Origin of the sequence: Paraliomyxa miuraensis (assembly GCF_026337845.1) — a bacterium.
Classification (GTDB): Bacteria; Myxococcota_A; Polyangia; order Nannocystales; family Nannocystaceae; genus Paraliomyxa; species Paraliomyxa miuraensis.
The window spans coordinates 346,029-460,083 of the sequence record NZ_JAOVZF010000163.1 but is presented as its reverse complement, the minus strand read 5'-3'; the positions used below and the strand labels follow the sequence as shown (position 1 = coordinate 460,083).

At 69.7% G+C, this 114,055-nt stretch carries 98 protein-coding genes and 1 tRNA gene (2 of these 99 only partly in view); 51 read left to right on the top strand and 48 right to left on the bottom strand.

Features of this window, described 5'->3' with window-relative positions; genetic code table 11:
* Positions 1–448, top strand: the 3' portion of a protein-coding gene (miaE, locus tag OEB96_RS42030; RefSeq protein ID WP_266222592.1) for a tRNA-(ms[2]io[6]A)-hydroxylase. The gene continues 170 nt to the left of window position 1, outside the view; only the last 448 of its 618 coding nucleotides appear in the window; its start codon lies off the left edge, out of view; the stop codon is at positions 446–448.
* Between the two features lie 18 nt (positions 449–466).
* Here miaE and OEB96_RS42025 read toward each other — a convergent pair whose 3' ends face one another.
* The gene (locus OEB96_RS42025; protein WP_266222591.1) at positions 467–1,870 is read right to left on the bottom strand and encodes an AAA family ATPase; all 1,404 of its coding nucleotides are present in this window, start codon (positions 1,868–1,870) and stop codon (positions 467–469) included.
* 302 nt (positions 1,871–2,172) lie between these two features.
* On the opposite strand from OEB96_RS42025, the gene OEB96_RS42020 reads away from it, so the two are divergent.
* The 4 genes from OEB96_RS42020 (at position 2,173) to OEB96_RS42005 (ending at position 5,416) form a co-directional block, all read left to right on the top strand.
* On the top strand, positions 2,173–2,643 hold the full coding sequence (locus OEB96_RS42020; RefSeq protein WP_266222590.1) for a VOC family protein: 471 nt from the start codon (positions 2,173–2,175) through the stop codon (positions 2,641–2,643).
* A 37-nt stretch (positions 2,644–2,680) separates the two neighbouring features.
* Positions 2,681–3,634, top strand: coding sequence for a prolyl aminopeptidase (gene pip, locus OEB96_RS42015; RefSeq protein ID WP_266222589.1), 954 nt, complete (start codon positions 2,681–2,683; stop codon positions 3,632–3,634).
* A 61-nt stretch (positions 3,635–3,695) separates the two neighbouring features.
* Positions 3,696–4,649: a prolyl aminopeptidase gene (gene pip / locus OEB96_RS42010; protein ID WP_266222588.1), complete on the top strand. Its 954-nt coding sequence runs from the start codon at positions 3,696–3,698 to the stop codon at positions 4,647–4,649.
* Between the two features lie 113 nt (positions 4,650–4,762).
* Entirely contained in the window at positions 4,763–5,416 is a 654-nt protein-coding gene (locus tag OEB96_RS42005; protein WP_266222587.1) for an acetyl-CoA carboxylase biotin carboxylase subunit family protein, read from the top strand.
* A gap of 39 nt (positions 5,417–5,455) precedes the next feature.
* On the opposite strand, the gene OEB96_RS42000 is transcribed toward OEB96_RS42005, so the two are convergent.
* On the bottom strand, positions 5,456–5,581 hold the full coding sequence (locus tag OEB96_RS42000) for a hypothetical protein (RefSeq protein WP_266222586.1): 126 nt from the start codon (positions 5,579–5,581) through the stop codon (positions 5,456–5,458).
* Positions 5,582–6,113: 532 nt separating this feature from the next.
* Entirely contained in the window at positions 6,114–7,112 is a 999-nt protein-coding gene (gene hemB / locus OEB96_RS41995) for a porphobilinogen synthase (RefSeq protein ID WP_266222585.1), read from the bottom strand.
* A 198-nt stretch (positions 7,113–7,310) separates the two neighbouring features.
* On the opposite strand from hemB, the gene OEB96_RS41990 reads away from it, so the two are divergent.
* Positions 7,311–7,667 carry a response regulator gene (locus tag OEB96_RS41990; protein WP_266222584.1) on the top strand — a complete coding sequence of 119 codons (357 nt, stop codon included), beginning with the start codon at positions 7,311–7,313 and terminating at the stop codon, positions 7,665–7,667.
* 28 nt (positions 7,668–7,695) lie between these two features.
* On the opposite strand, the gene OEB96_RS41985 is transcribed toward OEB96_RS41990, so the two are convergent.
* Entirely contained in the window at positions 7,696–8,355 is a 660-nt protein-coding gene (locus OEB96_RS41985) for a DNA-3-methyladenine glycosylase (RefSeq protein WP_266222583.1), read from the bottom strand.
* 136 nt (positions 8,356–8,491) lie between these two features.
* Here OEB96_RS41985 and OEB96_RS41980 point away from each other — a divergent pair, with 136 nt between their 5' ends.
* Positions 8,492–10,048, top strand: coding sequence for a DUF4215 domain-containing protein (locus OEB96_RS41980; RefSeq protein ID WP_266222582.1), 1,557 nt, complete (start codon positions 8,492–8,494; stop codon positions 10,046–10,048).
* Between the two features lie 7 nt (positions 10,049–10,055).
* On the opposite strand, the gene OEB96_RS41975 is transcribed toward OEB96_RS41980, so the two are convergent.
* On the bottom strand, positions 10,056–11,063 hold the full coding sequence (locus OEB96_RS41975; protein ID WP_266222581.1) for a hypothetical protein: 1,008 nt from the start codon (positions 11,061–11,063) through the stop codon (positions 10,056–10,058).
* A 58-nt stretch (positions 11,064–11,121) separates the two neighbouring features.
* Between OEB96_RS41975 and OEB96_RS41970 the strand changes: the two genes are divergently transcribed.
* Positions 11,122–11,577, top strand: a complete 456-nt coding sequence (locus tag OEB96_RS41970) for a PaaI family thioesterase (RefSeq protein WP_266222580.1) — start codon at positions 11,122–11,124, stop codon at positions 11,575–11,577.
* A gap of 45 nt (positions 11,578–11,622) precedes the next feature.
* Here OEB96_RS41970 and OEB96_RS41965 read toward each other — a convergent pair whose 3' ends face one another.
* Positions 11,623–11,934, bottom strand: coding sequence for a hypothetical protein (locus OEB96_RS41965; RefSeq protein WP_266222579.1), 312 nt, complete (start codon positions 11,932–11,934; stop codon positions 11,623–11,625).
* 192 nt (positions 11,935–12,126) lie between these two features.
* Between OEB96_RS41965 and OEB96_RS41960 the strand changes: the two genes are divergently transcribed.
* The gene (locus tag OEB96_RS41960) at positions 12,127–12,924 is read left to right on the top strand and encodes a hypothetical protein (protein WP_266222578.1); all 798 of its coding nucleotides are present in this window, start codon (positions 12,127–12,129) and stop codon (positions 12,922–12,924) included.
* A 47-nt stretch (positions 12,925–12,971) separates the two neighbouring features.
* On the opposite strand, the gene OEB96_RS41955 is transcribed toward OEB96_RS41960, so the two are convergent.
* A complete protein-coding gene (locus OEB96_RS41955) occupies positions 12,972–13,988 on the bottom strand; it encodes an aldo/keto reductase (protein WP_266222577.1) in 1,017 nt (338 codons plus the stop codon).
* Positions 13,989–14,153: 165 nt separating this feature from the next.
* Here OEB96_RS41955 and OEB96_RS41950 point away from each other — a divergent pair, with 165 nt between their 5' ends.
* The 3 genes from OEB96_RS41950 to OEB96_RS41940 all read left to right on the top strand — a co-directional run bounded on the left by OEB96_RS41950 (position 14,154) and on the right by OEB96_RS41940 (position 17,961).
* The gene (locus OEB96_RS41950) at positions 14,154–15,086 is read left to right on the top strand and encodes an AraC family transcriptional regulator (protein ID WP_266222576.1); all 933 of its coding nucleotides are present in this window, start codon (positions 14,154–14,156) and stop codon (positions 15,084–15,086) included.
* Positions 15,087–15,151: 65 nt separating this feature from the next.
* Positions 15,152–17,002: a radical SAM protein gene (locus OEB96_RS41945; protein ID WP_266222575.1), complete on the top strand. Its 1,851-nt coding sequence runs from the start codon at positions 15,152–15,154 to the stop codon at positions 17,000–17,002.
* Between the two features lie 14 nt (positions 17,003–17,016).
* On the top strand, positions 17,017–17,961 hold the full coding sequence (locus OEB96_RS41940) for a hypothetical protein (protein WP_266222574.1): 945 nt from the start codon (positions 17,017–17,019) through the stop codon (positions 17,959–17,961).
* A 30-nt stretch (positions 17,962–17,991) separates the two neighbouring features.
* On the opposite strand, the gene OEB96_RS41935 is transcribed toward OEB96_RS41940, so the two are convergent.
* On the bottom strand, positions 17,992–18,807 hold the full coding sequence (locus OEB96_RS41935) for a putative metal-binding motif-containing protein (RefSeq protein ID WP_266222573.1): 816 nt from the start codon (positions 18,805–18,807) through the stop codon (positions 17,992–17,994).
* An 83-nt stretch (positions 18,808–18,890) separates the two neighbouring features.
* Here OEB96_RS41935 and OEB96_RS41930 point away from each other — a divergent pair, with 83 nt between their 5' ends.
* Complete coding sequence (locus OEB96_RS41930; protein ID WP_266222572.1) at positions 18,891–20,408, top strand: NAD(P)-dependent oxidoreductase; 1,518 nt, start codon at positions 18,891–18,893, stop codon at positions 20,406–20,408.
* Here OEB96_RS41930 and OEB96_RS41925 read toward each other — a convergent pair.
* Both OEB96_RS41925 and icd read right to left on the bottom strand, forming a co-directional pair.
* Complete coding sequence (locus OEB96_RS41925; RefSeq protein WP_266222571.1) at positions 20,369–21,097, bottom strand: leucine-rich repeat domain-containing protein; 729 nt, start codon at positions 21,095–21,097, stop codon at positions 20,369–20,371. The two genes, OEB96_RS41930 and OEB96_RS41925, sit on opposite strands and share 40 nt — an antisense overlap.
* A 344-nt stretch (positions 21,098–21,441) precedes the next feature.
* Positions 21,442–22,665 (bottom strand): NADP-dependent isocitrate dehydrogenase, encoded by a 1,224-nt coding sequence (gene icd, locus OEB96_RS41920; RefSeq protein ID WP_266222570.1) that lies wholly within the window; start codon positions 22,663–22,665, stop codon positions 21,442–21,444.
* Between the two features lie 240 nt (positions 22,666–22,905).
* Here icd and OEB96_RS41915 point away from each other — a divergent pair, with 240 nt between their 5' ends.
* The gene (locus OEB96_RS41915) at positions 22,906–24,495 is read left to right on the top strand and encodes a choice-of-anchor Q domain-containing protein (RefSeq protein ID WP_266222569.1); all 1,590 of its coding nucleotides are present in this window, start codon (positions 22,906–22,908) and stop codon (positions 24,493–24,495) included.
* A 118-nt stretch (positions 24,496–24,613) separates the two neighbouring features.
* Complete coding sequence (locus tag OEB96_RS41910; RefSeq protein ID WP_266222568.1) at positions 24,614–25,537, top strand: ribulose phosphate epimerase; 924 nt, start codon at positions 24,614–24,616, stop codon at positions 25,535–25,537.
* A gap of 6 nt (positions 25,538–25,543) precedes the next feature.
* On the opposite strand, the gene OEB96_RS41905 is transcribed toward OEB96_RS41910, so the two are convergent.
* Positions 25,544–26,623, bottom strand: a complete 1,080-nt coding sequence (locus OEB96_RS41905) for a ribonuclease H-like domain-containing protein (RefSeq protein ID WP_266222567.1) — start codon at positions 26,621–26,623, stop codon at positions 25,544–25,546.
* A gap of 249 nt (positions 26,624–26,872) precedes the next feature.
* On the opposite strand from OEB96_RS41905, the gene OEB96_RS41900 reads away from it, so the two are divergent.
* The 6 genes from OEB96_RS41900 to OEB96_RS41875 all read left to right on the top strand — a co-directional run bounded on the left by OEB96_RS41900 (position 26,873) and on the right by OEB96_RS41875 (position 33,621).
* Positions 26,873–27,292: a rubrerythrin family protein gene (locus OEB96_RS41900; RefSeq protein ID WP_266222566.1), complete on the top strand. Its 420-nt coding sequence runs from the start codon at positions 26,873–26,875 to the stop codon at positions 27,290–27,292.
* A 336-nt stretch (positions 27,293–27,628) separates the two neighbouring features.
* The gene (locus OEB96_RS41895; RefSeq protein ID WP_266222565.1) at positions 27,629–29,050 is read left to right on the top strand and encodes a heterodisulfide reductase-related iron-sulfur binding cluster; all 1,422 of its coding nucleotides are present in this window, start codon (positions 27,629–27,631) and stop codon (positions 29,048–29,050) included.
* Positions 29,047–29,607, top strand: a complete 561-nt coding sequence (locus OEB96_RS41890) for a DUF3501 family protein (RefSeq protein ID WP_266222564.1) — start codon at positions 29,047–29,049, stop codon at positions 29,605–29,607. The genes OEB96_RS41895 and OEB96_RS41890 overlap by 4 nt, the downstream gene beginning before the upstream one ends.
* A gap of 64 nt (positions 29,608–29,671) precedes the next feature.
* Positions 29,672–31,129: a right-handed parallel beta-helix repeat-containing protein gene (locus OEB96_RS41885; RefSeq protein WP_266222563.1), complete on the top strand. Its 1,458-nt coding sequence runs from the start codon at positions 29,672–29,674 to the stop codon at positions 31,127–31,129.
* Between the two features lie 163 nt (positions 31,130–31,292).
* Positions 31,293–31,889: a hypothetical protein gene (locus OEB96_RS41880; RefSeq protein WP_266222562.1), complete on the top strand. Its 597-nt coding sequence runs from the start codon at positions 31,293–31,295 to the stop codon at positions 31,887–31,889.
* 205 nt (positions 31,890–32,094) lie between these two features.
* Positions 32,095–33,621 (top strand): CotH kinase family protein, encoded by a 1,527-nt coding sequence (locus OEB96_RS41875; RefSeq protein WP_266222561.1) that lies wholly within the window; start codon positions 32,095–32,097, stop codon positions 33,619–33,621.
* A 36-nt stretch (positions 33,622–33,657) separates the two neighbouring features.
* Here OEB96_RS41875 and OEB96_RS41870 read toward each other — a convergent pair whose 3' ends face one another.
* The 5 genes from OEB96_RS41870 to OEB96_RS41850 all read right to left on the bottom strand — a co-directional run bounded on the left by OEB96_RS41870 (position 33,658) and on the right by OEB96_RS41850 (position 40,450).
* On the bottom strand, positions 33,658–35,757 hold the full coding sequence (locus tag OEB96_RS41870; RefSeq protein WP_266222560.1) for a response regulator: 2,100 nt from the start codon (positions 35,755–35,757) through the stop codon (positions 33,658–33,660).
* A gap of 156 nt (positions 35,758–35,913) precedes the next feature.
* A complete protein-coding gene (locus OEB96_RS41865; RefSeq protein WP_266222559.1) occupies positions 35,914–36,927 on the bottom strand; it encodes a carbamate kinase in 1,014 nt (337 codons plus the stop codon).
* A gap of 88 nt (positions 36,928–37,015) precedes the next feature.
* A complete protein-coding gene (locus tag OEB96_RS41860) occupies positions 37,016–38,329 on the bottom strand; it encodes an arginine deiminase (RefSeq protein WP_266222558.1) in 1,314 nt (437 codons plus the stop codon).
* Positions 38,326–39,078 carry an arginyltransferase gene (locus OEB96_RS41855; RefSeq protein WP_266222557.1) on the bottom strand — a complete coding sequence of 251 codons (753 nt, stop codon included), beginning with the start codon at positions 39,076–39,078 and terminating at the stop codon, positions 38,326–38,328. Before OEB96_RS41855 ends, OEB96_RS41860 begins: the two co-directional genes overlap by 4 nt.
* 268 nt (positions 39,079–39,346) lie before the next feature.
* Complete coding sequence (locus tag OEB96_RS41850; protein WP_266222556.1) at positions 39,347–40,450, bottom strand: phosphatidylethanolamine N-methyltransferase family domain-containing protein; 1,104 nt, start codon at positions 40,448–40,450, stop codon at positions 39,347–39,349.
* Between the two features lie 228 nt (positions 40,451–40,678).
* On the opposite strand from OEB96_RS41850, the gene OEB96_RS41845 reads away from it, so the two are divergent.
* Positions 40,679–42,121 (top strand): cytochrome P450, encoded by a 1,443-nt coding sequence (locus tag OEB96_RS41845; RefSeq protein ID WP_266222555.1) that lies wholly within the window; start codon positions 40,679–40,681, stop codon positions 42,119–42,121.
* Positions 42,122–42,168: 47 nt separating this feature from the next.
* Positions 42,169–43,227, top strand: coding sequence for a vWA domain-containing protein (locus OEB96_RS41840; protein ID WP_266222554.1), 1,059 nt, complete (start codon positions 42,169–42,171; stop codon positions 43,225–43,227).
* 58 nt (positions 43,228–43,285) lie between these two features.
* Here OEB96_RS41840 and OEB96_RS41835 read toward each other — a convergent pair whose 3' ends face one another.
* Positions 43,286–45,886, bottom strand: coding sequence for a hypothetical protein (locus OEB96_RS41835; protein WP_266222553.1), 2,601 nt, complete (start codon positions 45,884–45,886; stop codon positions 43,286–43,288).
* A gap of 283 nt (positions 45,887–46,169) precedes the next feature.
* Between OEB96_RS41835 and OEB96_RS41830 the strand changes: the two genes are divergently transcribed.
* The 4 genes from OEB96_RS41830 to OEB96_RS41815 all read left to right on the top strand — a co-directional run bounded on the left by OEB96_RS41830 (position 46,170) and on the right by OEB96_RS41815 (position 51,342).
* Positions 46,170–48,407, top strand: coding sequence for a MopE-related protein (locus OEB96_RS41830; RefSeq protein ID WP_266222552.1), 2,238 nt, complete (start codon positions 46,170–46,172; stop codon positions 48,405–48,407).
* A gap of 19 nt (positions 48,408–48,426) precedes the next feature.
* On the top strand, positions 48,427–49,488 hold the full coding sequence (locus tag OEB96_RS41825) for a hypothetical protein (protein WP_266222551.1): 1,062 nt from the start codon (positions 48,427–48,429) through the stop codon (positions 49,486–49,488).
* On the top strand, positions 49,488–50,318 hold the full coding sequence (locus tag OEB96_RS41820) for an MBL fold metallo-hydrolase (RefSeq protein ID WP_266222550.1): 831 nt from the start codon (positions 49,488–49,490) through the stop codon (positions 50,316–50,318). Before OEB96_RS41825 ends, OEB96_RS41820 begins: the two co-directional genes overlap by 1 nt.
* A gap of 76 nt (positions 50,319–50,394) precedes the next feature.
* Positions 50,395–51,342, top strand: a complete 948-nt coding sequence (locus OEB96_RS41815) for an OmpA/MotB family protein (protein WP_266222548.1) — start codon at positions 50,395–50,397, stop codon at positions 51,340–51,342.
* 18 nt (positions 51,343–51,360) lie between these two features.
* Here the strand turns inward: OEB96_RS41815 and OEB96_RS41810 are convergent, their stop codons facing one another.
* The 5 genes from OEB96_RS41810 to OEB96_RS41790 form a co-directional block, all read right to left on the bottom strand.
* On the bottom strand, positions 51,361–52,800 hold the full coding sequence (locus tag OEB96_RS41810) for a hypothetical protein (RefSeq protein ID WP_266222547.1): 1,440 nt from the start codon (positions 52,798–52,800) through the stop codon (positions 51,361–51,363).
* Positions 52,797–54,305 carry a di-heme oxidoredictase family protein gene (locus OEB96_RS41805; RefSeq protein ID WP_266222546.1) on the bottom strand — a complete coding sequence of 503 codons (1,509 nt, stop codon included), beginning with the start codon at positions 54,303–54,305 and terminating at the stop codon, positions 52,797–52,799. Before OEB96_RS41805 ends, OEB96_RS41810 begins: the two co-directional genes overlap by 4 nt.
* A complete protein-coding gene (locus tag OEB96_RS41800; protein WP_266222545.1) occupies positions 54,302–55,768 on the bottom strand; it encodes a di-heme oxidoredictase family protein in 1,467 nt (488 codons plus the stop codon). The genes OEB96_RS41805 and OEB96_RS41800 overlap by 4 nt, the downstream gene beginning before the upstream one ends.
* A complete protein-coding gene (locus OEB96_RS41795) occupies positions 55,750–56,658 on the bottom strand; it encodes a hypothetical protein (protein WP_266222544.1) in 909 nt (302 codons plus the stop codon). Before OEB96_RS41795 ends, OEB96_RS41800 begins: the two co-directional genes overlap by 19 nt.
* A gap of 183 nt (positions 56,659–56,841) precedes the next feature.
* Entirely contained in the window at positions 56,842–57,570 is a 729-nt protein-coding gene (locus OEB96_RS41790) for a hypothetical protein (protein WP_266222543.1), read from the bottom strand.
* 181 nt (positions 57,571–57,751) lie between these two features.
* On the opposite strand from OEB96_RS41790, the gene OEB96_RS41785 reads away from it, so the two are divergent.
* Positions 57,752–59,275 (top strand): hypothetical protein, encoded by a 1,524-nt coding sequence (locus OEB96_RS41785; protein WP_266222542.1) that lies wholly within the window; start codon positions 57,752–57,754, stop codon positions 59,273–59,275.
* Here the strand turns inward: OEB96_RS41785 and OEB96_RS41780 are convergent.
* The 5 genes from OEB96_RS41780 to OEB96_RS41760 all read right to left on the bottom strand — a co-directional run bounded on the left by OEB96_RS41780 (position 59,189) and on the right by OEB96_RS41760 (position 65,158).
* Entirely contained in the window at positions 59,189–59,887 is a 699-nt protein-coding gene (locus OEB96_RS41780; protein WP_266222541.1) for a hypothetical protein, read from the bottom strand. The genes OEB96_RS41785 and OEB96_RS41780 overlap by 87 nt on opposite strands.
* A gap of 5 nt (positions 59,888–59,892) precedes the next feature.
* Positions 59,893–61,638 (bottom strand): FG-GAP repeat domain-containing protein, encoded by a 1,746-nt coding sequence (locus OEB96_RS41775; RefSeq protein ID WP_266222540.1) that lies wholly within the window; start codon positions 61,636–61,638, stop codon positions 59,893–59,895.
* A gap of 32 nt (positions 61,639–61,670) precedes the next feature.
* Entirely contained in the window at positions 61,671–63,113 is a 1,443-nt protein-coding gene (locus tag OEB96_RS41770) for a hypothetical protein (protein ID WP_266222539.1), read from the bottom strand.
* 121 nt (positions 63,114–63,234) lie between these two features.
* Positions 63,235–63,834 carry a hypothetical protein gene (locus OEB96_RS41765; protein ID WP_266222538.1) on the bottom strand — a complete coding sequence of 200 codons (600 nt, stop codon included), beginning with the start codon at positions 63,832–63,834 and terminating at the stop codon, positions 63,235–63,237.
* 121 nt (positions 63,835–63,955) lie between these two features.
* Positions 63,956–65,158 carry a cytochrome-c peroxidase gene (locus tag OEB96_RS41760; RefSeq protein WP_266222537.1) on the bottom strand — a complete coding sequence of 401 codons (1,203 nt, stop codon included), beginning with the start codon at positions 65,156–65,158 and terminating at the stop codon, positions 63,956–63,958.
* Between the two features lie 207 nt (positions 65,159–65,365).
* Between OEB96_RS41760 and OEB96_RS41755 the strand changes: the two genes are divergently transcribed.
* Positions 65,366–65,899, top strand: a complete 534-nt coding sequence (locus tag OEB96_RS41755) for a hypothetical protein (protein ID WP_266222536.1) — start codon at positions 65,366–65,368, stop codon at positions 65,897–65,899.
* Positions 65,896–66,717: a patatin-like phospholipase family protein gene (locus OEB96_RS41750; RefSeq protein WP_266222535.1), complete on the top strand. Its 822-nt coding sequence runs from the start codon at positions 65,896–65,898 to the stop codon at positions 66,715–66,717. Before OEB96_RS41755 ends, OEB96_RS41750 begins: the two co-directional genes overlap by 4 nt.
* Positions 66,718–66,785: 68 nt before the next feature.
* Here OEB96_RS41750 and OEB96_RS41745 read toward each other — a convergent pair whose 3' ends face one another.
* Positions 66,786–67,898 carry a choice-of-anchor L domain-containing protein gene (locus tag OEB96_RS41745; protein ID WP_266222533.1) on the bottom strand — a complete coding sequence of 371 codons (1,113 nt, stop codon included), beginning with the start codon at positions 67,896–67,898 and terminating at the stop codon, positions 66,786–66,788.
* A 269-nt stretch (positions 67,899–68,167) separates the two neighbouring features.
* Between OEB96_RS41745 and OEB96_RS41740 the strand changes: the two genes are divergently transcribed.
* Positions 68,168–69,064, top strand: coding sequence for a 3'-5' exonuclease (locus OEB96_RS41740; protein ID WP_266222531.1), 897 nt, complete (start codon positions 68,168–68,170; stop codon positions 69,062–69,064).
* A gap of 187 nt (positions 69,065–69,251) precedes the next feature.
* On the opposite strand, the gene epsC is transcribed toward OEB96_RS41740, so the two are convergent.
* A complete protein-coding gene (gene epsC / locus OEB96_RS41735) occupies positions 69,252–70,178 on the bottom strand; it encodes a serine O-acetyltransferase EpsC (RefSeq protein ID WP_266222530.1) in 927 nt (308 codons plus the stop codon).
* Between the two features lie 180 nt (positions 70,179–70,358).
* Between epsC and OEB96_RS41730 the strand changes: the two genes are divergently transcribed.
* The gene (locus tag OEB96_RS41730) at positions 70,359–70,604 is read left to right on the top strand and encodes a hypothetical protein (protein WP_266222529.1); all 246 of its coding nucleotides are present in this window, start codon (positions 70,359–70,361) and stop codon (positions 70,602–70,604) included.
* A gap of 162 nt (positions 70,605–70,766) precedes the next feature.
* On the opposite strand, the gene OEB96_RS41725 is transcribed toward OEB96_RS41730, so the two are convergent.
* On the bottom strand, positions 70,767–71,036 hold the full coding sequence (locus OEB96_RS41725; RefSeq protein ID WP_266222528.1) for a helix-turn-helix domain-containing protein: 270 nt from the start codon (positions 71,034–71,036) through the stop codon (positions 70,767–70,769).
* A gap of 521 nt (positions 71,037–71,557) precedes the next feature.
* Here OEB96_RS41725 and OEB96_RS41720 point away from each other — a divergent pair.
* The 3 genes from OEB96_RS41720 to OEB96_RS41710 are packed head-to-tail and all read left to right on the top strand — an operon-like array spanning position 71,558 to position 74,952.
* Positions 71,558–73,144 carry a response regulator gene (locus tag OEB96_RS41720; protein WP_266222527.1) on the top strand — a complete coding sequence of 529 codons (1,587 nt, stop codon included), beginning with the start codon at positions 71,558–71,560 and terminating at the stop codon, positions 73,142–73,144.
* A gap of 17 nt (positions 73,145–73,161) precedes the next feature.
* Entirely contained in the window at positions 73,162–73,842 is a 681-nt protein-coding gene (locus OEB96_RS41715; RefSeq protein WP_266222526.1) for a roadblock/LC7 domain-containing protein, read from the top strand.
* 12 nt (positions 73,843–73,854) lie between these two features.
* Positions 73,855–74,952, top strand: coding sequence for a sensor histidine kinase (locus OEB96_RS41710; RefSeq protein WP_266222525.1), 1,098 nt, complete (start codon positions 73,855–73,857; stop codon positions 74,950–74,952).
* A gap of 20 nt (positions 74,953–74,972) precedes the next feature.
* Here the strand turns inward: OEB96_RS41710 and OEB96_RS41705 are convergent, their stop codons facing one another.
* Positions 74,973–75,482, bottom strand: coding sequence for a GNAT family N-acetyltransferase (locus OEB96_RS41705; RefSeq protein WP_266222524.1), 510 nt, complete (start codon positions 75,480–75,482; stop codon positions 74,973–74,975).
* Positions 75,483–75,626: 144 nt separating this feature from the next.
* On the opposite strand from OEB96_RS41705, the gene OEB96_RS41700 reads away from it, so the two are divergent.
* Together OEB96_RS41700 and OEB96_RS41695 are read left to right on the top strand one after the other, a co-directional pair.
* A tRNA-Phe gene (locus tag OEB96_RS41700) sits at positions 75,627–75,699 on the top strand.
* An 85-nt stretch (positions 75,700–75,784) separates the two neighbouring features.
* Positions 75,785–76,000: a hypothetical protein gene (locus OEB96_RS41695; RefSeq protein WP_266222523.1), complete on the top strand. Its 216-nt coding sequence runs from the start codon at positions 75,785–75,787 to the stop codon at positions 75,998–76,000.
* A 207-nt stretch (positions 76,001–76,207) separates the two neighbouring features.
* Here the strand turns inward: OEB96_RS41695 and OEB96_RS41690 are convergent, their stop codons facing one another.
* Positions 76,208–76,441 (bottom strand): addiction module protein, encoded by a 234-nt coding sequence (locus OEB96_RS41690; protein WP_266222522.1) that lies wholly within the window; start codon positions 76,439–76,441, stop codon positions 76,208–76,210.
* A 142-nt stretch (positions 76,442–76,583) separates the two neighbouring features.
* Between OEB96_RS41690 and OEB96_RS46775 the strand changes: the two genes are divergently transcribed.
* Positions 76,584–76,838 (top strand): addiction module protein, encoded by a 255-nt coding sequence (locus tag OEB96_RS46775; protein WP_407674740.1) that lies wholly within the window; start codon positions 76,584–76,586, stop codon positions 76,836–76,838.
* 103 nt (positions 76,839–76,941) lie between these two features.
* A complete protein-coding gene (locus OEB96_RS41685; protein ID WP_266222521.1) occupies positions 76,942–77,370 on the top strand; it encodes an FKBP-type peptidyl-prolyl cis-trans isomerase in 429 nt (142 codons plus the stop codon).
* A gap of 35 nt (positions 77,371–77,405) precedes the next feature.
* On the opposite strand, the gene OEB96_RS41680 is transcribed toward OEB96_RS41685, so the two are convergent.
* Entirely contained in the window at positions 77,406–80,159 is a 2,754-nt protein-coding gene (locus OEB96_RS41680; protein WP_266222520.1) for a hypothetical protein, read from the bottom strand.
* A gap of 190 nt (positions 80,160–80,349) precedes the next feature.
* Between OEB96_RS41680 and OEB96_RS41675 the strand changes: the two genes are divergently transcribed.
* Positions 80,350–80,985 (top strand): N-acetyltransferase, encoded by a 636-nt coding sequence (locus tag OEB96_RS41675; RefSeq protein ID WP_266222519.1) that lies wholly within the window; start codon positions 80,350–80,352, stop codon positions 80,983–80,985.
* 430 nt (positions 80,986–81,415) lie between these two features.
* A complete protein-coding gene (locus OEB96_RS41670) occupies positions 81,416–82,450 on the top strand; it encodes a hypothetical protein (protein ID WP_266222518.1) in 1,035 nt (344 codons plus the stop codon).
* Positions 82,451–82,524: 74 nt separating this feature from the next.
* On the opposite strand, the gene OEB96_RS41665 is transcribed toward OEB96_RS41670, so the two are convergent.
* Positions 82,525–83,316 (bottom strand): hypothetical protein, encoded by a 792-nt coding sequence (locus OEB96_RS41665; RefSeq protein ID WP_266222517.1) that lies wholly within the window; start codon positions 83,314–83,316, stop codon positions 82,525–82,527.
* A gap of 105 nt (positions 83,317–83,421) precedes the next feature.
* On the opposite strand from OEB96_RS41665, the gene OEB96_RS41660 reads away from it, so the two are divergent.
* On the top strand, positions 83,422–84,033 hold the full coding sequence (locus tag OEB96_RS41660; RefSeq protein ID WP_266222516.1) for a hypothetical protein: 612 nt from the start codon (positions 83,422–83,424) through the stop codon (positions 84,031–84,033).
* A gap of 48 nt (positions 84,034–84,081) precedes the next feature.
* Here OEB96_RS41660 and OEB96_RS41655 read toward each other — a convergent pair whose 3' ends face one another.
* On the bottom strand, positions 84,082–84,705 hold the full coding sequence (locus OEB96_RS41655; RefSeq protein WP_266222515.1) for a hypothetical protein: 624 nt from the start codon (positions 84,703–84,705) through the stop codon (positions 84,082–84,084).
* Positions 84,706–84,841: 136 nt separating this feature from the next.
* Here OEB96_RS41655 and OEB96_RS41650 point away from each other — a divergent pair, with 136 nt between their 5' ends.
* Positions 84,842–85,450, top strand: a complete 609-nt coding sequence (locus OEB96_RS41650; RefSeq protein WP_266222514.1) for an alpha-ketoglutarate-dependent dioxygenase AlkB — start codon at positions 84,842–84,844, stop codon at positions 85,448–85,450.
* Between the two features lie 26 nt (positions 85,451–85,476).
* On the opposite strand, the gene OEB96_RS41645 is transcribed toward OEB96_RS41650, so the two are convergent.
* Positions 85,477–86,151 (bottom strand): hypothetical protein, encoded by a 675-nt coding sequence (locus OEB96_RS41645; RefSeq protein ID WP_266222513.1) that lies wholly within the window; start codon positions 86,149–86,151, stop codon positions 85,477–85,479.
* A gap of 169 nt (positions 86,152–86,320) precedes the next feature.
* Between OEB96_RS41645 and OEB96_RS41640 the strand changes: the two genes are divergently transcribed.
* On the top strand, positions 86,321–87,037 hold the full coding sequence (locus OEB96_RS41640; protein WP_266222512.1) for a hypothetical protein: 717 nt from the start codon (positions 86,321–86,323) through the stop codon (positions 87,035–87,037).
* 51 nt (positions 87,038–87,088) lie between these two features.
* On the opposite strand, the gene OEB96_RS41635 is transcribed toward OEB96_RS41640, so the two are convergent.
* On the bottom strand, positions 87,089–88,210 hold the full coding sequence (locus tag OEB96_RS41635) for a hypothetical protein (RefSeq protein WP_323137486.1): 1,122 nt from the start codon (positions 88,208–88,210) through the stop codon (positions 87,089–87,091).
* 68 nt (positions 88,211–88,278) lie between these two features.
* Here OEB96_RS41635 and OEB96_RS41630 point away from each other — a divergent pair, with 68 nt between their 5' ends.
* Both OEB96_RS41630 and OEB96_RS41625 read left to right on the top strand, forming a co-directional pair.
* Complete coding sequence (locus OEB96_RS41630; protein ID WP_266222510.1) at positions 88,279–91,275, top strand: serine/threonine-protein kinase; 2,997 nt, start codon at positions 88,279–88,281, stop codon at positions 91,273–91,275.
* A 9-nt stretch (positions 91,276–91,284) separates the two neighbouring features.
* On the top strand, positions 91,285–91,650 hold the full coding sequence (locus OEB96_RS41625) for a hypothetical protein (RefSeq protein ID WP_266222509.1): 366 nt from the start codon (positions 91,285–91,287) through the stop codon (positions 91,648–91,650).
* Between the two features lie 14 nt (positions 91,651–91,664).
* Here the strand turns inward: OEB96_RS41625 and OEB96_RS41620 are convergent, their stop codons facing one another.
* Positions 91,665–91,865 carry a hypothetical protein gene (locus OEB96_RS41620; RefSeq protein ID WP_266222508.1) on the bottom strand — a complete coding sequence of 67 codons (201 nt, stop codon included), beginning with the start codon at positions 91,863–91,865 and terminating at the stop codon, positions 91,665–91,667.
* Positions 91,866–91,925: 60 nt separating this feature from the next.
* On the bottom strand, positions 91,926–92,450 hold the full coding sequence (locus OEB96_RS41615; RefSeq protein ID WP_266222507.1) for a cupin domain-containing protein: 525 nt from the start codon (positions 92,448–92,450) through the stop codon (positions 91,926–91,928).
* Positions 92,451–92,506: 56 nt separating this feature from the next.
* On the opposite strand from OEB96_RS41615, the gene OEB96_RS41610 reads away from it, so the two are divergent.
* On the top strand, positions 92,507–93,241 hold the full coding sequence (locus tag OEB96_RS41610) for a class I SAM-dependent methyltransferase (protein ID WP_266222506.1): 735 nt from the start codon (positions 92,507–92,509) through the stop codon (positions 93,239–93,241).
* A gap of 25 nt (positions 93,242–93,266) precedes the next feature.
* Here the strand turns inward: OEB96_RS41610 and OEB96_RS41605 are convergent, their stop codons facing one another.
* Positions 93,267–94,400 carry an NAD(P)/FAD-dependent oxidoreductase gene (locus OEB96_RS41605; RefSeq protein ID WP_266222505.1) on the bottom strand — a complete coding sequence of 378 codons (1,134 nt, stop codon included), beginning with the start codon at positions 94,398–94,400 and terminating at the stop codon, positions 93,267–93,269.
* A gap of 302 nt (positions 94,401–94,702) precedes the next feature.
* Here OEB96_RS41605 and OEB96_RS41600 point away from each other — a divergent pair, with 302 nt between their 5' ends.
* Both OEB96_RS41600 and OEB96_RS41595 read left to right on the top strand, forming a co-directional pair.
* A complete protein-coding gene (locus OEB96_RS41600; protein WP_266222504.1) occupies positions 94,703–95,467 on the top strand; it encodes a fatty acid desaturase in 765 nt (254 codons plus the stop codon).
* Positions 95,464–98,730 carry an adenylate/guanylate cyclase domain-containing protein gene (locus OEB96_RS41595; RefSeq protein ID WP_266222503.1) on the top strand — a complete coding sequence of 1,089 codons (3,267 nt, stop codon included), beginning with the start codon at positions 95,464–95,466 and terminating at the stop codon, positions 98,728–98,730. Before OEB96_RS41600 ends, OEB96_RS41595 begins: the two co-directional genes overlap by 4 nt.
* Before the next feature lie 24 nt (positions 98,731–98,754).
* On the opposite strand, the gene OEB96_RS41590 is transcribed toward OEB96_RS41595, so the two are convergent.
* The 6 genes from OEB96_RS41590 to OEB96_RS41565 all read right to left on the bottom strand — a co-directional run bounded on the left by OEB96_RS41590 (position 98,755) and on the right by OEB96_RS41565 (position 108,609).
* Positions 98,755–99,120 (bottom strand): hypothetical protein, encoded by a 366-nt coding sequence (locus tag OEB96_RS41590; RefSeq protein ID WP_266222502.1) that lies wholly within the window; start codon positions 99,118–99,120, stop codon positions 98,755–98,757.
* Between the two features lie 22 nt (positions 99,121–99,142).
* Positions 99,143–100,453 (bottom strand): oxygenase MpaB family protein, encoded by a 1,311-nt coding sequence (locus tag OEB96_RS41585; protein ID WP_266222501.1) that lies wholly within the window; start codon positions 100,451–100,453, stop codon positions 99,143–99,145.
* A 29-nt stretch (positions 100,454–100,482) separates the two neighbouring features.
* Positions 100,483–102,276 carry a hypothetical protein gene (locus OEB96_RS41580; RefSeq protein ID WP_266222500.1) on the bottom strand — a complete coding sequence of 598 codons (1,794 nt, stop codon included), beginning with the start codon at positions 102,274–102,276 and terminating at the stop codon, positions 100,483–100,485.
* Positions 102,273–105,017 carry a hypothetical protein gene (locus tag OEB96_RS41575; protein ID WP_266222499.1) on the bottom strand — a complete coding sequence of 915 codons (2,745 nt, stop codon included), beginning with the start codon at positions 105,015–105,017 and terminating at the stop codon, positions 102,273–102,275. Before OEB96_RS41575 ends, OEB96_RS41580 begins: the two co-directional genes overlap by 4 nt.
* Positions 105,014–106,873: a CHAT domain-containing protein gene (locus OEB96_RS41570; RefSeq protein ID WP_266222497.1), complete on the bottom strand. Its 1,860-nt coding sequence runs from the start codon at positions 106,871–106,873 to the stop codon at positions 105,014–105,016. The genes OEB96_RS41575 and OEB96_RS41570 overlap by 4 nt, the downstream gene beginning before the upstream one ends.
* Before the next feature lie 71 nt (positions 106,874–106,944).
* Complete coding sequence (locus OEB96_RS41565) at positions 106,945–108,609, bottom strand: hypothetical protein (protein WP_266222496.1); 1,665 nt, start codon at positions 108,607–108,609, stop codon at positions 106,945–106,947.
* A gap of 197 nt (positions 108,610–108,806) precedes the next feature.
* Here OEB96_RS41565 and OEB96_RS41560 point away from each other — a divergent pair, with 197 nt between their 5' ends.
* Positions 108,807–110,504 carry a tetratricopeptide repeat protein gene (locus OEB96_RS41560; RefSeq protein WP_266222495.1) on the top strand — a complete coding sequence of 566 codons (1,698 nt, stop codon included), beginning with the start codon at positions 108,807–108,809 and terminating at the stop codon, positions 110,502–110,504.
* A 19-nt stretch (positions 110,505–110,523) separates the two neighbouring features.
* On the opposite strand, the gene OEB96_RS41555 is transcribed toward OEB96_RS41560, so the two are convergent.
* Both OEB96_RS41555 and OEB96_RS41550 read right to left on the bottom strand, forming a co-directional pair.
* Positions 110,524–111,840 carry a DUF2341 domain-containing protein gene (locus OEB96_RS41555; protein WP_266222831.1) on the bottom strand — a complete coding sequence of 439 codons (1,317 nt, stop codon included), beginning with the start codon at positions 111,838–111,840 and terminating at the stop codon, positions 110,524–110,526.
* 55 nt (positions 111,841–111,895) lie between these two features.
* The gene (locus tag OEB96_RS41550) at positions 111,896–113,206 is read right to left on the bottom strand and encodes a DUF2341 domain-containing protein (protein ID WP_266222494.1); all 1,311 of its coding nucleotides are present in this window, start codon (positions 113,204–113,206) and stop codon (positions 111,896–111,898) included.
* 168 nt (positions 113,207–113,374) lie between these two features.
* Between OEB96_RS41550 and OEB96_RS41545 the strand changes: the two genes are divergently transcribed.
* Positions 113,375–114,055 carry the 5' portion of an SDR family NAD(P)-dependent oxidoreductase gene (locus tag OEB96_RS41545; RefSeq protein ID WP_266222493.1) on the top strand. It continues 15 nt past the right edge of the window, so only the first 681 of its 696 coding nucleotides appear in the window; it begins with the start codon at positions 113,375–113,377; its stop codon lies off the right edge, out of view.

Sequence of the window (114,055 nt, the reverse complement as noted above, 5' to 3'; positions counted from 1 at the left end):
GCTGGCGCGCGAGGAGCTCGAGCACTTCGAGCTGGTGCTGGGTCACCTGCGGCGACGGGGTCGGGCATTCGTGCGGCAGCAGCCCAGCGCCTATGCCTCGCGGTTGATGGAGGTCTGCCGCAAGCACGAGCCGGGCCGGGTGATCGACACGCTCCTGTGCTGCTCGATGATCGAGGCCCGCAGCTGCGAGCGAATGCAGCGGCTGCACGGGGCGCTCGCGGCCCGCTGCGACGCCGGGGCCGAGGATGCCGACCCCGCGCTGGCCCTGCTCTACGAGAGCCTGCTGGCCAGCGAGGCCCGGCACCATGCCACCTACGTCGACCTCGCGCGGGGGCTGCAGCTCGTGAGCGAGGACGAGCTGCGGGCGCGCCTCCACGAGATCGCCGAGCACGAGGCGAGCGTGGTGGCACGGGCGAGCGGAGAGCCACGCCTGCACGACGGGCCGTGAGCGGATATCGGTGCGTGATCAGGCATCCTCGGGGCCGGCACTTCGACACCCACCCTCCAGGTGTCTTAGCTCGAGCAGCCACGAGTATCTCCCCGTGAGCGCTCGCTGTGGCTCGTCGACGTCGATCCGTACTCCGGCGTCGTCCCGCAGCATGAGCGCCAGGTATTCCCACTGCAGCTCGCGGATCACTCGGTTCGGGATCTCCAGCTCGTACCCCATGGCGCTTCGCGGTGAGGTACCCATGGTCAGCATGCCCAAGAAGTAGAGCAGTGAGAGGAAGTGGGCATGGGACGCGAGGCTCTTGACCCCGAATTGCTCGACGATCTCGCTGCGGATCCGGCCCTCGCCCAGGATCGTCTGCAGCAGCATGCGGCGCTCGGCCACGGCGGTGCCGCTGAGCGCTCCGATGCGCTGCAGGTGGCCATACTCGGTGCGGACGTTGCGGTCGAGCATGCTCCGCGGCAGGCGCTTGCGCGCGGCGAGCTCCCGCAAGAAGTGGAGCACCATGTCCGAGTTGAAGACCCGCTCCGGTGCGTCCTCGGAGAATCGATAGCCGTCGTAGCAGGCCTCGAGCAGGTCGAGGAGGGCCCCCCGGTCGTCGATCCCCGGGCTCTCGGCGAGCTCCGGCCGCGCGGTCAAGAGCTCGTCCACTGCCCGGGTCACGTCCGGCCGCGTGAGGCCGGCCAGCGTGTTGAGCCCGACGTCGAGCGAGGCGTGGGTGGCGATGTTGAAGCCGCTCGAGAGGTCGTCGAGCATGAGCGGGGAGACGCCGGTGACGAACATCCTGGCCACCGCTCCCGACGTGGTGCCTGCCTTGAGCGTGGCATAGAAGGTGCGCACGAAGCCGGTCTTCGTGACGATCGCCTCGTACATGTCCTCTGCTCCTCCGGAGAGCAGACGGTTGGCGAAGTGATCGTACTCGTCGACGAGCAGGTAGATCTGGTGGGGCGTCGCGGCCACGACGTCGAGCACCATGCCGACGAGCCCCTCTGCGTCCTGGACGTCGTCGAGTCGTTCGTAGAGGTCGTCGAGCTCGGGCACGAGCCTGCGGTACCGGAGCAGGAACGTCCTCACCCGGTTGCGCACGGACTCGACCAACGTGCGCAGCAGCGCATCCGGGCCTCGATCGGTGGCCACGCTCGAGAAGTCGAGGGTGAGCACCAGATAGCGGCTTCGCTCCTCGGTCGGGTGCGCATGGACCCAGAGCCCCGCAAAGCGCCGGTCGAAGGCGTCCTTGCGGCCCAGGTCGTAGTAGTGCTCCAGCATGCTCACCAGCGTGGACTTGCCGAACCGCCGCGGGCGCAGGAACACCACGTGCTGGTATCCGGCCTCGAGCACCGCGAGGAATGGCGTCTTGTCGGCGTAGAAGAAGCCCCCGTCGCGAATCCGGCCGAAGTCGCTGATGCCGTAGGGGTTCTTCATGGCACGCCACCTCACGGGTGAGGCGTGACGAGCCTACCACCGACGAATGCGGGCCGCCGGGTGCGGGCGGCACCGCGACGAGCATGGGAGCAGGGGCCCGATCCCGACGGCAGGTCCTGATCGGCCGTGGCCGCAAGAAGGCCATGCGGGAGCACGGAGCCGGCTGGCAGGGCCTGTTGCAGGTCTGCCCGGAGCTTCGCGAGCACCGAGCGACTCGGCGCGGCCCACAATGACCCAACGGGTTCCGATACGACCCCCGCGCTCCCTTCCCCGCACGAGCCGCGCTACCCTTGCCCTCGCCCATGCCCGCGCCGCCCGATCGTCCCTTCCGCATCCTCGGTCTGCAGCAGGTCGCCATCGGCGGCCTCGATCAGCGGGCGATGCTCACGCTGTGGAACGACCTGCTCGGCGTGCCCATCCGCGGCAAGTACCGCAGCGAGAGCGAGAACGTCGACGAGGACATCCTCGTGCTCGGGCGCGGGCGCGGTGAGGTCGAGCTGGATCTCATGCGGCCGCTCGATCCGCAGGCGCGTCCGCGCGTGCACGAGCCGGCGCTGAACCACATTGGGCTGTGGGTCGACGATCTGCCCGCGGCCGTCGCGTGGCTCGAGCAGCGGGGAGTGCGCTTCACGCCCGGAGGCATTCGCAAGGGCGCCTCGGGGCACGATGTGTGCTTCATCCACCCCAAGGGCAACGAGCACTCGCCGATCGGAGGCCAGGGCGTGCTCATCGAGCTGGTGCAGGCACCAGCCGCGGTGGTGGACACGCTCTGATCCCGATCGCGGCTCCATCGCGGTATGCTCGCCGCCCATGCGCGGCCGTCGCAGCTTCTATCCCGAGATCGAGCCCTTCGACAGCGGCATGCTGTCGGTCTCCGACCTCCACACGATCTACTACGAGCAGTCCGGCAACCCGAACGGCAAGCCGGTGGTGTTCGTGCACGGCGGCCCGGGCGGCGGCACCGATCCCAAGCAGCGGCGCTTCTTCGATCCGCAAGCCTATCGGATCATCCTGTTCGACCAGCGCGGCTGCGGGCGCTCCACCCCCCACGCCGAGCTGCGCGACAACACCACCTGGCACCTCGTCTCCGACATGGAGGCGATTCGCGAGCGCCTCGGCATCGAGCGCTGGCAGGTGTTCGGCGGCTCGTGGGGCAGCACCCTGGCCCTGGCCTACGCCCAGAGGCACCCCGATCGCGTGACCGAGCTGGTGCTGCGCGGGATCTTCATGCTGCGCCAAAGGGAGCTCCACTGGTTCTACCAGGAGGGCGCGTCGGCGATCTTCCCCGACACCTGGGAGGGCTACCTCGCCGCGATCCCCAAGGAGGAGCACGGCGACCTCATGAAGGCCTACTATGCCCGGCTCACCAGCGACGACTCCACGGTGCGCCTGGCCGCGGCGCAGGCATGGAGCGTGTGGGAGGCGAGCACCAGCTTCCTGATGCAGAGCAAGGAGTACATGAGCCACGCGGGCGAGGACGAGTTCGCGCTGGCCTTCGCTCGCATCGAGTGCCACTACTTCGTCAACGGCGGCTTCTTCGAGGTCGAGGACCAGCTGCTGCGCGACGTGGGCAAGATCCGCCAGATCCCGGCCGTGATCGCACAGGGGCGCTACGACGTGGTGTGCCCGATGATGTCGGCCTGGGACCTGCATCGAGCCTGGCCCGAGGCGGAGCTCCACGTGGTGCCCGATGCCGGTCACTCGGCCTACGAGCCCGGGATCGTCGACGTGCTCATCGGGGCCACCGATCGCTTCCGGCCGTAGGCGACACCCCAGCCCGCCCAAGACCCTTGTCGGACCGGGAGCGGGCTGACAAAGTGCCCCCGTGAGCGGAGCGCGGAGCCTCTACCCCGAGATCGAGCCCTACGACTCCGGCAAGCTGCGGGTCTCCGAGCTGCACGAACTCTACTACGAGCAGTGCGGCAACCCGGACGGCAAGCCGGTGGTCTTCTTGCACGGTGGTCCGGGCGGCGGCATCGAGCCCCGGCACCGACGCTTCTTCGACCCCGAGGCGTATCGCATCGTGCTGTTCGATCAGCGCGGCTGTGGTCGCTCCACACCCTACGCCTCGCTGGTCGACAACACCACGTGGCACCTGGTCGACGACATCGAGGCGCTGCGCGAGCACCTGGGGATCGAGCGTTGGCAGGTGTTCGGCGGCTCGTGGGGCAGCACGCTGGCGCTGGCCTATGCGCAGCGGCACCGCGAGCGCGTGACCGAGATGGTGCTGCGTGGGATCTTCACGTTCGCGCCCGACGAGGGCGCGTGGTTCTACGGCGGTGGCACGACGGCGCTGTTCCCCGACGCATGGGAGGGCTTCGTACACGCCATCCCCGAGGCGGAGCGCGACGATCTGGTGGGCGCCTACTACCGCCGCCTGACCGGCGACGACCCCGGCGTCCGTCGGGCCGCGGCCCGGGCCTGGAGCGAGTGGGAGTGCAGGGTGGCGACGCTGCTGCCCGACGAGGGGCTGGTCGCACACTGCGAGGACGCCAGCTTCACGCTGGCCTTTGCTCGCATCGAGTGCCACTACTTCGTCAACGAGGGGTTCTTCGACCCGCCCACGCAGCTGCTCGACGGCATGGAGGCGCTGCTGGGCATACCCGTGGTGATCGTGCACGGTCGCTACGACGTGATCTGCCCCCCGCGCAACGCCTGGCGGCTCCACCGGGCGTGGCCGGGCTCGCAGCTGTGCCTGGTGGAGGACGCGGGGCACTCGGCCAACGAGCCCGGCATCACGGCGGCCCTCGTGGCGGCGACCGATCGGTTCAGGGGGTAGGCCGGCTCCGGAGCCCGGCTCTCTTGGGCGCCCGGTTCGTGGGAATCCTCGATCCTGGGACGAGGCGGAGGATTGACTTGCGTCCCGGGGCGCCCGTGAACGAGCATTCGGTCATGTCTCGGCTCTGGCTCCCCACCGTCTTGCTGCTCGCCTGCACCACCAACGCGACCACCACGGAGGGGACGACGCCGCCATCGGGCAGCGCGGCGGCGGCAACGGCCGATGGGGCGGCGCCCGCCCATGCGCTCGATGCCGAGCTGGTCCAGACGGCAACGGCCGCATCCAAGGTCGAGAAGGTGAAGCTCCGCGTCGATGCGCAGGGCAACCTGGTCAAGCAGGCGCTCTACCACGACGATGCCGCCTCGATCCCCGCCCCCGTGATCGAGCTGGCCAAGTCCAAGTGGCCCAAGGCCACCATCACGCGCTACGAGACCGAACTCTATGCCGATCGCGGTCGCGTGTACGAGGTCGAGGTGGATGACGGCGGGACCCTCTGCGAGGTGGCGGCCAGCCCCGAGGGCGCAGAGGTCTATACGGAGTGCCGCGTCGATCCCGCGAGCCTATCGGCCGAGCTCAAGGCCGCCATCGAGCAGACCGCTCCCGGCGGCAAGATCCTCGAGGCCGAGACCAAGAAGGGTCCCGAGGTCGACGAGGTGACGGTCGAGGTCGAGCACGGGGGGCGCGAGCTCTACCTTCGCATGCGTCCGGACGGCTCGGTCATCCAGACCTTGCAGAGGATTCCGGCGATCGTCGAGATCCCCCTCTAGTCGAGCGGCGCCTGGCGACGTCGGCCCTGCGGGGCCGGGTCACTCCCCGTCGTTGCCGCTGCGGTAGCGCTCGATCTCTCGGACCAGCGGATCATTGGGGGGAAGCGTCTGATGCAAGAACGCGTGGTGACGTACCTGCGTCTCCTCGCGCTCGCGTCGAGCCACGGCAGTGTCACTCCCGACGGGTTTGGTTGCCATCGGGGTCGCTGGCACGGGAGCCGCTGCAACCGGAGCGGCCCCAGTGTCACGACGCTTGGTGCGCTGCGGCACTGCGGACAGCAGGTCATCCGGCTCGATTGTCAGAATGCGAACCCGTGAAGCCACCGCGATCCCCCTCACCCATTTGTAAGTGGAAGCGGCCCAGTGGGGCAAGCCCTCATTCGCCTGTCCACTGCGGTTCGGCTCGCTCATGTTCTGTGGGATGCGCGATCGCCCGGGCTGGTTCGTGCCGCGGTTGGTGACGCCCGTGGCCCCGGGCGGCTGTTTCCATGCCGGAGGCGATGGAGCATGGACGATCCCCTCCGTCCGGCGGCTGCGCCGCCATCAGTGTGAGGGTTCCTCTGGTGGCAGCAGCCCCGTCAGAGGTCCTTGCCTACACAGCAGCGATTGTGTGGAAAGCCGCCTCTTCGCGGGGCCATTGTGTTCCACCCGGCGAGGCCGAGGTCTCGACGGTACGAGCGGTTCCGACTCGACCGGATCAGGCCTCGCCGGCGAGCCATTCGCCCACCTGACGGGCGTAGTACGTGAGCACCACGTCGGCCCCGGCGCGGCGAATGCCGAGCAGGCTCTCGGTGACCACGCGGCGCTCGTCGAGCCAGCCGCGCAGGGCGGCTGCCTTGAGCATCGCGTACTCGCCGCTGACCTGATACGCCGCGATGGGGAGGGTGCTGTGCTCCCGGAGCAGCCGGACCACGTCGAGATAGGGCCCCGCCGGCTTGACCATCAGCATGTCGGCGCCCTCGGCCTCGTCGAGCGCGGCCTCGCGGATGGCCTCGCGCGCGTTGGCCGGGTCCATCTGGTAGGTCTTCTTGTCGCCGCTCTTGGGCGCCGAATCGAGCGCCTCGCGGAATGGCCCGTAGAATGCAGACGCGTACTTGGCGGTGTACGCGAGGATCGAGACCTCGGAGAAGCCCTCGTCGTCGAGCGCCTCTCGGATCGCGCCCACGCGACCGTCCATCATGTCGCTGGGGGCGATGACATCGGCCCCGGCTCGCGCCTGGCACAGCGCCTGGCGGCACAGCACCTCGACCGTCTCGTCGTTGAGGATGCGGCCATCGGGGGCCACGATGCCGTCGTGTCCGTCCGATGAGTACGGATCGAGCGCAACGTCGGTGATGATCATCAGCTCGGGCCACCGATTCTTGAGCTGCTCGATCACGCGTGGCACGAGCCCGTCGTCGTTGTAGGACTCGGTACCCGTGGGATCCTTGAGCGCATCGTCGATCGCGGGGAACAGCGCCACCATGCGCACGCCCACGCCATGGGCTCGCTCCACCTCGGCGAGCAGGCCCGCCACCGAGCACCGAGAGCAGCCCGGCATCGAGCCGATGGGGATTTCGCCGTCGCCGTCGTGCACGAACAGCGGCAGCACGAGGTGCTCGGGGCCGAAGGCCGTCTCGCGCACCGCGTCGCGGATCGCGGCCGACTTGCGGTTGCGGCGGGGTCGCTCGCGGAGGAACAGGCGGCGCTGGGTCATGATCGAGCCCGACGCTATCAGGCCTCACCGGAGCCCGCACCCCCCGGCCCGACCCGCACCGGCCCCCGAATTGGCCCTTGCGCCAGAGCCGCGAGGCGAGGCGTCGATGGGCCACGGCGCGATGCGTGCTGGCACTGCGGCAAGGATTGCCGTCACGTGGCATCGCACGTCCACCCCCCGCCCGGCATACTGTGCAGCATGACCCTCGTGCTCGTCGTCGACGACGATCCCGGCGCTCGCCTGGCACTGGAGGACGTCCTCACGGAGGAGGGCTACGAGGTGATGGTGGCCGAGGATGGCCGTCGTGCGCTGGCGCAGCTCGAAGGGCGGACGCCGCACCTGCTGCTCACCGATCTCGAGATGCCCGAGGTCGACGGCGAGCAGCTGATCGCGAGCGTGCGCAACAGCCACCCCGGGCTCCCCATCCTCGTCATCACCTCGCGCGTCGTCAGCGACGTGCACCGCGAGGCCGAGCGGCTGGGCGCGGTGGGCTTCTTGAACAAGCCCCTCGACATCGACGTGCTGCTCGATCGGCTCAGGTCGGCGCTCGCATGAGCACCCCGAGCGGGTCGGCGTCCTCGCGCTACTGGTTCGACTGCTTTGGGCTCGACTGCTTTGGGCTCGACTGCTTCGGTGGGGGCGGGCGAAGGCCGCCGCGCTGGGTCACCCATCGCGAGCTCGCGTCGGCGAAGCGCCACGGCAGGCGTTGGTGCTCGGGCTCCGCGAAGTCGATCCCCACGCGGGGGCCCCTCGCGATCTCCGCAGGCGTGGGACCGGGACACAGGTAGAGGTCGCCGGGACGGTGGAGCGGGTGCCCCGACCAGTCGGTGTGCAGGTCCAGCGCCTGCCCCACCTTGCCCGGCCCCGCCAGCAACGCGGGCCCCGACCTGCTCCTCGTTTGGCCCCCACGCCGGGCCTGGATCGTCGGCAGGCCCTCCACGGGCTCGCACGATCGAATCAACACGGCCTGCGCGTCACCATCGGCTCCGGTGACCACGTTGAGCATCGTGTGCACGCCGTAGCACAGGTACACGTAGGCGCGTCCGGGCGGTCCCCACAGGGCGTCGTTGCGCTCGGTCCGGCCGGAGCGCGCATGGCATGCGGTGTCGCCCGGCCACCGGTAGGCCTCGACCTCGGTGATGCGCAGCACCACGCCGTCGCGACACAGCAGCTGCCCCAGCAGCGCGGGCGCGACCTCGAGGACGTCACGGGCGAAGAAGCGCAGCGGCAGCGGTCGGGGCACCGAGGTCGATGGTGGCCAGTCGCGGTGGCGACATCAAGGGCCATGATGGCGCTACCCTCGGCAGGTACACCGCTCGCGTGGCAGGGCGAAGACGCGCGGGTGCTCCAGGCCGTGCGTAGCTGATAGCATGGCCGAGATGACGGGTCGGTACTCCCTTCGGCTGGTGCTCGTAGGCTCGATGTCGATGCTCGCTGCGTGTCCGGAAGACACGACGCCCAGCGGCACCGCGGGCAGCGGCTCGGCCACGAGCGACGGCTCCACGACCACCGGCGGGGTCACCACGTTCGATCCGAGCTCGGGCACGACCGTCGTGGAGACCGGCGATGGCAGCACGACCGTCGCGGCCGACGACACCAGCAGCGACTCCACCGGGCCCGTCGCCGAGTGCGGCAACGGAGTGCTCGAGGGAGACGAGGTCTGCGACGGGGACGTGCTGTCCGGGGAGACCTGCGAGTCGCAGGGCTTCGATCAGGGGACCCTGGCCTGTGCGGCCGATTGCACCGGCTACGACGACTCGGGCTGCTCCTTCGTCAACTGCGGCGACAACGTGCTCGCGGGCAAGGAGCAGTGCGATGGCAACGATCTCGGCGGGGCCTCCTGCGCCTCCGAGGGCTTCGACAGCGGCACGCTCTCCTGTGACGCTCGCTGCCTGCTCGACACCGGCGATTGCGGCACCTGCGGCAACGTGATCGTCGACGGCGACGAGGTCTGCGACGACATCGTACTGTTCGGTCAGACCTGTGTGTCGCAGGGCTTCGACAGCGGGCAGCTGGCGTGCATGCCCGATTGCCTGACCTACGACACCTCGGGGTGTGGCACCTGTGGCAACGACCTCATCGACGGCGACGAGGACTGCGACGGCATGCAGCTCGGCGGGGCCACCTGTGCCGCCGCGGGCTTCGACAGCGGCACCGTGGCGTGTGGATCCAGCTGTGCGTTCGACACCGAGGGCTGCGGCCTGTGCGGCAACGGCATCGTCGATGGCACCGAGCTGTGCGATGGCAACGCGGTGGCGGGGGCCACGTGCGGGGGCCAGGGCTTCGACAGCGGCCAGCTCACCTGCATGCCCGATTGCCTGACCTACGACACCTCGGGGTGCGGGATCTGTGGCAACGGGATCCTCGACGGCTTCGAGGTCTGCGACGACGGCAACCTCGTCGATGGCGACGGCTGTCCCAGCGACTGCGGCGGCGACAATCGCTACATCTTCGTCACCAGCCAGATGTTCAACGGCAACTTCGGGGGCCTGCTGGGCGCCGATGCCCAGTGCCAGGCGCTGGCCGTGGCGGCCGGCCTTCCGGGCACGTACATGGCGTGGTTGTCGACCGCGGCCGAGTCGCCCTCGACGCGCATGGTCCAGTCGGCCCAGCCCTACGTGCGGCCCGATGGGGTGCAGGTGGCGCCCAACTGGGCGGGGCTGGTCGATGGCACGCTCGATGCGCCGATCAACGTGACCGAGCTCGGCGGGCCACCGCCGATCGGCAACACCTCGTGCGCGGGTGGTGGGTTCCCGACCGTGTGGAGCTCGACCACCGCCAACGGGAACAGCGGCGGCACTTCGTGCGCCGACTGGACCTCCGTGGCGGGCGGCGGGCAGTGGGGGCGCGCCGACATGATCGACGGGTCGTGGAGCTCGTGGTGCTTCGGTGGCGTGTGCGACTGGGTGTCGCCGATCTACTGCGTGCAGCAGTGAGGGCGGCTCACTCGCAGGCCATCACCGAGTGCCCCAGCCACGGCTCCACCGTGAAGTCGACCCAGGGCTCCTCGAGCTTCCACAGCGAGTTGTCGTCCTCGTAGAGCACGATGTCGTCGTTGTCGCCGCTGGCGTACATGCCCCAGTGCCACTGACACAGGTCGGTGTCGCTGCGCGAGAACGTGGCGTCGACGAGCTCGGCGCCGTCCTGCCACACGTGCATGCGGCCTTCGTGGTAGTTGACGTAGATCGTGGTGCGAACCCACTGGCCCAGCGGAAACGAGGGGGCGTTCTCGGCAAACGTCACGGTGCCGCCGGTGTTGAGCACGTGCGCGGGGGTGATCCGGTTCGAGGGATCCTCGAGCCCCAGCGTGATCACGTTGTCGCTCCAGTCGCAGGCATTGTTGACGGTGAACGGGCTGAACCAGCGCCCGTTCTCGAACGGGTAGGGGACCTCGAGCCAGCTCCAGTAGGTGTTGATCACCCCATGGGGCGCATCGATGCCGCTGCCCGTGTTGGTATAGGCCTCGACCACGTCGTCGCCGTCGAACTGCAGGCCGCCGTAGCCGCGGTGCGATTCGGGCGTGACGCAGGTGATCTCCGAGCGGTTGGACCACGAGCCACTCACCGCTCGATCCATGGACAGCTCGTTGTAGTCGCAGGGGCCGCCCCAGTCGGCGCCGTAGGTGTTGGAGGTCCAGCGATCGTAGTCGCCGTTCTCGAAGTCCTCGAACCACAAGAGGCGCGCCTGTACGCACGCGCCGGTGGGTCCGGTGCTGCCGTCGTCGGCGCTGGTGCTCGGGTCCGACGACGTCGTGGAGGCGGTCGTGGTCGGGTTGGTCGTGGGATCGGCGGTGGTGCTCGGCGAGGACGTCGGCGAGGACGAGGTGGCGGAGGTCGCGCCCGTGGGGTCGTCATCGGTGGTGGCGCTGCCGTCGTCGCCGCACGCGATCGTGGCGAGGGCCAGCAGGAGTCCGAGCGCCGGGGTGCTCACGATGGTCGTGATGCTCGCCATGCGGGGATGGTAGCGCGGCTCGGGTTCGGGAGGCAGGCGGACGCGCTATGGTCTACCAGTGACCGAAGCCTCCGACCATACCGACATGATCAACGAGACGCGCGGCGGCTTCAACGAGGCGCTGGGGCTGCGGTTTACGCGGGTGACGAGCGACGAGGTGGTGGCCGAAGTCCCGGTGGGGCCGCACCTCTTGCAGCCGTATGGGCTGGTGCACGGGGGCGTGCTCGCGTCGATGGTGGAGACGCTGTGCTCGGTGGGGGCGGCCATCGATGCGATGGCGCGCGGCAAGACCACGGTGGGGCTCGAGAACAGCACGTCGTTCTTGCGAGCGACGCGGAGCGGGCGGCTCTTGGGACGGGCCACGCCCGTGCACCGCGGGCGGCGGACGCAGGTGTGGGGGGTGGAGATCCGCGACGACGCGGGCGAGCTGGTGGCCACCGGGCGGGTGCGGATGATGGTGCTCGACGAAGGCGCGGCGCTGGCCGGGAAGACGGTGGGGATGCAGACCGGGTGAGCCGCGGGCCCGCTGGCGTGGTCCCTGCTCCTTGCGGGTTCGGGCCTAGCAGGTGTTGGGGTTGCTCTCGCAGGTGGGCTCCGGGGGCGCGACGACGGTGAAGCACGTGTGGGCGCAGATGTCGGTGCATCCGTCGTGCTGCTTGCCCGACGCCAGGCACAGCGCCATGCAGGCCCAGTAGCACAGCACGTCTTCGGGGTGGTCGTCGTGGGTAGCGGGAGGGGTGGTCGTGGCGGGGTCGTGGGCCGCCGGGGGAGCGGGGGACGACTCGGGGATGAGGGTGGTCGCTGGTGCCGAGGTCGGGAGGAAGGCCACGGCGAGCGAGAGGGTGACGAGGAGAGAGGAGGCTCGAAGCATGGCGGCAGTCTGCGCCGCGAGGCGAGGCCGGCAACGCCGGGGCTGCACGATCCACGCGGTCGCGCTGGCTGCGCGGGCCATGCCCCGCAAAAGGGAACGATCGTCGACCGATCGAATCGTCCGACGTCGACACTCGTGGCGCAGAGACGGACGATGCGACGATATTGGTTGATTGGCTTGGGTGTGATGGCGATGGTGACGGGATGCGACAAGTTCGGCATGGGTGGCGACGGGTCGAGCGGTCCCGGCATGTCGGAGAGCTCGGCGGGGGGTGGCACCACGGGGGGCGGGACGGGCGGCACCGGTACGAGCGGCCTGAGCGGTACCGGCCAGCTGCCCTCGTCGACGAGCGGCTTCGGCACCGAAGGTTGCGGAACCGATGAAACGGCCGCCGATCCGTGGGGCGACGAGGACGGCTGCGGCGGCGGGCTGCCGACGAGCTCGCCGTGGGACGTGGGCAACGGCGGGAACTGCTGGGGGCAGACCGACCGCTGGAACGAGAGCTGCGAGGAGGAGCCTTGTCTCGACTACGACTGCCACTCTCCGTCGCCGTGCGGTCCGGTGACGTTCGGCGAGTGCAGTGGTGGCGGCGGTGGCGGTGGCGGTGGTGGTACCAGCGGTGGCACCGATGGAGGTGAGGCGACGACCGGCGGGCCCGAGCTCGAGGTCGACGACCCTGCCGCGCTCGAGTGCATCCTCGAGGCGCTGCGCGATCACGTGCCGATCCGCTTTACGATCAACGACTGCGAGTCGCCGTCGGAGCTGAGCACGACCTACGAGGTCGTCGCCAACGGCCTCGTGATCACCACGACCAGCGAAGCCTATGGCGACAACCACTTCCGCGAGCAGCGAATCTCGACGTTCAACGAGGGGTACGACTTCGACGACTGCGTCGGCGCGGGCGTGAGCAACTACGAGAAGCGGTTCTGCGTGGGGTTGGCCGACGGGGGGCCGTGCCCGGTCGGGCCGGTGGCTTGCCCGGAGGAGTGATGGGGCGGGGGGATGGCTCCCCCGGCCACACTTGCAACCGACCCGACTCAGCGGCCGAGCATGTGCATGGCCGCCTCGGGGTAGCGCGTGCCCGCGATCACGTCGGGGGCCGCGGCGGCTTCGAGCTGCTGCAGCTCGTCGGATCGGAGCTCGATGCTCGCGGCCGCGACGTTCTGCTCGAGGCGCGCGAGGTTGGTGGTGCCGGGGATCGGCACCACGTGCGGCTGTCGCAGGGTCCAGGCCAGGGCGAGCTGCGCGGCGGTACAGCCCCGCGCCTCGGCGAGCTGCTCCACCACGCGAACCAGCGCGAGGTTGGTGGTGAAGTTGTCGCCCTGGAACCGGGGGTTGCTGTGCCGCCAGTCATCGGCCGCCAGGTCCTCGGGCCGCGTGAAGCGGCCGGTGAGGAAGCCGCGTCCCAGGGGGCTATAGGCGACGAACACGATGCCGAGCTCGCGGCACGTGTCGAGGAGCGCCTGCTCGGGCTCGCGCGACCACAGCGAGTACTCGGTCTGCAGCGCGGCGATGGGGTGCACCGCGTGCGCCCGGCGGATGGTCTCGGGGGACGCCTCGGACAGGCCGAGGTAGCGGACCTTGCCCTCGCGGACCAGCTCGGCCATGGCGCCCACCGTGTCCTCGATGGGCGTGTTCGGATCGACGCGGTGCTGGTAGTAGAGGTCGATGGTGTCGACGCCCAGGCGGGCGAGGCTGGCCTCGCACGCCTGCCGGACGTACTCGGGTCGGCCGCTGATCCCGGTGATGCGGCCGTCCTCCTCGAACGTGACCGCGAACTTGGTGGCCAGCACCGCCTGCTGCCGGCGCGCACCCGCGAGCGCCTGGCCGATCAGGCGCTCGTTGGCTCCGCAGCCGTACATGTCGGCCGTGTCGATGAGCCGGACACCGAGGTCCAGGGCGCGGTGGATGACCCCGATCGACGCAGCCTCGCCCTCGCGGCGCGTGTTGGGATCGCCGTAGAAGGCCGACATGCCCATGCAGCCCAGGCCGATGGGAAACAGCTCGGGGCCGTCTCGACCCAGGGTCCTCGTGTTCGTGTGGAGTGCCGTCATGGGCTCGAAGCCTAGGGGGACCCACGGGGCGCGACCACGGCCGTTCCTTGGGAAGGCTTGCCCGATCCTGTCGACCTGGACAGGGCCCCGCGGTGGCGCTCCGAAATGCTTGTCCGATCCTGTAGTCGGGTGGGAGAGCCCGCCGCCCCGGGCTACCATGGGGGTGTGAGCCGGGATGTCTTGGTCGAGCTCGTCGCCGCGGCGGCACCTCGTGAGGGGCCCAACGCGACCGCGCTGCCGCAGGTGCGGACGATCCGCGTCAGTGGTCCGCGACCGCGCATGCCCGTGATCTACGAGCCGTGCCTGGTGATCGTGGCCCAGGGGCGCAAGACCGCGTACGTCGCCGAGCGGGCGCTGTCCTACGATCCCGAGCAGTATCTGGTGCTCTCGGTGCCCTTGCCGGTCGAGTGCGAGATCGAGGCGGCGCCCGGGCGCCCCTACCTCGCGGTCGTGGTCATGCTCGACCCGGCGGTGGTTCGCGAGGTGGTGCTGCAGGCCGACGACGAGTCGGACACCGACGAGGTCCATCCGGTGATCGAGGTGTCGACGTTGACCCCGGCCTTGCGCGACACGGCCGTGCGCCTGCTGCGGGCGCTGGCCGATCCGACCGACGCGCGCGTGCTCGGCCCGCTGTGCATCCGGGAGCTGCTGTACCGGGTCAGCCGCGGGCCGCAGGGAGAGCTGCTGCGCACCCTGGCCCTGGGGCGGGGGGCGTCGCGGCGCATTGCTCGGGTGCTCGACCTCATCCACGCGCGCTACGACGAGGCGCTCGACGTGGCCTCGCTGGCCCGCGCCGCGCACCTGGGGGTGTCGACGTTCCACCACGCCTTCAAGGCGGCAACCTCCATGTCGCCGCTGCAGTACGTCAAGACGGTACGGCTGCACCAGGCGCGCTCGCTGATGCTCCACGGAGAGCTCACGGCCGAGGAGGCGGGCTACCGCGTGGGCTACCGCAGCCCCTCGCACTTCAGTCGCGAGTTCAAGCGGCTGTTCGGTCGACCCCCGCGGGAGGAGCTGCAGCGGCTGCGCTCGTCGGACGACGTGATGCCGGTCGCCCAGGCGTCGCTCGGCATGGCGGGTGGGGGCGGCGGGGGGTGAGGGGAAGATGTGCTCTGGGGTCGCCGAGGCGGGGAACCCAGGGCGGTCGGTGTACGCTCTGGCCCATGCGGGTCGCCCGGGTGCTCACCAACGAGACCTGCAATCAGGCGTGCCGCTTCTGCGACGCCGTGCGCCCGCGCGAGCGCGCCTCGATCGCGGCCGCCTCCGCCGTACGCACGCGGATCGATGCCGCCCACCGTGAGGGCGTGCGCGAGCTGGTGCTCACCGGAGGCGAGCCCACGCTGCGCCCCGACCTCCCTGCGATCGTGTCCCACGCCGCGCGCGAGCCGGCGCGGGTGGTGCTCGAGACCAACGCGGCGCTGGTGACCCCGGCGTTGGCCGAGCGCCTCGCCGCCGCCGGCCTGCACACGGCCCGTGTGCACCTGCCCGCCTGGGGCGACGCGCTCGATGCCATCACCGGCCGGCCGGGTGATGCGGCGCGCACGGCCGCGGGCCTGTCCGCCCTGTGTGACGCCGGCATCACCCTCGAGGCCTCGATCCCGGTGGTCCTCGCCAACCTCGAGTCGCTGGCCTCGTTGCCCGGCCAGCTCGCCGCAACCGGCCTGCCGTTCGATCGCCTGTGGATGCGCTTGCCGATCCAGGCCCCCGATCCCTCCACCCTCGCCCCGCTGCCCGCGATGCTCCAGGCGGCCGGCACCTTCATCGACCAAGCCCGCACCCACGCCCTGCCCGTTTCGCTCGAGCCCGCCACCTTCCTGCCCCCGTGTCTGTTCGAACGCCCGGGTCGAGTGGCCTCGATCTATGCGCTCTCTCGCGGCGGCGCGCAGCGACCGGGCTACATACACCCGCCCGCCTGCGAGCCCTGCACCGTCCGCGATCGCTGCCCGGGCCTGCCCTCGATGCTGGTCACCGAGCCGACGCGCGCCAATGCTCCGGTACCCCACCCGCTGTCCGACGACCGCCTCCGTCGCCGCCTCACCGTGATCGCCTCACCCCGCGCGCAGATCGAGCGCGAGCTGGTCACCCGCGAGCGCTACCGCCGTCCCGACGGCACCACCGTTCCCGCCCACATCGTGCGGATCGGCTTTCGCTGCAACCAGAATTGCCACTTCTGCTTCGTGTCGACGCACCTGCCCGCCCCACCGGTCGCCCGCGTGGAGGCGGCCATCGACGAGATCGCGGCGCTGCGGGGGATCCTCGTGCTCTCGGGCGGCGAGCCCACCCTCGACCCCCGCTTGCCCGACTACGTACGCCGCGGCAAGGCCCACGGCGTACACGAGGTCGAACTGCAGACCAACGCGACGCGCCTGTCCGATCCGGCCCTGTGCGAGGCCCTGCGGGACGCGGGGGTCGACATCGCGTTCGTGTCGCTGCACGGTGCGACGGCGGCGGTGAGCGACGAGGTGACGGCGGCCCCGGGCACGTTCGTGCGCACGCTGGCCGGGCTCGACCGGCTGCGCGACACGGGGATCCACACCCGCATCAACTTCGTGCTGTGCGAGCAGAACCGTCACGAGTTCCCGGCGTTCGTCTCGCTGGTCGCCGAGCGCTGGCCCGGGGCCGCGATCACGATCTCGTTCGTGGGCATGTCCACCGATCTGGTGCCCCGCGAGCGCTGGCTGGTGCCGCGCTACCGCGACGTGCTGCCGCCGCTGCGCGAGGGGCTGGCCCGGGCCCGCACGCACGGCCTGGAGGTCGGCGGCTTCGACTCCATGTGCGGCTTGCCGCTGTGCCTGGTGCCCGACGATCTGCAGCCGTTCTTCTCCCTGGCCGAGCTGCCCCCGGGCGGGGGCGACGGCGAATTCGTCAAGCCCGCCCCTTGCGACGGTTGTGTGCTACAAAGCCGCTGCTTCGGCCTGCGCCGCGGCTACGCTTCGATGTACGGCTGGGACGAGCTGCGCCCGGTCACTGCCGTACCGCCCCCAACCGTACCGCCCCCAATCGATCCTGCATGATCGCCCCGCCGCCCATGACCGCTGCTCGCTCCCTGCTCCTCCTCGGCCTCGTTGCCCTCGGTTCCATCGCGTGCGGCACCAAGGACGAAACGCCTCCGTCCGACACCAAGGAACAGACCCCGCCCACCCAGGTGGTGGTGCCCCCGGTCGCCGCGGGGAGTACGGGCGATGCGGGCACGGGCGGCAGCACCGCGGCCGATCCCTTCGCCACCGCGGGCTGGGAGGACGACGAGGACGACGGTGCGGCCACGGTGGGCTCCGAGCCCGACACCGACGGCACCGGCACGGGCGAGGCGGCGGCCCCGGCCACCGCGTTCGCGGGCCCCTGCTACGTGCGCTGGAGCGGCGGGCCGGTGCTGCGCTTCAAGTACGAGGCCGACGGCAGCGGGGGGCTGCTGCGCATCGATGGCGACAACGACGGCAAGTCCGACGTGTGCGCGCGCTTTTGGACCAAGGATGAGCGCACCCACAAGGTCACGGTCGACGAGGGCTGCAACAAGTCCACCGAGGCCATCATCACGCCGAGCTACGACGACACGGCCAACGTGGCCACCGCCACCTACACCGACCAGCGCGACGGCAAGGACGCCAAGCACGAGATCACGCTCATCACCCTGCCGGCGTTCACGGGCATCGCCCCGGGCTACCCGCTCTACGCCGAGCGCGACGATGTGAAGCTCGACGTCAAGGACGGCCGCGTCACCAAGGCCACGGTGAGCAAGCCCGTCGAGGGTCCTGCGGTGAAGGTGACCCTCGCGTACGACGATGCCGGTCGAGCCACCCGCATCGACGAGGACCACGAGGCCGACGGCAAGGTCGATCGCCGCTACGACTACCGCTACGACGAGGTCGGCAACGTCACCGGGATCACGCTGACCGAGACCACCGTGGTCGACGGCAAGAGCAAGAAGAACAAGAAGACGGCCAAGCTGGGCTACTCCTGCTGGGAGCAGAAGTAGCGCGCCTCGGCCGAGGGGCGGCGGCGCGGCCTACCGACTGGCTTGCAGCTGATACGTGTCGCAGCTCGCGCCCATCGTGGTCCGATACACGCGCACGTAGATCTGATTGGGCCAGGGGACCATCGAGTCCATCGGCGGGGTGCAGCAGCCGGGGTCGGTGTCGGCGAAGACCCACGAGGTCAGGCCCACCGCCGCGCCGCCGGTGCCGCCCTCGGTGCAGGGCATCCCCGCCGCGTCGCACTCGTTGGCGACCACGTCGAACGCGAACGAGTCACCCGTGTTGATCGCGAAGCTGATCGTGGGCGAGCCGTCGCCCGGTCGTGCCGGGGCGGGGAACGACACCGTGTACCAGTCGAGCGAGCCCTCCTGCGGGATGGTGCCCACCACGCCCATCATGCTGCCGCCGACCTCGATGGTCCCGAGATCGGTGGGGCTGTTGCAGGCGCCGCTGACCCCGTCCTCGGGGCAGTCGCACCCGTTGTCGATCATGTCGTCGCAGTTCTCGTCGACCCCGTCGCAGGCCTCGCCCATGCCCGGGTTGATGTTCGGGTTGGTGTCGTCGCAGTCGGGACCCGCCGCACAGCCCTCGCCGTACTCGTCGCCGTCGCCGTCGATGCAGGCGACGCCATCTGCGGAGCTGTTGGAGTCGTTGCCGCTCTGCCCGCTGGTCATGCCCTGGCCGGTGTCGTCGACGGTGCCGCCGTCGCCCATGGTGGGATCACCGTTGGTGCCCTGATCGCCGTCGGGACCTCCGAAGGTGAAGTTGTCGCCCGCCGAGTTCTCGCCCACGGCGCAGGCAGCCAGGGTCAGAGCGAACGAGAGGTAGATGGGTGACCAGGCGCGCATCCCAAGCAAGCCCTTCGAAGAGGGGTCGAGTATACCGGACGGCCGGGCGAAGGGGCGAGCAACGTGGTGAGGGTGGGGTGAGGATGACGAGCGGCGGGGGGTCGTGGGAGACTCGCGAGCGCGTGAGCGTGGCCGAGGACCCGCAGCGGGCCGAGAATCGTGATCGCGCAGAAGACGCGCACCGCCGGCTCCTCGAGGGCGCTCAGGCGCGCGCTCTGGCGGAGACGGGCACGACCCGCGTCGAGCGGGTGATCATCGGCGGGGGCCTGGCGGCCACGCTCTGCTGGGCGACCGGCGCTCGGTGCGAGGGGCTGGTGGTGGCCCGGGCCGAGGAGCCCTGGTGGTCGCGCGGGCGGTGGCGGCTGGGGCAGCCCTCGAGCGAGCTGGTCTCGGAGGGGTTCGTGCTCCAGCCGCATGAGTTCGCGGAAGACGTCGATGGGTTCGCGCCCGCCAGTGCGCTGGCGAATGCGATCGCCGTCACGGCGCACGAACATGGGATGCCATTGGTGCTGGGGTGCTGCGTGGAGCGTCCGATCGAGCGTATCGAGGACGGGCGCTTCGTGGTGTGGGTCGGGGAGCGGAGGATCGAGGCCGAGCGGGTGGACGTTGCGGTGGGGCTCGGACCACCGAGGCGGCTGCGGGATCGCGACGGGAACGCGACGATCGTGACCGAGGAGGACGAGCGCGAGCTGCTGGCGGACGGGCGCATGGTGTTCGGGCAGGACCAGTGGCGGCACGAGGTGCGAGGACCCCGGGTGTTGGTGTTCGGCGGAGGAGCGACGGCCGCGTGGAACGTGGAGCGGGCGCTCTCGGAGGGGGCCAAGGTCACGTGGGTCGCACCACTCTCCCGATCCGACGCCCGTGATCACGCCCAGAAGGTGCGAGCGATCGAGGAAGAGCTGACGAGCGTCGATCCTACGGACCGCGCCCGGCTTCGTCAGCTCGAGCGCGAACGAGCTCGCATCGTAGCCTTCCACAGGGCAGACCTCCCGAGGACCCAGGCCGTATTCGAGGCAGAGGGTGTCGACCTGTGGGTGGGGTCTTTGGAACGGCTGGTGCTCGCGGCCGATGGCGTCGAGGCCGAGCTTCTTCGAGAGGACCATCGAGAGCGCCAGCGTTTCGATCAAGTCGTGGTGTCGATCGGTCAGGACGATCGCGCTCCGGAGGCTTCTTCGTCCCTGGTCGCGAAGCTGCGCATGACCTGGATCGAGTACGATGGCGATGGCACCCGCGCTGGAAGTCCCGCCAGACGACCGGTGGGGCGCATCGTGGGCGCATGCGCAACCGATGGGCCGACACGCTTGCGCTGCTTCGGTGCGCCACTCTTGAACAACGTGTGGCAGAAGCAGCTCGAGCGGGAGCAGCCCCGCAAGAGCCGCGGGTTCAATCCCCTCCGAGCCCGACTCGAACAGCAAGTCGGGGCGGCTCCCACGTGCTCCAGGGGCATCGAAGGTGCCGCCTTCCACATCGGTGCGAACGTGGTCCTCGCCAACGAGACGCCGCTCGATCCAGGGCTCGGCGAGGAGCGGTACGAGTTGCTACTGTCGACGTTCCGGCAGCATCAAGGTGACTTGGCGACGTCGAGGGGAGACGGTGGATAGGAGTGGGGATAGCGCGCAGGCGCGTGCAACCACTTGATCTCTCCTGCCAACTCCTCGAGCGCACGTCCAGCGGGTGTGCGTGTCGTGGAGACCACGGCCCCGTCGAGGGGATCGGTTCCCGTGGCATCGACCGGCGAGGGGCTCGTGTTTCCCTCGAGCCCGAGATACTCGAGGTGTACGAGCGCTGGGCACGTCGCGATCGCTTCGAAGGAGCGAATGGTGAGGAGGTTCTCGGCAAGGTCGAGCCAGCGGAGGCCATCGACGTGAGGGCTCCGCACCAGGGCATCGATGTCATCGTCCACGAGCGCTTGGGCGCGAAGACCCAGGGACTGAATGCCTCGCAACGTTGGGTTCATGAACAGCGACTGGCCGGTCTCCGAGTAGTTCGTCACGTGCACGTGGCGAATCCAAGGCGCTCGTGCGAGCAAATCCGTACCTCGATCGACCAGCGTGCGAGCCGTGACGACCAACTCGGCCACATGCCCATCATGCAGGGCCACGTCTTCCACTCCGTCCCCCAACAAGGATCGCGCGAGCTTGCACCGCTCCTCGTATTCATCCTCGATCGCAAGCCACTGCGCGGCCCATCCGGGGTCTCGCCGTGACTGCGCGAGGTCCAGGGATCGCATGCGCTCGGCGAACGCCGGGTCATAGACATCGTGCTCCACGTCGAAGACGGGGACGGTCACGCGCGCCGAGCGGTCGGTGGCCTTGGCCTCGAGCCATCCCTTCCGTCCTGTGAGTCGTCGCAAACGCAAGGAGAGGGACCGAGCGGCCGGTTGGGACGGCCGTTCGTCACGTGCCGTTGATGCAGAGTCGACCAGAGCATCCCGCGTGCCATCGCGGTAGCGATGCCGCGGCGGCTCCGACGGCTCATCGTCGTCTGAATTCTGCGCCCCCATGGGTCGGTGCCATGGATCATTCTACACGAGCCTCGTGCGCTCCCATGCGAATGCGCCCGAGAGGCCTTCCAAGCCGCTCGGGCGCTCTTCCGCCGCCGCGCCCGCTGTCCTGGACCCCGGCGGCCCACCCGTCACATGTGCGCGATGACGTCGCTGCCGAACTCGGAGCACTTCCGCAGCGTCGCGCCCTCCATCAATCGATGGAAGTCGTACGTCACCGTCTTGGCTCCGATGGCGCCGTCCATGCCCTTGATGATGAGGTCGGCGGCCTCGGTCCACCTCATGTAGCGCAGCATCATCTCGCCCGAGAGGATCACCGAGCCGGGGTTGACCTTGTCCTGGCCCGCGTACTTGGGCGCGGTGCCGTGGGTGGCCTCGAACACGGCGGTGCCGGTGACGTAGTTGATGTTGCCGCCGGGCGCGATCCCGATGCCGCCCACGCAGGCCGCGAGCGCGTCGGAGATGTAGTCGCCGTTGAGGTTCATGGTGGCGATCACCGAGTACTCGGCGGGCCGGGTCAGCAGCTGCTGGAGGAACGCGTCGGCGATCACGTCCTTGACCACCACCTCGTGGCCGTCCTTGGTGAACGTCTGCCAGGGGCCGCCGTCGAGGTCGACCGCGCCGTACTCGTGCTTGGCCAGCTCGTAGCCCCAGTCGCGGAAGGCGCCCTCGGTGAACTTCATGATGTTGCCCTTGTGGACCAGGGTCACCGAGGGCAGCCGGTTCTCCACCGCGTACTGGAGCGCCGCTCGCACCAGGCGCTGCGTGCCCTCCTGCGAGATCGGCTTGATGCCGATGCCCGAGGTCTCGGGGAAGCGGATCTTGCCGTAGGCCTTGGGGAACGTCTCGGCGAACACCTGCTTGAACTTGGTGGCCTCCTCGCTGCCGTGCTGGAACTCGATGCCCGCGTAGATGTCCTCGGTGTTCTCGCGGAAGATCACCATGTTGGTGAGGTCGGGGCGCTTGACGGGGCTGGGCACGCCCTGGAACCACCGCACCGGTCGCAGGCACACGTAGAGGTCGAGGTTCTGGCGCAGCGCCACGTTGAGGCTGCGGATGCCGCCGCCCACCGGGGTGGTCAGCGGGCCCTTGATCCCCACCAGGTACTGGCGGAAGGCCTCGTTGGTCGCCTCGGGCAGCCACTCGCCGGTCTTGTCGAATGCCTTCTCGCCCGCGAGCACCTCGAGCCACTCGATCTTGCGCTTGCCGCCGTAGGCCTTCTGCACCGCGGCATCGAGCACCCGCACGGACGCGGCCCAGATGTCGGGACCGATGCCGTCGCCTTCGATGAACGGGATGATGGGGTGGTCGGGGACCTGCAGCCCCGCGTCGGTCATCGTGATCGCTTCGCCCATGTCGGAACTCGCTTCTGCCACCCTGCCACCCGGACCGAACGCGGCACGACCCCGGGGTTGGCGTCATGGCACCGCGATGGCGGGAAGGGCGCGAACGGGCGTATACCACCGCGACCCGGCCGAGGAAACGGCTGGGCGACCGGGTCGCGGGTTGGCCAGCGCACGCCCGAGGCGGAGGCGCGCAATCCCGCCGCGTCCGAAGCCTCGTGCCGCACCCCGAATCCCCCTACCCTGGTCTCCATGGCATGGCTGGCGAAGGGCTCGTGGGTGCTCCTGGGGCTGGGGTGGCTCTTTCCCGTCACCGCATGGGCCGATGACTTCCACGTGGACGCGACGGCGGGTCCGGGAGGGGTGGGGACCGAGGACGATCCCTTTGCCGAGCTCCAGGATGCGCTCGACGTGGCGCAGGCCGGTGACGTGATCCACGTGCGGCCGGGGACCTACGCGCCCATCGCCACCGCGACCGACGGCACGGGGGGAGCGCCCATCCTGGTCGTGGCCGAGCCCGCGGGACAGGCCATCGTGCAGGGCAACGGCACCGTGCTCGAGGCGCATCACGAGTATCACACGTTCGAGGGCCTCGTGTTCGACGGGGGCTACGGGGCGGGTGACGCGATCGATGGGGACGGCGCCAACTTCCTCGAGCTGCACGACGTGGAGGTGCGCCGATCCGGCCGCGACTGCATCGATCTGCACACCGTCGAGGGCGTGAGGATCGTGGGCTCGCGCATCCATCACTGCGTGGCCGGGGACGCGGGCGGAGTCGTCGATGCCCACGGGGTGACCGGCGACAGCGTGTTCGAACTCGAGATCGTCGACAGCGAGATCTACCTGTTCTCGGGTGATGCGGTGCAGCTGTCACCGCCGCGGTTGCCGTGGGGCGGGCTCGCGATCCGAGGCTGCCGGTTGTGGACGGGCGCGCTCGACGAGGATGCCGGGGCCGTCGCGGCGGGGACGGTGGTCGGCGAGAACGCGCTCGACACCAAGGTGGGCGCCATGCTCGACGGCAACGGGGCCCCGCCGCGCGTGGAGCTCGAGGACGTCACGGTCTGGGGCTTCTCCGGCTTCATCACCAACCAGGCCGCGCTGCTCCTCAAGGAGGACGTGGATGTGCGGGTGGATCGGGTGACCGTGTACGAGAGCGAGCTGGCGTTTCGGCTGCGCGGGCCGGCGCTGGTGCGGGTGCAGAACGCGGTCGTGCACTCGGTCGACGCGGCCGTGCGCTACGAGGATGGCCTCAGCGGCGCGGAGATCCTGGCGAGCACCTTCGGGGGCGGGGTGGGGGCCGCATTCGTGGACGGTGGAGGCGATCCGCCCGTGGGCTTGGTCGTGGACGACCTGCTGGTGCTCGGCGATGCCTTGCCCGACGAGGCCAGCGGCGGCATGGCCAACCTCGCGGTGGGGCCCGAGGTATTCGTGGATGCGGCTGGGCACGACTATCACCTGCTCGAGGGCTCGACGCCGGTCGATGCCGGAGTGGCGCTCGACGGCGTGACGGTGGATCGCGATGGTACGCCTCGCCCGGTGGGCGAGGCGGTCGACGTGGGTGCCTACGAGTGGAGCGACGAGCCACCGCCCTCGGGCAGCACGGGTGACGATGGGGCGAGCTCGATGGACTCGGGCGGAGGTGAAGGCAGCGGGGCGCTCGACGGTACGGCCGGTGGTGGGACGACCGAGCCCGATGGCACGGGCACCGGACCCGGGGCCAGCGGCTCCGACGAGGGCGGTGGCGACGACTCTGGCTGCGGCTGCCGCCACCGTGGTGGTTCCGGAACGGGCGCATGGGTGCTGGTGGGGATGTTGGCCGGCTGGTCATGGCGACGGGCCTGAGGTCCGCGCGTTCCGGTTGCCATCGGTAGCAACGGGTCGGGGGAAGAGTGCCGCTCGTGCGTGCCGATTTGTGCGTTTCTAGATTTGCGTCGTGCCCTCCATATCGAACGGTGGGGCCATGGGAAGACGAACCTGCGCCATCGCACTCACGCTTGCCGCTTGCGGCACTCACGACCAACCCAGCGACTCCGAGCGACCGCCGGTCGTCTCCGACTCGAGCTCGGGCGGACTCGCGAACGGGACCACCGGGGGCGCCGGCCAGCCGGAGACCGGCGAGGCTGGCACCACTGGCAACACCGACACCACCGGCTCGACGGGAGTCATGTTCCTCGTGCCGGTCGACACCGAATCAGCCACCCACGAGTGCGACATCTTCGCCCAAGATTGCCTTCCCGGTGAGAAGTGCATGCCGTGGGCCAACGACGGCAGCAATTCGTGGAACGCCACCCGGTGCTCACCGGTCGCGGACAACCCGGGGCAGCCGGGCGACGAATGCACGGTGGAGGGCTCGGGCGTCTCGGGCATCGACGATTGCGTGCTCGCCTCGATGTGCTGGGACGTGGATCCCGAGACCAACGTGGGTACCTGCGTGGCCATGTGCGCCGGTGACGAGGCCAACCCCATCTGCGAGGATCCGGACACCAGCTGTGCCATCGCGAACGAAGGCGTGCTCGTGCTGTGCCTGCCCAACTGCGATCCCCTCTTGCAGGCCTGCCCCGACGGCCAGGCTTGCTACCCGATCCAGCAAGCCTGGACCTGCGCGCCCGATGCCTCGGGTGAGGGCGGCGTCTACGGTGACCCGTGCGAGTTCATCAACGTGTGCGACCCTGGACTCATCTGCCTGGGCGCTGCGGCGGTGCCCCCGGGCGAGGCATGCGAGGGCGCGGTGGGTTGCTGCACCGAGGTCTGCGACCTCGACGATCCGGCCGGGGATGCGCAGTGCTCGGGCCAGGCGGGCGGTCAGACCTGCCAGCCGTGGTACGACCCGATGTCGGTCCCGCCCGGCTATGAGGACGTGGGCGCCTGCGCGATGCCGGCCTGACGCCTCCTACCAGTCGTCCCGATAGCGCAGCAGACCATCCCGCACGCGCTGGTACACGGCCGTCGTCGCCTTGACGTCCCCGGCGTTGTACTCGGCGATCTTTCGCACGTCCCCCCTGGCGTACGAGGTCGCCACCATCGAGCCGTCCATCACCTCCTTGGGGCTGGGCATGCCGAAGGCCCAGCACACCACGTCGAGCGAAGCGGGACCACGACCGTTGCGGCCGCCCATGGCCAGGTAGAGATCGAGGTGCGGGCGCAGCGAGAACGGGTTGCCCTGCAGATCCACGCGGACGGGAATGTCGTGGATGAGGCTGCGGCCGATGAGGAACGGGACGTCGAAGTTGCGACCGTTGTAGGTGACGACCACGCTGGCGTGGCCCGCCAGCGCCCAGAACGCCTGCAGCAGCTCCTGCTCGGTCACCGGGCGCACCCACTCGGGCAGCTCGCCGCGCACGGGCACGTCGTCGGGCGTGACCACGAACACGGTCTGCTTCTGCTCGTCGACCGCCGCCTCGCCGTCGCCGATCGCCAGCGAGATGACCTTGCCGAAGTAGGGCGAGAGGCTCATCACCTTGCCCTCGTCCCAGTCCTGGCGATCGGCGTACTTGGTGACGGCCTGCGCGACGGTGGGCGGCACCTTGCGCAGCTCGACCGCGGGTACGGTCTCGATGTCGAACACGAGGGTGTCGACCAGCAAGCCCTCGACGAGCGCATGCCCCTCGTCGACGAGCGCCTCGGGGTCGTAGCCGGGCTCGCCGATGGTGGCCCGCCGCAGGCCCTTGACGTTGAGCTGGAGCGCCCCCTTGAAGCTGTCGATCTCGAACAGCACCTTGACGTGGGTGCCCAGCTCGAGCTGCTCGGCCGTCTGCATGGCGCGGCCCGAGTCGCTCCACACCTTGGCGGCGACGGTGCGACTGCGATCGGCCAGGCGCACGTCGAGGTAGGGCTTGCCCGCGCGGGTCTGTCCCTTGCGCACCAGCCGGAGCACGGCGAACGCGGTGAACAGACCCGCGCCGCGACCATCGAGGTCGGAGAGCTCGGGGATCAGGGGGTGCTCGCGATGCGCGTCCGACTGCGAATCCATGCCGCTCCGGGAGGGCGTGGGCGCTCGCCGAGTCGCCCCGCGTGGCCCATGGTAACCCCGCGCTCGTTCGCGCACGAACGTCGCCGATTCCGTGGCCTACGGCCTTTGGGGCCGTTGCACCGCCGTTCACCCCCGTCCGAGCGGGTGAGGGGGCCCGGCGGGTGACGACCGTGGCCAGCGCCGGGGGTCCGTGCTATCCATCGGCCGCGGTCGGGCGCCCGCCGTCTGCCCGCGCTCGAGGAGGAACGCATGACCGAATTGAAGGGGTCCAAGACCCACGAGAACCTCAAGGCTGCCTTTGCGGGTGAGTCCCAGGCCAACCGTCGCTACCTCTACTTCGCCAAGCAGGCCGATGTGGAAGGTTACCCCGAGGTCGCGGGCAACTTCCGCGACACCGCCGAGGGCGAGACCGGCCACGCGCACGGCCACCTCGACTACCTCAAGCCCGCGGGTGATCCCGCCACTGGCTTGCCGATCGGCGACACCGAGAACAACCTCAAGGCCGGCATCGCGGGCGAGACCCACGAGTACACCGACATGTACCCGGGCATGGCGAAGACCGCCCGCGAGGAGGGCTTCGACCAGATCGCCGACTGGTTCGAGACACTGGCCAAGGCCGAGAAGTCTCACGCCGGTCGCTTCGAGAAGCTGCTCAACGAGCACTTTTGATGCCCCCCGCATCCGGCTCGGGTTGGCGGTGCAGCCAGCTTGCCCCCCAGAGGGGGGCGTTGGTGAGGGCGAGCGGGGCGCAGGACTCAGCTCGCCCCGCAGGCGGCTCGGGTTGGCGGTGCAGCCAGCTTGCCCCCCAGAGGGGGGCGTTGGTGAGGGCAAGCGGGGCGCTGGACTCAGCTCGCCCCGCAGGCGGCTCGGGTTGGCGGTGCAGCCAGCTTGCGGCTGTTCATGCCCCGCATCCGGCTGACTGAGCGGTGGACTCGCCGCGTAGGCGCGAATCGGCGGCCACCCTCGGGTGGCCGCTGCCACATCGGGGATGGGACGAAGGAGCGAATGGCGGACGACGACAAGAACATCTCGTACAAGCCGACTGATGGGCTCTGCTACGACCCCAGCGAGAAGAAGTACTGGGACGAAGAGGCGCTCGGCAAGGAGATCACGCGGGTCTTCGAGGTCTGTCATGGGTGCCGCATGTGCTTCAAGTACTGCGACTCGTTTCCCACGCTGTTTTCGCTGCTCGACGAGAAGTACGACGGCAACGTTCGCAAGCTGACGGGGGACGACACGCGCGCGGTGATGAACGCGTGCTTCCAGTGCAAGCTGTGCGAGGTCCAGTGCCCCTACACCCCGCGCGACGGGCACGAGTTCCAGCTCGACTTCCCCAAGCTGGTGCACCGCTACGCCGCGATCGAGCGTCGCAAGCGGGGGACCACCCTGCAGGACAAGCTCGTGGGCGACCCCGACTTCGCGGGCAAGGCGGCCCGCATGAGCGGGGGCATGGTCAACTCGATGAACCGCGTGCGCCTGCACCGATGGTTCATGGAGAAGGTGCTCGACGTGCACCGCGACAAGCAGCTGCCCGACTTCGCCAGCCAGACCTTCGAGAGCTGGGCCGAGGCCGAGGGGCTGACCAAGCAAGGGCCGGGCGGCGAGGTGGTGCTGTTCCAGACCTGCTTCGTGCAGCACAACGAGCCCCAGATCGGCCGCGACACGGTGGAGGTGATGAAGCGCAACGGCGTGGACCTGCGCTGCGCCAAGGGCCTGCAGTGCTGCGGGATGCCGGCGTGGGAGCGCGGCGACCTGAAGGGCTTGCGCCGCAAGGCCCACCAAAGCCTCGACGTGCTCATGCCCTACGTCGAGGCGGGGGCCAAGGTGCTCGCCATCAACCCCACGTGCTCGATGATGCTGCGCCGCGAGTGGCCCGAGCTGCTCGAGGGCGCCGACCGCGAGCGCGCCACGAAGCTGGCCGCGGCCACCATGGACCCCAGCGAGTTCCTGTGGTCGATCCGCAACGAGGAGCGCTTCGACACCAACTTCAAGAGCTCACCGCAGGGTCCGGTGGCCTATCACGCGCCGTGCCACCTGCGGACGCAGGGGGTGGGCTTCAAGGGGCGTGATCTCCTGCGCAAGCTGCCCGGGGTCAAGCCGCAGCTGGTGATGGAGTGCTGCGGGCACGACGGCACCCACGCCATGACCACGCATGGCTTCGAGCCCTCGCAGCGGGTGGGCAAGCTCGCGTTCGAGGGCATGCAGAAGGCCGAGGCGAAGTGGTGGGCCACCGATTGCCCGCTGGCCGCGATTCAGTTCGAGCAGCACGCGGGGCGCAAGCCCCTGCACCCGATGTCGCTGTTGGCCCGGGCCTACCGCGGCGACAGCTTCGAAGCCCCCTCGGCCCCGGCGTCGCCGTATCGCCGCGAGACCGAAGCGCCCGAGGAGGTCGAGGCCGAAGGCCACGAGGAGGAGAGGTCGCGATGAAGCCCGTCCTGCGCAGCGAGATCCTCGACTACATGACCTACGGCGAGCGCCGCGAGCAGCTACGGCCGCTGGCCATGCAGGCCAAGGCCGCCCGACGCATCGTGCTCGGCGACGGCACCCTCACGTTCCTGTTCGAGAACCGCGACACCGTGCGCTACCAGGTGCAGGAGATGATGCGGACCGAGAGGATCGTGCGCGAGGCCGACATCGAGCACGAGCTGTCGACCTACAACGAGCTGCTCGGGGGCCCCGGCGAGCTGGGCTGCACGCTGCTCATCGGCATCGACGAGGAGGCCGAGCGTGCGGTCAAGCTGGGCGAGTGGAAGGACCTGCCCCAGCACGTCTACGCCGAGCGCGCGGACGGGAGCCGCGTGCCGGCGACCTTCGACTCCCGGCAGGTCGGTGACGAGCGGCTGTCGTCGGTGCAGTACCTCAAGTTCGCGGTGGGCAGCGAGGCTCCGGTGGCGCTCGGGGTCGAGCTTCCGGGGCTCGAGGTGCATCATGCGCTGACCGACGAGCAGCGGGCGGCCCTGCAGCGCGATCTCGCCGACGATTAGAAGCGAGCAGGCCTCGGATGGCTCGGCAGCCCGTGGCATCCGACGTGCGGTACGATGCTCGTCGATGAACGACGAGATCGGGCGCGACGACGGCGGACGGCGGACGCTCTTCACGGCGCGGGTGCTGCTGGGGCTGGCGGTCGCGTCGGGCTGCGGCGATGACGGTGCGAGCACGGGCACGGAGGGGAGCTCGAGCACCATGGGCCCGACCTCCACGACCGATCCCTCGGTCTCGACCACCATGGCCACCACCGACACGGGGCCGACCAGCGGCAGCTCGGGGGCGGACGAGAGCAGCGGGAGCGAGGACACCGGCGGTCCACCGCTGCCACCGGCCACCGGCTGCGTGCCGCTGCCCCCGCCCGAGGGCGACGTGGTGGAGCTCGGACCCGAAGACGACCTCGCGGCGGCGATCGCCGACGCTCCCACCGGGCGCACGCTGGTGCTGCGCGACGGGACCTACGACGTCTCGTCGGCGGGCTACATCGTGTTCGACACTCCGGGCGTCACCCTGCGCTCGCAGAGCGGCGATCCGAGCGCGGTCGTGCTCGACGGGGGCTACGGGATCGGCTCGGTGCTGAACGTACGCGCCTCCGACGTGACGATCGCCGAGCTCACGATCCAGCGCCCCATGTGGCACCCGATCCACGTCACCGGGGGCACCAGCGCCAACACCGAGGGCACGATGATCTACCGGGTGCGGGTCATCGATCCCGGCGAGCAGGGCATCAAGATCAACGCCTCGGGGGAGGGCTTCTACTCCGACGGGGGCACGGTGGCGTGCTCGCACCTCGAGCTGACCGATGCCGGGCGCTCGCAGGTGAGCGGCTGCTACACGGGGGGCATCGACGCCCACTTGGCCTGGGGCTGGGAGATCCGCGACAACTACATCGAGGGCTTTTGGTGCGATCAGGGCCTGTCGGAGCACGCGGTGCACTTCTGGAACGGGGCGCGCGACACCCTGGTGGAGCGCAACGTGATCGTCGATTGCGCGCGCGGAGTGGGCTTTGGGCTCGGCAACAACGGCAACGGGACCACGCGCGACTACGAAGACGACCCGTGCCCCGGCGTGGGCGGCTACGTCGGGCACTTCGGTGGCATCATCCGCAACAACACGGTGTGGGCGGCCCGACCCGAGCTGTTCGACTCGCAGTCCGGGTTCGACTCGGGGGTGGCGCTCGAGCAGGCCTGCGAGACCCAGGTGGTGCACAACACCGTCGTGTCGCTCCAGCCGCCGTTCGTGAGCATGGAGTATCGCTTTCCCAACACGCAGGCCACCATCGCCAACAACCTGGTGACGCACACGATCGCCCAGCGCGACGGCGGGCAGGCGATGCTGATGGGCAACCTGAGCGATCAAGGCACCGAGCACTTCGTGGATGCGGCCGGCGGTGATCTGCACCTGGTCGACGGATCGGCGGCCATCGACGCGGGCGAGGGGCTCCCGGCCGGGCTGGCGGACGAGGACTTCGAGGGTGACCCGCGCGACGGTAGCCCCGACGTGGGGGCCGACGAGCGCTGACGCGCGCGTCGGGGACCTCCTGGACACGGACCCCCGTGTTCGCCACCATCGGCGCCGGATGGGGAAGGGCTCGCGACGACGAAAGCGCAAGCGACGGAAGGAGACCGCGCTCGCGCGTCGTGATGGAGGGGGGCTGGCGCTGGTTCCCGCTGCGGGAGCGGTGGTGCAAGTCGACCTCCGGATGGAGCAGCTCGAGCTCGCCCGGGGCTACGATGGTCTCTTGCGCGGTGCTCCCGAGCCCACGCTGATCGTGGCGGTGTTCGGAGCAACGGCCGAGCACGTGCGGCTCGCGGGGCGCTTCCTCTATCGCTTCGAGCGTCCCGGCGGGTTCCCCTGCAAGGTCTCCCCCCGCGAGCCCTCGCGAGAGTCGTGCATGGTCGTGCTCGGGCCCGGGGCTCGGGTCGTGCTGTTGGTGCTCGCGCTCGAGGAGGACAGCGGCCGCGGACTGCAGGCGGCCTACGCCGCGCTCGAGCGCGCCGAGGCGATCGTGGTGTGGGGCTCGGAGCACGGCAGCCCGCTGCCGATGCACCTGTCGGAGCTCGACCCCACCGTCCTGCTGCCCCATCTCGGGCACCGGGTGCACGTGCTGGTCGACGGGCACGATCTCGGCCAGCACACCCCGGGCGACGACTGGGTGGACGCGGGGGTCGTGCATGGCCTGCCCGTGGCCGGGAGCAAGCGATACCGGCTGCACTTGTGTTCGCCCGACGGTCGCAACGACTGGACGGCGGAGCTGCTGGTCGGCATGCGGAAGGGCTAGGAGCGAGGCCGAAGGAGCACGGGCGCGCGAGTGTGCCGGCGCGGCGGACGGCTCGAACGCTCGCGCCGAAGCGCTGTGACACGGCTGCGACGTCGGGTGAGTCGAGCTACCTTCTTTGCTGGGCATGGCGCGCGCGACCGTGGCGGCGCTGCGCTCGACGTTGGCGAGGTAGGAAGCGATGGCGCCCCGAAGAACGATGACTCATGTGTTGCTCGCACCTCTCGCACTCGTGGGCTCGTGCGGGTTGCTGCTCGGTTGCTCCGGCGCGGACCCAGAGGGAGGCGGGCAGGTGGATGGCTCGGGGACCAGCGGCGGTGGTGACACGAGCACGGGCGGTGCCGCCGCGGACGACGTGTCCTCGGGCGGCTCGCACGTCGAAACCGGCGCGCTGCCGGACGTTCCGCCGGACGTTCCGCCGGCTCTCGACGCGCCGGCCATGCTGTTCTCGCACGAGTACCTGCCGGTCTATCGCATCACCATGCAGGGCTCGAGCTGGGTCGAGGCCTGGGACTTCCTCCTGGCGCAGCTCGACTCCGAGGACAAGTGTGCCGAGCGGCCGTTCATCCCGGCGACCGTGGAGTTCGAGAACCCGTGGACGGGGCACACCGAGCTCCATGAGCAGGTCGGCTTTCGCATTCGCGGGCACGACCTGCCCGACAAGATCCTGTCTCAGCCCGACGAGCGCTTCGGCTTCAAGATGTCGTTCACCGAGTTCGTGCCCGGACGGGACTTTCACGGCCACAAGCGGGTGAACTTCCTGTCATCCGAGCGCGACGACACCCTCATGAGGCAGTGCCTGATGTACGAGTTGTTGCGCGACTTCGACGTCCCCGCGGCGCGGTGCAACTTCGCGAGCGTCCATGTCAATGGCGACTACGTCGGGGTCTTTGCGCACGTCGAGGAGCGCGATGACGGTACCTACGCCAAGAATCGCTTCCCCGACGACCCCTCGGGCAGCCTGTACGAGTTCGGCGACTGCTGGGGCGACGAGGACGACGTGCTGACCGATCTCGGCCCGGAGGTCGAGCCCTACCTCGCGACCTACCAGCTCGAGGCCGGCACCGCCGAGGACGACGTGGCGGCCGATCTGATCCCGTTCTTGCAGTGTGTCGGCGCGCCCGCGCCGGAGTTCACCGCGTGCATCGAGTCGCACATCGACATGGCCGAGTGGCATCGAGCGATGGCGGCCCACTTCGCCGTCCCCGACATGGACGGCTGGGCGCCCAGCAGCACCAACTTCGTGCTGTACCACTATGGCCCCCAGGGAGAGCCTCGGCGCTTCGTGATCTTCCCGTGGGACGTGGATCGAGCGTTCAAGGACGATTGCGACGGCAACGACGGCGACGGCGGCAACCACACGGGCCCGTGTCACATCCTGGGCTACGCCTGGGAGGACGGCAGCTCACCCGAGTTGGTCAATCGGCTGCGGGAACCGCCGTTCCGCTCGGACTACTGCGCGGCCACCCAGGCCTTCGTCGATCAGCACTTCAACCCCACGGCCATGGCTGCGCGCGTGAACGAGCTGCGAACCCGGCCGCGCCTCGCCGCCCAGCCCTTCGATGGCCTCGCCGCGCCCAGCCTCGAGGACTTGATCGCGCGCGATCCTCTGTGGGACCTCGAGCGCTTCGACCTCGGGCTCGATGGCATCGTGGAGCAGAGGGTGCCGGACCGCCACGCGGCCTTGCTGGGGCAGCTCGCGGAGTGCGAGGCGTCGCCGCTCATCGAGAACTGACGTCGCAGGGCAACCCAGCGGTCGTTACCCACGCGCTCAGACTCCGCCGAGCTCCCGCTCGATCGCGAGCCGTAGCTGCGCGAGCGCTTGCTCGAGCGCCGGCAGGTCGAGCGAGCCGCCGGCCGAGGCAGGGACGAGCAGCTCGAACATCTGCATCGCACCCACCGAGCCCGAGGCGCCCTTGAGGGTGTGGGCCTGTCGGCGCACGGTCTCGGCATCGCCCGAGGCCAGGGCCTGGCGCAGGGTGGCCATCATCTCGTCGGTCTGGACCAGGTACTCGTCCAGCAACGCGCGAATCTCGGACATCTCGTCGTCGAATGCCTCTCGTAGCGTGCTCAGGTCGAGGACGGGGCTCGTCGTCAGGGTCGGCATGTCGGTGGCACTCGATCCCCGTGGGATCCAACTGTCGAGCTGTCTTAGCACACGCCGCAGCTCTGGACGACGCACCGGCTTGGCGATGTGGTCGTCCATGCCAGCCTCGAGGCAGCGCTGGCGGTCCGATTCCAGCGCATGGGCCGTCATGGCGACCACGGGCAGGCGGGGGCCGCTCGGTCCCTCGCGTCGCCGCAGCTCGGCCGTGGCCCGCAGCCCGTCCATCACGGGCATCTGGATGTCCATGAACACCAGATCGTAGGTGGTCGATGCGATCCGATCCAGGCCCTGTTGGCCGTCGTTGGCCAGGTCGACCTGACATCCGAGCTGCTCGAGCATCCGCCGTGCCACCTTTTGATTGACCGGATTGTCCTCCACCACCAGGACCCGCGCCCGGCTCGTGCCCGACGCTGGTGGCGGCTCTCCTTGCTCGTGTGGTGGATCTCCGTGGTGGCGTGGCGCCTCGCTCGTGGGCCGCAGCGGGAGCATCACCCAGAACGTCGAGCCCCGCAGGGGCTGGCTCGTCACCCCCAGCTGGCCCTTCATCAGCCCGACCAGCTCCTTGACGATCGCCAGCCCCAGCCCCGCCCCGCCGTGGGCCCGCATCATCGACATGTCGACCTGGCGAAAGTGCTCGAAGATCGACTCGTGGAGCTCGTCGGGAATCCCGATTCCCGTGTCCTGGACCTCGAGGCGAAACCAGGAGTCCTCGTCCCGTCGCTGGTGCTCGACCGTGACCTTCACCTGTCCTCGCTCGGTGAACTTGATCGCGTTGTCGACCAGGTTCAGCAGGATCTGCCGCACCCGCCCCCGGTCGCCCACGACCTGCACGAGGGCGTCGGGCGCATGGTGGCACGACAGCGCCACGCCCTTGGCGTCGGCGGCGGCGGCCTGCTGCTCGATCACGCTCTCGACCAGCGCGTGCAGGTCGAACGGAGCCAGCGTGAGGCGAAGCTGCCCGGCCTCGATCTTGGAGAAGTCCAGGATGTCGCTGAGCAGCTCGAGCAGCGTCGTGCCCGACGAGTGGGCGACCTCGGCGTAGTCGCGCTGGGTGACGTCGAGCTTGGTGCCCAGCAGCAGGTCCAGCATTCCCAGCACCCCGTTCATGGGGGTCCGGATCTCGTGGCTCATGTTGGCCATGAAGCGGCTCTTGGCCTCGGCTGCGTCTTCGGCCACGCGACGGGCCTCGTTGGCGCGAGCCAGCGCCCTCATGCGCATCACGTCGAACGCATGGGCCGCGGCGGTGAGCAGCACGAACAGCGTGATGTCATTGGCGGCATGCAGGCGGACCAGGCGAGGCTCGCCCTCGGTCACGGTGGCGAGCATCAAGGTGCTCACCACGCTCACGCCGCACCAGGCCCAGCCCAGCCGCCCGCCGAGCACCATGGTGAGCACCACGGGGATGACCGCGATGATCTCGAACCCGGGGGCGAACACGCCGTTGCCGAGCAGCGAGGTCCCGACGACCAGGGCGCTGAAGCATCCGCCCACCAGGTTGGCGACGAGATACGACGAGGCCCCCAGGCGGATGAACAGCAGCAGGAGCACCGCGCCCAGCCATCCCACCGCGGAGAAGAACGACGCGAGCCAGGGCCCGTTGATCGCGTAGACGATCACCGAGAGCAGGCAGATCACCGACATCAGGATCAAGGCACCTGCGAACAGTCGGAGTCGGCGTAGCTCGTGCTCGGGTCTTCGGCGCCGTACGGGGCGAACGAAGCGATCGACCAGCTCCACGAACCATGTCCGTACATCGAGCCTCACGCGGGCGGGCTCGTCCGCGGGGGGTGCTCGAGCTTGATCCTCCTTCGTCATCCCCGGTCTCGACCGCGAGATGGTCTCACCCCGGGGGCAGGGTCACCAGGGGCAGGCCGGTGAGATCCGCGCCTGGCGGCGGTGCATCCGCCGGTGGCTCGCGGCTCAGATCTTGCCCACGAAGTGCGTGCCCGTCAGCCCATCGAGAGCGTCTCGCAGGCTGGCCGCGTCGGTGATGAGACCCCGCCTCCCCCCGCGCTGCAAGAACCCGTAGATGGCCTCCACCTTGGGACCCATCGAGCCCATGGGGAACTGCTCGTCGTCGATGTATCGCCTGCACTCCGCCATGGTCACCGCGCCCAGTCGACGCTGACCGGGCGTGCCGAAATCGAGGTACACGCCATCCACCGCGGTGAGGATCACCAGCAGCTCCGCGTTCACGTCGGTCGCGAGCACTCCCGAGGTGAGGTCCTTGTCGATCACCGCCTCGATGCCCACGTAGTCGTCCACGGCGGGATCGGCCGACATCGTGACCGGGATCCCGCCACCTCCCGCCGCGATGACGATGTTCCCCGCCGCGGCGGCCTCGCGGATCATGTCGCGCTGGATGATCCGCTGCGGCCGGGGGCTGGGCACGCGTCGCCGCCATCCGCGACCGACGTCCTCGCCGATCACCCAGCCGAACTGGTCGCGGGCCCGCTCGGCCTCCTCGCGGCTGAAGAATGGCCCCACGGGCTTGCTGGGGCGGCCGAACGCGGGGTCGTGCGCATCGACCAGCACCTGCGTGATCATGGTGACCACGAAGCGATCGATGGCCCTCGGGCGCATCTCGTTGAGCAGCGAGCGCTGCAGCAGGTAGCCCAGGCTGCCCTCGGTCTGCGCCACCAGCATGTCCAGCGGCAGCGCGGGCAGCACGTCACGAGTCAGCTCGCTGCGCTGGAGCAGCTCGCCGACCTGCGGCCCATTGCCGTGGGTGATGACCAGGTTGTAGCCACGCTCGACCAGGGTGATGAGCTCGGCACAGATGGCTCGAGCATTGCGAGCATGCTCTTCGTAGGTCCCGCGCTCGCCGGGCTGGATGAAGGCATGCCCGCCCATCGCCACCACGACGGTCGGCGCCGTCGGAGGAGGCAGGCGCAGGTCGAGGCTCGATGACGACGCGGAAGCAGGGGGGACCATGCTGCCATGGTGGCTCATTCGGGGCGGTTCAGGCCAGCGCGGCGCGGGCTAGTCCAGCGCGGCGCGGGCTAGGCCAGCGCGGCGCGGGCTAGTCCAGCGCGGCGCGGGCTAGGGGCATGGTCAGACACCGGCCACCTCCGCGCGCGCGGGATAGCTCGCTGCCCGAGAAGCTGAACACGGCGCGAGGCTTGGCCAGGCCCTCGGCGATGACCACCCGGCGCTGGAGCGCGGGCTGGCTTACGCTCACCCGAACCTCCTCGAAGCCATGGTGGGCGAGCGCGCGGATGGTGTGGGTGTTGCGGGCGTAGAGGATGATGTGGCCCGGTCCCACCGCCACGGCGTTGGCCCCGTCCGTCCACTGCTCGCGCTCCTGGTGGAGGGGGTCGTCGCCGCCGCAAGGCACCAGGCGGGTGTCGGGCCCCAGCTCGTCGCGCAGGGCGTCGAGCGCGCTGGCGCCCGCGCACGCCCGTGGAGGGCGGCCGCGCTCGAGCCGAGCGACCGACAGTCCCGGTCGCCCCCCGTGCCCGAGCAGCAGGGGCTGGTGGCCGAGGAACAGCCCGCGATCGATCTGCGTGAGGATGGTGTCGAGGTGCATGATCGAGCGTGCCTCGGGCATGAGCACGGCGTAGACCCGCTGCAGCCGTGGGTGCAGCGGGAACAGGGCTTCCTCGGCCAGGCGCTGGATCGTCTGCGCGGTGGTCCGCTGCGAGCAGCCGATCATCACGGCAGACGGGGACAGCACCAGCACGTCGCCGCCCTCGAGCGAACGGAACCGAGCCGCGCGGCTGGAGTCGTCGCTCTCGAAGCACAGCGGTACCCGAGCCGAGGGCGCGTGCCGAAGGGCGAACGAGACCACCCAGGCCTCGCGCGCCCGCGCCGGCGAGGCCATGCGCCCCACGACCACGCGGTCGTAGATCGTGATGCACGGGTCGCGCATGAACATGAGGTTGGGCAGGGGCGGCACGGCGAAGCGAACGGCGTGGGGCTCGGCGGCGGCGCGAATGCGGGCCAGGCTCGGGGGCAGACCCTCGAGCTCGTCCCAGCCGACCCCGTGGATCAGGCCATTGGCCAGGCGCTGGGCGCTCCACGCCTGCATGTGGTCGGCCACTCCCTGAGCGCCTTCGTGCTCGCAGACGCGATGGACCAGGGCCGTGCGCTCCGACGCCGACGCGGCCAGCAGCGCCTCGACCAGGAGGTCGTGGAGCCGCAGCACCGAGGCGCCGGCCTCGGTCATGATCTCGGTCATCAGATCGTGCTCGGCCACCGTCTCGTCGGGCGCGAGGATGTCGTCGAACAACATCCGCTCGAGCTCGTGCTGGGTCATGCGCACGATCTCCTCGCCCGGGCGATGCACGAGCACCCGCTCCAGCGGTCCGATTTCACTGTCGATGCCGATCTTCACGGGGATTGGTCTCGATCGAACGTGACCCACCGACCATCGAGCAGTCGCTCGTGGGGCAGGTAGCGGCGCTTGTAGGCCATGGAGGCGCAGCGGGCGATGTAGAGGCCCAGGTAGAGGTGGCGCAGGCCCCACCGCCGGCAGAGCTGGAGCTGCTTGAGCACCGAGTACACTCCGGGGCTGCGCGACTCGTGCTCGGGATCGAAGTAGAAGTACACGGCCGAGAGCGAGTCCTCGGCCCGGTCGACCACGGCCACGCCGATCAGCCGGCCACCGATGCGATAGCGCAGCTCGAAGCTGTCGCAGCAGCTCTCGCCCAGGAACGCGGTGTAGCCGTCGAGGTCGATGGCCCGCTCACCCGAGCTGAGGCCGCGGCCGCGCTTGTGCTTGTTGTAGAGCGCGACCTTCTCGAGGGTGGGCTCGAGCGGACCCACCTCGAACTCGATCTCCCGGTCTCCGCGTCGCTCGATGCGGCGCTGGGTGCGACCGGGCCGAAAGCGTTGGACGTCGATGCGGATGGGCTCGCACGCCAGGCACGAGGGACACGCGGTGCGGTAGAGCATCAGGCCCTGACGGCGGTCGCCGGCGCCGAGCCGCTGCTCGAGCTCGCTGCGCTGCAGCCGGCGTATGGGCAGCCGCAGCGGCAGCCGCGAGGTCTCCTCGGGTAGGTAGGGACAGGGGCTGGGAGCATCGTGGACGACGAGCTCGGGCGGGCTGGCCACGATGACCCGGCGCTGCGGAGGAGCCGACACCAGGAGCGAGCATAGCAGCTCGACGCCACCGCTCGACCCCGATCCCCCCAAGCCAGCCCGTAGCGCCGGCCGCGGAGACGGCCCCCGTCACGGCTTCGCCGGGACGGCCGAACATGCACGAAGCAGGAAGGGCCCCCCGTCACGGCTTCGCCGGGAAAACCGACCCATGCACGAAGCAGGAAGGGCCCGAAGGGCCTGCGAGGAGGGGGGCCCCCGTCACGGCTTCGCCGGGACGGGGGGAGGCCGGCGGAACGGCCTCCCCATACATCTAATACAGGAAGGGGATCATCCTGAACTTGGCCACGGCGCAGTATCGATCCCACAGCTCGCCGTACTTGGCGCGGCAGCGTTTCTCGTCACGCCACGCCCGATGGGGCAGCAGGATGCACAGCCAAAGCGGCAGGAGGTAGGGCACCAGCGACTGCAATCCGGTGCACAGGGCGAACGAGAGGTAGACCATGATCTCGCCCGTGTAATTGATCTTGCGGCCGATGCCCCACCAGCCGGAGACGAGCAGCCGTCCGCCCAGCGTCTTGGCGGGCCGGCCCCAGATCCTGGCGTTGCGGTCGCGCTTGAACCGGTCCTTTTGGGCGTTGGCGCCGCGGAAGATCCAGTGTCCCAGCAGGTGCAGGCCCACCAGGGCCGCTAGCGCCACCCCGCCGAGGTCGGGCCTGGGATCGCTCAGCAACCACCAGCCACCGATGCAGTAGAAGAACGGCACCAGCACCAGGTCGCCCCACACGAGCATGAAGCCGAACTCCTCGGCGATCACGTCCCACATCGACAGCACGCCCAGCTCGTGGAGGTAGTGGGTGGTGAGGTAGAGCCACCAAAAGGCCTGGTAGGCGATCATCTGGGGCGACAGCCGTCCCGTGGCCTCCCACTGCGCCCACGCGAACGCGATGTTGAGGATCGACAGCCCGATGAGCGACGGCTGATAGGCGAACACCTTGAGGTCGACGCCGCGCCAGGTGGGGTTGAGCTCCACGCCGTACCAGAGGTCGGCGCAGAGGCCCACGACCCCCGAGCCACGGGGAGCGGCCGTTCGACGGCGCTGGCCTCCGCGGTAGAGGATCGCCATCCATCCCACCGAGAACAGGTTGACCACCACGAAGTACGACCAGAAGTGGTGGACGAGGTGCGAGGGCGACCAGCCGAGCACCATGATGCCGCTGCCCACCACGATGTGAGTCGCGACCCACAGCGAGAGGCCGTTCATGCGGTAGCGCTTGCGGGTGCCATCGGGGGCGGGGAAGCCCTCGACGACGGGGCCCGGAAGCACCATCGATGCGCCCAGCAGGCCGAAGAAGAACGCGGAGTACACGACGCTCGCGAGCGCGAGGCTGGCCAGCGTGATGGGCTGCAGCTCCATGGTGGCGGCGGCTTACCGCATTTTTCGCTCGCCGGGGACGGGCGGGTCGCCATGCGATCGGGGTTGCACGCCCGTGCTCGCGCGAACTCGTCCGCCATCGCATCGCCCGGCTCGGCCCCTTGAAAAGCCTCACGCGGGCGTGCACCGGCCCACACTCGCAAATCCCGCGCTTTCTTCCCGGTGGCCGGGGGGCTAGCGTTCCGCACGAACCGCCCCGGAGACGACGACATGAGCTGGCTGTCCACGGCGACCGAAGCTGCCCGCACCTTCACGGCCCCGCGCCGCGCGACTGCCCCCGGTGCGCTGCCTACCCCGCCGCGGCTCGACGGCGGGCTGCCGCTGCTCGGGCACGCGCTGCAGCTCAAGCACAACCCCGTCGAGCTGCTGCAGCGCGGTCGCGATCGCCACGGCGACATGTTCTGCCTCGACCTGCCGGGCAGTCCCTCCACCGTGGTGATGTCCGGGCCCAAGGCCCAGCAGAAGTTCTTCCGCCTCCGCGACTCCGACATGAGCATGCGCGAGGTCTACAAGATGATGATCCCGATCTTCGGCAAGGGCATCGCCTACGACGCCGAGCCCGAGATCATGGCCGAGCAGCTCGCGTTCTTCCACGAGGCGCTGCGGGAGACCCGGCTGCGCACCTACGCCCAGGGCTTCGTCGAGGAGGCCGAGGAGTTCTTCGGCAAGTGGGGCGACGAGGGCGTGGTGGAGATGTACGAGCAGGGCAACGAGCTGACGATCTACACCTCGAGCCGCTCGCTGCTCGGCAAGGGCTTTCGCGACAAGCTGTCCGACGAGTTCGCCAGGCTCTACTACGAGATGGAAGGGGGCCTGCAGCTGCTGGCGTTCTTCGCCCCCAACCTGCCGGTTCCCGCGTTCCGCAAGCGCGACGCGGCCCGCAAGCGGCTCGGGGAGCTCATCGCGGGGATCGTGGCCGAGCGTCGCGCCCAGGGCGTGGAGAGCGAGGACTTCCTGCAGACCCTGATGGAAGCCAAGTACAAGAGCGGTCGCGCGCTGACCGAGGACGAGATGACGGGGCTGCTCCTCGCGATCATGTTCGCGGGCCACCACACCAGCGGGATCACGTTCGCCTGGACCGGGATCCTGCTCAATCAGAACCCGCAGTGGATCGAGCGCCTGCGGAGCGAGCAGGATCGCGTGCTGGGCACTCGCACCGACCTCGGCCTCGACGATCTGCGGGCGATGACCGAGCTCGAGTGGGTGATCAAGGAGACGCTGCGGCTCTACCCGCCGATCATCATGGTGATGCGGCGGATGCTCGAGGGCTTCGACTTCGGCGGCTATCACGTGCCGCAGGGCGCGATGGTGATGGCCTCGCCCGCGATCGCCCACCGCATTCCCGAGGTGTTCGAGAACCCCAACCGCTTCGAGCCCGATCGCTTCGGCCCCGAGCGCGAGGAGGATCGCAAGCACCCGATGTCGTGGATCTCGTTCGGCGGCGGCCGGCACCGCTGCATGGGGATCGTGTTCGCGCAGCTGCAGCTGCGCGCGATCTGGAGCCACCTGCTGCGTCACTTCGACTTCGAGCTGCTCGAGCCGCGCTACGAGCCCAGCTACGAGCGCATGCTGGTGGGGCCCCGCTCCCCCGCCCGCGTGCGCTACCGCCGACGCAGGCTCAAGACCTCGATCGTGGTGCCCGGGGCTCGTTAGCGCGTACCGATCGCCAGACCCCCTGGGGACCGGTCTATACTCGCCCAATGCGCGAGCTTCGTGGTGGATCGGTTCTGTTGGCGTCGATGGCCCTTGCCTGCGGCACGCCCGGCGGCAGCGACGAGTCCGATGGCAGCAGCAGCGGCGTGACGCTCACCACCTCGAGCACGCCGGCCCAGACCGAGGACGGGCCTGCGACCACGACCGAGACCAGCGTCGCGACCTCGTCGGTCACCTCGTCCACCGGGGAGGGCACCACCGAGATCGAGGACGAGAGCGGCAACCCGATCACCTTCGACCTGGGAGGCTTGCCCGACTCGCCCATGTTCGACATGGGCTGCCGCAAGGTCGACTTCCTGTTCGTGATCGACAACTCCGGCAGCATGTCGGCCCAGCAGGCGCAGCTGCTGGCCAGCTTTCCCGGCTTCATCAGCGCCATGCAGGCGGCGCTCGAGGACACCGTCGACAGCTATCACGTGGGCGTGCTCACCAGCGACAACTACTCGGGCAACGCGCCGGGGTGCACCACCATCGGCGACCTGGTCTCGCAGACGTCGGGGTTCGGCGCGGCGGGCCAGGTGTGCACGCCGTTTGCCGAGGGGGGGCGGTTCGCGACCGAGATGGACGACCTGCTCACCAAGTTCCCCTGCATGGCCCAGGTGGGGACCTCGGGCAGCCCGATCGAGCAGCCGGTCACCGCGCTGGTCTCGTCGTTCCAGCCGGCCAAGCGGGCCCCTGGTGGCTGCAACGAGGGGTTCCTGCGCGACGATGCGATCTTGGTGGTGGTGATCGTCACCGACGATCCGCCGTGGAACGGGGACTTCGACGATGCACATCCGGGCACCGTCACCACCGGTTGGTACGACACCGTGGTGGCGGCCAAGAACGGCGATCCCGAGGCGATGGTGGTGATCGGGTTCGTGCCGTGGATGAACATCAGCTGTGTGCCGCTGAACCTCGAGAGCCCCAACCTCATCGGCTTCATCCAGGAGTTCGGCGATCAAGGAGTGCTGGCCAGCGTGTGCGAGCCCGACTACGGGCCGATCTTCGCCGATGCGGTGGAGAACATCGTGACCACGTGTGAGAACTTCGATCCGCCGGGCTAGTCTGTCGAGTCCTCTCGGCGTGCACGCCAACCAGGAGGGCCGAAGCTCCCATCAGGGACTACGGGAACTGCCCGTCGTACCGCTGCATTCGGATGTCGCGGTTGGTGAACCCGACATCCCCTTCGCTCCACACGCCCACGATCTCGTCCACCCCGCGGACGGCCACGTCGGGCTCCTCCTGCAATCCGAAGACGGTGGGATTGACGGTGAACTCGGCGTTGAACACCGCGCCGTTGTTGGCGTAGCGCTGGGCGAACACCCCGGTGAGCACGCCGTCGTCGGCGGTCTGCCACGCGATCACGAAGTCGCCGTCGGCGTTGAGCGCCACCACGGGGTTGTTCTGGGCGCCCGCGGTGGTGGTGTTGACCAGGAACTCCCCGCCGACCGCCGCCCCGGCCGCGCTGTAGCGACGGGCCACGACCCCGGTGGAGCTGCCGTCCTGGTTGTCGCTCGACCAGGTGATCACGTGCTGCCCCAGCGCGTTCATGCCGATCGCCGGGCCCTGCTGCTCGAGCGCGTTGAACTGGTTGACCTGCACGTCGGCGGGATCCTGCGCCACCCCGGCCGCGTTGAAGCGGCGCTTGAACACGCCGGTACCGTCGCCATCCTGGCCGCCCGCCGACTGCCAGGCCACCGTCCAGTCCCCGTTGTTGGCCACCTCGACCACCGGCAGGTTCTGGTTGTTGTTGGTCACGGTGTGGATCGTCTGCTCGCCCGCGGCCGGGAGCCCGCCCGCGGTGAAGCGGCGGCACACGATGTCCATGGTGGCCAGCTGGTACTCCCAGCACACCACGAAGGTCCCGTCCGAGGCCATGGCCACGTCGGGGCGCCGCTGCTCGTTGGCGGCAGCGGCCGGCACCGTGATCTCTCCCCCGATCGGCGCGCCCGCGGCGGAGAAGCGCCGCGCGAACACCCCGTTGCCGCTGCCGTCGGGACCCTGCCACGCGACCACGAAGGCCGCGTCGCTGGCATCGATGGCGGGGAACTGCTGGTTGCCCATCACGGTGGTGTTGACCTGCACCTCACCGGTGACTGGAGCGCCGGTGGAGTCGTAGACGCGCAGGTACACGCCCGAGCCGTTGCCGTCCTGCGGGGGGTTGGCCACGGGGAAGCTCGACCACGCGACCACGAAGTAGGCGCCGCCGGGGGCCGCGGCCACGACCGGCTGCACCTGGAAGTCGGGCAGGGTGGTGTTGACCACCAGCTCGCCTCCGATCCCGCAGGGCTGGTCGCAGATGCCCGCGCAGTCGATGCCCTGCTCGACCCCGTTCTGGATGCCGTCGCTGCAGGTCGGAGCCTGGCACGTACCCAGCACGCACACGCCCTCGGTGCAGTCGCCTCCGTTGAGGCAGCCCTCGCCGGGGATGCAGGTGGCCCCGCAGACTCCGCCGCAATCGACGTCGGTCTCGTTGCCGTTGTCGACCCCATCCATGCACGTGGCGACCTGGCACACGCCACCGTTGCACACGCCCTGGGTGCAGTCGCCGGCGATGCCGCAGGTCTCACCGGGGATGCAGGTGGCCCCGCAGGTGCCCCCGCAGTCCATGTCGGTCTCGTTGCCGTTTTGCACCCCGTCGGCGCAGTCGGGCGCGGAGCACTGACCGAACTCGCACACGCCCTGCACGCAGTCGCCCGAGGCATTGCAGTCCTGGCCGGTCGTACACGTGGCCCCGCAGGTGCCTCCGCAGTCCACGTCGCTCTCGTTGCCGTTCTGCACCATGTCGTTGCACAGGGCGCCGATGCACACGCCGCCCGTGCACACGCCGCTGATGCAGTCGCCCGCGTCGTTGCAGCCCAGACCATCGGCGCAGTTGGGGCACTGCGGTCCGCCGCAATCGACGTCGGTCTCGGAGCCGTTGTCCACCATGTCGATGCACGAGTCGTTGACGCAGACGCCACCGTTGCACACGCCGTCCATGCAATCGGCGCCCACCATGCAGTTGCTGCCGTTGGGGCACACGCTGCAGGAGCCTCCGCAATCCTCGTCGGTCTCGTCCCCGTTGTGCACGTCGTCGGTGCAGCTCGGATCGGCGCACAGCCCATCGTCGCCGCACACCTCGGTGGTGCAGTCCGCATCGGAGCCGCACCCCTGGCCGGGCCCGCAGTCGGGGCAGCTCGGCCCGCCGCAGTCGACGTCGGATTCCTGCGTGTCCTGGAGGTCGTTCTCGCAGGACGAAGGCGCGCACTCGCCCTCGTGGCAGAACTCGCCCTGCTCGCACTGCGCGTCGATGCGGCAGCCCGTCTCGCCGCACTGGTTGGGGCAGGTCCCGCCGCAGTCCACCCCTTGCTCGCTGCCGTTTTGGAGCCCGTCGTAGCAGGTGGGGGTCTGGCAGAACCCACCGCTGCAGATCATCGTGTCGCAGTCCTCGGGCCGCTCGCACTGGCTGCCCGGACCGCAGGGCTGGCACGCGACGCCGCAGTCCACGTCGGCCTCGCCCTCGTCGCGCACCCCGTTCTCACAGGATGGCATCGAGCCCGTGACGTCGCCGATCTCCGTGTCCTCGCCCGTGGTCCCGGTGCCCGTGCCCGAGGAGCCTCCGTCGAGCGAGTTGATCCCGGTTCCGTCGTCCACGGCCGAGACGTCGTCCCCTCCGCACGCCGAAGGGCCAAGGAGGGACAGGAGCGAGAGGCCCAGGACGAAGCGAGGCGTACGGGTCATGGCAAGGCACGCGTCCGATCTACGGTTCCTTTCCATCTTTGGATGGAATCGAGGCAATTTTCAATACCAACCGAACATGACGGATCGATCGATGGGCCGGTAGCTAGCGTTCTGAATGGGATCGCGTGGTTCCGCTCGGCACGTCGCGCGCCCTCCGCGTAACTTCTCTCGACGGCTGCTTGCGCTATCGTCGGACGCACGATCCGAATTGTGGGGCACCCCGATTTCGTGTAGAAGGAAAGAATGCGTGGCGTGGTGACGCCCGCGAGAGCGAGGTCGAGCCATGCGCCGCTTCGAGGTGGGGTTGTTCGGATCGGTCTTCATCGCGGCCTCGATGGTCGGGTGTGGAGGCGATGACATCACGGGCGCATCCGGGTCCGCGACCGAGGGGCGCACCACCGGTGACACGTCGGCAGGGGTCACGGGCGACACGTCGGCCGATGCCACGGGGGTGGGCACCGGGGTGGGCACCATGGGCGGAAGCGGTGGCGGCAGCGGTGACACCGGAGTCGACAACACGGCCGGCAACACTTCTGGCCCGACCACGATGGGCAGCAACTCGGCGGGCAGCGACGGTGGCTCCGATACGGGCGAGGGCGGGGGCCCGGGGCCCATGCCTCCCGTGTTCCCGGGCGTGGAGATCGGTCTGTGCGCCCCTCCAGGCGAGGTTCGTTGGTGCTACACGGGCGCGCCCGCCACGTACAACGTGGGCGAGTGCACGCCCGGCGTGCAGGAGTGCGTGGCGCTCGACCTCGACGTGGGCCAGTGGGGCGAGTGCGATGGTGACCTGCTGCCCTCCATGGAGATCTGCGACGGCCTCGACAACGACTGCAACGGCGACGAGGACGATGGCCTGGGCACGACGATGTGCGGCATCGGCCCGTGCCTCCACGAGGTCCCCAACTGCATCGACGGGCAGCAGCAGCTGTGCGATCCGCTCGACGGTGCGCTGCCCGAGATCTGCGACGGCCAGGACAACGACTGCGACGGCGACATCGACGAGGGTCTGGGCGACGACACGATCTACTGCGGCGTGGGGCAGTGCTACCACGGCGTCTCGGCCTGCGAGGGTGGGCTCGTCCCTCCCTGCGATCCGTTCGCGGGGGCCAGCGCCGAGACCTGCGACAACATCGACAACGACTGCGACGGGCAGGTCGACGAGGGCCTGCCCGATCTCACCTGTGGCTGCGGTGCCTGCGATCACACCGTGCCCTCGTGCATCAACGGCTTCCCGCAGGTGTGCGACCCCTTCGACGGGGCGAGCCCGGAGATCTGCGACGGCATCGACAACGACTGCGACTGCATCGTCGACGAGGACCAGGGCGTGTGGACCTGCGGCACGCTCGAGTGCGAGGTCTCGGTGCCGCAGTGCATCGGCGGCGTACCGCAGCCGCCCGGGACCTGCCAGCCGATCCCGGCCGGCGACGAGATCTGCGGTGACGGCATCGACAACAACTGCGACGGCATCGATGCTCCGTGCGCCGAGACGTTCTTGGTGGGCACCGACACCCAGACCCGGCCCATCGACGTGTTCTGGGTGGTGGACTCCTCGGGCTCGATGAGCGCGGAGATGGCCACCGTGGAGACCAACATCAACAACTTCGCGTCGCAGCTGGCGGCGTCGGGCTCGTCGACCCAGCTCCACCTCATCGCCGACCGTGGCACCGGGACGTTCGAGATCTGCGTGACCCCGCCGCTGGGAGGCGCAGCCTGTGGCGACAACCCCGGCGCGGGCTTTTGGCAGTACGACACCAACGGTGGCATCGACGGCCAGGAGTTCGTGCACTCGAGCAACGCGATCGGGCGCACCATGCAGCAGTCGGGCTACTGGATCCCGCGGCTGCAGCCCAACTCGTTCATGGCGTTCATCTTCACCAGCGACGACAACGGCGACGATCCGCAGTGGGGCGCCGCCGACGGCGATCCGTCGGGCGTCGACGATTGCCCGCTGGGCTGGATCGTCGACACCACCATCGACAACTACTGTCGCTGGGATGCCCCTGGACCCGGGCTCAACTACACCTCGCTGGCCTACGACCACGTGGGCTACGGCGGCTTTGCCACGTTCATGACCAACTTCTTCCCCGGCTCCGCGCCCGGGGACGACTGGGCGGTGTTCCCGATCATCGGCAACACCGGCACCACGGTGCTGAACGGTGCCAACGACGTCTACGAGTTCAACGGGTGCGTCAACGGGGTGGAGAACGGCGAGGAGTACGTCAAGCTGGCGCTGCTCACCGACACCCAGGACTCGATGTTCTCGATCTGCGACGCGCCCTGGGACCTGAGCTCGCTGGCCAACGACATCCTCAGCGGTGTGCCCAACGATCTCTACCTCCTGAGTGGCTCGCCTCCGGGAACCTGTGGGATGATCAACCCCGCCACCATCACGGTGGTGGTCAACGGGATTCCGCTCGCACCGGCCGACTGGACCTACAATCCCGGCACCTGTGTCCTACAGGTGGTCAACAACGTACCCGTGGTCGGTGACAACGTCGTCATCGTCTACGAGATGTTCTGAGCACGAGGAGTAGCGTCGGATGAGCAGTAAGGACGCGTTGATGAAGCAGTCGACGATCGGCACGTTGGGAGCGGTTCTCTTGCTGGCCCCGGCCTGCCGGGACACCGGAGGAAGCGAGGGCGGCAGCGACGACTCGGGAGGCATCGTCACCATCGATGGTTCCTCCTCCACTGGCTTCGACGACTCGTTCCTCGACGAGTCGGGCACGGGCACCACGGGAGATCCCATGCCCACGTTCCGCTGCAACGCGGTCGATTTCATCTTCGTGATCGACAACTCGCCCTCCATGCTCGACGAGCAGCAGTTCCTCGTGCAGGGCGTGCCGGGCTTCGTCAGCGCGATGCAGAACGCGCTGCCCAGCGTCGAGAGCATCCAGGTGGGCGTGATCGACACCGACAGCTATCCGGGGCTGGGCACGATCGAGAACCCGCTCGACGGCTGCGACCCGGAGGTGGTGCCCGACTGCAGCGTGTGCGACTACCAGCTGGGGGCGTTCCTCGACAAACCCGAGAGCGCCAGCGATCCCGAGACCAGCTGCAACTTCTCCACCGGCAAGAACTTCATGGACGGGTTCGGGGACGACTTCGCCAACGAGTTCGGCTGCGCGGCCCTGGTGGGCGCGGTGGGCAATCCCATCGAGCAACAGGCCGGGGCGGTCGTGGCGGCGGTCTCGGAGGATCTGCAGGGAGCGGGCGCCTGCAACGAGGGCTTCGTGCGCGACGACGCCTTGCTGGTGGTGCTGGTGATCAGCGACGAGGAGGACAACTGGGCCTCTCCGCCCGAGCCCCAGGGGGGCAGCGTGGGCGAGCCGGGCGAGTGGTTCGATGCGCTGGTGGCGGCCAAGAACGGTCGCGATGCCAACGTGGTGGGCCTGGGGCTCGTGGGCGGCTCGCCCAAGTTCGACGACTGTGCCGACCTGTCGCAGGGCGTGGATGGAGCCGAGCAGTCGTCGCGGCTGGTCGACTTCGTGGAGCGCTTCCCCACCAACTTCGTGGGCAGCGTGTGCAGCGAGGGCTACGGCGACTTCTTCCAGGAGGCGCTGGTCAAGGTGTCCGAGGGCTGCGCCAACTTCATTCCGTGATGGACCGCCTCGAGACGCTCGCCCCCGGGGTCGGTCGCCTGCCGCTGCGCACGCCGACCCTGCCGCCGGCCACGTCGACCAACCTGCTCATCGTGGGGCACTCGCGCCTCGTCCTGATCGAGCCGGCCACCCCGTTCGAAGACGAGCGGCGCGTGCTCGACCAGGTGCTCGAGGCGCTCGCGGCCGAGGGGCGTCGCGTGGAGCTGCTGGTGGTCACCCATCATCACGTCGATCACATCGGCGACGTGGAGCGGCTGCAGCAGCGGCTGGGAGTCCCCGTTGGCGCTCACCCCGAGACGGCGGCCCGGCTGTCGATGCCGGTCGATCGGCGGCTCGAGGACGGCGACGAGCTCGATCTGGGCGAGGGGATCCGCATGCGAGCGGTCCATACTCCGGGGCATGCGCCCGGGCACCTGGTGCTGCACGAGCTGTCCTCGGGCATCGCTCACGCGGGTGACATGGTGGCGGGAGAGGGGACGATCCTCATCGATCCCGAGGACGCCGGGGACATGGGGCAGTACCTCGACTCGCTGCGGCGCATGGGCGAGCTGGGGACGCGCGCGCTGGTGCCCGCGCACGGGCCGACCCTGAAGGAGCCCCGAGCGGTGGTCGATCACTACGTGCGACACCGGCTGCGACGCGAGGCCAAGGTGCTCGCGGCGATCGACGCGGGGGCGGAGGACGAGGGCGAGATCTTGGCCCGGGCCTATGACGACACGCCGCGGGTTCTGTGGCCGCTGGCTGCTCGCGCGCTCGAGGCCCACCTGCGCAAGCTGGAGGTCGACGGGGTGATCGAGCGGCACCAAGGCCGCAGCCGTCGAGGCGGATAGCCGGCCCCGGTGGGCTCTGGTGGCGGCGCCGATCCTGCGCGTGTGCAAGAGGCACGCTTGAGGCAGCATGCAGGGCATGCGGACCCGAGCCCTCCCGGTCTCCATCGTTCGATTCGGTCTCGCCCTTGGTCTCGCCCTCGGCGCCGCGGGCTGCGTGACCAAGACCAAGCACGAGGCGCTGCAGCGCGAGCTCGACGACACCGAGGCGGCGCTCCGCGCCGAGCAGGAGGCAGAGCGCCAGGCCTACGAGGAGCAGCTCGTCACGCGACAGGAGCGGATCGTCGATCTCGAGCAGGCGATCACGCGCGCCCAGGCCGATGCCGACGCGGCCCAGCGGCAGATCGCCTCGCTGCAGGCGATGCTGGCGGCCAAGCAGAACGAGCTGGCCGAGCTCGAGCAGCGCATGGCGGAGACCGAGCGCGAGCTGGCGGCGCTCATCAAGAAGCGCGCCGATCTCAAGGCCACGCTCGACCAGATGTCGGCGGCGCTCGAGGAGGCGCGGCAGCGCCAGGCCGCGGCCGACCGCCGGGTGGCCGACTTCCGCGACATGCTGACCCGCTTTGCCAAGCTCATCGACGCGGGCAAGCTCAAGGTCAGCATCATCGACGGGCGCATGGTGCTCACGCTGCCGATGGACATCCTGTTCGCGAGCGGCAAGGCCGAGCTCACCGGGGAGGGACGCGACTCGCTGCTCGAGGTGGGCGCGGGGCTGGCCACGATCCCGGGCAAGGAATTCCAGATCGAGGGGCACACCGACAACGTGCCGATCAAGACCGCCAAGTACCCCTCGAACTGGGAGCTGGGGGCCGCCCGTGCGCTGGTGGTGCTGCGTGCGCTGGCCGAGGGAGGGGTGTCCGCCGAGCGGCTGAGCGCCGCCACCTACGGCGAGCTGCGCCCGGCCGCGAGCAATGAGACCGCGCAGGGCAAGGCGGCGAACCGGCGGATCGAGATCGTGGTGGTGCCGGACCTGAGCACCCTGCCGGGCTACGACGAGCTCAATCAGCTCAGCCGGGGCAAGGGCTGACGACGGGCGTGCGCTCGTCTACGGCAGCTCGGCCACGTAGACGCGACCATCGAGCACGCCTCCCTGCGCCCACGCCACCAGCACGCGCTCGGAGTCGGGTGCCACCGCGATCACCGGAGTGGGGGCCAGGCCCGCCACGGGGAGGGAGAGCGGCTCGCTCGGCAGCCAGGCATCGGTGTGCGGCTGGTAGCGCCGCGCCACCACGCGCCAGCGAGCATCGCCTTCGCGCTCGGCCCACGCGACCACCATGCCGCCTCGCGGACCGACCCCGAGGGCCGGGTGCACGGCCTCGGCCCCCGGGCTCGAGAGGGCGATGGGCTCGGCTATGCCCGTGCGGTCGCTCGAGCCCTGCCACACGTGGACGGTCGTCTCGTCGCCGCGGGTCTCGAACCAGGTGACGAAGAGGACGGGCTCGTCTGCGTCGACGGCCGAGGCGAACGCCACCTGGGGGCAGCGAGCGAATGCACCGGGCCGCGAGAGCGTGTCGTCGATCGACGAGGGCCGGTGCCACACGCCGTCGGGCTCGCGGGTGGCCAGGTACACGGGGAAGTCCCACTCGCCGTGCTGCTGCGTCCACGCGACGGCAGCGACGCCCGAGGCGTGCAGCGCGGGCCAGGGGTTGGCCTCGGCATGACTGTCCACGGGGCCGCCCGAGGGCGAGAGGAAGCCGTCGGCCGGTGGCTGGCTCGGCGGCTCGCCGGGCTCGCGACGCTCGCTGACGTAGACCATCAGATCGTCGACCGGGGCCTGATACCAGGCGACGAGCAGCTCGCCGTCCTCGCCCACGGCCAGTCGTGGCGCATTGGCGTAGTTCACCGCGGGAGACAGCAGCTGCGCGGGCTCGCTGGGGAGCACGAACGGGCCCTCGGAAGCGGCCTCGCGACGGCCGAGCGCCACGCCGAAGTGGGCGCCCGTCCACTGGTTCCACAGCACCAGTGCCTCGCCGTCGGGGGCGAGCGCGACTCGGGGCTCGTAGGCCGTCTCGCTCCACGAGAGCGGGGCGTCCGCCGCGGGCCAGCGCCAGCGACCCTCGCGATCGCGCGTGGCCAGGTACACCGCACCGTCCTCGCGCTGCTGCTTCCAGGTCACCAGCGCCGCGCCATCGTCCCCCACGGCGACGGCGGGCTCGAGCCCGCTGCCCGGACCGGCGAGCGCGTGCATGAGCGTCCAGGTCTCGTGCCTGCGCTCGGCCAGCACCACGGGGCCATCGGCGTTCATCACCACGTGGGCCCAGGCCACCAGCGCATCGCCATCGCGACCGAGCGCCGCCTGAACGTCACGCGCTCCGGGCTCGCTCAGGGCATCATCGACGGCGGGCACGGTCCACGCACGTAGCACGCAGCGATCGCCGTCCGGGCGCGACCAGGCGGTGCACTCGAGCTCGGACGGCGCCGGGGATGCGCAGGCACACGCGAGCACGAGCGCCACCAGCGGGCTCTGGCGCGCGCACGGGCTCATGGCGTCACCAAGCGTCGCGCCCGGGTCAGCGAGGTCAGGAACACGCGCAGGGGCGCTCGCTCGGCGTCGTCGAGAGCCGCGAAGGCTTCGGCCGAGCCCAGCGCTTCGCCCCCGTGCAGCAGGATCGCGTCCTCGAGGGTGGGGGCCCGTCCGTCGTGCAGATAGGGGCCGCTGCGCGCGACGCCCCAAAGCGGAGGCGTGATGAACTCGTCACCGGCCACTCCCTGGTCGGTGTGGGCTTCGGCCAGGCCCGAGCCCATGCGGTGGCGGCGGAGATCGCTGAACAGCCGCACGCGCAGGGTGCCGTCCTCGACCGACGGGGCGAGGCGGGGCTCGGCGCCCTCGGCGGTGAGGTCAGCGGTGAGCGACGGGCCACCGTAGCGATGCGGCAGCACCCATCGTGCGCTGTCGAGCGGCAGCTCGGGCACGTGACAGCCCGCGCAGCCCAGACGATCGAAGTCGAGCCGCCCGCGTGCCCACAGGCTCGCGAGCCACGGGTCCTCGGGCGGCTGCTCCTGCGGCAGCTCTTGCAGGGCCACGAACAGGGTCAGCACCGACACCTGGCCCTCGTTGATCTCCTCGATTACGCCGTCACCGTCGGGGTCGTCGCCGCCCTTGTCGCCCACGCGGGGCTCGTTGCCCTGGATGACCAGGTGCTCGCTCTGCATGCCGTGGTGGATGAGCAGCGAGTCCTCCACCACGTCGCGAATGGTGGCCACCGTGCCCTTCCACCCAAAGGGCTTGATGACGAGGTCGGGATCGACGCCCTCGATCTCGTCGCGGTCCACGTTGCCCTCGGGGTCGACGGTGATGGACCCGAAGCGGATGCCCTTGGCCATCAGCGGCAGCTCGATCGCATAGCCGGCCTGCGCGGCGAACGTCAGCGCCTCGACCTCGATCGCGCGCAGCTCGGCGGTCATCTCGACGGCGAGCCGCTCGCGTAGACCAGCCCCGACCAGCGCGGGAGGGTTGCGCGCGATGGTGCTCGACTGGTGGACGCCGTCGCCGCGGAACATCGCGTTGTCGGCCGCATCTCCGGCTCCGGCCAGGCCGCCCCGCCAGTGGCACGACGCGCAGCGCAAGGCGTCGGGACCACCGCGGCGGCCCGCGTGGAAGCGCCGCAGCGGGGGCTCCTGCGCGGCCCCCATGCCCACCGCGCGCGTGAAGTGGAGGGTGAAGAGCTGACCGCCGAGCTGGTACAGCTCGCCCACGCTCCACAGCCCGGCGTCGATCTCGACCTGCCGGACCCGGGTGCTGCGCCACAGGTGGCCCGGCTGCACCGCATCGAGGAAGCGCTGCTCTCGGCGCCACGCATCCTGCTGCAGGGCCTGGTACGCTTGGCCCTGGTCGTCGTCGGGGCGCGTGCGAGAGATCGTGCCGATCGTCCGGGCCTGCTCGCGCTCGAGCGACGAGCCGAATCCATCGAGGCCTCCACACGCCACCGTCGACACCAGCATCAGCCACGGCGCTCCGCGGCGGCCGGGGCGGGCACGGGTCGCGCTCACTGGGGCACCCGCAGTCGCGGCGCCCGCGACAGCGACAGCAGGAACACGTGCACGTCGGCTTGCTCGTCGGGCGTGAGGGTGGTGAAGGCGATGCGCGAGTCCTCGGCCTCGCCACCATGGGCCAGGATCGCCTCGACGATGGTGGTGGCCCGACCGTCGTGGAGATAGGGCGGTGACTCGGCCAGGCCCCACAGCGGGCGGGTGAGGAACACGGCGGGCTGGATCTCCGAGGCGCTCACCTCATGGGGATCGGCCAGCTCCGGGCCCATGTCGTGACGCCGCAGGTCGCTGAACAGCTGCACGCGCGAGCCGGCCTTGGGCTGCTCGCCGTCGAGCTGGAGGTTGACGACGACCGGGTCGCCGTCGGTGGTGTCGGGCCACTCCTCCCAGATCGAGCTCAGCAGCACGAGCTCGCGGCGGTGGCAATCGTTGCAGCCGATCGTCTCGAACAGCGCGCTTCCGCGGGCCCAGCGATCGCGCAGCCCGGGATCGTGGGGAGGGATGACCTGCGGCGACTCGAGCATGGCCAGGTACACCGCGGTCGCGGTGAGGATCCCTTCCTCGAGCTCGCGGGCACGACCGTCGCCGTCGGGATCGTACCACTGCGGTCCCGGGCCCAGCCGATCGGGATCGGGCTGCAGCTGGTGGCCCAGGGTCAGCACGTGCGACTGGATCCCGAAGTGCACGAGCGCAGCATCCTCCACCGCCCGTCGCAGGGTGGAGAAGGTGCCCTTCCAGCCGAACGGCTTGATCACGAGGTCGTCGTCGATGCCCTCGAGCGCGGTGGTGTCCACGGTGCCGTCGGGCTCCACGCGCAGGCGTCCGAAGCTCACGCCCTTGCTCGACAGCTCCACGTCCGCCGCCTGGCCCGACGCGGCGGTCTGGGCAAGCGCCTCGTCGCGCTGCAGCTGGAGCTCGCGCGTCATCTCGGCCGCCAGCGCTTGCACGAAGCCCAGCCCGATCACCGCGGGCGGATTGCGGGCCACCGCCGTCTCGATGTCGTCGCCGTCGCCCCGCAGGTAGGCGTTCTGCGTGGCGGTGCCGGCCCCGTCGGCTCCGCCCACCGAGTGGCAGCCCGCACACGAGAACGAGTCGAGCCCTCCGCTTCGCCCATGATGGACCCGCTCCATGGGGACGGGCACGCCCTGCGAGCCGTAGCCGTCACTGGGTCGAAACACGTGGCCGAACAGCGAGTCGCCGAATCGAAACAGCTGGTCGAGATCCCAGAACCCGTCGTCGACGTCCTCCTGCAGCACGAAGATGTGCTCGGCGTCCTCGCCCTTCTCGGCCGCCTCCAGGAACTCCTCGAAGCGCTCGCGTTCGAACAGCTCGAGCGCCTCGGCGATCGCGGCCGACAGCTCGTCGTCGCTGGGGGGCTCGCCGCCCGGCCACGGCGACGGGTCGTCTCCGCCGACGGCGAGCGAGAGCAGGACGGCCGCGACTGCTAGCCCTCGGGCATGCATGGCGGGTTGCAGCATAGGATGGCCCGCATCTGCGTCCCGCACTCGAGCAGACCCGGCTGGGTATGGGTGGTGTCGACTCCGTCGTAGAACGTGTCGTTGTCGAAGAAGTAGTTCACCGCACCGCCACCCGGGAAGTCCACGTACTCGCCATCGGAGATATGGTTGGTCTGGTAGGTCCAGTCCACGCAGCGCCCGCCCGTGCCCGGGGCCGTGGGCACGCCACCGATGTCGGCGTTGGTCGTGCGATGCAGCCATGCGGTGGTGCCCCCCGGGATCGCGGCGAACTCACCCTTGGCCGCGGCCATCACCACCTGCTGGTAGTCGCACACGGTGACGCTCATCGGGTCGGGGTGGCCGACCCCGGTGGCGGCCTGTCGGCACAGCTCCTGGCCGGCGGCAAAGCCGATGAGTGCGCCGCTCTCCCAGCGCGAGGCGACCGAGGGGACGTTGGCCACGTAGATCGGCTCGCTGGCGCAGCTGTCCTCGCCGGTGGTCGAGTCGCCGGCCGTGTCGTCGACGGCACCGCAATCCGCGGCGCAGAACGCCGGATTGCCCATGTCGCACTCGCCGGGATCCTCGACCCCGTTGCCGCACAGGCCTCCCCCCGTGGTGCCGGTGCCGTCGGCGCTGTCGACGTCGGTGTCCGTTGCCGACTCGGTGGCCTCGCCGCCCGTCGGCTCGACGTCGCCGCACTGGCACGGGCCGAACGACGAGCCGTCGAGGCAGACCTGCACCCCGCTGCCTCCGCCTGGACATGCGCATGCGACCTGCTGGCCTGCCACGCACGAGCCCGCGCTTCCGTCCCCGTCCTCGCCGCTGCCACCGCACGCCAATGCGATGCCACCCAAGAGGCCCAGCAACGATCCCCCCAATAGACGATAGAGCTGCATGATCTTGAAAATCCGATCCTCGGTGTGGAGCCATGGGCCCCGGATGAGTGTCGCCGTCGGGGCAGGGGGGAATCAACGCCTTCGCGCGCTCATCTGCATCTCCCCCCGGCAGTAGGACACCGCCGCACCCGTCGTTTCCGGGGTCGAACGCGGCCTCGGGCTCGGGAGGCGCTCGATCACGGTTCAGCCGCCATCCCAGGCGGCTGCGTCGGGGGCGCTCGCCTCCAGCCAGGCGCCCAGCAGGGCGTAGTCCTCGGCCGACAGCGACCCGAAGTCGAGGGCGTCGCAGTAGAAGGGCGGGGGCATGCTCAGCTCCACCACGGCGCGCTGTCGCACGCGCTCGTGGACGACCGTGCCCATGAACGTCGAGTGGAAGTCCTGCCAGGTGGCCATGGGCATCGCGCCGAAGTACGTGGGCACCTCGGGATCGACCTGCTCGGGGTCCAGGTAGTGGCAGCCGCAGTTGTTCTCGAGCACCAGCCCGATCGAGGGCGGGAGCACCTCGGCCCCGTCTCCCGCGACCACCGGGCTGTCGAACCCGGGGGCCAGCGCCTCGATCGAGCACGTCAGCAACTCCTCGCCCGTGCCGCCCCCGGTCTCCACGGGGCAGCGCGCCTCGAGCTCGTCGATGCACATGGCATCGCAGGCGGCCGCGGTCGCGGAGTCGCTCCAGCACGAGCCTGCGGGGCCGTACTCGGCCTCGGCCTCGGGCAATCGCTCCGGCTCGACGCCGGCGAGGCACGCGAGGTAGTCCGCGCAGGCGGGGGTTTGGGTCGTGCCTCCGCTCGAGTCGGGGGCAGCCGAGCTGCTCGAGGAGCTGCCGGTGCTGGTGTCCTCGGTGGTCCCGCCACCCAGCGGCGGGGGCTCGCCTCGGCAGGCCGTGGGCGCGCCCACGAGCGCCACCGCCAGCATCGGCGCGACTCTCGTGGTTCCTTGGCCCCGCCGGGGTCCGTGCGTCGCCGGCCTCACGCCGTGGGGATCCTACCAGGGTCGGATGCCGGTCGGTCGGGCGATCCGCGGTCCTCGCCCCTGGTCAGACCCTCGACGTTGGCGGTATCCCGAGCGGGTGCGGACCCGGGCGGCCATGGTCGCGATGACGCTGCTGATGACTGCGGCGGGGTGTCGTGGGCGAGCCTCCACCGCTCCGGACGACGCACGCATGCCGGGGCCCGCCGAGGGGGCGCTGCCGCTCCCGCCCGCCGAGGGGTTCGCAGTGCTGCCCTGGGGTACGCGGGTCTACGTGGAGCCCCACGTCGGCGGGCCCTCCGTCCAGCTCGGCGTCACGATGTCCTCGCCTACGCCCTGGCCCACCGGCGGGACCGTGGTGCGAGTGGTGGGCGAGCGCGATGGCCTGGTCGAGATCGCCCCGCTACGCGGCGACGAGCTCCAGTACGGGCGGCACTGCGGGACCGTGCTCGATAGCGATGCGTTCGACGTGCGGCTCTACGTCTCGCGGTGGTCGCCCGCCCTCGTGCTCGCCCGCACGCACGAGCAGGTCGACGACGAGGGGCATGTGTCGTCGTTGCGCCCCGGCGCCGTCGTGCAGCGGATCGCTGGAGATCCCGAGGGCGCATGGGCGGTCTCGGCCGGGGGACTGGCGCTGCGAGCCTCGCTGCCCGACGACGCGGTGGGGCGTAGCTATCGGAGGCCCGATCCGGTCTCCGGCTCGGCGTGGAGGGTCGACGACTCGGTGCACCCGACCTTCGATGGATGGCCGGTGGCGTTCGATCGAATGTACGGCGAGGTCACGATCGGCGCGGTGGAGCCCGACGACGAGGGATATCGCGTCGAGCTGCTCAGCCCGTGCGCTCGGGTCACCGTCTCGACGGCTCGAGAACCGCCGCCGCCGCCGCCCGAGCCGCACTTCGAATTCGGGCTCGGGGCTCCCGACCTGATGCTGCCCACGGTGCCGTTCGTCGACGGTCTCGCGCTCGCCCCGGTTCCCGCGGTCGATGCCGGTCCCGCTCACGACGAGACCGAGCCCGAGCTCGAGCCACCGCGGTTCGAGTTCATCGGTGACGACGGCATCATGGGACAGCTCCTCCCGCTGCCGCCCCAGTGGGTGTTCGAGGAAGGCGCGCCGATCTACCCGAGCCCGGCGGGGCCTGCCGTCGGCACGCTTGCTCAGTTGCGCGTGTTCCACGAGGACGCCTGGCTCGCGGGCGATCGGATCTGCTTCCGGACCTCGTTTGGTGCGCGCTTCGTTCCGGCCTTGCCGGTGTGCCTCGATGGTGTGGAGGGGCGCTTGCACGATCCCCAGAAGGACCTCCACGACGGCATTCCCGATCTGGTGCGGCCCGAGTCCTTGATCCTCTACGGTGCGCTGGATCGTCCCGACGTGGAGCGAGCCATGCGGATCCACCGGCACGAGCTGCGGCGCTGCGCGTACGAAGGGCACTCGCGGTCCGGCCGGCTCGTGCTGACGTTCGTCGTACGCCCCTCGGGCCAGGTGTCCGGGGTCGAGGTCCACACCAGCACGCTGTTGGGCCACAAGGATCGCTGCATGGAGCGAGCGGCCGAGGCGTGGGTGCTACCGGCGCCCACCAATGGGAAGCCGGCGAGCGTCAGGCTCTCGGTCGAGGTCGGCCAGTTCGGCTCGGGGGGAGGCTCTGGCTAGCGACGCTCGCAGGTGCGGGGCGGCGTCGATCACCGTGGGGCGAGTGGTGCGGGCCCACTCGATCAGGCGGTCCTCGTCGCCGGGCGCGGGGGCCAGGCGCGGGCGCCGGGACAGGATGCGCACGATGCGACGGCCGACCTCGGTGGGATCGCAGTAGGCCCTCGGCGAGCCGGCGTCGCGAAGGTACGCGCACAGCATCGTGACGCGCCGTGCATGCGACGGGTCGGGCCACGTCACTGCGTGCTCGGGCAGCGTGGTCCCGTGCTCGACCGCTCGGAGGTAGGCCGCGTCCACGCGCGGGTCCTCGAGCCAGCAGCCGTCGAGCAGCAGCTCCACCCCGACGTGGGCGGCCGCCATCGCCGGGCCGCGGGCGAGCCCGAGCGCCTGCAGCTCGGTGCGCGCCCGAGTGCACAGCGCCACGAAGGTCTCGGCGCCGTGGAAGAGCTCGTCGATGCGGTGGTGACAGGCCACGCCGTCGGCCAGCTCGGGGTCGAGGATCGGCCCCAGCCGCGCTCCGCACATGCGCACGAAGTCGGGCAGCATCGCGCCGAGCACGAACCCGGGGGCGTCTCGCTCCCAGCCCGCAGCCATGGCGTGACCGACGAAGTTCATGGGGATCAAGGCTCGGAGATCAGCAGGCTGACGTCGTCGTCGTTCTCGTTGGTCACGAGGATGTCGAGCACGCCGTCGCCGTTGATGTCGCCCACCGCGACCCCGGTGGGAGCGCTGCCCGTGGGCACGGTGGCCGCGGACGCGAAGCCGCCCACGCCGTTGCCCTCGAGCACGCTCACCGTCGCATCGCCGGCGTTGGCGATGGCCAGGTCGAGCACGCCATCGCCCGAGAGATCGCCCGCCGCGATCGCCACCGGGAGGTCACCGGTCGAGAACGGGATGCCGCCGCCGAAGCCACCCACGCCGTTGCCGAGCAGCACCGTGACCAGGTCCATGTCGCCGCTGGTCACCAGCGCATCGAGATCGCCATCACCATTGACGTCGACCACGACCAGCGCCGAGCTCGTGCCCAGCACCGCGGTATTGGACGGGGCGCCGAACAGACCGCCGCCGTTGCCCGCCATCAGCGTCAGGTTGGCACCGTTGGCCAGCACCGCGTCGAAGTTGGCGTCGCCGTTGAAGTCGCCCACCGCGATCGCCTGCGGCGACCCGCCCACGACGAAGCTCGTGCCCACTCCCAGCCCACCCACGCCATCGCCGGGCAGCAGGCGTAGATCGTTGGTCGCCGAGTTGGCGGTGACCACGTCGAGGTTGCCGTCCTCGTCGAAGTCGCCGAAGCCCACGCCCTGCGGCATGTTGCCGGTGGTGAACGCCATCGAGGCGCCGAAGCTGCCCGCGCCGTTGCCCAGCAGCACGCTCACCGTACCCGCGAGCGCGTTGGCCACCACCAGATCGAGGTTGCCGTCGCCGTTCAGATCGTCGGTGCCGAGGGCCGAAGGTCCGTCGCCCACCGGGAACACGGCCTGGGCGCCGAAGAAGCCCGCGCCATTGCCTAGCCGTCGGCTCACGTCGTCGGAGAGGCCGTTGGCGGTGAGCAGGTCGAGATCGCCGTCGCCGTCGAGATCGAGCAGCAGGATCGCGGTGGGGCCGTTGCCCACCGACACGCTCACGCCATCGAGGTAGCAGTACTCGCCCGCCTCGACCACGCCGTTGCCACACACGCCGCCGCCGGTCGAGCCGGTCGAGCCGGAACTCGAGTCCGAGCTCGAGCCGGAGCTCGAGTCGGTCGAGGCATCGGTGGTCGAACTCGAGGTCGAGGGGTCGGTGGTCGAGCTCGAGGTCGAGGGGTCGGTCGTCGGGCCCGTCGTGCTCGTCGGGGGGCTGTCGGTCGTGGTCTCGGTGTCGCCGATCCCCGTGTCGGTGCCGGTGCCGGTCCCTCCATCGACGCTGCCCTCGATGAGGCCGTAGTGGAACGAGAGCGACGTGTCGTGGGCGGACACGGTGCGCGCGGTCTCGTCGGCTGCGATGCGGGCCAGGGGCTCCCAGCGGCCGCCCGTGTCGATGGCGACGCTCAGCGCCGCGAGGTCGCGACCGGTCACGTCCGAGGGTGCATAGCGGTAGGTCACCGTCGACTCGGCCGCCAGCGCCAGGTTGGGCTGCACGCGATACGCCGGCCCGATGCTCGCGGGCGCGTCTCCGGACTGCGCGATCGAGATCAGCACCGTCTCGGCGAGCGCGCCCGCGGGGATCTCGATCACGAGGTTGCCGTCGATCGAGCGCGCCGTTCCGCCCTCGGGACCGATCTCGATCGTCGAGCCGGCCTCGGGCTCGTCCACGACCGAGCCCTCATTGCAGGCCGCGACGAGCGCAAATGGCGCGAGGACGAGGATGGCGGCCAACTTGGCGTGCATGTGCGGATGCTAACACGGGGGACGGGAGGGGATCAGGGGGCGAATTTCGCGAGCCAGGTGTCGTCGCCGTCGTCGGTGTCGAGGCTCCCTGCGACGAAGAGGCGGCCGTGGGAATCGAGGTCGACCGCGCCTGCGCTCTGGATCGTGATCGAGCTTGGCTTGTACGGGCTGCCGACTCGCTGCTCCCACTGCAAGTTGCCGTTGGGGTCGTAGCGTTGGATCAGGGACTGGATTTGGACGTCTTCGGAGGGGTCGGAGTACGAGCCCACGACGAACGCCCCTCCACCGGGCGCAGCTACGACGCCTTGTGCGTCTGCCCAGCCTGCCGGATCCGCCGGCGAGAATCTGGTCGACCACTGCTCGACACCATCGGAATCGAAGGCCGTCACCCACCACTCGTATGTCGGCCAGTCCGTGCCGATCACGTAGATCCAGCCATCGTCGCCGATGCTGACGTTGGTTGCGCCGGGGTGCTCCGGGTGAATGTGTGTCCATAGCTCGGCATTGGAGATCGAGTACTTGCGGAGCCACAGTTGTGCGCTAGGGCCGAACTGGCCCGCGACGACGAAGCTCCCGCCGGGATCCGATGCGACCGACAGGAAACCTGGGGTCATCGGCAGTTCCTCGGTCCACACCACGTTGCCTACGGATCCGAAGCGACGTAGCCAAGCGAGCCCTGTCGCGTCGCCCGAGACGACGAATCCACCATCCGAGAGCGCGGTGATGCTCCGCGAATAGGACGGGACAGGATAAGTCTCGTTCCAGTCGTTTGCTCCGTCGATCGTGAATCCGAGGATCCAGGGTTCGCTTAGGCCTTGTTGATGCCCAGCGATGCCGACGGTGAAGGCGTTCGAAACGTCGAGGTCGAACGGTCGGGGGCGCTCGAGCGACACGGGAACGGAGTACATGAGCTCGCCGTCGTTGGTGTAGCGACGTAGCGTCATGCCGTCTTGAAGGTGGGCGCCAGAAGCAACGAGCACCGTATCGTCGGGAGCGACCGCCATCGCCCTCGACTCGTCGTCCCCAAGCAGGCCACCTGCGTCATAGTGTAGATCCCACAATGGTGTGCCCGAGACGATGCAGTCGATGTTGCAGCCATTGCCATCGACGTCATCACCATCATCACAGGCTTCGCCGTGGGCTTGGTCGAGTAGGCCGTCGCCGCAGTAGGGTGCCAGGGACAGGCAATCGTTGGCGCAGCCTCCGTACGCGCCGTCGTTCGTGCCGTCGTCGCAGACCTCTCCGGGATCGAGCTGCCCGTTGCCACAGTACGCAACCTCACCGCTGCTCGATCCTTCGTCGAGGCCGTCTCCTCCCGTCGAGGCGTCGAATGTGGATGCCTCCGAAGAGGACGGGCTACCCGTAGTCCCAGTGCTGCCCTCGTCGTCGAGCGGCGTGACGATCGGCGAGAAGCAGGCAGAAGCGAAGGTCAGCACACAAAGATGTGCAGGGAGCGGGTTGCGCCGCGTCAGCATGGCCCCATCCATCGGCCGCTGCTCACCACGGCGGCCTCATGGCCACGATACCCCAGAAATGATGGCCATGAGGCCCGACATTGCTCGGGCCCCGCTCGTCGAGGCGCGCGAAAATCGCGAGCTACGGCTGGGCGCCGTCGAGAATCCACTGCTCGATGAGGTCGAGATCGACCTGGGCGAGCGGAGGGGCCATCGCAGGCATGGGACCACCTTCCCCTGGACCCTGGGTGTCGTTGATCTTGTGCCACAGGAAGCTGGCGTCGGGATCCCCCGGCTCGATGCGATCCTGGTCGTTCGCCATGTTGGCCGAGGGCACGTCGACCAGGTTGCCGTAGGCAGTCGCGGCATCGGGCATCTGCAGCATCCCGGGTCCTCCACCAACATGGCAGCTGCAGTTCGCGTCGATGATCGGATACACGTCCATCTCGAAGCTCAGCGCCGGCTCTTCCGTCGTGCTCGTCGGTTCCTCGGTCGTGCTCGTCGGCTCCTCGGTCGTGCTCGTCGGCTCTTCCGTCGTGGTCCCCGGACCCATGGTGGTCCCGGGCATATCGGTCGTGCTGGTACTGTCGGGATCGGTCGCCGTCGTCGACCCCGTGGTGGGCATGCCCGTCTCGCTTCCGCTATCCGCGGTGCCGGCTCCCTCGTCTCCGGTGTCGTCGCTCGGGCACCCGGTCAGCAGCAATCCAAGGCTCATTCCAGCAATCAGGCTCACGGTCTTCATGGACCGGGAGGATGCCTGCCCCCTCGCTGGGACACAACCGTCCACCTCCATGCGAAAGAGCCGCGTGGGCAATCCCGCGCGGCTCTTTCGTATCGACGCCCAACCTGCAATCACCCACGCATCACGTGGGATCGGGTGCGGGCGTGTCCGGCCCGCTCGCGGGCAGCTCCGGCTTGCCCACGTACTCCGCCGGCGGCTCTCCGGTCAGGCTCCCGAGGAAGTCGACCATCGCCGACAGCTCGTCCTCGGTCAGATCACCCTTGCCGAGCTGGTGCTGCGCCATCTTCTGCACCATCTCGTCGAGCGAGGCGATCGAGCCATCGTGCAGGTAGGGTCCCGTCTGCGCGACGTTGCGCAGCGACGGCACCTTGAAGAAGAACTCGTCCTCGGGTCGGTTGGTCTCCTTGGCCCGACCCTTGTCGGTCAGGCCCTCCCACGGCTTGACGACGCCGAGCTTCTTGAGCGAGCCACCGCCCACGGCGGGGCCGTCGTGACACTGCTTGCAGTCCTTCTCGATGAACAGATCGAGCCCTCGAACCTGATGCTCGGTCAATGCGGTGAGCTTGCCGGCCAGGAACCGATCGAACGGCGCCGGCGTGACCAGCTGGCGCTCGAAGGCTCCGATCGCCTGCGCCATGTTGTCGTAGGTGATCGGCTGCTCCTGGCCCGGGAACGCGCTCGCGAACGCCTCCGCGTAGCCCGGGATCGACTGCAGCACGACCAGCACCGCGGCCTCGTCGGGCATCGCCATCTCGACGGGGTTCAGCACCGGGCCCTTGGCCTGCTCTTCGACATTGCGCGCACGCCCGTCCCAGAACTGCACGACCTGCAAGGCCGCGTTGTACACGGTGGGCGCGTTGCGGTCGCCCATCTGACCCTTGTGGCCCATCGAGGTCTTGGCTCGCGCGCCGCCCTGTTCGCGGATGTCCACGCCGAAGCCTGCGAGGTCGTGGCAGGTCGCGCACGCGATGTCGTGGTTCTTGGACAGCCGGGTGTCGCTATAGAGCATCCGCCCCAGGGCGATCTGCTCCTCGGTCGCCGGGCGACGTGGATCATCCATCGCCTCGGGCAGCGGAGCGAAGTGCTGCTTGGCCTTCGAGAGCACGGCCGCCACCGAGACCGAGTCCGGACGCGGCGGGATGTGGGGAAGCGGCTGGGGCCCCTCTTCGCCGTGCGCTCCGTGGTGGGGCTCGTCGAACTTCGTGCGAGCGCCGCCCGCGTTGGGGTCCTGGCAGCCGACGAGGGCCAGGGCGCAAACTGTGAGCGCGGCGCCGACCGAGCCCGCGCTACGAGAGGAAGAGCCCTGGAACGAACCCTGCTTCATGACCGCACCCTTACACCTGGAGCCGGCCCGAGGCAACGCCTGGCGCGATTGCCTCCCTTGGGCGGGCGCTGGCCTCGAACGCCGTTGCTCGCAGATCCTGCGGTGCCCGGCGTCGTCGGCCCGCCCGCTCCCCGCGGGGCGCCGCGGCCCTCGATGGCTTGCTCCGCCGGTGCGGCGCTGCCAGGATGTCGGACGATGCGACGCGGCATGAAGGCACTGATGATCGGCGTGGCGCTGGGGAGCGCCGGGCTCGTGGCGGGCTGCAAGGGCGGAGCGGCCACGCCCACCGAGAGGCTATGGGTGTCTGGGGTTCCCACCAGTCCCAAGGCCCCGCTGACCGCCTTCGTCACCATGCGCTCGGAGAACAAGGGCGAGGGCTACCTGGGAGCCTTCTACCAGGGCTCGCTCCTTCGCGGCGGACACGAAGTGTTCGAATGGAAGGACACGGGCAAGGATCGAGCCAGCGTGAGATTCCTTCAGGACGATGTCGAGGTGAAGCTGACCCTGTCGCCATGCAATCCCTCGACCGGCTTCGACTACTGTCTCGAGCTTCGGGGCGATTCCCCCTACGCTCGTCGGTACCAGTCCCGCAAGCGCTGGATCGTGCGCCGCCCCGGTCGCACGCGCGACGCCGCGGCGGGCCTGGTCACCCATGCCATGCTCGAGCTGGCCGACGACGACGACGAGCTGGCGCAGGCCCTCGACCTCGCCGCCGAGGCGGCTGGGATCTCCCACGAGTGAGCGCCTCCAATTCATCTTCATCGGAGTCCCCCGCTCCACCTCGCGAGGGCCGTGCTGCCGCATGGCCCCGTGGCCTCACCCGCCGCGAGTGGCTGGCTCGTGAGCCCTTCACCCTGGTGCTGGGTGCGGGGTTCTTCGGGTTCTTCGCCCACACCGGATTCCTGCAGGCGCTCGAGGCCGCCGGCCTGCATCCACGCCGGATCGTGGGTTGCTCGGCGGGTGCACTGGCGGGGGGCCTATGGGCCGGCGGGCTCTCGGGCGAGGTGCTCGCCCAGGAGCTCTCGGCCCTGCGTCGCGAGGAGTTCTGGGATCCGGGCCTGCCGCTGGGGGGCCTGCTGCGCGGGCGCAAGTTCAACCTCAAGCTCCAGCAAGTGCTCGCCCGCGGGGGGGTCGTGCACCTCCACGAGTGCCGCGTGCCGTTCACGGCCATCGTGCACGACGTGGTGGGTCGCCGCCCGCTGGCCATGGACCGCGGTCGGCTCGATCTCGCCATCCAGGCCTCGTGCGCGGTGCCGCTGATGTTCCGCCCCGTGTGGGTCGACGGCAGGCTGCTGGTCGACGGTGGCGTGTCCGACCCCGTGGGCGAGCTGGCGCTCGCGCCCGACGAGCGCGTGCTCATGCACTACCTGATGCCCTCGAGCCGTCGCTTGCTGCGGTCCGGCCGAAGGGCGGCACCCGCCGACGTGCCGGGGCGGCGGCTGATGGTGATCACCCCCGACCTCCCCCGCGTCAACCCGTTCCGGCTCGAGCACGGCCCCACCGCGCTGCAGCGAACGCGCGAGCACCTGTCGCGCTGGCTCGACGAGCGGCTGACCTGATCGGGCTCGCCCCCACGCGATCGGGCTTCTCGCACGGCGTGGTGGCGCGACGCCGAACCCGAGTCGAATCACCCGATCGGGTTGGTCATGGGCGTGCTGTCGCCCTCGCAGCCCCAGCCGAAGTTGTCGAGGAACACGTAGCTGTCGAGGATCGAGTCCGACAGGTCGAACACGGCCAGCACCAGCGTGATCGTCTCGCCCGGTGTCACCGGAGCCACGCTCTGCAGCCACTTGGTGCCCGCGTGCCGTGCCATGCAGGTACCCTGGAATTCTGCCAGTCCTCCGCCATCGTCGCGGAAGTCGAGGAAGCCCGCGTTGAGCGAGATCGGGTTGCCCATGTTGTCGAACGAGATGTTGCCGGTCCAGCTCTCCGACTCGAGCCAGCCGATGTACATGTCGTTGAAGGCGCTGTTGTAGTACCAAGGGTACTCGGTCGAGAAGAACGCAAAGTCGTAGTTGATCGAGTTGTTGGTCACGGGCACGTCGGCCACGATGCGGATCTCGGTGTAGTCGTTGGCCGAGCCACCTTGGTTGAACTGCCCCTCGATCGTGTTGGAGCAGTCGCCGGTGCCGAGCAGCGCCGGGTTCGTCGCGCAATCGCCACTTACGTCGTAGACCTGAATGGGCGCGGGCAGGGTGGTGCCCATGTCGTACTCGAGCCCGAGGTCGTCGTTGCAGTGCGTGGGGTCGATGTCGAGGTCGCCGGGCGGCGTCGGGAGGTCGAGGTCGGTCACGAACCCGCTGCCCAGCACCGCGAACGCCGAGCCCTCGCGCGGGTCCCACTCGCCCGTGGCGCCAAAGCCCGTGCGCACCGCCATCGCGGCCGGGCTGCCGAAGGTCGTCACCTCGACCTGCGCATCGCCGGGGCAGTTCAGGCCCAGCGCAGAGATCATGCTGTTGGCTCCCTGGTCGCAGGGCGTGTGCGTCGAGGGGACGCACTCGCCGCAGTCGCCTCCCTCGGCGCAGGGCATGGTATCGCCCGTGCCCATCACCACGTCGAGCTTGCCGAGCGTGTCGTCGCCCGGGTCGTCTTCGCTCCCCGTCGACGTGAGGGGCAGCGTGGTGATCCCCGTGGTGAACGGAACCGTCGTGGCTTCGTCCGAGGACGAGTCGTCGGTGCAGCCCGAGGCGAGCACACCGAGCGTCAGCAGAGACGAGCACGCAAGGGCCAATTCACGCATGATGCCCACGCTAGCAGGGGCGCGGGGTCGTTCATAGGGTTGCGAGGCCCTTCGGGGGCGTTGCCGGCGGCGGCGCGGGTCGCCGCCGTTCTCGGCGCTCGTGGGGACGGCCTGCGGTCAGAGCTGCGGGGCGGCCGCACCAGCGCGAGAAATCTCCGTATCGGGACTCGTCCTGAAGGAACGTGTCGGGGAGAGCGTGTCGGGTCGGGTCCTGCTCGTCCGCAACTCGTCCCCTATGGTCGGCCCGCGTTCGGTATAACCCGCCCCTCATGTCGAACGAAACGCCGCCCCGCGCCGAGAACGGCTCGGACGTCACCGCCGCGCTCCTCGCTCGGCTCGGTGATCGCTTTGCTGCCTTCATGAGCTCGTTGACCCGTCCCGTCGTGTTCTTCGACATCGAGGCCACCGGCACCGATCCGATGTCCGACCGGATCGTCGAGCTGTCGGTCGTGCGAGTGGAGCCCCCGCCCGTCGGCCTGCTGCCTCCCCGGACCTGGCGCATCAACCCCGAGGTCCGCATCCCCACCGAGGCCAGCGAGATCCACGGCATCGTCAACGAAGATCTCATGGCCTCCCCCACCTTCGCCTCGCTGGTGCCCGAGCTGGTGGAGGTGTTCGAGGGGGCCGACCTCGCGGGCTTCAGCGTCGGGCGCTTCGACGTCCGCATCCTCGCGGCCGAGCTGGCGCGCGCGGGCTCGTCGCTCGACCTGTCCGCCAGCCGGGTGATCGACGCTCAGGTCATCTATCACCAGCGAGAGCCGCGCAACCTCGCCGCGGCGCTGCGCTTCTACTGCGGGCGGGAGCTCGTCGACGCGCACGGAGCCGAGGCCGACACGATCGCCGCGCTCGAGGTGTTCGCCGGGCAGCTCGAGCGCTATCCCGATCTGCCGCTCGACGTCGACGCGCTCGACGACGAGTCCAGCGCGCACAACGACGCCTACTGCGACGGGCAGCGGCGCTTCATGTGGCGAGACAACGAGCCGGTGTTCAACTTCGGGCGCATGCGGGGCAAGAGCCTGCGCGTCATCGCCTCCGATCCCATCGAGCGCAAGTACCTGCGGTGGTTCCTCGAGGGCAGCTTCGACGAGGACGCCAAGGGCATCGTGCGCGACGCACTCCAGGGCCGGATCCGCCGCCGCGCCACCAGCCGCCGCCGCGCGGGCTGAGCCACGAAGTCGGCTACGGCAGGTCGGGGGGCGCGCCGCCCCCTGGGGGCGAGCGAGGTGCTGGTTTGGTCACGGCAGGTCGCGGGAGGCGTGCCGCCCCCTGGGGGGCGAGCGAGGGGCTGGTTTGGTCACGGCAGGTCGCGGGGGGCGTGCCGCCCCCTGGGGGGCGAGCGAGGGGCTGGTTTGGTCACGGCAGGTCGCGGGGGGCATGGTTGATGAACCGCAGCGACGGATTGTCGAGCACCACCGTGGTCCCGGGGGGGACGCTGCGGGTGAGCCACACGTTGCCGCCGATGGTCGAGCCACGCCCGATGACCGTGGTGCCACCCAGGATCGTGGCACCCGCGTAGATCGTGACGTCGTCCTCGAGCGTGGGGTGACGCTGCTCCTGGGGCTTGGCGTCGGGAGCCACCGACAGCGCGCCCAGGGTTACCCCCTGGTAGAGCTTGACGTGCTCGCCGATCACGGTGGTCTCGCCGACCACGACCCCGGTGCCGTGATCGATGAAGAAGCTGAGGCCGATGCGGGCGCCCGGGTGCAGGTCGATGCCCGTGCGGCTGTGGACCAGCTCGGACATCATGCGGGGGATGAGCGGGACCCCCAGGCGGTAGAGCTGGTGGGCCACGCGGTGCACGGCGATCGCCTGCACGCCGGGGTAGCTCAGGATCACCTCCGCCGCGGACCGGGCCGCCGGATCGCCCGCGAGCGCGGCCTGCACGTCGGTGTCGAGCATGGCCCGGATGCTGGGGATCGACTGGATCAGGTCGATCGCGAGCTGGTGGGCGCGAAGGTTGATGTCCTCCTCCGAGCACGGCCGCTCGTCGCTTCCGCCCGGCTCCTCGCACAGCGCTCGCGCGATGCTGCGCTCGAGGCCCCGCAGCGCCCGGGCGCACCGCTCCCCCACGAAGTAGCGGGCCGTCAGCTCGTCGAGCTGGTCCTTGACGAAGTAGCCGGGGAAGAGGATCGCCACCAGGTCGTCGAGCAGCTGCTCGACCTCGGCGCGCGACGGCAGGTTCTGCCCGTCGAGGTGGTTGATGTTCCCGTGCTCGGCGTACGACGCCATGATGCCGTCGATCGCGTGGGCGAGCGTCTGCTGATCGGGAGGGGCGGTCATGGAGGCGAACGGAACATAACGCGGATCGAACGAGCGCAACGCGGCCACCGGCGTCCGTGACGGGGCGCCGACGCCCGAGGAGGGGCCGCTTTGTTGGGCGGCACGGTGGCTCGGGATACGATGGAGAGCGGTCGGGCGCATCCTCGGCGCCCTGACGCCACGCTCCTGCACCAGGTTACCTTGCCGTCCTCCAAGTCCTCGTCGCCCGCGTTGCGCCGTCTCGTTCGCGAGCACCTGCTCGAGCGAAGCGAAGGCCTGTCGCCCGCGTCGCTGGCCGCCTTCATCGCCGGCTGGGGAAGCGCGCTGCAGCTGCTGCGGCGCAGCCACGCCGAGCTGCCATGGGTCTCGCCCCAGGAGCACCGCTGGATCGGTGACCTGCTCGACGCCGTCGAGGATGCGACGCACCGCGAGCTCGAGGACGAGTAGACGATCGCCGCCGCTCCAGGACGACAAAGGGCGCCGAAGGAGTGCTTCGGCGCCCAGTAGATCTCGATCGGCTCGTTTGGGTCGGGCGAAGACGGGCGGCGCGATCCTGTATAAGGGAAGCCCTTAGCGCCGATCCCCGGGTTCTCCCGACCCGATCATCCCTCACTCGGGAGGGTTGCTTCGCGGAGCCACGCGCTCCGGCGACGTCGGAGGCCGATGGTCGCGAGGCGTGGGGACACCACTGAGGGAGGCGCTCGACTGGTTCGCGGCCGGCCAGTCGATCCGGTGCTTGATCATCCGCCGCTTGAGGGCGTGACGTGTGATGCCCAGGAGCTGGGCAGCCTCCACGATGCTTCCGGCGCGCGTCAGGGCCTGCTGGCACAGCAACCGCTCGGCTTTGCGGAGGTTCAGGTCTTCCAGGAGAATCGGCATGGGTCCCAGCTTAGGCGATAGCGAGCTGGTGGGAAAGCCATGAAACAGGTCTGCTGGGACGGTCTGCAGATCCGTTTTCTCACTGCGCATACGAGCAGTCAACGGCGCCTTCGACTCCGTTTGCCAGGCTCATCATTAGTTTTGATAGGCAGTGGCCGCGCGGATCCACAAAGCCGCTGCGGGGAATCCCGATAAAAGCGGACGTCGCTGGTACGACTTTGCTCGGTCGTGGTTGCCAAGCTCGCCATTCCATTGTGATGGTGTATTCACAATGCCAAGTGGGCGCCATCGAGCCGTTGCGCGAAGGGCGGTGAGCGAGACCGAGTCGTGACGTCACCGCTGGATCTCGCGTGGGTCCGCGGCGACGAGTGGCGGGCGCGGCCTCGGGCGACGAGCGCGCGAACCTTGCGTGCGCCCGGGCCAAGATCAGGACGGGCGTTTTCTTCGGTCCAACGGGCCGTACTGAGTACCATGCGGGCCACGCCGTGGCGGAATCGGGTCGAGCATCTTCGCGCCATCCCATGCGGGTGCTGATCGTCGACGACGAGGTCAACCTGCGCTTTGCGATCGAGCGGCGCTTGCGCAAGGCCGGGATGGAGACCGGATCCGCGAGCACGGTTCGACATGCGATCGATCGGCTTCGCAACGAGCCGTACGACGTCGTGTTGTGTGACCTGCGCATGCCCGGGGGCAACGGCACGCAGCTGCTGCAGTGGCTCGGCAGTTACTCGCCCTCGACCAAGATCATCGTCATCTCGGCCTTCGTCACGCCCGAGTTTCGCAAGATCTATCAGCCCACGGGTCGGCTGCGGATCGTCGAGAAGCCGATCGATCTCGACGTGCTGGTGGAGACGCTCGAGGAGTTCGGCCCGCGCAAGGGCTTCTACGGCAACGCGATCGAGGTCGAGCTGTTCGACTACGTGCAGATGATCGCGCTGTCGGGGCGCGACAAGCTGGTCGAGGTCACCACGCCCACCGGCAAGGGCCTCATCTGGTTCGAGCACGGCGACATCGTGCACGTGGAGTACGACCAGTATCGCGGCGAGATGGCCTTCTACAAGCTGCTCGGTGTCAACCGAGGCACCTTCAAGGAGGTCTTCAACCGCGAGGCGCCGATGCAGACGGTGGTGCGCTCGAGCACGCACTTGCTCATGGAGGCGGCGCGGCGCTCGGACGAGGGGATCCTCGGCGAGGACCCCGAGCCCGACGAGCACGACGACGAGACCTCGTTCGGCGACGTGGCCGAAGAGCTCGCAGCCGAGGATCCCGGGGACGTCCCCGAGGTCCCCGACGATGTGTTCGAGGAGCCGGAGCCGGAGCTCGGAGTCGATCCGTTTGCGGCCGAGCCCGAGGAGCCGTCGCCCGGGCACGACCCGGATCTCGCGGCCGAGCTCGACTACATCCTCGAGTTCGACACGGCTCCGTCCGAGCCTGCGGCGGCCGAGTCCGGTCGCGACCTGACGTTTCATTCCGGCTCCCCGGCGGGTCTGCCGGTGGTCGACGACGACGACCTGGTCGATCCGTTCGCCGAGCCCGAGGTGGAGGTCGCCGAGACCCGCGCTGCGCCACCACCCCGGCCCACGCCGGCCCCGGCGAGGGGCGTGCCCAAGCCCAAGCCCAAGCCCAAGCAGCCCTCGGCTGCGGCTGCGGCTGCGGCCGCGACGAGCGACGGCCTGATGAGCGCCGACGACCATGCGGTGCTCGAGGGGCTGACCGACGTGGAGGAGGCGCCCGTGGTCCCCAGCGGCGGCGGGATCATGAGCTCCGCCGCGATGTTCGAGGATCCCGACATGCGCGCGGTGATGCTCGAGCAGTTCTGGCAGTTCGACGGGATCAACGGAGTCGCCATCATCTCGAGCACGGGCAAGATCTTGGCCGAGGACATGCGCAACAACAGCTCGTTGGTCACCCTGGCCGGCTTCTACATGCGAGGCGCCGCTCGGCTCGCGCGGACGTTGGGCTACAACGTCTTCGACGGCGTGGTTGCGCGCTCGGTCGCCGGCCAGCAGATGGTCATGGTCAGCATGGGCGCCGCGTCGGCCGTGCTGTCGGTCGAGCCGGGTACCGATCCCGAGGGGGTCCGCGACGCAGTCATGGGGGTCGAGTGACGGTCCAGGACGCACGAGTGCAGCTGCTCCGGTTGCTCGAGGAGCTCGGCGTGGTCCAGGGAGTGCGCGGGGCGATCATTGCCACCGCCGACGGGGCGTTGTCTGGCAAGGGCAAGAACAGCTTGCCCGAGGTCACCGCCAACGACGTGGCCAAGACCGTGCGGCGCATGACCGTGGCCTCGGCCACCGTCGGCGTGCCGCTGCAGGAGCTGCTCATCAATTTCGGGGCGGCGCGCATGATGGTGGTGCCGCTGCGCGACGACGCCACCGTGGTGGTGCTGCTCGAGCGCGACTCGGCCGTGTCCGCGGTTCGCAACCTCCTCAACGCGCACCTGGGTGAGATCCGCGAGCTGCTCGACGCACAGGGCAACGACGACGACGACGACGTGGCGCCCGAGGGCGACGAGGTCGAGGACGAGATCGGTCGCATCATGAAGGGCGAGCTCGGCCCCGTGCTCGATCGCATCGCCCACCAGTACGCGATCTACGTGGGGCGGGCCGGCAAGTCGCGTGAAGAGGCGGGCGAGCTGATGCGCGAGCAGTTGCGCGAGTGGCTGCTGTGCTGCAATCCGTCGCCCTACACGCTTCCGCTCCTGGTCGACGGGCTGGGGCTGACGCTCAACGACTCGCCCACGGCGCGCGGTGAGTTCATGGAGGTCGTGCAGAACACGATCCGCAACGTACCCGCGGGGCGATGAGTGGGGCGGGACGTGGCCAGCCTCGATGGTGAGCGGACCCTCGTCGATGCGGTCATCTCCGACCTGCCCGGTGGTGTGTTGGTGGTCGACCGTGACGGCAAGGTGGTGCACGCCAATCGCACGGCACGTCGCATCCTGACCGGGAGCGACGAGTCCGAGCCGCCGCCGCTGGCGGGGCGGCTCTTGCAGGAGATCCGGGCTCCGCTCGATGCCATGCGTCGGGCGGCGCACAAGGCCGAGATCGTGGTGCCGCCGGTGGTCGTGGGAGAGCCCGCGCGGATCATCGGGTTCTCGAGTCGGCCGCTCCTGGACGGCGCGATGGTGGTGTCGTTCGCCGACATCACCGATCAGCGCGCGCGCGAGCGCGAGGACGAGCATCGTCGTCGGCTCATCGACATGGGCAAGGTGATCTCGTCGGTGGCCCACGAGATCCGCAACCCGGTGTTCGCGATCTCCTCGCTCACGCAGGTGCTGCGCGAGGAGAACACCATTCAGACCGACGGCGAGCTGATGCGGGTGGTGGAGAGGATCCTGGCCGAGACCGGCCGCATCGGTCGCCTCGTGGAGGATCTGCTGGCGTTCGGGCGCGAGCGCGATCCGAACCCCCGCCGCGTCGACGTGGTGCGCGAGATCGAGGAGGCGCTGACCGATCTGCGCAACGTCCTGCCGCGGGTGGAGGGCATTCGCGTGCCGCTGCGCCTGCACGTGGCGCCTTCGCTGAAGGCCGAGCCGCACTGGGTGGTGGACGCCGACTCGCTACGACAGGTGGTGGTCAACCTCGTGCGCAATGCGTGGCGAGCGGTGGTGCTGCGCGGGGGCGGGAGCGAGGGGTTGGTGGAGATCCGGATGTCGCACCACGGCGACGAGCACGGGGAGCCGTGGCTCGAGGTGGCGGTGAGCGACAACGGGATCGGGATTCCGGCCGAGCTGCGCAAGAAGATCTTCGACGCGTTCTACACCAGGGATCCCAAGGGCACGGGGTTGGGGTTGGCGGTGGTGCGGCGGCTGATGCAGCAGCTCGGGGGGACGATTCGGCTGCACAGCGAGGTGGACCGGGGGACCACCTTCGTGATGAGGCTGCCGCCGCCCGAGGATGGGAGCGAGGAGTAGGCGGGGACGGGGCGGGGCGATCACGCGTCTTGGGGGGGGCCGTCGCGATCGTTGGCGACCGGCACCCCGCTCGCGGGGCGCTCGAGCACCATGAGCAGCTCGACGATGCCATCGTCGTTCGTGTGGGGTGGCGTTGCGGGATCCGGATGGAATCCGCACTTGTCGAGCACGCGAAGCGAGGCCACGTTGTCCCGGGCCACCCAGGCGTGGAGGGGGCGCGTGGTCTCGTGCTCGTTCAGGAATTCGGTGAGGGCGCGCGTGGCGATGCCCCGGCCCCAGTGCTCGCGACCGAGCCAGTAGCCGACCAGGCGTGCGTCGTGTTGCTGCCAGCTCAGCACGTTGCCGACGACCTCGTCGTCGATCACGATCGTCTTGACCTCGCCCGTCGGGTTGGCGAGCACCTCGTCGTGCCAGTGAGCCATGAACGCCTCGCGCGAGCGCGAAGGGAACGCCGCCATGCGCGTCGCGATCGGGTCGCGCTGGTGCTCGAAGAAGATGGGGAGGTCGTCTTCGGCGACGTCGCGCAGCATGGGGAGGGGAGAGTACGCCGGGGAGGCAGGGCGCGGGTTGGAGGGGCCGGGCGGGGCCGGAAAGGGGCTGTGGAGGGCGCCAAGGGGTGCTTGACGGCCGGTGGGGGAGTGGAGTAGGAAACGCGCTCCCTACCCGAGACTCCTGCCCAGGTAGCTCAGTTGGTAGAGCAGCGGACTGAAAATCCGCGTGTCGGTGGTTCGACTCCGCCCCTGGGCACCCAGCTAGCGCCGCGAAAGCGGCGCTTTGCGTTTGGGGACGGGAACCACCGGGCAACCACCGGGCGACGCGAGGGAGCACGCAGGTGTCTGATCCGAAGTTCCAGTACAGCTACACGATCGTTTCGATGGACCCCGAGACGCAGGCTACCCCGGGTGGGGTTCGCCAGGCGAGAGTAGAGAGAGTCGAGCACTTCGTCTCGCTGCTTCTCGAGAGCAAGAGCATTGAGTACCTGGGCCAATACGACGAGGACGGGAGAGCAGCGCATGCAAACGTGCGCGTCGGAGTGGTCCCCTTGTAGGGGCTCACGCTTCGGTCAAATCAGCCGGTCACGCCAGCAGCCCGGCGCTCGGCTGGTGTGCGCCACCGCGATCACCGTCCGCTGCTCCTCCACGAGCGCGGTGATCACCACGTACCGATAACGGTTGACCACGAACTTCCGCACGTCGTACCGCGCGGGGAAGCCCAGCGCCGGGGCGGGGCGCCGCTACGCGGCAGGGCAGGAGCATCAGCCCTGGCCGAGTGTCCGACGGATCCGCGCCTCCACCTCGGTCCAGGGGACGGCCTCGACCTCCCCGCGCTCGAGCTGGGCGATGCGGCTGGAGACCTCGGCCGTCCACTCGGGCGACAGCGACGTCGGCTCGGTCTCGAGGGTCTCGAGGAGCACCTGAGCGAGCTCCTGCCGCTCGTCGTGGGGGAGCTTCTTCGCCTCTTCGAGGAGATCTCGAGCTGCCGATGTCATGGGGGGACAGCGTATCTCGGTGCACTGCCAGGGGCCAGCGCTGGCGAGCACTCGGTGTCGCGCGGTGCGCCAGGGGTCGATGCGCGATGGGTAGGAAGACACCCTCGGAGTGAGATCCTAGATCATTGGCCTCGTCATCCGGATGGGCCTCGCTCCAAGTAGGTGTACTGGCCTCGGAAGGCCCAGGGCCCACGTTCGGGAGGCGCCTGCCGCGGTCTGTTCACCAGATCGATCCCAGCTACGATCGACACGTGAGCGAGCAAGTCTCGCGAGCCTCGATGGTGAGCCGGACGAGGACGTCGAGGCCGCCTGGGCCGCCGAGATCGAGTGCCGCGTTCGAAGGCTCGACGAAGAGGGCAGCCGCGGTCGTCCGTGGCAAGAGGTCTTCGACGGGTGAGCTGGGCATTGCCTCACGTGAATCGCGAGCGTTGGGCAGACCATGGAGGCGGCTTCCCGAGTGCGCCTGCGCGGCGCTGGCGGGGATGCAGTAGAGTCCGGTCATGTTCGGGCCTCGCCTCGTCCTCGCGCTCGTCCTCTCCGCTGCCGCGTGCACCACGGGGCCGACGCCGCCGACCCCCACCGACGTGGCTGCGCCGCCCTCCGACGCGGAGATCACACCGTCGGGCTTGGCCCATCGTGTGCTGCGACCGAGCACCGGCACCGAGCATCCCTCGCGCACGAGCACCGTCACCGTCCACTACTCGGGTTGGACCACCGACGGCGAGCTGTTCGACAGCTCGGTGCGCCGCGGCAGCCCCTCGACATTTCGGCTCGATCAAGTGATCCCCGGCTGGACCGAGGGCCTGCAGCTGATGATGGTGGGTGAGCAGCGGCGACTGTGGATCCCCGAGTCCCTCGCCTACAAGGGGCAAGCAGGGCGGCCGCAGGGGATGCTGGTGTTCGACGTGGAGTTGCTGGAGATCAAGTGACTGGCGCCGGGGCGAAGGCTCATCGCAATCGCCAGCTACGGAGCGCCCGGCAGGAGCCACTCATCCACGAGCAATCCTTCGGGAGGTGCCTGGGTGGCCTCGTCGGGGCTGCCGGGGCCCGACCCGGGTGGGATCCAGCCCGGTGGGATGTTCCCGAACACGCGACGCGGCGGCTGGCTCGGCTGCCGTCGGCGGTCGTGTTCGGCCGGCACGGACGGATCGGCCACCAACGCATCGAGGCCGAGCCCCCCGCGTCCCTCGGAGGTGTGGCATCCCAGGCAGAACGAGTTGCCCGAGGAGTCCGGCCGGGGCACTCCGAATCGCAGCGGTCCCTCGGGGAAATTGATCGCCTCGCGCAGTGACACGGTGCCACGGGGCAGGTCGTCCAGCCGCACCGCATGGTCTGCCGTGTAGTCGTGGATGCAGGCGAAGCGCGAGCCCGAGACCCCGGCCGCTTCCGCCACCTCGGCGTGCGCCCAGGCCGGGTACTGCTCGGCGTTGGCCCGCAGCGTCGCCTCGGCCGTATCGCCCACTTCCACCAACGTGCCCCGCGCATGATTGCACGCCACCTCTTCATTGACGGTGTGCGCGAGCACGACGAAGTCGTCGACCCACCCTCGGAATCCAGTCCACGGTGAGTCCTGCCGCCCTACCACCAGGTCTCCCTCGCCGAGTGCGAAGATCGGTGGATCGGTCTCGAAGCGATCGAGCGCGAAGCCGTCGTGCCGCAGCGTGACGCTGCGGTGGCCATCGTCGATCTGCCAGCCCAGGTGCATCCACCCGTCCGAAGGGGGCAGCGACACCTCGTGCACCACGTCGTGGCCTCGAACGTAGATCACCGTGTCGCCCCGCAGCACGATCCCAGTGTCGTCCGAGAAGCGCAGGAGCTCCCGCGCCTCGTCGGGGGCCGCGCGGTCGTCGACGAAGATCCCGATGGTCAGGTCCGCCACCTCGAGCTCGGGTTGCGAGGCGAGCTCGTAGTGGATCGCGGCGTCACCCGACAGCCACAACCCTCGCCCTTCGACCCCGCCCAGCGCCACCGGCTCCACGCGGGCGGTGCCCGCCTCCACCCGTCCGTAGGCCGGGACCTCGTAGCGCAGTGATGTCGCGCCGTTTTGCAGGTGGATCTCGTCCACCTCGTTCGGCTGCAGCTCGTACGTGGTCAGCAGCCCCGCCCCGGTCAGGACGCGCACCTGGCCGTTGTGCTGGTGGGGGATGGCCATGGACCTACCGCTGCCGTCGTACAGCTGAGTGATCGAGGCCTGCATGTTCGACACGATGATCGCAGCCGGATCGAGCAGCTCGTCGAACGCGACCTCGTCGGTGGCCACTCCCGTGCTCATCACCCACACCACGTCGCGGGGCGTGACCGTGCGAGCCTGCGGCCTCCAGTTGGGCAGGTTCTGCAGCGAGTCGAGGATGTTGGCGTTGTGGGTGTAGCCGGGCGGGTACGGTCCCACGTCGCGGAACTGCTCGATGAAGCGACCCGATCCGAAGCGCACGGGTACGGTCGTCCCCGCCGCATCGACGTAGAGGTCCACCATCCAGTGTGCCTGGGGCGTGACTCCCACCGCCCAGTCGATGGAGTTGATGAGCCCGTCGAGGTGCACCAGCTTGCCGTGGGTCCAGAGGCCCGCGACCATGTAGCCGCGATCGAAGTCGATGTTCTCGGTCAGCTGCTCGCAGCCATCGTGCACGCAGCGGCGTGGAAATGCCTCCTCCGATTGCTCCGCGATCCGCCCATGGACCCCGGCCATGAACACGTTCGCGCCCTCGCGATCCACCCACGGGTAGGTGCCGCCCATGTCCTCGCCGTCGGGGATCGGGTTGCCCTCGGTATCGCGAAACGGGTACGCCGCCAGGCCGTAGGTGCCCACCATCTGCGGGTCGAAGGGCGCGTGCGACAGCGGGTGGAATGCGGTCCAGCCGGTCACGTCGCACGGCTCGGCCTCGGAGGGCAGCACCGAGTACGCCAGGTCGTAGGGGCGGATGAATTTCTGCCCGGTCTCGGGGTGGGTCCACTCGCGTGACACTCGGCCCAATCGTCCCGTCAGCAGGCGTCCGTCGACCGTCACCGCTGGCTCGGTCCACTCCGAGGTCAACGGTAGGTAGGCGCCCTTCACCGGCTCACCGAGCACGACGTCGACGAGCCGTGCATCGCGGGTCTTGGGCTGCTCCACCTCCACCGTGACCGGGGTGCCCCACAGCTGGGCACCGAAGCCCGGGCTGGTCGAGCTGATGATCACCAGGTCGTAGCAGTCGCTCCGCCCGTTGGCTCCGCACGTGTACGGGTTGGTCCTCTCGCCCACCTCCTCGAATTCCTGGGTGGGATCACAGATCGCGTGGTGACCCAGGCGGAACACGTCGGGGCCGAGCGCGGGCGGGAACCGGACGTCGAACGGCTCGGGCTCGGCGAGGATTCGAGCCCCGCGAGGCCCGGACACGATCGGCTCGTCGATGCGCTCGGGCACGAACAGGAAGAACGAGAGGTTCGTGTTCAGCCGCGAGACCTCATCGGAGCCTCCCTGGACCCGAATCGCAACTCGCCCGTCCATCGTGGTGCGATGACCGGGGACGAACGGATGCGTCCACTGCACCTCGTCGTCGATCATCGCCACGTCCCGCAGGATCGTCGGTTCCTGGGGCCGTGGATCGTACCGTGTGTCGGCCAGCTCGACCGGCTCCGGCTCCGGTTCCGGCTCCGGCTCCGGCTGGAGCTCGGGATCGGGCCCGATCTCGGGCGTGGCCTGCCCCGAATCGCCGCAGGCCGCGACGATCGATCCAGTCACGAGCCATCGCGACCACCACCGGACCCCATTCGTGCTTCGTAGTGAGAAGGCCATGCACGACGATGATACATCGCTTCGAGGGCGGGCCGATCTCGGCGACCCGGTGATGGAATCGTGCGCTGCTACGGCCTCGATATGGGCGAGCCGCCGAGACGATGACATCATGATGTGGCCAGGCACCGAGGCTTCGATGTGCATCAGAATCCGACTCGATGACCCCCATGCTCCCGAGGCCGATCGGGCGCTCGTGGACGCGATGTGGCGCCGGAGCCTCGATGAGCGCGCCGGAGAAGGGGGGCGATACCACGGCCCGCTGCCCCGTGCGCGCGACTACCCGACGGCTCGCTTCCTGCTGGCGACGGACGGCGCCCAGACCTGCGTGGGCGTGGCGGGCTCGGTGCTGCCCGGGCCCCAGGCACGCTATGGGTTCGAGTCACGGGTCGCTCTCGAGCATCCCTCCCTCCCGATCCACGATCGCACGCGTGTGGGCGAAGGGCTGATGCTCTACGTGGTCCCGGAGCATCGCCGTCAGGGCCTGGCGTATGCGCTCACGTTCCTCTCGATGTTGCTGCCGTGGCACGCCGGGGCGAGCCACATCGTGGCGGAGAATGGGGCCGTGTCGCTGGACATGGCCCGGGCGGCTGGCTTCACCGATACCGGCGTGGTGACGATGCACCGCAGGGATGTGCCGTATCACCTGACGGTCGGGGCGACCGAGGAGGTCCTGCGCAAGGCGTGGGCGAGCAGCGAGCGGGGGTTGGCCAGGTTCGAGGTGACACGGCCGCTGCGGGAGATGATCGAGCGCTTCGAGGACGACGCACGCTAGCCGCGCCCACGTTGCCAATCAGCCTCCCTACCGCGTTCGCTGCGCATCTCCGATCGACCCCGCGCTCGCGCTCGCCATCCCTCGCTCTCGACCAAGAATTCCACCACCCGGCCCCCATCTTCCTTCACGGAGGTGACCCAAACGATCCTCGGGGCTTCCCTTGCTGAGCGGCACCGTCTCGGGCCGCTCTCTGAGGTCAGCCCCATCGGTCTCGATCGATCCAACCCCCCTTCGAAGGCCCCTCGAATCGATCTGGACCGCTGCGGGTCGGCCTTCGAAGCCACTCTTCGCAGGTCTCGATCGACTCGGGCGGCCTGCCAGGCCCGCGCGATCGATCCAGATCGGCCTCGATCGCCCTCTGAGGCCGCGTCTTCGAGGTCTCGATCGATTCGAACGCCCTTCGAAGCCGTCGTCCTCGATCGCGTCCTCCATGACCCCCCTTCGAAGGCCGCTTCGATCGATCGAGATCACGCCGAACCACCTCCCCACGCCATGCGAATCGATCGCGTCCTCCTTCACGTGCCTTCCCAGGCCGCGTGAATCGATCGCATCTTTGCAGACTCGCCTTGACATTCGCCCTTCGGGTGTTTTCTTCCTCGCTGCCCCGTCTTCTCGGGGCCATCGCTGGCTGAAAGGACCCCCAATCGTGCTCAAGCATCTCAATCTCCAAGAGATGGTCGGGCTCACCTCGCCGTGGGTGAACGACCCGACCGTCAAGGCCATCTTCCTGTCCATCCCCGAAATCGCTGCCTTCCATCCGCAAGTGGTGGAGCTCCACACCGAGCTCGCGGGAGTGCAGCCGCTCGGGGCCCCACGCTCGAAGGCCATGCAGGACCTCATCGACGAGGCGGCCGCGGTCGACGTGATCCACGACGCGCTCGCGCGGGCGGTGGAGGGCGCCATCTCGGCCGATCGGCTGTGCAGCCTCGCGCGCAGGCCCCCCGACCTCGCGCGTGCCGAGCTGGCGGAAGAAGCCTCCGCCAAGCTCTTTCCCCATGGGATGGCCATCGTCAACGCCTCGCTGCTCGCCGAGTCGGGCAATGCCGAGCGCGTGGCCACGCTGCTCGCCAACCGGCCCCAGCTCGCCACCTTCCTCGACGAGGTCCCCGTACGGGGTGGCACGCTGCTCGCGGTCACCAAGCGCTGGATCGCCGCCGGCAAGAAGCTCGGCAAGCTCGAGGTTGCCCGGGGCAAGCTCGCCGCCAAGGAGTCGACCACCCCGCGCGACTCCGGCACCATCACCCGCCTGCGCGGCCAGTGGATCCGCATCGTGTCCCTGGTCTTTGCGGCGCTCGAGGTCTCCAAGGCCGAGGCGGAGGCGATCCACCTCATTCGTGGCGCGGTGCTCGAGGCCTCGGAGCGTGCGGGCCGGCGCTACGACACGGCGACCGGAGTCGTCGACGTCGAGGCGCCGGATGGCGAGGCGGTCGCCGCCGAGGAGCCGGTCACCGAGGCCGCGGAATAGCGAGTAGACCGACGGGCGGCCCGCCCCCGCGCTCTCGAGTGCAGGGGCGTGGCCGCCCGCGTTGGGATCGCACGCTATCGCCGGTTCCTTCGGCGCGACTGCTTCTGCTGCTTTCGGGCGGACTTGCTGGTCTTCGCACGAGCCGGTGGCTTCTGGGACGGAACTGCACCGAGCAGCCCGGTAGGGCGTCGTCGTGGGGGACGGCGTCCCGTTCGGAGCTCGTACTCGATGTCACGCCAGTCGCCGCATATCATCGTCTCGATCGCACCCACGCGGAACTTGTCCTCGATGAGATCCGCGTGCTCGATCGCGCGCAGATCAGTCAGGTACGAGACGAGGAAGCCGTTGAGCGAGGGGATTTCATCGGAGTGCTCCAGGCAGCTGGCGAGCACGCCGACGACGCGATCGCGGGAGGCGGGCTCGGCCATCGCGATGGCCTGCAGGCCGTGAGCGGCACTGATGCGGGCATACTCGTGGTGGCTCGAGTCGAAGACGTAGGGTTCGAGCTCGGCGATGGCCGACGGACCAATCTGGGCACACAGCTCGTGGAAGATCTCGAGGTACCATTGGTCACCCTGCTCATCGAGCGTGTCGAGCATCTCCAGCAGTGTCGAGATGACCTCACCCGCCCCGAGCTCCCCGAGCGCACGCCAGGCATGGATCGGTGCCCAGACTGCGAGTGAGTCTTCGTCATGACCCTCGAAGTGCCTGGGATCGATCCATCGACGGGCGAACTCGACGAGTTCAGGTACGTCGTCGGGCGTCAGCCCGAGCTCGGCCACGTAAGTCCGGCCATCTCCGGGGGACGGCGGCTCGAGCCGTGACAGCGCGGCCAGGCGATCGGGCGTGGTGGCAGATGCGTGCACGCGGGGGAGCCTACGACATGGCACGACGGGTGTACGGGCGACGATGGCGCGGCCGACCTCACGGTTCGCGGATGCACGGCCGCCCCTCGTGCGATGCTCTCTGCGATGACTCCGCCCCGCTCCGCCCCCGCGCCCTGCTGGTGCTCGGCATTCGGCCGCCCGCTCGCGGCCGCCTGGCTTGGCGCCGCGATCTCGCTGACGAGTGCGTGCGGTCGGACGCCCTTCGACGGGATCGGCGAGGGCGCGTTCCTGGCGGACGACGCGGGCAGCGATGCCCTGACCGACTCGAGCCCGGCGGGCGACTCGCTCGAGGACCAGGACATCCGGGTGTTCTCCGAGGCCTACGAGGGCAGCATCGTTCGGCTCGACTTCACCATCGATTCCGAGGCGACCTGCGACCGGATCACGCCCGGCTACTTCGAATGTGCGCCGCCCGAGACCTGGTACGTGAGCCTGGAGCTGATCGGTCGCAACGCGGCGCCCGGCGTGTGGTACGAGCCGGACTTCAGCTTCTGGAACGCGGAGAACACCATCGATCCCTCGGACATCGCGATCTGTGCGTACAGTGGGGCGACCCGCGGTCTGCTCGATTCCATGATCCTCACGATCGATCGGATCGGACCCGATGGGGTGAGCGGACGGGTGGACCACATGGAGATCACGGTCTACGACCATCCGCCGATCTCGGGGAGCTTCCGGTCGGTTCCCTGCAACTGACGCCAGCTCGGGCTCGCTGCGCCACGTGGGACCTGGCCGCGAGCCACGCTACAGCTCGACGGCTCCGGGCTCGGGCCCCGGCTCGCCCTCCGCGGCCGGAGGCCCCCCGCCACGCACCCGCTCGCGCTTGAGATCGTCGGTCACCGTGCAGCGCGTGAACGGATCGTCCTCGGGGCTGGCCTGCGCCTCCACGGTACGCAGCGCCTTGCCCATGCCCTCGGCGACCACGATCTCCACCACCACGGCGCCCCTGGCCGGCACGGTGCGGGACATGAACCACTCGCTGCCGTGGAGGTCGGCGTCGATCACGGTGCGCCGCTCGTCGAGGAAGCGCGCATCGCTGCCGCCGCGCAGCTCCGCTGCTCGGGAGCCGTGGTTGGTGACGCGCAGGGACACGCGCTCGACGGGCACGGAGTTGAACGAGAAGTTGGGAGGCACGCGAACGATGCGCTCGATCACGAAGTCGAGCTCGTCGCAGACGGTGCGCTGGACCTCGACCTCGACTTCCACCTCGCGCTCGACCTCGACCTCGACGTTGGGCTCGACCTCCACGTCGACCTCGGGTCGCTCGCCGGGCTGGACTTCGACCCGGCTGGCGGCATCGAGCTCACACTCGCCCTTGCAGGCGGTGACGAGCAAGAGCAGCACTCCGGGCAGATGGCGCGCACGCATGGTGGCAATCATGAAAGATCTGGTCGCAGGGTCAACCGGCCGGCCGACGGCTCGCCCGTGAGGTTCACGATACGAGCCCACGACGTCGTCGAGCGGCTTGCGCTATGCTGGGCGCTGCTCCGGTGGCCTCACCCCGATGCAGCACGGCACCATCGATCGCAAGGCTCCTCGCGAGCGGATCCAGCTCGATGCCACCTCGTGGGTCGATGTCGTTCGTGGCTTTGCCCACGACACCGAGCGTACGATGGAGCGCCTGATCCGAGAGGTTCGCTGGACGCAGAACCGGGTGATCCGTGGCGGCCGCAAGGTCGACGACCCGCGGCTCGGTGGCTCGATCCCGTGGGCCGAGGCCGAGCGCGACCCCACGTTCCACTTCACGCGGCTCATCCTCGACGCCCGCTATCGCGTGCGGCTGTTCGGGCCGCAGCTGGTCTACTACCGCAACGGCCGCGACAGCATGGGCCTGCATCGCGACGACGAGATGCGCTACCTCGACAAGACCATCATCGCCGGGCTCGCGTTCGGGGCGACGCGGCCGTTCGTGCTGCGCGCCATCCGTGGAGGGGCCACGCACGAGCTCATGCTGGCCAGCGGCGACCTCTACGTGATGGGGGGGCGCTGTCAGGCCGACTGGCTGCATGGCGTGCCGAAGATGCTGCACGACGTGGAGTGCGGGCCGAAGATCTCGGCGGTATGGCGCTGGACGGCCAAGCTCGGACGACCGGTGGAACCGGCGCCGCGGTGACGACGAGCGGCCCGGTCGCCCGGCCTTCAGCACACCTCGGGATTGGTGCAGGCCCACGCCCCGCCGTCGTCGGCGGGCACGCAGTTCTGTCCCTCGCAGTCGCCCCCGAGCGGGGTACAGGCGTCGGCGTCGGTGATGCACCCCAGCACGGGGGTGTCGCTGCAATTGGAGAGCTCGCGGCCCAGCGCACAATTGCCGGAGCCGCAGTCGGCGTCGGTCGTGCAATTGGCGGGCGCGCACTGGGTGCTGGTGGGGTAGTCGGGAGCCGAGCCCCCGCACACGCAGACCTGACCGGGCTGGCAATCGGCGTCGGCGGTGCAGCCGTAGACACAGGCGCATCCGGCAAAGAAGCCCTCGAAGTAGAGACACGCGCCGTAGGGACGATAGCTGCAATCGGCGTCGGTGCTGCACGAACCCCCTGCGCCGTTGCACGCGACACCGGTGGGCATGGGCTGCACGCACTCCACGGCCTCGGTACGGCGGAGCTCCCCGTCGTTGCAGCGGATGAAGCCGGTGAGAGCCGCAGGTTCGGCATCGAGCTGAAGGATCTCGACGGGCAACTCGCAGCCCTCGATGGGCCCAGGACCTTCGTCATTGGTGCTCGAGCCCGGAGTCGCGGCATCGTCGTCGGACGAGCTGGATCCGCCGCAGGCGGGCAGGAACATCACGGCTACGATCCACGGCCAGGCGCGAAGACCCATGACCTCTTCATCCTCCCACCGCTGCGGTGACGCGTCCACATCGGCAAGGGCAACTCGGCGAAGGGCCGCTCGGGCGGACGAGCGCGGCCCTCGTCCGAAATTGCGTAGCGATCGCGCTGGCTAGGACCTGGCCATTGCTCACGACGAGGGCAAGGAGGATGCTCGTACGATGCTCCTCGACCTTCGTGTGCTCGCGGTCGCGCTGGTGTTGACATCCTGCGGGCGCGCGAAGGACACGGCCACGGTCGAGCCCGAGCCCGCATCCGCGCCGGAGCCGGAGGCCGAGCCCGAGGAGCCATTCGAGACGCAGACGTTCGTCTCGACCTCGCGCAACGACGAGGGTCCCGTCATCGGCCGGGCCGAGGAGGAGGAAGCTTCGCGGGTGGTGGAGGGCTTCACCATCACGACGCGCGAGGCGGTCAAGGATGCGGCCGACGGCGCGGTGGCCGATCGGCTCGATCCCAAGAAGTCGTGGAAGCAGTCGCCGATCTTGCCGGCGAGCTGGCCGTCGACCGAGCCCGCGGTGATCGTGTACTTCTATCCGATGGCCGCGAACCCGGGGAGCTTGACGCAGTTCAAGCTGCTCTCGCCGAAGTATCGCGTGACGGTGTCGCTCGTCGATGGCACGACCACGGTGGACGATCTCGGCAAGGGACGCGTGCTGGGGACCATCGAGGAGTCGCGTCCCTCGTCGCTCGAGCGCCGGGAGCTCGAGATCTCCGAGACCCTGCTCATCGACGGCCTGGTGGGCATCGATTCGAGATCGGCCGAGAACCCCTACTGGGGCTACCTCAAGTACGTGCACGAGCACCCGAAGTTCGGCCGCGACCTCGAGAAGCGCGCGGCCTCGTTCTTCGGCTGGGTGCACAAGAAGACGGGGAAGTAGGCCTCGGGCCGATCCCGACGCCCGAGCCTCCGGTGGCACCCGTGGGCTTGGCTACTCGACGGTCGAGTCGGTGACCGCGATCGGCGTGTCGTCGTGGGCCGAGATCTGCGGGTACTGCGTGTACCACGAGCCGCCCTCGTTGTTGGTGATCACGCTCTGGTCGATGCGGATGTTGCCGCTGTGATCGTTGCTGACGAAGAAGATCGCGCTGCCGTGGGCGTTGACCTCGTTGTGCTGGATGTCGGTGCCGCACAGCGACAGGGTCATGGTGTTGCCATCGTTGTAGATCGCCCCTCCGCTGCCGCCCCCGGGAGTGCCGCCCTGGGCCGGGTTGCCGCCGTTGCCGATGGCTCGGTTGTGGGAGAACAGGCTGTTGATCACGGTCCACGACACGCCGATGCTGCTGATGCCGCCGCCGTTGGAGCACACGTTGCCGAGGTCCGGTGCGCCGCCGAAGGTGGTGTTGACCACGTAGACCGGCTGGCCCTGGTACTGGCTGAGGGCGCGGATGGCCCCGCCGCCCACGTCGGGCCCGGTGTCGGCGCAGACGTTGTTGAAGAAGCGGGAGTTGATCACCTTGAGGCGACCGCCACGGGCCCAGATCGCCCCGCCGCCGTCGTACTCCTCGGGCTCGTTCTTGGAGCTCGCGTCGATGAAGGTCAGGTTCTGCACGGTCAGGCGCGGGTGATCCTGGTCCTGGCAGTGGTCGGTGGTCCACACCTGCTCCGGATCGCAGGTGTTCATGTAGAGGATCCGATGATTGCCCGCACCGCTGAGCGTGACCAGGCCGCCACCATCGATCACGATCTCGGGCCCGGTGTCGTTGAAGATCTTGGCCGGTCGATCGAGGGTGATGATGACGGGGTCGGGTCCGCAGTCGAAGGTGATGACACCACCGCGGGCGATCGCGTCGATGGTGGCCTCGGCGGTGCAGCTCTCCGGGGTGCCGTTGCCGACGACGGTGGTCGGGTTGGACACGTCGGCCAGGCCGGCCTCGGCGGGGACCGGGCAGTTTCCGTCGAGGTTGCCAGCGGGAGGACCATCTGCGGGATCGGTGAGCGGGTTGGGAACCTCGACGCTGCCGCCGTCCTCGCCGTCGGCGCCCTCGCAGGCCGACGACGCGGTCGTGGCGAGGAGCAGTGGGAGGGCGAGTCGGAGGGGGAGCGCGCGCATCGTCATGATCGTAGCGCGAGCATAACCGCAGGCACCGCGCGCGGGCGAGCACCCGAAGCGGACGACGAATGCATGAGTGGTGGGGCATGATGGTGGGGGTGGGAGACCACGAGGACGCGATCACGCGCAACCTTCGGACCGCGGTCACCGAGCCGTGGCGGTCGCCCCTGCGGGTACCCATCCGGTCGGCTCCGTCGGAGCCCGAGCCCGAGCCGGGGGACGTGATCGGTCGCTACACGCTGATCGAGCGCCTCGGCGCGGGCGGGATGGGGGTGGTGTTCAGCGCGCACGACGATCGCCTCGACCGCAAGGTGGCGATCAAGCTGCTGCGCGAAGTCGACGAGTCGGCCACCGAGTCGAGCGAGGGGCGCACGCGGATGCAGCGAGAGGCGCAGGCGATGGCCCAGCTCTCGCATCCGCACGTGGTGCAAGTGTTCGACGTGGGAGAGCACCGGGGTGCGATCTACATCGCGCTGGCGCTGATCGAGGGCCCGACGCTGCGCGAGTGGCTGACCGCGCGGGTGAGGAGCTGGCGCGAGGTCGTGGCGATGTTCGTCCAGGCGGGGCGAGGGTTGGCGGCGGCCCACGCGGCGGGGCTGGTACATCGCGACTTCAAGCCGGGCAACGTGCTGGTCGACGCGCAGGACCATGCACGCGTGATGGACTTCGGGCTGGCGCTGGCGGCGGGCAAGGGGGCGCGCGTCGATGGGCCGCAGGTGCCGGACGTCGACGAGGAGGGAGCCCCATCGGCGGGCTCGTCGTCGGTGACCAATCGGCTCACGGCGCCGCTCACGGAGGCGGGGACGGTGATGGGGACACCGGCGTACATGGCTCTCGAGCAGCACGAGGGGCAGCCGATCGGGCCGGCCGCGGATCAGTTCGCGTTCTGTGCGTCGTTGTTCGAGGCGGTCTACGGGGTGCGGCCGTTCGCGGGGCGGAGCGCCGACGAGCTGTGGCGGGCCAAGCGGGCCGGTCGGGTGGTGGAGGTGCCGCGCGGTGGCGAGATGCCGGCAGGGCTATTGCGGGTGCTGCTGCGCGGTCTTGCGCCGCGCCCGGAAGAGCGCTGGCCGTCGATGAGCGTGCTCTTGGCCCGGCTCGAGGCGCTCTCGAGGCCGCGCGGGCGTTGGTCGTGGATCGGCGCGGGTGGACTGGCGGTCGTGCTCGCGGTGGGCGGGCTCGGCTGGCCGTGGTGGCCCCGGCCCGCCGAGTCCGACTGCGCACAGGCGCAGTCATTGCTCGAGCAGGCATGGGGCGAGCCACGGCGCGAGGCATTGCGCGCAGCGCTGGGCCGGGATGATGCGAGCTATGCCGCTGACACGGTGGCGCGGGTCGAGCATCGGCTCGACGACTACGCGGCGCGCTGGCTGGACCTGCACGACCGAATCTGCGAGGCGGATCCGGATGACGCGGAGGCCAAGACCCTCCGCGGGCGGCAGCTCGAGTGCCTGGAGCGCCGCCGACGGAGAATGGCGACGATGGTCGAGACGCTCGCTGACGTGGAGGCCGATCTGCTGCAGCAGGCCGCGGCGCTGGTGCAGGGGCTGCCCGCGCTCGAGGGCTGTGCGGACGAGCATCCCGATGACGACGGTCTGGTGCTACCCGACGACGAGACGACTGCCTTGCGGGTGAGCGAGATCCACCACGCGCTCGAGGAGGTGCAGGTGCTGCTGGCCGCGGGGCAGTACCCGCGAGCGCATGCGCTGGCGGCCGAGCTGCACGAGCGCGGCCGAGCGCTGGGCTATGCGCCGCTGTCGACCTTCACCTCGATGTGGCTGACGGATACGTCGATCCATCTCGGTGAGCTTCGCGGGGCCGAGGAGCAGCTGGTACAGGTGCTCCACGAGGCCGAGGAGGCGGGGGACTACGCGAAGGTCGTGTTCGTCGCCACGCGACTGGTGCTCCTGACCAGCGATCGCCCCGAGGAGAGCGTGCGCTGGGCCCGGCATGGACAGGCTCGGTTGTCGCGAATTCCCGACGACCTCCACTCGCAGGCCACGATGAGCGCGAGCCTGGGGATGGCGCTGACCTACGCCGGCCGGCCCGAGGAGGCGGTGGCGGAGCTGCTGAAGGCGGTGGAGCTGTGGTCGGCGGTCGTGGGCCCCGACGACCTGGAGGTCGCCGTCGCACGCAACAACCTCGGCATCGCGTACTACGATCTCGGACGCTACCCCGAGGCGATCGAACAGTACGAGCAAGTGCATCGGATCCGCGAGCGGGTGCAGGGCTCCGAGCATCCCGACATCGGAGCGACGCTCAACAACCTGGCCAACGCCACGTACGAGCTCGGTCGGTACGAGCACGCCTTGGTGCTACAGCAGCGCGCGCTGAAGATCTGGCTGGCCGGCCTGGGACCCGAGCACTACAGCGTGGGGGCTCTGTACAGCAACATCGGCAACACGGCGCGCATGCTGGGACGGGTATCCGAGGCGCTCGCGGCCCACGAGCGCTCGATCGAGATCCGCGAGCGAGCGTTGGGGTCCGAGCACGCCGAGGTCGCGGTCTCGCTCATCAACCACGGCGCGCAGCTGGCCGAGGTGGGGCGGACCACGGAGGGGCTGGCGGAGCTTCGGCGCGCGCGATCGATCCTCGAGCGCAGCATGGGCGATCATCCCTGGACGGCGGCGGCGATCGGAGCGATGGGTACTGCGTTGTCGGCGCAGGGGGAGCACGAGGCGGCCGCGGAGGCGCAGCGGCAGGCGCTGGCAGTGATGCAGACGCTTGGCCTGATCGAGCTTCCGATGGTGGTGGAGATGCGGCGGGAGCTCGGCGATGCGCTGCTCGCCCTCGGTCGCTCCGACGAGGCCAAGCAGCAGCTCGAGCTCGCGTTGATGCTGGAGGCAGACCGAGGGGGCGTGACGCCCGAGCTCGCGGCCATGGCATGGTTCTCGCTGGCGAAGGTGCTGCGGGCGCGAGGGGAGGACCCTGCGCGAGCTCGCGCGCTGGCCGAGCGCGCGCGATCGATCCTGGCCGCGGGTTCGCCCGCGATGGAGCGGCGCCTGGCGGTGGTGGAGGCGTGGCTGCGCGAGCCGGACGCGAGCGCGCCCTCGCGCGCGACGATGCAGTAGCGTGGCTCGGTGGCGCGCCGGCATCTGCACACGATCCCCGCGAGCATGGCGGAACGGCTGTCGGCGGAGGCCCTGGCCGAGCTACGGGCGCTGCAGGCCGGGGTCGAGCGGCTGGTGGGCGACCGGCAGGAGCCCGAGCCGCCCGACCCGTGGCAGGCGATCGCCGATCTGGCGCAGTGGTACCTGATGCTGGCGCTCGAGCCCGCGGCCAGCCACGTGTCGGTGGACACCGAGCGCTGCACGTTCTTGCTGGGCGAGGCGGCGGCGCACGGCATCGCACCCACGAGGGAGGGGATGGCGGGCTTGCAGCGCGCTTGGCTGGGCTCGGCGCGCTGGCCGTGCTTCCCCGGCGACCGGGCGCCGCCGCTCTTGTAGAGGCCCGACGGAGGCTACTGGCACTCCGACAGGCACTCGTTCTTTTCCATGTTGCACTGGGGCTTGGGCGTGGACGATTGCAAGCAAGCCTGGAAGTTCGCGTAGCACTGCTGCGAGCAGGTGAGGGCGGAAGCGGGGGCCGGGTTCGTCGTCATGGCGGCGGCGAAGGCTCCGATGGCAAAGAGAATCCCGACCTTGATGGTGTAGCGGTTCATGTCGAGGTGGAGGCCCCGACTTGGACGATGTGACGCGAACTCGGAGAAATTCCTGCCGGCTCAGCCCGCGCCGTCCTTGGCGTCGTCGGTCACGAGCCAGGCGGACAGCGGCAGGGTCTCGATGGCGTCCTCGGGCACGAAGTGCGCGAGGCCCTGCTCGGGCTGGACCATCATGCGCTTGCCAATGGTGGGGAACAGGCCGACGTCGAAGCCGTTGCGCTCTCCGCCCTGCAAGAACAGGAGGTCGACGTCGCCCGAGTTGCGCAGGTGGTGCACGGTGCCGTCGGTGGGAAAGCCCAGGAAGTCACCGGGGCCGATCTCGTGCTCGTGCTCGCCGATGAGCGCGTGGCCGCGACCTTCGAGCACGTAGACCCATTCCTCGTTGGTGGTGTGGGCATGCGGAAGGAAGCTCTCCTTGCCGGGGGGGATGCGGCCGAGGTTGACTCCCATGCGCTTCATCCCGGTCGGGTCGCTCAGCCTCCGCATGTGGATCTCGGACTGCGGGTTGAGCGGGTGCCGCACGTGTATGGCCTCGGATGCCTCGAGCTCGGCGCGGCGTAGCAGGTGCTTGGGGGTGGTGCTCATGGTCGCGCAGCGTAGCATCGGCGAGCCGCCGTCGACTTGGGCATGATCGTCCGGCCGTGCCCCGCTCCCTCTACGATCGCCCGCTGATCTATCGCATGATGCACCACGAGCGCAGCGCCGACCTGCCGTTCTACCTTCGGTCGACGGAGGGTCGGGCAAGGGTGCTGGAGTACGGGGTGGGGATGGGCCGGGTCGCCTTGCCGATGGTGCGTCGTGGCCAGCAGGTCACGGGCGTGGACCTGAGCGCATCGATGATCGAGCACGCGAGGGCTGCACTACGGGAGGAGCCGGAGGACGTGCAGGCCCGGCTTCGGCTGGTACACGCCGATGGGCGCACGCTGTCGCTGCACGCGCGCTTCGATGCGGTGACCTGTCCCTTCAACGGCATCGCACATCACCACGATCTGCGGCAGCTCGAGGCGTTCCTGGCCCGGGTGCGCGAGCACATGCGACCCGAGGGGCTGTTCGTGCTGGACGTACTGGTGCCCGACCCGGCGCTGCTCTCGGGTACCACCACCGAAGTGCCGTGGTTTCGCGACCCGGCCGACGGCACGGTCTGTCGCGCCACCGAGCACATCGAGTACGAGCCGCTCTCGCAGGTGCTCACGGTGACCATGACCATTCGACGCATGGAGGGAGAGGACGAGCGCGAGCCGGAGGCGCTGGTGCTGCAGCTGCGACAGCTGTTCCCGCAGGAGGCGCGGCTGCTGCTGCTCCACCACGGGTTCGAGGTGGTGCGGCAGCAGACCGAGCTGGGGGACGTGGTCGGCTACGTGTGCCGCCTGGCGTGAGGGGGGCCGCGGAGCCGCTCCCACGCTACGAGCTGCCCAGCCGGATCTCGGGCAGCCGCAGCGGGAGCACGTCGCGGTAGGACACCACGCCCTCGAGGCTGCCGTGGAAGCGCTCGGCCAGCGCGGGGCGGCGCTGGAGCAGCCACATGGCGAGGTTCTTGCGCCGGGTGCCCAGCAGCAGCGTGCGCAGCCGTAGCGCGGCCATCAGCTCGGGCCACAGCAGGGTGTCGTAGCTTCGCTGCCAGCGCCGCTGAGCCTGCGCGGGATCGCGAGCGCCGTCGATCGCCTGGGCCACGAGGCGGCCGCTGAGCACCGCGTTCGTGATCCCCTCGCCGGTGATCGGATCGGTGAGGTTGGCCGCATCGCCCACCCGCAGCACACCATGGCCGGCGACCTCGAGCCGCTCGGAGGCCAGCGCCAGGTGGTGACCGCGGGTGCGCCCCTGCTCGATCGCCACCGTGGCCAGCCGGCGCGCCACCGGATTCTCCTCGACGAAGCGCTCGAAGTCCTCTCGGATCTTGATCCCGCGAGCATCGTGCTCCGCACGCCACAGCCCCACGCCGAGGTTGATCCGTACGTGCTCGCGGGTGACGTCGACGGGGAAGATCCACCCGTAGCCCATGCGAAAGCGCTCGATCGTGTGCAGTCGCACCGTGCTCCGCGTGGTGGCGTCGATGCGGTTGGTGGGCACGGTCCAGTACGCGCGCACGGCCACCGTGTTGGGCTGTCCGGCGTACACGCCACGGGCATCGACCACCAGGTCGTGCTCGCCCACCAGCGTGGCGGGATCCCGCACACGGGCGATCTCCATGCGACACCCGGCTGCGACTGCGCGGCGCACGAGCATCGCATCGAACACGTCCCGGGGGACGCACGCGCTCGGAGCGTCCTCACTCCGCACGTGGCTGAGCTGGCCGTTGGGAGCACCCACGATGCTGCCGCGGATCTCGGCGCGCTGCGACGCGAGCTGTCGCAATCGTACCCATGGCAGGCCCATGGTCTCGAGCTCGGTCAGCGTGCCGCGCGTGATCCAGTCCCCGCAGGTCTTGGGCCGGGGGAAGCCGTGTTGATCCAGCAGGATCACTTCGTGCCCCAGTCGGGCGAGGTGGTGCCCGGCGGCTGCGCCCGCCGGTCCCGCCCCAACGACCGCGATCCTCACGCGGCGATACCCCCGTTCACGGGCATGGGGTGCGACTCGGGCGCGGCCACGGGCACGCGTGGGAGGTGGGTCCGCACGGAAGGCGCCAGCTCGGAGGGACTATCTCACGCCAGCAGGACCGACAACAGGGGGCTTCGGGCGCGGCTCACGTTGACACCCCGACCGGCGGAGCGTCACCATGGCGCCGTCGGTGTGCCGTGTCGACCGAGCCAATGGGTGAGCATCGTGGCGGTCGGCCACCGCGTTCGTACAACCGCAGCCAGGCCGACGCTCGCCGATACGAGCGCCACGGAGTGGCGTACATGGCGGCCATCTACGCCTCGCTGGGGATCGCGATGGCGGGATGGGCTTCGGTCGAGCTGCTCGCGCCGGTGATCGTGGTGTGTTACCTGCGCGGGGCGTTGCTCACCCACGAGCTGATGCACGTGCGCCGACCCGAGCAGGTGGTGTGGCCGTTGCGCATGATGATGCTGTTCGAGACCCCGCTGGGCCTGGGCTATCGCGAGCACCAGGACATCCACCTGCGTCACCACCGAAGGACCGCCACGGCCGACGATCCCGAGCTGTTCCAGATCCGCGGAGGATCGGTGCGTGCGTTCGGGGCGGCGATGCTCGGCCCCGAGCTCGCGGCTGCGGGCTGGGTGCTCGGGCAGGGCATCGGCGCCTCGCTCCGCCGCGAGGCAACCGTGCGAGCGTTGACGATGCTGTCGCTCGTCGCCATCGCCCCCGCGGTGTTCTTCTCCTACTGGCTCGTGCTGCGGCTGACGGTGGGCACGTCGAACTTCGTGTTCCACCACGTGCTGCACTACCGCAGGGGGGTGCGAGCAGGCGGGCGTGGGGACGAACGAGACGAGGACGCGAGGTACGGCACGTTCTCCCTGCGGCTGCCTCGCCCCCTGGACGCCGCACTGCGCCTCGTGCTGGGACCGGACCTGGCGGCGGTCCTATGCGAGCACGACGCTCATCACGCGTGGCCCCGGGTCAAGGCCGATCTCCTGCCGGGGTTGTTGTCCGCGTTTCCGGCGAGCCCGGTCGTGCGCGCGACGAATACGGAGGATCGTCGATGACGAGGTGTCCAAGCTGCTCGGCCACGGTCGAGGACACGGCGAGGTTCTGTTCGAGCTGCGGCACGCGCTTGCAGGCCTCGGCTCCGGCTCCAACCCCGGCCCCGGCCGCGCGCACGGGGTCCGGAACCGAAGATCGCCTGCGAGCCGAGCGTCGTCAGCTGACGGTGATGTTCTGCGACATCGCCGACTCGACCAAGCTCAGCGAGCAGCTCGATCCCGAGGACCTCATGGCGGTCGTGCGCCGCTACCAGAGCACCTGCGCCCAGGTGATCGAGCGTTTCGGGGGCAGCATCGCGCAGTACCTGGGCGATGGGCTCCTGGTCTACTTCGGCTATCCCACCGCGTTCGAGGACGCCCCGACCCGGGCCGCCCGCGCCGGCCTCGAGATGCTCGAGGCGCTCGACACCCTCAACGAGGGGCTGGAGCGCGAGCTGGGCGTGACCATCAAGATCCGCCTGGGCATCCACACGGGGCTGGTGGTGGTGGGCGAGGTGGGGGGCGGATCCAAGCGCGAGCAGCTCGCGGTCGGCGACACTGCCAACATCGCCGCCCGGCTCGAGTCGCTGGCCGGTCCCAACTCGGGGGTCGTCAGCGAGGCCACGCGACGGCTCATTGGAGGGTTGTTCCAGCTCGAGTCGCTCGGCAAGAGGGAACTCAAGGGCATTGCCACGCCCATGGAGGTCTTTCGTCTGCTGCGGGTGGTGGCACGGCATCGCCTCGAGGCGGTGGGCGAGCAGGCGCTCACTCCGTTCGTGGGGCGAGCCAAGGAGCTCGAGGTGCTCCGATCGTGCTGGGAGGCGGCCGGACAGGGGCGTGGCAGCGCCGCGCTGGTGGTGGCGGAGCCGGGCGTGGGCAAGTCCCGCATGCTCTCCGCGTTCAAGGCCACGCTGGGCGAGGGGCCGTATCGCGTGCACGACGTGTACTGCATGCCGTTCTTCGTCAACAGCGCCATGCATCCGATCGTCGAGATGCTGCGGGTCGAGTCGGGCATCGGTCGGCACGATGCCCCGGCCAGGGCGCTCGAGCGCCTGCGAGGGTGGCTCGAGGGGCGTGCCTCGCGTCCAGCCTCGCGCTTGGCCGACGCGGAGCCCCTGCTCGCCGCGCTGCTCGACATCCCGCCCAGCGCCGGCTACGAGCCGGCCGCCCTGTCGCCCCAGGCCCGCAAGCTCCGCACCACCGAGGTGCTGGTCGAGCTGCTGCTGCCGAGCGACGACGAGCCCCCCCGGCTGCTGGTGCTGGAGGACGTGCACTGGATCGATCCATCGACGCTCGATCTGGTCAAGCTGCTGGTCACGCGGCTCCCCGAGCGTCGGGTCATGGTGCTGATGACGGCCCGTCCGGTGTTCCAGTCGCCCTGGACGGACGACGAGCGCGTGCACGAGCTCCGGCTGCGGCCGTTCTCCGGCGAGGACAGCCGAGCGCTGGTGCTGGCCATGACCGAGGGTCTTCGCCTGCCGCCCAAGATGCTGGCCCAGGTCGTCGAGCGCACCGATGGGATTCCGCTGTTCGTCGAGGAGCTGACGCGCATGCTGATGGACGCGGGGCAGATCGAGGACACCAAGACCAGCGCGATCCCGGCCACTCTGCACGACTCGCTGATGGCGCGGCTCGATCGCATCGATCCGCTCGCCCGCAAGGTGGCGCAGCTGGGGGCCACCATCGGACGCACGTTCGACCTTCGCCTGCTCGAGCAGATCTTCTCGGGCCCGAGGGAGCAGCTCGAGCGCGCGCTCGACGAGCTGGTGGAGTCCCAGCTCGTGCTGCGGCAGAGCGACACCTACATCTTCAAGCACGCGCTGATCCAGGACGTGGCCTACGAGTCGCTGCTCAAGCGGACGCGCCAGGAGTACCACGGACGCATCGCCAAGGCGCTCGAGGAGGGCTTTGGCGAGCAAGCCGAGGTCGAGCCCGAGCTGCTCGCTCACCACCTCGAGGCGGCCGGCGGCGCTCGGATCGAGGATGCGGTCGATGCCTGGCTGCGTGCAGCCGAGCGCGCTCAGGCGTCGTCGTCGAACCAGGAGGCGGTCAGCCACCTGCAGCGGGGGCTCGCGCTCGTGCCGTTGCTGCCCGAGTCGCCCGCGCGGGATCAGCTCGAGCTTCGCCTGCAGATCAAGCTGGGCACGTCGCTGTCGGCGCTCAAGGGCTATGCCTCCGAGGAGGTCGAGCAGGTGTTCGTCCGCGCCGATGCTCTGTGCGGGCAGCTGGGATCCACCCCCGAGCGGTTCTGGGTGCTGTGGGGCCTGTGGGCGTTCTATCTGGTCCAGGGCACGCACACCAAGGGGCTCTACTACGCCGAGCGGATGCTCGAGCTGGCCACCGAGCAGCAAGACGAGGCGCTGCTGCTCGAGGCCCACTTCTCGCTGGGTCTGTCGTACTTCTTCATGGGCGATGATCTGCCGCGGGCGCGCGAGCACCTCGAGTGGGTGGTGGAGCGCTTCGACGTGGAGCGCCACGGCGGCCAGGCGCTGCTCACTGGACAGAGCGTGGGGGTCACGTCGCGGTCGGTCTCGTCGCTGGTGTGCTTCCAGCTGGGGGCGCTCGATCTGGCGATCACACGTCACGAGCAGGCGCTGGCCCTGTCGGCCGAGATCGGCCACGAGTTCAGTCGGGCGTATGCGCTGGGCGTTGCCGCGTGGTTCCAGCTCTACATGCGCGATCACGCGAAGTCCCAGGCGTTCGCCGACGAGGCAGTGGCGCTGTCGCAGGAGCAGAGCTTTGGCTGGTGGCTCGTGTGGGGTACGATCCTGGGGGGCAGCGCGCGGGCGGGGCAGGGGGAGGCCGGGGCGGCCGAGCGCATTCAGCAGTGCATCGGCCTTTGGCGCCAGACCGGCTCGGGATTCACCGTGCCGTACTTCCTGGGGCTCTTGTCCGACGCGCGACGGAGCGAGGGGCATCTGCGCGAGGCGGGCCCGTTGCTCGACGAGGCGCTCGAGCTGGCCGAGTCGAGCCGCGAGCGCTTCTTCGAGGCCGAGCTGCGACGCATGCGGGGCACGCAGCGGCTCTTGCAGGCCGGCGACGATGCACGTGACGACGAGGACGCGATGGCGCTGGCCGAGGCGTCGTTCCGACGCGCCATCGAGACCGCGCGGGCTCAGGGCGCCCGCTCGTGGCAGCTGCGGGCCGCCACGTCGCTGGCCGAGCTGCTGTTGCGCCGGGGGCAGCGCGACGAGGCGCGAGCGGTGCTCGAGGAGGCGCTCGGCCCGTTCGAGGGGCAGCCCCGGACGCCCGACCTGGTCGCGGCGAGGGCGTTGCTCGAGTCGTGACCGACGCGAGCGGCTCGCTCGAGCCTACTGCTCCCGAGCGGTGTAGCGCTCGACCACCTCGTCGGGCAGCAGCTCCCGGTGATCGATCTTCGGGCCGAGGTCCCAGATGGGTGGTCCATGGGCATGCGCTGCGAGCTCGCGCAGGATCTCCTCGAGCGGCACCTCCTTGCCCTTGGCCATGCGCCGCAGCAGGGGGAGGAACCACCCGGCTCCCAGGCGGGTGATCTCGGCCATGCGCGCCAGAGCCTGCTTGGCGTCGCAGTAGGAGCCCACGCCCGTGCGCTCGTCCTGGTAGAAGAAGCCGAAGCGATGGTCGGGCGGCTTGGCCGGGCCGTACTCGAGCCCTTCTCGCGACGGAGCGTAGGCGATGAGCAGGTAGTGGCCGGTCACGGTCGATGCCGAGGTACGAACGCTACGCAACCCGGTCGATCACGTACTGCGGCCACTGCACGGTGCCGCCCGAGGGCCTGGGAGCGGGCTCGCCCGGCTGCACGGGCGGGGGCGGGCGCGTGGTGGAGACCTCGGCCATGAAGCGCTTGACCATGGGCTTGGCGAGCGACTCCATGACCACCCCCAGCGGGTTCCAGGCGAGCCCCGCGGGCTTGAGCGCCTCGTAGCCCTCCACGGGGAGCGTGAACAGGCGGTGTCGAAGCCACCGCAGCCCGCGCTGCTCGATGCCCAGCATGGCCGCGCTCTCGGGGCCGATGAAGTGCACGACGAGCTCGGCCGCGAGGTTGAGCTTGCGCAGCGGCAGGGGGACCAGGCGGTTGGTCCAGTCCATCATGGCGGCCATCAGCAGCTTCCCCTCCTCGGAGGGTCCGGCCAGTCGCTGCTTGAGCGCGTGGAACAGCGATGCGGCCTCGGAGAAGCCCTCGGGCATCAGCTCGCGCTGCACCCCCATGAGGTGACCGATCACGTTCCACAGGTGCACGTAGGCGTCGCGGTCGCGGTCGTCGAGCGCGATGCCGATGCGCTCGAGCCCCCGCACCACCACGTAGGAGAACGTCAGCAGCACGAACGCCTGGTCCTCCTGGTTGATCGGGACCGGCACCTGCTCGCCGTCACCGAAGTGGTCGCCCATCCCGAGCTCCTGCTCGACGCTCTGGTAGAACGCCTCGGGGAGGCGATAGCCCTGCACGGTGAAGCGCCGCAGCAGCGCGTGCATGAGACGGACGGTGAGCGCCTTCTCGATCCCGACCGGCAGCACGCTGGGATCTTGGCCCGGTCGCGGATACAGGGCGTGCTCGGCACAGACCGAGAGCACCATGTGGGCGGTGTGGCGCAGGCGACGGGCCGGCTGCTCGCTGAGCTGACCGCTGGCGGCGAGCACGGGGGCTCCCTTGGCGTCGAGGTAGCACTCGGGCAGGCTGGCCACCGCCAGCAGCACCGAGCCCATCACCAGGTGCTTGCGCCCCAGCGCCTGCGCATGCTCGAGAAGCTCGCGATCGGCCCACGGGGGGAGCTGACGCTGCTCCTGGAGGAACCGAGCGAGCTGATCGGTGCCGGGCGATCCCAGGAGCACGTTGTGCTGGCCGCCGCCGAGCAGCTGCCGCAGCAGGACCCGCGCGGTGTCCTCGGGGCGGCCCTCATTGGCCTCGAGCATCGCGTTCACGACGTCGTCGGCCGGGGGATCGCCCACGCAGCGCATCTCGTCGAGGAAGGCGGAGTCCCATGCACGCTGCTGGCCTTGGGGGAAGAAGCCCTGGATCGATGCGGATGCCATGCGCGGAGTATACCCTTCTCGTCGATGGGTCAGTCGTACGTACACTGGGGGGGGAGCGACGGGGGGCACCCCTCTTGTGGCTTGGGGTCCATGCAGTTGCACGGCGGCGGCATGCCCGGGGGCACGATGATGCACAGGTCGACCAGCTCCTCGAACAGGCAGTCGCACCAGGGCTCCGCTTCGTCGGCGAGGCCGTTGCCGTCGTCGTCGATGCCGTTGTGACAGTTCTCGTTGAAGTAGCCCTCGCACTGCCCGGGCTCGTCGTCGCAGGCCTTGCCGGTGGGGAGGCGCTGGGCCACCCAGCCGAGCCCCTCGAGCGGGTCTTCGAGGCCATTTTGGAGGAACTCCAGCAGTGGGCTGGGAAGCTCGAGCACGGCTTGCCCTGCCGTGGCCCAGCGCACGTTGCCTTCCACGACCCAGCTGAACGTGCGAGTGCCATGGTCGCCCTCGGGCACGAGGAATTGGGGCAACGTTCCGGTGACCACTGCGACCGGGGTGAGTGGTCCTACCCGGACGTCCTCGAACACGGTTGCGATCGTGGTACGTCCGGTGCAGTCGGTGATGGGATCGCCGAACGTCTCGAGGCCGCGAGACGTGCGGTAGCCCAGGCGAATCTCCTCGATGCCGAGCAGATCACACTCGCGGCCGGGCGGGAAGCTGTCGGTCTCGCACTTGCTGGTGTCACAGGCCGGCGCGTTGGCGTCTTCGTCGAGGCAGTCGGCCTTGCTGCACGCCGGTCCCCCCACGCACTTGATGTCCGGGGCCTCCAGGCCCTCGCAGGCGTCGGTCCCCTGGTCACCGAGCAGATCTTCGCAGGCTTCCTCGATGAAGCCGTGGGGACGGGCGAGCTCGTCGCGAATCTCGTCGTGGATCAGCTCGTGGATGGTCGCGGAGTCGCGGATGTTTCCGTCGGCATCGACGAGCGGGCCATCGGCTTCGAGCTCCCAGTCCTTGATGGTCTCGTTCAGCTCGGATGCGACGAAGTGCATCGCCTGGTCGAGCTCCATGGGATCGGACGAGTCGCACGACAGCTCGGACAGCCCGAGCGCACGTAGCGAGCTGCTCATGACCGCATAGCGGCAGTCGTCGTTGCCGTCGACCATCCCGGTGCTCGGCCACCTCGTCCTCAGGGCTTCGCACGTCGCCCCTGCGGTCATTGCGTCGCCGTTCTGGATCTGTCCGATCGCGGTGTCGGCCAGGTCGCGCAGCTCGACCAGGCAGCTCCGGGTCGGTCCGAACAGCTCGATGACGCTCTCGAGCTCGTCGAGGTTGGTGCTGGGCTCGTTGCCCATGGGATTGGCGGGATCGTCGTCGACCTCGTCGGTATAGTCGAAGCAGCACCACGAGCGCAGCGACGTGTTGGTGACGTAGCTCCCGGCGCTGATCATGCGCACCTCGAGGGTGGTGGTCACCTCGAGCTTGCTGGTCTCGGGCTCGCTCTGGAGCTGCGCGATGAGATCGTCGCACAGGTCGGTACCCTCGGGGCCGCAGAGCGGAGGCTTGTCGAGCCGTGCGATCATCCTGGCGAGCTCGCCGTCGTCGTCGCCCGCTCGCGCGCCGAGGGCCACGAGCAGGCTGTCGACCTCGGTGGAGCTGCCGTCGCTGGCCTCACAGCGCGTGATGCACTCCAGCTCGTTGGCTCGCCGGCTCGCGCCCGCGGTGCCGCCCAGGGCCGAGGGCAGCATGCCGCAGCGGCTGGCGATCGAGCACGCCAACTCGCACTCGCTGGTGGTCGGGACCTCGACGCACGAGCTCGCGGTGAGCCCCGCGCCGAGCAGCGCGAGCCCGCAGACGCTCAACAAGATCGGCCGTGGCTCGATCATCGCACTCCTCCGCTGATCATCAGGCCGAAGCCGAGGACCATGTTGGCATCCTCCACCACGGTGGTCGCCGAGCGAACGAGCGAGTCGTCGACGGCGAGATGGGACAGCATCGTCATGATGTCGATCTGGATTCGACCCACCGGGACCCCCATCGAGAGCTCGAGGTTGGCGTCGACGTCGATGTCGAGGATGGCGTTCTCGTCGTTGCCGGCGCGAAACTCGACCAGCGCGTAGTCCACTCGGCGTGCATCGACCATGGCGGTGTCGATGGCGGGGCCCAGGCGGGCGCGAAACTCCACGGGCAACGCACGCGTCCGCGAGCGGAACTCGAGGTGGGGCGACAGGAGCAACGCGTGCCGTCGCCACTGCTGCTCCTCGCGGGATGCCACGTCGAGATCCTTCCAGTCGGCACGAGGCCCGACGTAGTCGGTGAAGCCGTAGCCCAGGCTGACGCCGGTGCCGAGCCAACCACCGCGAAAGTAGCGGGTCATGCCCACCCGTGCCCGCGTGTAGAGCCTGATGCGGGAGCCGTTGCTGGCGAAGGCCAGCGGACCGCCCGAGGGCGCAAGGTCGGCCCACACGTCGATCGAGTGCGAGGTGGCATCCACGCACACCGCGTCGTCGAGCTCGCCGTCCTGGTCGGCATCCGTCGTCACCAGGTACCAGCCGGGGCGGGGCAGGTAGATCTCTCCCTTGTGCACGGTGGCGCGCGGATCGGAGCTGACGTCCTCGTCGTCGCGGCTGCGTTCGAACACCACCCTGCGTTCCTTGGTGGGCAGGGACTCGTAGGTGCTCGCGGCGGCGGCGGTGGCCTCGGGCAGCCGTGCCCCGCGGGCGACCAGCATCTCGCAGGGGGCAGGGCGATCGGCCGAGCCGGGGACCCTTCGCGCCTGGACGTCGACGAGGTGCTCGCCGACCCCGTAGAGCGACTTGTAGCGCAGCTCGATCGTCTCGTTGCCGGGCTCGGCTGCGGCCCCCGGCGGATCGTCGCTCCACCCGCTCAGGCGCAGGGTCAGGGGGCGGCGGTAGGGCTCGTGGTCGGGCGGGGGCACGAAGCGCGGCGTGGTCACTCCGAAGGTACGATCGAGCAGCGCCCCGATCGCGGCGTCCTGCTGCTCGACGGTGTCGAAGCCCACGCTCTCCACGTTGATGAAGTCCTCGAGATCGAGCCCGTCGCGGCCGTAGTACCCACGCGCGAACAGCCCGCTGACGTGGATGGAGGTGGCGCGGATGGAGTAGGACCACTGCGGCTCGCCGTCGGCGTTCGATCCGTGCGGCATGCACTGCATCGTGAACGACAGCAGCGTGTCGATGCCCTGGCGCCAGGCTTCCTGGGCGGCGGTGCCCAGCAGTGCATTGGCGTCGGCATCCTCCCGCTCGTTGGCGTCGCTGCGGTTCCTGCCGCCGAGGCGGGTCTCGAGGCTGGACAGCGCCTCGGAGGCCTCGGCGTAGGCCGAGAAGTTGGTGTAGGTCCGCGCGTCGCGGTGGGCCACGTCGCGCCCGATCACGTGGCGTACGCGCTCGGGCACGTCGCTGGCCCACAGCGGCGTGGCCTCGCAGCCCGGCAGCTTGTTGACCCCGAGCACCGCCACGCGCTGCTTGGTGGGCGTGCCGAGATCGAGCCGAAACGCCTCGCACAGGCCCGCTGCGCGCAGTTGGTCGGCGGGTGCGGTGGCTGGCAGGGGGGACAGGTGCCGCACCACGGGGCGTCGCGCCGTGCCCCGTCCCTCGCAGGTGAGGGCCGAGATCTCGTGCTCGGGCAGGCCCGAGCCCGGCTGATCGAGGGTGATGGCGAGCGTGCGATCGACCGAGAGGGGGTCGTCGGTGTCGGTCTTGGTGGTGGCATCGGCCGTGGGGGCCGCGCACACCTCCTCCTCGGGGCCGTCGTCGATGCGTACGCCGTCGAAGTACAGCCTGGTGTCCGGGTTCATGCGCACCGAGAGGTCGAGACACGAGCGCCGCGGCGCCGCGGCCCACACCACCTCGTTGCGGGTCACCAGGCCGCGCCAGACCACGGGGAGCGCCTGGTTCTCGTGCGTGCCCAGCACCACCACCGGAGAGGCCTCGGGCACGGCCGCCACGAAGAAGCGGTGACCATCGAGGCGAAGCGCGTCGGCTCGAGTCCAGCGCTGCGCATGCACGTAGTCGCGGGTGCCCACGACCACGGTGACGTCCTCGAGGCCGTCGGCCCGAATGGTGAGCAGACGGATGCTCTCCATCGTCGAGGCGGGGACTCCGAGGCAGGTCGCGAACCGCGAGGTGAAGGGCAGGCTCTCGGGGGGCTCGTCGGCCCCCACTGCATCGAGGAACTCGGCGAGCGCCTCCGAGTCGCGGAACTCCTTGCAGAGGGTGCCGGCGGCGAAGGCCGACAGACCGGCGTCGAGCTTCTCCTGGGCCACGAGGGCCGCGGGTGCATCGTGGGGGCGGCCTTCGGCCCACGCGGTGAGTGAGTCGCGGCCATGGCGACGGAGCATCGTCCCCACGACCCCCGCATGCCAGCCCGAGGACGAGACCAGCCGAAACAGCGCGGTATAGGTGGCGGCATCGTCCTGAGGGCCGTCGATGCATGCGCGATGGAGGCGCTCGCGTTGGGTGCGGTCGAGCGCGGTGAGCCCGTGGATCACGTCGCAATCGGCCGCGGCGGGTCGTGGAGCGGAGGCAGGTGCGGCACTGGAGGACCGAGGCCACGACAGGCACATCACCAGGGCCAGTGCACCCAGCAGCGCGCGCAGGAGGCTCACTGCCAGTCGATGGTGGTGCGGCACGGGAGCTCGTCCTTCCAATTCGAGGTGAGAGTGCTGGACTTGATCTTCTGGAGGCCCGACTTGGCCTTGCCAGCCGCATCACCACAGTCAGGGCACTTGCCGAGCACCACGCGGCCGTCCTCGCGGGCCCATGCCTCGAGATCGTAGCGGCCGCCGGAGGACGGAAGGCTGTCGCGAACCAGCTCCTTGATACCGCTGCCACACCGCTTGCTCGGTCGCGTGGTGGTGATCGCGGGGTTGGCTCGAGGTGGCTTGGTCGTCTTGTTCTGCTTGGAGACCGTGACCTGTTCTCGCTCGGGCTCGGCCGCGGTGTCCCCGTTGGTCTCGTGGGTGTCGGCGTAGGTCTCGTAGGTGTCGGCGTAGGTGCCGTGGGTCTCGGCGAACGTGTCGTAGGTCTCGTAGGTGGCCCGCTCGTCCTCGATGCCCTCGCTCGAGCCGGGCGTGGTCGTGCCCACCACGGCTGCGGGGTAGTCGTCCTCCTCCGGGTCTTCTTCGAGGTACTCGTCGGGTATGAAGGCGAGGATGAGGAAGACCGCGATGATGGTGGTGCTCGCCACCGCCAGATAGGCGACCCAGCGGGACGTGCGTGGTGTGGGTGGTGGAGCGGACGCGAGCACGTCGGTCGTCGGGGCGGTCACGGCCACGGCGGGCTCCGGGCTCGGTGCGGGCTCGGGCGCGGCCTTCGGCGCGGTCGGAGGCACCAGCACGTGGCCGCGGTCGCCGTCCTCCGGTCGGGCATAGAGCTGCAGGCTGGCCCAGTCGAGCTGGCTCACCTCACGCGAGGCTGCGGTGCGGGCCTCCACGAATCCACGCTCGACCGACTCGCCTTCGAGCAGCGCCTGGTAGAGCGCCCCGGCCATGCGAGTCGAGCCGCGGGCCGACAGCGGGTAGCGCGATGCGATCACGTACTGAACCCCGGCGCGATGCAGGCGCTGGGCCACGCTGCCGATGCGGTTGCCGGGCTGCCCCATGTTGCCGCCATCGCAGGCGGCGACCACCACCAAGCGCAGCGCGTGGGCGTGGGGCGCGAGCAGCTGCTGGAGGCGGCCCGCGTCGACCACGGCGGGACGTCCGTCGTCCTCGGCGTCGAGGCTCAAGCCGAAGGTCGAGCCCACCTCGGCGCCGTGGCACAGGAGGTGCAGTGCGCGAAACGGGCGGCCTGTCGCGGCCGCGGCCTCCAGCGCATCGGCGATCGACCCGTAGGACGCATTGGGCAGCACCTCCACTGCATCGTCGCGCTCGGTCGCGGACGCGGCGCGTTCGATCGCCTTGGTCTGCTCGGCGGCCGGGACCCCGCCGCCGCCGGCCGACCACGCTACGAGCACGCGGCCGGGGCCGTCGATGGCCTCGGGCTCCGCGGACACGGTGGCGGTACCAGGCCAGGCGTAGCGCAGCAGCACGTGATCGAGCGCGCCGAGGTGCTGCCCGTCGGCACGCAGCGTGAGCAGCTCCCAGGGCAGCGCGTAGAGCTCGGCCGCGGCCGAGCGGATCGTGATGTGCACGCGGCGTCGCGAGGCCCGGGCCTCGACGATGGTGGCCTCGTGACGCGACCAGCCGGCGGGATCGAGCAGCTCGCGCAGCAGCTCGCCGACGCGCGCCACCGTGGCGGGGTCGCGATCGGGCGTGCGGACCTCCTCGAGGTCGCGCAGCAGCTCGCGGCTCCACGGCAGCTCGGTGGTCTCGTACGAGCCCTGCGCTCCCCTCACCAGGTAGGTCTGGCGGGCGAAGCGAAACGCAAACGCATCGTCGGCCGCCTCCGCTCGCACGAGCTCGAGCTCGATGTGGATGGGCTCATCGTCGCGGGAACTCGAGGCAGCAGTGGTCGATGTCATGTGTGAACGCGAGGACGAGGTGCTGCGTCATCGTAGCACTCGCGTTCACAGATGGGCTGTTTCACCCGATTTCAGCGCTGGATCGCGGAACGCCCCGCTTCGGTGTATCGCCGCACGAGGTCTTCGAACTCGCGACGGCCGAGCTCGAGGCCACACTCTTGCAAGATCTTCGGCACTCCGAGATCTCCGACCAGGTAGAGGCCGATGGCGCGCTCGAGGGCGTCGAGATCCACGTCGAGCGTAGGCTCGGGCTGGGAGCTCTGCGTCGGGGTTTGGCTGACCCCGAAGCCGAACATCGCCGATAGATCGATGTTGCTGGCTTGCTGCACGACCTCGGGCCGAAGCGGCAGGCGTGCGGCCGGATCACCGAGCAGGATGTAGCCCGCCAGATCGTTGCGCAGCATCCACAGGTGGCCCCGGCGCTCGGGATCGTCTTCGCCGCTCTCGATGAGCGCCGCGAGATCGGTGTTGGCCTGGCCATAGTGTCGATAGAGCTCGCGAAACGCCACGCCCACTCGGTCTTGCCGCAGCAGCCCGTGGAGTACGTCGATGAAGCGACCGGGACGGTCGACGGGGCGGCCGCCATCGCGCTCGCGAAAGCTGTAGGTCCACGCCAGATCCACGTGGCCGATGAAGGCCAGCGGCCCGTTGGAGCTGGCGAGCACCGCCTTGGGGACGGCGGCGGTGAATGGCCGGCCGTTGGTGGCCAGGCTGGCGCCGATCGACTCGGTGGAGCCGCTGAAGCTGCCGATGGCCTGCAGCTGGTCGAGCCATGTTCGATACTTGCTCGCCTCGGGGGTACCGGCGCCGAAGCACGCCAGCATGAACCACACCCCGCCGGGCAGGAAGCGCTGGTTGGTCAGCGCCTCGCCGGTGAGCAGCCCGCCCGAGCGGCCGAAGCTCATGCCGCCCTGCAGGCGTCGCTGCTCCTCGGTCGAGCGCCAGCCCTGCCGCGGGGCCCCGGCGCCGTGGCTGATGGTGAACAGCACCGCGGGGTCGTCCTTGATCGCCTCTTCGATCAGCGGTCCCGGCTTGGGCGTGTAGCCGTGATCGACCGCGATGACCTGCGACGCCGGGAACTCGCCCTGTTCGAAGTCGCGGCGGGCCAGCTCGAGGCCCGGCAGCATCAGGCTCTGGTGGCCCACGGTGGTGGCCGAGGTGCGGTCCTGGACGGTGTGGAACACGGCGCGAGCGCGGGTGCTCGGCGAGGGCTCCTGCTCCCAGCGCAGCAGCTTGTCGACGTAGGCTTCGTAGTGCTCGGGGTCGTCGAAGGCCAGGCGACCCACGTAGCCGTCCGAGCCCTGCATCATCTGGAGCTCGGCGGAGACCTGGTCGAGCTCGCCGAGGATGAGCTGGTAGCGGGGCAGGTCGCGGCGGCGGACGTTGGGTCCCTCGAAGTGATCCTTGCGCCAGCGCGAGACCTCGGCCGCGCTCATGCCCGAGGGGACGCGGTAGACGGAGACCTTGGCGTCCTGCTGCTCCTGGCGACGGGCGATGAGGCGCTCGATGCGTCCGAGCAGCTCGTCGCCCACGGGCCCCTCGGGGGCGATGACGCCCCAGCGCTGCGCGGCCAGCTCGTTGGCCTCGCGCGACTCGTCCCACAGGTGCTCGGGGTCCTCGTAGCCGGTGCCCGAGAGCTCGGCGGATGCGTTGGCCGACGCGACCGGGCCCTCGAGCACGGGATCGAGCTCATCGGCATGCACGAGCAGGAGGTCGGTGTCCTCGGGTGCGGGCATGGTGCGCTCCTCGGGTGAGTCTAGCGGGACGAAGGTGGAATGTCCGCTCGGCGAGGTGCGGGTCGTGGTGATCGACTCGCCTCCACGAGACTGCGGCTGTCGTCAAAATGCCCGAATTCCTCCGTTGTCGCGCTCTGGCGGCCGAATTCGCCCCGGGAGTGGAAAGCCCCCCGGCCTAGGGTGTCCAATGGGCCGGCATGTCCAGCCTCACCGACAAACCCATGGCGCGTGCTCACGAGCACCTCGCCTCCGCTCGCTACGCCGAGGCTGCAGGCGCATTTCGAGCGGTGCTTCGCATCGATCCCGGCGAGTTCCGAGCGCACTTCGGCCTGGCCGATGCGCTGGTGGCTCGGGGACAGGTGAACGAGGCGGTCGACGGGCTCGTGGCGGCGGCCGAGGCATGCAGCGAGCAAGACGATCACGCGGCGGCGCTCACCCTCTATGGCAAGGCGCTGACCATCAATCCCAATCGGCTCGAGCTGCACCTCGACGTGGCGATGGCCGAGGCAGCGCTGGGGCGGATGGAGGCGGCGCAGGGACGCCTCGAGCACCTGGCCGAGGTGTACATGCGCTCGGGACGAACCGACGAGGCCGCCGAGGTCTACCGCTGCCTGGCAGGGTGGGAAGCCGACGCCGAGGAAGAGGACGACGAGTCGGAGTACGAGGACGAGGTCGAGGAGTACGCGGACGACGGCTCGAGCGCCGCTTCGTACGGAGCGCAGCCCGGCGCCGCGGGGGCTCCGATGCACGTGCCGACCACCGAGACGGTGGTGGTCCCGACCATCCTCATCACCCCCGACGGCCAGCTGCTGCAGATGCCGATCGAGCGGCAGCCCAAGCCGGGGCCTTCGGTTCGACGGGTCGAGATCAAGGAAGACGAGGAGCCGGCGCCATCGATCCCCCCCGAGCTGATGCAGGCCGCCCAGTCGGCGCCGATCGACGTGGCCGACGAGTCGGAGCTCGACGACGTGGAGGGCACGGTGGTCGCCTATCCGCCGCCGCCACCCAAGGCGCCCGAGCACGACGTCGACGTCGCTCGCAGCGATCTCGAGGCCGCCGTGGTCGCGGCGCTCGACAACCTCGCCCAGCTCGAAGAGGACGACATGACGCTGGTGATGCAGCGCTTGCCTCCGCAGCCCAAGAACCCGTCGATGCGTCGGCGGCTGGCCGGCGAGTCGCGGCTGCCGGAGTTCATCACCAACTCGCACCTGCGCAAGCCCGAGATCCCCAAGCGCGAGCGCGAGCCGGTGGAGGGTGGCAAGCTGCGCGTGCGTCCGGCTCCGCGCCCGACGGCCGAAGCTCCGGCGTCGGCCCCGGAGCCCGCACCCAGGGCCGCTTCGGCACGGACGGCGACGCCGAAGCAAGGATCCCGAGGGGTGCCTCGCACGGGCGCACCGGGGCCGACCAAGGGAGCGCCTCCGCCTCGTGGCGCGGCGCCTCCGGCCAAGGCGGCCGCTCCAATGCGCGGCCCCGGTCCAGCGCGTCCGGGCCCTGCGGCCAAGCCTGGTGCACCCGCGCGTACGCCTGCGGGCAGGAGCGGGGCCGGTGCCGGTCCTGGTGTTGGACCACGCCCAACTGCGGCAGCTGCCGCAGGACGGGCCGCGCCAAGCAAGGCGCCACCACCGAGCAAGGCTCCCGCTCGCGCGCCCGCGGCAGCCCCGGCGAGCGCAGCTCACCCGGCCAAGCCCACGGGGCGCGATGTCCCGCCGCCCGGCACGACCACGGGGGCCAAGCCGGTGCGCCCCAACAACCCGCTGGCCGAGCGCTTGCGTCGGCGCGCCGGGCTCACGGGGCCGCAGCAGGTGGTGCCACGCTCGGCCCAGCCGCGTCCGACCTCGTCGCGCGCGACCGAGCCGATCACGGTGCGATCGCCCAAGTTCGACAAGAAGAAGTGACGGAGCGCCTCGGCGCCCGTCAGGGCATCGGCTGCTCGGTGCCGACCTTGGCGAAGCTCGTGGGCGTGCTCGTGTTGCGGAAGCCGGCCTCGATCCACGCGTCGCTGCGGGCGACGTTGGAGAACCGCAGCTCGTCGATCATCCCGCTCCACAGCCGCGAGCTCCCGGTGGCGCTCATGTTGCCCAGGTGCAGCAGCGCGTGCCCGGTCTCGATGGGGTTGGTGAAGGTGGTGCTCAGCACCCGCACGCCGTTGACGAACAGCGCCACGTCGTTGCCCGGACCGCCCACCACGCCCGCATAGTGGTACCACTGGCCGTAGGCGAACCCCGGGATCGGGTACTCGAGATCGACGCTCGGGATGCTCAGGTAGTTGACCGCCAGGTAGGCCGTGCCGAGCTGCCCCGTCGCGGAGTCGCCCACGCCCATGCTCAGCGGGAAGTCGAGCTCCGTACCCTTGTGGAACAGGCGCTGCCAGCCGGCATAGCTGGCGTCCATGCGGCCCCAGCCCTCGAAGGTCACGGGACCCGGAAGGTCGAGCCCGCCGTTGCCGATCACGATCGTCGCATTGGGCTGGGAGAACGACACGGCTCGACCCACGCGTCCGCCCATCCCGCCGTTGCTCGCGTCCATGTTGGTCGCGGTGCCGTGATTGCCGTGATCGCTGCTGTCGCGGATCTGTCCGCCCTCGACCACCGGCTCCTCGAAGTGCCATACGGCCCGATAGGCGTCGTTCCAGGCGTTGGTGGGGGACAGATCGACCAGCGACGGCGCGCCGTAGTCGAGGTAGATCGTGGTGTCCACGTCGGCCGCGATCTCCGGGATGCGGACCCAGATCACGAACCGTCCCGAGCCGGCGGCATAGCTGACCAATTCACGGGCGAGGGGCTGGAGGTTGGCGTCGCGAAACACCAGGTCGGCCCCGTCGGGCTCGAGCACGTGGCCGCCGGAGGCCACGTCGCGCAGGCCCTCGTCGCCGGCGAACGCGATGAGCGCGGTGAAGTCGAGCAGGGGCTGGGTACCGGGGACCTCGGCGGCCGCGATCACGATCTCGCGGCGGTAGAACGGCTCGAGCATTCCGGTGTCGGCGGTGTCGGCGGTGTCGGAGGCCGACGCGGATGCGCTCGTCGTGATGGTGGCCGTCGACGGCCCCGCGGTGGTGTCTGCGGCGTCGGCCGAGGTGAGCTCCGGGTCACCGGTGGGGCTGGTGGTGCCGTCGGTATCCCCGGTGCTGTTCCCGAGGACGCCGCTGGACATCGAGACCCCGCCGCCGTAGGGCGAGCAGCCCAGGGCGAAGGGGCCGCAGAGCCCAACGATGCGCAGACCTCGTGACGCCATCACGGTGGACATCGTATCGCGGTTCGAGCCGCGATGATCCGGTAAATTGCGAGGCCTACGGCAGGCTCTGCTCGGGTCCGACCGCGGCAAAGCCCGTGGGGTCGTCGATCGTGCGGAAGCCGGCCTCGATCCACGCGTCGCTGCGGGCCACGTTCGAGAAGCGGAACTCGTCGACGAAGCCGCTCCAGTGCTGGTCGAGGCCCATGTCGTCCTGGTTGCCGAAGTACAGCGTGGAGTGGCCGGTGTCGACGAGGTCGTCGATCGTGTCGGCAGCCACGCGCACGCCATCGACGAACAGCACCGCATCGGTTCCTGGCTCGCCGATGACCGCGGCGTAGTGGTGCCAGTCGCTGTAGCTGAACGCCGGGATCGCGTAGGCGAGCTCGAACTGCTGAGCCGTGAGCTGATTGACGCCCAGGGTGTAGCGACCGAACGGGTGGATCGGCTCCACGGTCGGGTCGCCCACCCAAAGCAGCAACGGGGCCGCCGTTGCGCCGCCCTTGTGGAACAGCCGCTGGAACCCATTGCTGGTCAATTGCCCCGTCATCCGTCCCCAGCCCTCGAAGGTGAGCGGGCCCGGGAGGTCGAGGCCGCCCCCGGTGATCTCGATCGCCGCATTACTCTTGGAAAACGACACTCCGGACCCCGCCCGGCCGGCGATCCCCCCGTCGATGTCGTCCATGTTGCGCGCGATACCGTCGTTGCCGGCGATGCTGCTGTCGAGGATCGGACCGCCGTCGAGCACCACGTCCTCGAAGTGCCATACCCCGACGTAGTCGTCGTTCCATGCCTGGTCCAGCGACGCTCCCACCAGCGACGGCGCCCCGTAGTCGAGGTAGATCGTGGTGGGCTCGTCGGTCGAGATCTCGGGGACCTTCACCCAGGCCGCCAGCCGGCCCGAGTCGGCGCCATAGCTCATCAGCTCGCGGCCCAGCGGCTGCAGGTCGGGATCCCGGAACACCAGGTCGGCCCCGTCGGCATCGAGCACGTGCCCGCCCGCATCCACGTGGCGCAGGCCCATGTCGCCGGTGATCATCACGCGGACCGTGAAGTCGCGCAGGGGGCCCTCGTTGGTGAGCGTCTCTCCGTGGATCGTGAGCTCGCGGCGGTAGAACGCCTCGGGCTCGCCCGAGTCGGACGAGCTGGTCGAGACGGTCGGCACGGTCGTCGAGTCGTCGACCGAGCCCGACGTGGTCGGATTGCTCGTGTCGGCGGACGCGGTCGTGGACGGACCTCCGCTGGTGTCCGCGGCGGTGGTGCCGGTCTGCGTGTCGTCCGAGGAGCCGATGCCACCGGGGTTGGGCGTGCAGCCCAGGACGACCAGACCGAGGACCCCGACGATGCCCAGCGTGGGTGGTGTATCCATGGCAGGAGACATGCTACCGCGGACGGCGCGCGATGGGATCCTCGCGGTCCGTTTCCCGCGGAAAGAACGTCGTGCGCTCGGTCCTGCTCGCGATCCCCTCGGTCCCCGCTGGCCGACGCGCTCGGGCGTCGGTCACACGGCAGACCCATTGGTGGTAGGAACCATCGCATGGCAAGAACCATCATCGTGTGCGGCTACGGTCCTGGCATCTCCTCGGCCGTCGCTCGCAAGTTCGGAGGCGAGGGCTTCCAGGTCGCGATCGTGGCCCGCAGCGCCGAGCGGCTCGAGGCGGGCGTGAAGGCGCTGACCGATGCAGGCATCACCGCCAAGGCGTTTCCGTGCGATCTCGGCGACGTCTCGGCCGTCCAGCAGCTGGTCGCCGACGTTCGCTCGTCCCTGGGACCCATCACCGTGGTGCACTGGAATGCGTACGGGGGGGCGGCCGGAGACCTGACCACGTGCGATCCCAACGACTTTCGCAAGGTGCTCGACGTGGGCGTGGTGGGCGAGGCAACGGCGGTGCAGGCAGCGCTGCCCGATCTACGGGCGCAGGAGGGCGCGGCGGTGCTCGTGACCGGCGGAGGCTTTGCGTACTACGCCGATCCGGTCGACCAGATGATCTCACAGTGGAACACCATGGGGGTGGCAGTGGCCAAGGCCGCGCAGCACAAGCTGACCGGGGTGCTGCACCAGAAGCTGAAGGCCGACGGGATCTACGTGGGGTCGATCGTGGTGATGGGCCTGGTCAAGGGCACGGCCTTCGATCAAGGAGGCCCCGGACTCGACGCCGACGACATCGCCGCGGCGTTCTGGCAGCTCTACCAGGATCGCAGCGACGTCTACCGCCAG

What these genes read in the sequence shown, in the direction of transcription:
- OEB96_RS42025 (WP_266222591.1), bottom strand. Translation starts at nt 1,870, where the DNA reads ATGAAGAACCCCTACGGCATCAGCGACTTCGGCCGGATTCGCGACGGG.
- OEB96_RS42020 (WP_266222590.1), top strand. Translation starts at nt 2,173, where the DNA reads ATGCCCGCGCCGCCCGATCGTCCCTTCCGCATCCTCGGTCTGCAGCAG.
- pip (WP_266222589.1), top strand. Translation starts at nt 2,681, where the DNA reads ATGCGCGGCCGTCGCAGCTTCTATCCCGAGATCGAGCCCTTCGACAGC.
- OEB96_RS42005 (WP_266222587.1), top strand. Translation starts at nt 4,763, where the DNA reads ATGTCTCGGCTCTGGCTCCCCACCGTCTTGCTGCTCGCCTGCACCACC.
- hemB (WP_266222585.1), bottom strand. Translation starts at nt 7,112, where the DNA reads ATGACCCAGCGCCGCCTGTTCCTCCGCGAGCGACCCCGCCGCAACCGC.
- OEB96_RS41990 (WP_266222584.1), top strand. Translation starts at nt 7,311, where the DNA reads ATGACCCTCGTGCTCGTCGTCGACGACGATCCCGGCGCTCGCCTGGCA.
- OEB96_RS41980 (WP_266222582.1), top strand. Translation starts at nt 8,492, where the DNA reads ATGACGGGTCGGTACTCCCTTCGGCTGGTGCTCGTAGGCTCGATGTCG.
- OEB96_RS41975 (WP_266222581.1), bottom strand. Translation starts at nt 11,063, where the DNA reads ATGGCGAGCATCACGACCATCGTGAGCACCCCGGCGCTCGGACTCCTG.
- OEB96_RS41965 (WP_266222579.1), bottom strand. Translation starts at nt 11,934, where the DNA reads ATGCTTCGAGCCTCCTCTCTCCTCGTCACCCTCTCGCTCGCCGTGGCC.
- OEB96_RS41960 (WP_266222578.1), top strand. Translation starts at nt 12,127, where the DNA reads ATGGTGACGGGATGCGACAAGTTCGGCATGGGTGGCGACGGGTCGAGC.
- OEB96_RS41955 (WP_266222577.1), bottom strand. Translation starts at nt 13,988, where the DNA reads ATGACGGCACTCCACACGAACACGAGGACCCTGGGTCGAGACGGCCCC.
- OEB96_RS41945 (WP_266222575.1), top strand. Translation starts at nt 15,152, where the DNA reads ATGCGGGTCGCCCGGGTGCTCACCAACGAGACCTGCAATCAGGCGTGC.
- OEB96_RS41940 (WP_266222574.1), top strand. Translation starts at nt 17,017, where the DNA reads ATGACCGCTGCTCGCTCCCTGCTCCTCCTCGGCCTCGTTGCCCTCGGT.
- OEB96_RS41935 (WP_266222573.1), bottom strand. Translation starts at nt 18,807, where the DNA reads ATGCGCGCCTGGTCACCCATCTACCTCTCGTTCGCTCTGACCCTGGCT.
- OEB96_RS41930 (WP_266222572.1), top strand. Translation starts at nt 18,891, where the DNA reads ATGACGAGCGGCGGGGGGTCGTGGGAGACTCGCGAGCGCGTGAGCGTG.
- icd (WP_266222570.1), bottom strand. Translation starts at nt 22,665, where the DNA reads ATGGGCGAAGCGATCACGATGACCGACGCGGGGCTGCAGGTCCCCGAC.
- OEB96_RS41915 (WP_266222569.1), top strand. Translation starts at nt 22,906, where the DNA reads ATGGCATGGCTGGCGAAGGGCTCGTGGGTGCTCCTGGGGCTGGGGTGG.
- OEB96_RS41910 (WP_266222568.1), top strand. Translation starts at nt 24,614, where the DNA reads ATGGGAAGACGAACCTGCGCCATCGCACTCACGCTTGCCGCTTGCGGC.
- OEB96_RS41905 (WP_266222567.1), bottom strand. Translation starts at nt 26,623, where the DNA reads ATGGATTCGCAGTCGGACGCGCATCGCGAGCACCCCCTGATCCCCGAG.
- OEB96_RS41900 (WP_266222566.1), top strand. Translation starts at nt 26,873, where the DNA reads ATGACCGAATTGAAGGGGTCCAAGACCCACGAGAACCTCAAGGCTGCC.
- OEB96_RS41895 (WP_266222565.1), top strand. Translation starts at nt 27,629, where the DNA reads ATGGCGGACGACGACAAGAACATCTCGTACAAGCCGACTGATGGGCTC.
- OEB96_RS41890 (WP_266222564.1), top strand. Translation starts at nt 29,047, where the DNA reads ATGAAGCCCGTCCTGCGCAGCGAGATCCTCGACTACATGACCTACGGC.
- OEB96_RS41885 (WP_266222563.1), top strand. Translation starts at nt 29,672, where the DNA reads ATGAACGACGAGATCGGGCGCGACGACGGCGGACGGCGGACGCTCTTC.
- OEB96_RS41865 (WP_266222559.1), bottom strand. Translation starts at nt 36,927, where the DNA reads ATGGTCCCCCCTGCTTCCGCGTCGTCATCGAGCCTCGACCTGCGCCTG.
- OEB96_RS41850 (WP_266222556.1), bottom strand. Translation starts at nt 40,450, where the DNA reads ATGGAGCTGCAGCCCATCACGCTGGCCAGCCTCGCGCTCGCGAGCGTC.
- OEB96_RS41845 (WP_266222555.1), top strand. Translation starts at nt 40,679, where the DNA reads ATGAGCTGGCTGTCCACGGCGACCGAAGCTGCCCGCACCTTCACGGCC.
- OEB96_RS41840 (WP_266222554.1), top strand. Translation starts at nt 42,169, where the DNA reads ATGCGCGAGCTTCGTGGTGGATCGGTTCTGTTGGCGTCGATGGCCCTT.
- OEB96_RS41835 (WP_266222553.1), bottom strand. Translation starts at nt 45,886, where the DNA reads ATGACCCGTACGCCTCGCTTCGTCCTGGGCCTCTCGCTCCTGTCCCTC.
- OEB96_RS41830 (WP_266222552.1), top strand. Translation starts at nt 46,170, where the DNA reads ATGCGCCGCTTCGAGGTGGGGTTGTTCGGATCGGTCTTCATCGCGGCC.
- OEB96_RS41825 (WP_266222551.1), top strand. Translation starts at nt 48,427, where the DNA reads ATGAGCAGTAAGGACGCGTTGATGAAGCAGTCGACGATCGGCACGTTG.
- OEB96_RS41820 (WP_266222550.1), top strand. Translation starts at nt 49,488, where the DNA reads ATGGACCGCCTCGAGACGCTCGCCCCCGGGGTCGGTCGCCTGCCGCTG.
- OEB96_RS41815 (WP_266222548.1), top strand. Translation starts at nt 50,395, where the DNA reads ATGCGGACCCGAGCCCTCCCGGTCTCCATCGTTCGATTCGGTCTCGCC.
- OEB96_RS41810 (WP_266222547.1), bottom strand. Translation starts at nt 52,800, where the DNA reads ATGAGCCCGTGCGCGCGCCAGAGCCCGCTGGTGGCGCTCGTGCTCGCG.
- OEB96_RS41800 (WP_266222545.1), bottom strand. Translation starts at nt 55,768, where the DNA reads ATGCATGCCCGAGGGCTAGCAGTCGCGGCCGTCCTGCTCTCGCTCGCC.
- OEB96_RS41795 (WP_266222544.1), bottom strand. Translation starts at nt 56,658, where the DNA reads ATGCAGCTCTATCGTCTATTGGGGGGATCGTTGCTGGGCCTCTTGGGT.
- OEB96_RS41790 (WP_266222543.1), bottom strand. Translation starts at nt 57,570, where the DNA reads ATGCTGGCGGTGGCGCTCGTGGGCGCGCCCACGGCCTGCCGAGGCGAG.
- OEB96_RS41785 (WP_266222542.1), top strand. Translation starts at nt 57,752, where the DNA reads ATGACGCTGCTGATGACTGCGGCGGGGTGTCGTGGGCGAGCCTCCACC.
- OEB96_RS41780 (WP_266222541.1), bottom strand. Translation starts at nt 59,887, where the DNA reads ATGAACTTCGTCGGTCACGCCATGGCTGCGGGCTGGGAGCGAGACGCC.
- OEB96_RS41775 (WP_266222540.1), bottom strand. Translation starts at nt 61,638, where the DNA reads ATGCACGCCAAGTTGGCCGCCATCCTCGTCCTCGCGCCATTTGCGCTC.
- OEB96_RS41770 (WP_266222539.1), bottom strand. Translation starts at nt 63,113, where the DNA reads ATGCTGACGCGGCGCAACCCGCTCCCTGCACATCTTTGTGTGCTGACC.
- OEB96_RS41765 (WP_266222538.1), bottom strand. Translation starts at nt 63,834, where the DNA reads ATGAAGACCGTGAGCCTGATTGCTGGAATGAGCCTTGGATTGCTGCTG.
- OEB96_RS41760 (WP_266222537.1), bottom strand. Translation starts at nt 65,158, where the DNA reads ATGAAGCAGGGTTCGTTCCAGGGCTCTTCCTCTCGTAGCGCGGGCTCG.
- OEB96_RS41755 (WP_266222536.1), top strand. Translation starts at nt 65,366, where the DNA reads ATGAAGGCACTGATGATCGGCGTGGCGCTGGGGAGCGCCGGGCTCGTG.
- OEB96_RS41745 (WP_266222533.1), bottom strand. Translation starts at nt 67,898, where the DNA reads ATGCGTGAATTGGCCCTTGCGTGCTCGTCTCTGCTGACGCTCGGTGTG.
- OEB96_RS41740 (WP_266222531.1), top strand. Translation starts at nt 68,168, where the DNA reads ATGTCGAACGAAACGCCGCCCCGCGCCGAGAACGGCTCGGACGTCACC.
- epsC (WP_266222530.1), bottom strand. Translation starts at nt 70,178, where the DNA reads ATGACCGCCCCTCCCGATCAGCAGACGCTCGCCCACGCGATCGACGGC.
- OEB96_RS41725 (WP_266222528.1), bottom strand. Translation starts at nt 71,036, where the DNA reads ATGCCGATTCTCCTGGAAGACCTGAACCTCCGCAAAGCCGAGCGGTTG.
- OEB96_RS41720 (WP_266222527.1), top strand. Translation starts at nt 71,558, where the DNA reads ATGCGGGTGCTGATCGTCGACGACGAGGTCAACCTGCGCTTTGCGATC.
- OEB96_RS41705 (WP_266222524.1), bottom strand. Translation starts at nt 75,482, where the DNA reads ATGCTGCGCGACGTCGCCGAAGACGACCTCCCCATCTTCTTCGAGCAC.
- OEB96_RS41690 (WP_266222522.1), bottom strand. Translation starts at nt 76,441, where the DNA reads ATGACATCGGCAGCTCGAGATCTCCTCGAAGAGGCGAAGAAGCTCCCC.
- OEB96_RS46775 (WP_407674740.1), top strand. Translation starts at nt 76,584, where the DNA reads ATGGGCCTCGCTCCAAGTAGGTGTACTGGCCTCGGAAGGCCCAGGGCC.
- OEB96_RS41685 (WP_266222521.1), top strand. Translation starts at nt 76,942, where the DNA reads ATGTTCGGGCCTCGCCTCGTCCTCGCGCTCGTCCTCTCCGCTGCCGCG.
- OEB96_RS41675 (WP_266222519.1), top strand. Translation starts at nt 80,350, where the DNA reads ATGTGCATCAGAATCCGACTCGATGACCCCCATGCTCCCGAGGCCGAT.
- OEB96_RS41670 (WP_266222518.1), top strand. Translation starts at nt 81,416, where the DNA reads ATGACCCCCCTTCGAAGGCCGCTTCGATCGATCGAGATCACGCCGAAC.
- OEB96_RS41660 (WP_266222516.1), top strand. Translation starts at nt 83,422, where the DNA reads ATGACTCCGCCCCGCTCCGCCCCCGCGCCCTGCTGGTGCTCGGCATTC.
- OEB96_RS41655 (WP_266222515.1), bottom strand. Translation starts at nt 84,705, where the DNA reads ATGCGTGCGCGCCATCTGCCCGGAGTGCTGCTCTTGCTCGTCACCGCC.
- OEB96_RS41650 (WP_266222514.1), top strand. Translation starts at nt 84,842, where the DNA reads ATGCAGCACGGCACCATCGATCGCAAGGCTCCTCGCGAGCGGATCCAG.
- OEB96_RS41645 (WP_266222513.1), bottom strand. Translation starts at nt 86,151, where the DNA reads ATGGGTCTTCGCGCCTGGCCGTGGATCGTAGCCGTGATGTTCCTGCCC.
- OEB96_RS41640 (WP_266222512.1), top strand. Translation starts at nt 86,321, where the DNA reads ATGCTCCTCGACCTTCGTGTGCTCGCGGTCGCGCTGGTGTTGACATCC.
- OEB96_RS41635 (WP_323137486.1), bottom strand. Translation starts at nt 88,210, where the DNA reads ATGCGCGCGCTCCCCCTCCGACTCGCCCTCCCACTGCTCCTCGCCACG.
- OEB96_RS41630 (WP_266222510.1), top strand. Translation starts at nt 88,279, where the DNA reads ATGCATGAGTGGTGGGGCATGATGGTGGGGGTGGGAGACCACGAGGAC.
- OEB96_RS41620 (WP_266222508.1), bottom strand. Translation starts at nt 91,865, where the DNA reads ATGAACCGCTACACCATCAAGGTCGGGATTCTCTTTGCCATCGGAGCC.
- OEB96_RS41615 (WP_266222507.1), bottom strand. Translation starts at nt 92,450, where the DNA reads ATGAGCACCACCCCCAAGCACCTGCTACGCCGCGCCGAGCTCGAGGCA.
- OEB96_RS41600 (WP_266222504.1), top strand. Translation starts at nt 94,703, where the DNA reads ATGGCGGCCATCTACGCCTCGCTGGGGATCGCGATGGCGGGATGGGCT.
- OEB96_RS41595 (WP_266222503.1), top strand. Translation starts at nt 95,464, where the DNA reads ATGACGAGGTGTCCAAGCTGCTCGGCCACGGTCGAGGACACGGCGAGG.
- OEB96_RS41585 (WP_266222501.1), bottom strand. Translation starts at nt 100,453, where the DNA reads ATGGCATCCGCATCGATCCAGGGCTTCTTCCCCCAAGGCCAGCAGCGT.
- OEB96_RS41580 (WP_266222500.1), bottom strand. Translation starts at nt 102,276, where the DNA reads ATGATCGAGCCACGGCCGATCTTGTTGAGCGTCTGCGGGCTCGCGCTG.
- OEB96_RS41570 (WP_266222497.1), bottom strand. Translation starts at nt 106,873, where the DNA reads ATGACATCGACCACTGCTGCCTCGAGTTCCCGCGACGATGAGCCCATC.
- OEB96_RS41565 (WP_266222496.1), bottom strand. Translation starts at nt 108,609, where the DNA reads ATGCCCGCACCCGAGGACACCGACCTCCTGCTCGTGCATGCCGATGAG.
- OEB96_RS41560 (WP_266222495.1), top strand. Translation starts at nt 108,807, where the DNA reads ATGTCCAGCCTCACCGACAAACCCATGGCGCGTGCTCACGAGCACCTC.
- OEB96_RS41555 (WP_266222831.1), bottom strand. Translation starts at nt 111,840, where the DNA reads ATGGCGTCACGAGGTCTGCGCATCGTTGGGCTCTGCGGCCCCTTCGCC.
- OEB96_RS41550 (WP_266222494.1), bottom strand. Translation starts at nt 113,206, where the DNA reads ATGGATACACCACCCACGCTGGGCATCGTCGGGGTCCTCGGTCTGGTC.